The organism is Pseudomonas sp. H1_D05 (genome assembly GCF_054682705.1).
The window spans coordinates 1,807,790-1,923,132 of sequence record NZ_CP162825.1 but is presented as its reverse complement, the minus strand read 5'-3'; the positions used below and the strand labels follow the sequence as shown (position 1 = coordinate 1,923,132).

Below are 115,343 nucleotides of genomic sequence, written 5' to 3'. Positions count from 1 at the left end.
CAAAGTCCTCACCAGCATCAAACCGTTGCAGTTGATTGCAGCAGCCGTGCAGGACGGCGTAGCGATTCCCGAAGTGCTGCTGCCGCCGGGTGCTTCGCCACACAATTACGCCCTGCGGCCATCCGACGTACGGAAGGTGCAATCGGTGGATCTGCTCTACTGGATCGGCCCGGACATGGAAGGCTTTCTGCCGCGCGTGTTGAACGGTCGGACGCTGCCGAGCGTCGCGGTGCAGGATCTGCCAGGAATGAAACTGCGGCGTTTCGCTGAGGACAGCCACTCCCACGCCGAAGAGGCTGACGAGCATGATCACGATCACCGTCCTGGCACGCTCGATGCGCATTTGTGGTTGTCGCCGGTCAATGCGCGGGTGATTGCCGACAAGATGGCCGCTGACCTCAGCGCCGTTGATCCGGCGAATGCTGAGCGTTATCAGAGCAATGCCAAGGCGTTTGATGAGCGTCTGGACGCATTGGATCAGCGTTTGAAGAAGCGTCTGGCCAGCGTTGGAGGCAAGCCGTACTTCGTCTTTCACGAGGCGTTTGATTACTTTGAAGAGGCTTACGGCCTGAAGCATGCCGGCGTGTTCAGCGTGGCCGCCGAAGTGCAGCCGGGCGCGCAACATGTCGCGGCGATGCGCAAGCGCTTGCAGGAAGTCGGCAAGACGTGTGTGTTCAGCGAGCCGCCGTTGCGGCCGCGTCTGGCGGAGACGCTGGTGGCGGGTTTGCCAGTGAAACTGGCGGAGCTGGATGCGCTGGGCGGGTACACCCCGGCTACGGCTCAGGGCTATGAGCAAGTGCTGGAGAAGTTGGGTAACGATTTGGCCGGGTGCCTGGAATCGTTGTAACAACTCAAACCCTGTGGGAGCAAGCTCGCTCCCACAGGTTCGAGTTAGCTTCCAGAATTAACTCAGAGGGCGAAAGGTAACGGTGTGTGAACCTGCTGCCGCTGCGCCAAGCGCTGCTCAAACTCCTTGGGATCGTGAATCAACACATCCTGCCCGGCAAACTGCTCCGCCGCGATCAACCGCGACAGCCAGAACCGCACGCACGCCACGCGCAGCATGGTCGGCCACAACTCGGCCTCCGCCGCCGTGAATGGTCGCAGCGCCGCATAAGCGCCAAGGAATGCGCGGGCACGCGGCCCATCGATCAGACCGTCCTCGTCCGAACACCAGTCGTTCAACGCAATCGCCACGTCATACAGCATCGGCCCCGAGCAGGCGTTGTAGAAGTCGATCAGCCCGGTCAGGTGCGTACCTTCGAACATCGCGTTATCGCGAAACAGGTCGGCATGAATGTTGGCCCGAGGCAGCGCGAGAATCTTCTCTTTGCGCTCGGTGATTTCATCCAGCGCCTTTTGCAGCAACGCGCGCGGTTCATCGCTCAGGTGCGAGAGCAACTCGTTGCCCTCCTCCAGCATCCAGTCCAGGCCACGATCGGTCTTGCGCTTGATCATGCGCTCGCCCTGGGTCGCCAGATGCAGATGCGCCTGCAACTCGCCGACCTGCGCGCAATGCTGAGCATTGGCGACTTTGATGTGCTTGCCGGACAGCCGCGGTTGCAGCAGCGCCGGTTTGCCCTTCAGCTCACGCAATGCCACGCCATCAGTGGTGCGCAGCGCGTACGGCACCGGCAGATCGGCTTCGTGGAGCACATCGAGCAGATCGATGAAAAACGGCATCTCCTGCACCGGGCCGCGCTCGACCAGAGTCAGGACGAATTCGCCCTGCTCCAGGCTGATAAAGAAATTGGTGTTTTCGCTGCCGGCGGCGATCCCCTGGAAATCAAGCAGACGGCCAAGCCCGTAAGGGGCGAGAAAAGTTTCCAGCTCGGGCCGAGCCAGGGGAGTGAACACAGACATGGTCAAAAACTGCTCAGTTCAGGCGTCGCGGTCAGGCGACGCCGATTAAAAGTCGGGAAACTTACTTCCAGGTAAAGATTTCCCACGACGGAATCAGCATATCCGGCTGGTCGGAGCGAATGTAGTTCGCGTCCGTACCATCGGCGCGCACCAGGAAATACGGTTTGCCACCCTTTGGCGTGACCTTGATCGCATAGACGAAACCACTGCGACTGTATTCCTGGATAACCTTGTCGCCTTCCGTGTGCGTGTTAATGGTAACTTCCGGCTCCTTTGACGGCGCATCATCCGCCGCCATCGCGGCCAACGGTGAGGCAGCAATCAGACCGACCAGCAGCAAGCGATTTAACGTACGCATGATAACCTTGTCCCTTTGTCGTCAACGGTCCCGCTATTCTAGCGCCGGACCCGCCGAAAAGGTTGATCCTGCTCATGAGCCAAGCCCCCCTCGTCCTGGTGGACGGTTCGTCTTACCTGTACCGCGCCTTTCACGCGCTGCCACCACTGACCACCTCCAAAGGCCTGCCGACCGGTGCGGTCAAAGGCGTGCTGAACATGCTCAAGAGTCTGCGCAAGCAGTACCCGGACAGCCCGTTCGCCGTGGTGTTCGACGCCAAGGGCGGGACATTTCGCGATGAAATGTACGCCGAATACAAAGCCAACCGCCCAAGCATGCCCGACGACATGCGCGTGCAGATCGAGCCGCTGCACCAGAGCGTGATCGCCCTCGGTTTTCCGCTGCTGTGCGTGGAAGGCGTCGAGGCTGACGACGTGATCGGCACCCTGGCGCGCAGCAGCGCGGCGGCGGATCGCCCGGTGATCATCTCCACCGGCGACAAGGACATGGCGCAACTGGTCGATGGCCACATTACTTTGGTCAACACCATGTCCGGTAGCTCGATGGACGTGGAGGGCGTTAAGGAGAAATTCGGCGTCGCTCCGGAGCAGATCATCGATTATCTGGCGCTGATGGGCGATTCGTCCGACAACATTCCGGGCGTTCCCGGCATCGGCCCGAAGACTGCGTCCGGCCTGTTGGTCGGCGTCAACGGCGGCCTCACCGAGCTGTACGCCAATCTCGACATCGTCCCGACCCTGCCGATTCGCGGCGCGAAAACCCTGCCGGCCAAGCTCGAAGAGCACAAGGAGATGGCGTTCCTCTCCTATCAACTGGCGACCATCAAGGTCGATGTGCCGCTGGACGTCGAACTCGACGATCTGCAGATGGGCGCCGAAGACCCGGCCAAGCTCTACGAACTGTACTCGCTGCTGGAATTCAAAAGCTGGATCAACGATCTCGATCGCGACGCCAAACGTCTGGAACTGAGCGCAGCCAGCGAACCTGCGCTGGCCGGCGATCTGTTCAGCGCACCAGCGGAAGAAGCGCCTGCCGCTCCCGCCGAAGCTGCGTACGAAACCATTCTCGATCAGGCACGGTTTGACGTCTGGCTGGAAAAACTCAACAACGCCAAGCTGTTCGCCTTCGACACCGAAACCACCGGCATCGACGCGCAGCAGGCGCAACTGGTCGGCCTGTCGTTCGCCGTGCAGGCCAACGAAGCCGCGTACATTCCGCTGACCCACTCCTACATCGGCGTGCCGGAACAGCTGGATCGCGACACCGTGCTGCGCGCACTCAAGCCGATTCTCGAAGACCCGAGCAAGCTGAAGGTCGGCCAGCACGCCAAGTTCGATATGAATATTCTGGCCAACTGTGCCATCGGCGGCGATCAGAGCCAAGGCATCAACGTGCGCGGCATCGCCTTCGACACGATGCTTGAGTCCTACGTGCTCAACTCCACCGCCACCCGCCACGACATGGACAGCCTCGCGCAGAAGTACCTGGATCACACCACCGTGAGCTTCCAGGACATCGCCGGCAAAGGCGCCAAGCAGCTGACTTTCGACCAGATCGCTTTGGAACAGGCCGGGCCGTACGCCGCTGAAGACGCTGATATCACCCTGCGCCTGCACCAGACGCTGTTCGAAAAACTCAGCGCGATCCCGAGTCTGGCCAGCGTTTTGACCGATATCGAGATTCCGCTGGTGCCCGTTCTCGCCCGCATCGAGCGCCAAGGCGCGTTCGTTGACGCTGAGTTGCTCGGCATTCAGAGCATCGAACTGGGCAACAAAATGGTCGCGCTGGAGCGCGAAGCGTTCGAGATCGCCGGGGAAGAATTCAATCTTGGCTCGCCAAAGCAACTGGGCGTGATTCTTTACGAGAAACTCGGCCTGCCGGTACTGAAGAAGACCGCCAAGGGTCAGCCGTCCACTGCTGAAGAAGTGTTGGCGAAACTCGCTGAAGACGATCACCGCTTGCCGAAGGTGCTGATGGAGCACCGCTCGATGAGCAAGCTGAAAAGCACTTACACCGATCGTCTGCCGGAGCAGATCAATCCGCGCACCGGGCGTGTCCACACCTCGTATCACCAGGCTGTGGCATCGACCGGACGTTTGTCCTCCAGCGATCCAAACCTGCAGAACATCCCGGTGCGCACCGCTGAAGGTCGACGCATTCGTCAGGCGTTCGTCGCGCCAAAGGGCTACAAACTGCTGGCGGCGGACTATTCGCAGATCGAACTGCGGATCATGGCGCACCTGTCCAAGGACGAAGGCCTGATGAATGCCTTCCGCAACAATCTGGACGTGCACACCGCCACCGCTGCCGAAGTGTTCAAGGTCGAACTCAACGAAGTGACCTCCGCCCAGCGCCGTGGCGCCAAGGCGATCAACTTCGGCCTGATCTACGGCATGGGCGCACAGAAGCTCGGCAAGGACATCGGCGTCGATACCAAGACCGCCAAGGCTTACATCGATACCTACTTCGCCCGTTATCCGGGGGTTCGCGAATACATGGATCGCACCCGCGCGCAGGCAGCGGATCAGGGTTATGTCGATACGTTTTTCGGTCGTCGTCTGTACCTGCCGGAGATCAACTCGAACAAGCCGCAGGAACGCGCCGCTGCCGAGCGCACAGCGATCAACGCGCCGATGCAGGGCACGGCTGCCGACATCATCAAGAAAGCCATGGTGGCGGTGGATAACTGGCTGGCGACATCCGGGCTGGACGCCAAAGTCATCCTGCAGGTGCACGATGAACTGGTGCTGGAGGTTCGTGAGGATCTGGTCGAACAAGTCAGTGCCGAGATTCGCGTGCACATGAGCGAGGCGGCGAAACTGGATGTGCCGCTGCTGGTCGAAGTGGGTGTGGGCAACAATTGGGATGAGGCTCACTGAGCCATTTGATCTCGGTCTGCCGCGACCTGTTGTCGCGGCAAAGCCGGTAAAACCTGCTTATTTCGAAAAGCGCTTGGGATTATTCCAAAGCTTTTTGAAAAAAATCTGAACTAATCTGGAAGGACACCACTCAGAGTTACTGAATGGCTGGTGAAGCCCTTCGATGCTCCTATGTTGTGTTAAGTGTTGGCAGATATCTGAACCCCGCCCTAGCGGTTCGGAACTTAAACCCCGGAATTTCTCCCTCCCCAATGAAATCCGGGGCTTTTTTTGCCCAAAAATCGGCTGTAGCGCGGCCATGCTGCGTTAAAGGCGCTACTCAAAATGCTCATTTAGATCCCCTAAACTCCGCTTTTGAGCATCACCTTTGCCTTGCCTGACCACACTACAAGCAATTTTTCCCAATCCCGACTTACTCGGCTGCCGCCTCGGCGCTTTTGTCTGCCAGTTCCATCCAGCCGGCCAGTACAGTGTAGGCCTCTTCCAGGCCCATGCGTTTTGGCGCGGAGAACAGCTGGATGGTGACCAGGTCGCCCCAACCCTTGCGGATTTCCGACTGCACTTTGAGCAGGGTGTTCTTGGCTGCGCCGTAGGTGAGTTTGTCGGCCTTGGTCAGCAGGATGTGCATCGGCATGCCGGCCGCAACGGCCCAGTCGAGCATCAGCAGGTCGAAGTCGGTCATTGGATGACGGATGTCCATCATCAGAATCAAACCCTTCAAACTCTCGCGGCCACCGAGGTAAGCCTCAAGGTGACGCTGCCAGTGCATCTTCAGCGGGATCGGTACTTTTGCGTAACCGTAGCCCGGCAGGTCGACCAGACGGCGATCTTCGTCTAGCTTGAAGAAGTTCAACAGCTGTGTGCGACCCGGGGTTTTCGAGGTGCGCGCCAGGCTAGCGTGAGTCAAAGTGTTCAGCGCGCTGGATTTGCCGGCGTTGGAACGACCGGCGAACGCTACTTCGAAGCCTTCGTCGTCAGGGCATTGATCGACTTTGGCGGCACTGAGCATGAACGTGGACTGTTGGCACAGGCCGAGGATGGGATTCTTGAGTTGCATGGGATTTCCGATGTGGGCGGCGCCGGGATTGGGCGCGGAACGCGGTGTCGCTTCCGTTTCAGTGACGCCAGTATATAATGCCGCAGATTTTGTGTGTGCTTTGTCCCAGCGTAGGATGAAGTTCACGAGAGCGACAGACCTTGATTGCGCATTAGAACGCAGAACGCTCTCAACCCTGAAAAGGTCGTTTTATGACGAAATGGCTGCTGGCTGCCGGAGTCTTGATGCCGCTTTACAGCGCACAGGCTACACAGGATCCGGAAGCTGTGTACAACCGTGTTTGTGGTGCCTGTCATTCCGGCCAACTACCCATGGCGCCCGAAAGAGGCGATCAGGAAGCTTGGACGCCGAGGTTGGCGAAAGGTATGGAGACGCTGGTGCAACACGTGACCCAGGGTTTCAAGGCGATGCCGCCGCGTGGTTTGTGCATGGACTGCAGTGCCGAGGATTACCAAGCCATCATCCTGTGGATGAGCGAGTAAACCCGGTCCATAACTTAACCCTTAGCCGTAGTTGGATTAGCTGATGAACAAATTGATCGTGAGTCTGCTGTTGACCGTGGGAATCTCAGGCTTCGCCCATGCTGCCGGTGATGCCGCAGCAGGCCAGGCAAAAGCCGCCGTATGCGGAGCCTGTCATGGCCCGGACGGGAACAGCATGGCGCCAAACTTTCCGAAACTGGCCGGTCAAGGTGAACGCTACCTGACCAAGCAACTGCACGACATCAAGTCGGGCAAACGCACCGTTCTGGAAATGACCGGCTTGCTGACCAACCTGAGCGATCAGGACCTGGCCGACATCGCCGCCTACTTCGCCAGCCAGAAAGGCAGCGTCGGCGCCGCCGATCCGAAGATCGTCGCTCGCGGTGAGGACCTGTTCCGTGGCGGCAACCTGGCCAAGGGCCTGCCAGCCTGCACTGGCTGCCATTCGCCGAATGGCGCTGGCAACGCCGCCGCCGGGTTCCCGCACCTGGGTGGCCAACACGCTCAATACATCGCCAAGCAGCTGACCGATTTCCGCAAGGAAGAAGGTGGCCGCACCAACGACGGCGACACCATGACCATGCAGACCATCGCCAAGCGCCTGAGCGACGAAGATATTGCTGCGGTCTCCAGCTACATTCAAGGTCTGCACTAAGAGCATTTGGCAGCGATAGATCTCGTGCAACGTTAACGCTCGATTAATCCGTCGCAGCAAGTATAAAAAGGGTGGCTTTGGCCGCCCTTTTTTGTGGCCGCTGCCGTTACACTACAGAACTCATGCCCGCCAGGATCTGTCTGAAAACAGGTCGCGCGAGGCGACCCAAATTGTCCAGGAGTAAAGCATGCGTAATCTGATCATCAGCGCCGCCCTCGTCGCTGCCAGCCTGTTCGGCGTGACCGCTCAAGCCGCCGAAGCCCCAGCCGCCCCTTACGTGGAACTGGCCAACCCGGTACCGGTTGCAGAGCCTGGCAAGATCGAAGTGGTCGAGCTGTTCTGGTACGGCTGCCCGCACTGCTACGCGTTTGAACCGGTGATCAACCCGTGGGTTGAAAAACTGCCATCCGACGTCAACTTCGTGCGTATCCCGGCGATGTTCGGCGGCCCGTGGGACGCTCACGGCCAGATGTTCCTGACCCTGGAAGCGATGGGTGTCGAGCACAAGGTTCACAACGCCGTGTTCAACGCAATCCAGAAAGAACACAAGAAGCTGACCGACAAGAACGACATGGCTGACTTCCTCGCCACTCAAGGCGTGGACAAGGACAAGTTCCTCGCCACCTTCGACTCGTTCGCCATCAAAGGCCAGATCGTCAAGGCCCGTGAACTGGCCAAGAAGTACGAAATCACTGGCGTGCCAACCATGATCGTCAACGGCAAGTACCGCTTTGACATCGGCTCTGCCGGTGGTGCCGAGCAGGCGCTGAAACTGGCTGACCAACTGGTTGCCAAAGAGCGAGCGGCAACCAAGGCTGCTGCCAACTAAGCGCGGCAACCGCCATGCGCCGCTGGAAGTCTGAACGCATCGTTGGCCTGCATGATCCGCAGGTCAACGAGCATCACCTGGAGTCCACGGGCCTGCCCGCAGACCAGCGTCTGCGTTTGCTCAGTTTCAATATCCAGGTGGGCATCAGCACCGAGCGTTATCGGCATTACCTGACCCGTAGCTGGCAGCACCTGCTGCCGCACAACGGCCGCTCAGGCAATCTGCAAAAGATCGGCGACCTGCTCGGCGACTTCGATCTGGTCGCGCTGCAGGAAGCCGATGGCGGCAGCCTGCGTTCGGGCTACGTCAATCAGGTCGAACATCTGGCGCAGCTCGGCGCCTTCCCTTATTGGTATCAACAACTCAATCGCAACCTCGGTCGACTGGCCCAGCACAGCAATGGCGTGCTCAGTCGCCTGAAACCGTGGGCGATCGAGGATCACCCGCTGCCCGGTCCGAAAGGTCGCGGCGCGATTCTGCTGCGCTTCGGCGAAGGTCCGGAGGCGTTAGTGGTGGTGATGATGCATCTGGCCCTTGGCGCGCGAACCCGCAGCCTGCAACTGGCCTATATTCGTGAGCTGATCGGTGGCTATAAACACCAGGTGTTGATGGGCGACATGAACACCCATGCCAGCGATCTGCTGCAACATTCTCCGTTACGCGATCTCGGCCTGCTGGCACCGCAGGTGGAAGCGACATTCCCCAGCTGGCGTCCTCAGCGTTGCCTTGATCATATTTTGCTCAGCCCGACCCTGACCCTGGAAAAGGTCGAAGTGCTGGCACAACCAATTTCCGATCACCTGCCGGTCGCGGTAGAGATTCGTCTGCCGGGTTCGCTCACGGCCGATGCATTGCCCGCGTTGAGTCCTGCCCCTCGCGGAACCCCTGAATGAGCGACGACGTCCAGCGCTGGAAAGAGAAGTACCTCAAAAGCATCGAACAGCAAGACAAGCTTGAACGGCGCTGGGCCGCCAGGCTCGACTTGCTGCGGCGCGGTCTGGTGCGCAGCACGCTAGCGGCTGAAGGCACCGATAAAGTCGTCGATCAGTGCATGAAAGAGATGCGCGACGTGGTGCGCACCGACGACATGGACGCCGGCCTCGCCGCCCTGCTACCGCGCCTGGAAAAAGCCGTGCTCGATTCCGAGCAGCGCCGCGAAACCCGCATCGATCAAGTCAGTACCGCGCTGACATCGCTGGTCACTCAGTTGCAGGCTTTGCCGTTGCCGCGTGAAGTCGCTCAGCCACTGAAGAAATTCGCCAAACAACTGGATAGCCGCGTCGGTTCGGCGCGGGAAATGCCCCTGTTGCTGAGTGAACTCAGCGGCTTGCAGGGCAAGGCTTTGAGTCAGCTGGAAACGCCAGCCGAACCGGGGCGCCCAGGATTGTTGCAGCGTTTGTTTGGTAGCCGTGACAGCGAAGAAGCGCTAGCGACACAATCCCCCGCGCAGGTTCCAGCCTCGCCGCCAGAGCAACCGCTGGCTGCACCGTCACCCACAGCGGAAACCGCACAGCTCGCGCCTGTCGCGGCGGCTGAGCCGGTACCGGCAGCGCCTGCCAGCGAAGCACTTGCGCCTGTTGTCGAACCACCCACGCCAGCCGCTCCAACCCCGTTGGAACCGGCAAATGTAGTGGCCTTCGTGCCGCCAACGGTCGTCAGCGAAGTTATCAGTGAACCGCTCGAACCGGAGGCACAGCGCTTCGAGCCCGAGCCTGTTTTCGCCCCGGCTTCAGCACCGGCTCAAGCGCCGATCACCGCTGAGGCGGTCAATCCCGATGAACTGATCCGCCCCGGTGATCCATCACCACCGATCATCGACAGCCTGCCCCTGCCAGAACCGATTGCTCAGGCGCTGGCCGCCATCGACCCGGAACAGCCCGAGCACGACATCCTGTTCGCCCTGCCGGACACCCCGGAGCCTTCTTACAGTTCCGTGGCCAAGCACATCGAAGATACCCTGATCGGGCTGCTCGACGACCTGACTCTGCCGGAACGCCACCGCCCGCAAGCCGAAGCCATGCGTGAGCGGCTAAAACACGGTTTGAACTGGTACGAACTGATCCCGATTCTCGACGATCTTGCAACGTTGATGCTGGCGATCACCGATAGCGGCCAGCACGAATTCGAAGCCTATCTGCAACAACTCAATGAACGCCTCGAAGCGTTTCAGAGCAATCTGCAAGCCGCCAGCGAGGGCCATGCCGACAACAGCTCGGCGGCGAAAGCCATGGACACGCAGATCCGTGAGCAAGTCGACGGCCTGCAGACCAGCGTGCAGGAAGCTGCGGATCTGGAAGACCTCAAGCACGTGCTGGAAAACCATCTTGAAGGCCTGCTCGGCACCATGGACCAGCACCAGAAGCAGCGCGACGCCCGTGAGCAGGAAGTCGCCACGCGGCTGAAAAGCCTGTCCGAACGCGTGGCGCATATGGAGCAGGAAGCCCAGGGTTTCCGCGAGCATCTTGAAGTACAGCGGCAGAAAGCACTGATCGACCCGCTCACCGGCCTGCCGAACCGCGCCGCGTGGAGCGAACGCCTTGAGCATGAAATCAAGCAGTGGCAACAGCACGGCAACACGCTGAGCCTGGCCATGCTCGACCTCGATCATTTCAAGCGGATCAATGACAACTACGGCCATCTGGCCGGCGACAAGGTGCTGAAAATCATCGCCACCGTACTGCGCAAACGTCTGCGCGGCGGCGATTTCATCGCCCGTTTCGGCGGTGAGGAGTTCGTTCTGTTGATGCCGGCGACGCCGCCAGCGGTCGGCGCAAAACTGCTGGAAACCCTGCGCGCCGCTATCGAAGCCTGCCCGTTCCACTTCAAGGGTGAACGAGTGACCATCACCCTTTCCATGGGACTGGCGACATTCCGTGCCGGAGAACACAGCGATCTTGTATTGAAAAGAGCCGATCAGGCGTTGTACCGGGCGAAAAATGCGGGGCGCAACAGGGTCGAGCTGGGCTGAGCAAATTGTTCCATTTTGTTTAAATCCGCCCACTGACCGTCGAGACGCGAGGCAGTACGTTACACTGTTGCATTACTGTCTTGCGTGTACTGTCCTCTGCCATGAAATTCTTTGCCCTCCTCGCGTCGCTGCTCGTTCTGGCCGGTTGTGCCAGCGCCCCGCGTTACGACACTAGCCATCCTTCAGCCAATTACGACAGCCGTATCCAGTTCGTGATCGTCCACTACACCTCGGCGTCGCTGGAACGCTCGCTGCAACTGCTGACCCATGGCGAAGTCAGCAGCCATTACCTGATCGGCGACGACAAGAGCGGCACCATCTACAAGCTGATGGAGGAAAACCAGCGCGCCTGGCACGCCGGCGAAAGCCAATGGCAGGGCCGTACCTGGCTTAACTCAAGCTCGATCGGTATCGAAATCGTCAATCCGGGCTTCAAGGACACCCCGACCGGCCGTCTGTGGTATCCGTACAGCGAAGCGCAGATTCAATCGTTGATCGTCCTGCTCAAGGACATCAGCAAGCGCAACGGCATCAGCCCGCGCCACATCATCGGCCATAGCGACATCGCGCCACTGCGCAAACTCGATCCGGGCCCATTGTTCCCGTGGAAACGTCTCGCCGCCGAAGGCTTGGGCGTATGGCCGAACGAACAGGCAGTAGCGCGCCAGCAAATGCTGTTCAACAGCAGCGAACTGCCGAGCATCAGCTGGTTCCAGGCACAGTTGGCGCACTTGGGTTATGACACACCGCAGACCGGTGAGCTGGACGTTGCCACACGCCACGTCCTCGCCGCCTTCCAGATGCACTTCCGCCCTTCGCGCTTCGACGGCACGCCGGATGCACAAACGGCAGCGTTGTTGCTGGTACTCAATCAGACAAAATAATGACGCCCGCCCGACGGTCAGGGCGAAATTGCAATCAGCAGCTATAACTCATTGGTAATTCTTCGGATATTCCATGATGGTTGCTACCCGAGAGACGCTGCGTAGCTGGTTTTATCGCCCCTGGTTTTTGGCGATGATCGCGGCTGTCCTCAGTGCCAGCCTGCTGATCGCCGGCGGTATGTTCGTGGCGATGCGTCAGGTCGAGCAAAACGAAAGCCAACAAATGAACGCACAAGGCGAACGTTTTCTGGCCCGCCTCGAACAATTGTTTGGCCAGTTGCGTGAAAGTCTCGATGATCTGGAAGCGCAGCCCTTGCGCAGTTGTGACGATGAAATGATCGCCACCCTGCAGCAAGTCACCTTCAACTATCGCTTCGTCTATGAAGCGGCTTACATGGACGCCTCGCGGATCTGCTCCAACCGTCCGCGCCAGGAAGGTCTGTCAGTGGTCCGCGCGCCAGACATCAAAGGCCCGACCTACAGCTATTGGCTGAACACCACCACCGAACCTGATGAAAATCGCGCAGCGCTGATGCTGGGGCGCGGCAATTTCCGCGTGGCCACCTCGCGCGGGCATCTGACCGACATGGTCGATTTGTCCCCCGGCAGCAGCCTGCTGGTGGTGCTCGATCATGGCACCCGTGCTATCCCGGTGCTTGGCACGGCGCAAGCCTGGCCACCCACGGAACACTGGCCACCGAAAAGTCGCGATGCCCTGCAAGTTACGCAAACCCGGCTGATCTACCGCATGCCCACGGATAATCCGGAATATCAGTTGGTCCTGATCACACCCAGAACCGGCATGCACATTCCGGCTGTCTGGTGGTGGATCATCCCGGCGTGTCTGCTGCTCGGCGCCTTTGTCGGATTTTTCGTGTTCTTACTGGTGCGCCAGCGTCAGTCTCTGGATGCCGAACTACACGGTGCGATCCGCCGTGGCGAGTTGCAGGTGCTCTATCAACCGATCTTCGACCTCGACAGCCGCAACTGCGTCGGTGCCGAGGCCCTGCTGCGGTGGCGCCGCCCCGACGGTACGCTGACCAGCCCCGACCTGTTCATCCCCATGGCAGAAAACACCGGGCAGATCCGGCAGATGACCGACTTCGTCCTGCAGCGCCTGCTGGAGCAACTGGGCCAGTTGCTGCGCGCCAATCCGCAGCTATACATCTCGGTCAACCTGGCAGCTTGCGACGTGATGGTGCCGCGCATCGGCCAGGTCATGGCGCGGCTGCTCACACTGCATCGCGTGGCGGCGCGGCAGATTGCCTTCGAGGTCACCGAACGTGGCTTGATTGATGTGGTAGTGGCGCGGGAAAACCTGCAAGCCTTGCGCAACGTTGGCCATCAGGTGTTGATCGACGACTTCGGCACCGGCTATTGCAGTCTCGCCTACTTGCAAACCTTGCCAGTGGACTGCTTGAAGATCGACAAAGCATTCATTGATGCACTGGGCCATGACGCGGCCAGCAGCGGCGTCGCCCCGCACATCATTCACATGGCTCAGGCGCTGGATTTGAAGGTGATTGCCGAAGGCATCGAGCTCGAATCCCAAGCGCAATTGCTCAGCAGTGAAGGGGTGAAATTCGGTCAGGGCTGGTTGTTCGCCCATGCGCTGAGCGCGGTGCAATTCATCGAACTGATCACCCGTGGCCGGCGCCTTGCCGGTCGACGCATGGATGACGAAGCCTAGACAGCGAGCGCCATATAAAACTGCGTACCCTGCCCCGGCCGTGAGTAAACGCCCATACGACCACCATGCAACTGGACGATTTCCTTACACAACGCCAGGCCCAAACCGGCACCGCCCTTCTTGCGCCCTACCTGCACGAAAGGTTCGAAGATCCGCCCCTGCTGGCCGTAGGCAATGCCTTCGCCGTTGTCTTCGACGCTGATAATCAGCCGCTCGCCATGCCGACGTGCCTGCAAGCGGATCTGACCGTCGCGGGCGGTATGGCGCAAGGCGTTGTCGATCAGGTTATCCAGCACACGATCGAGCTGTGCCTGATCGGCCTGCAAACGTGGCAACGGTCCCTGCACTTCGACATGCAGGGCGATGCCCTTGGCCGCCGCCGAATCGGCAAAGCGCAGTTGCGCCTGCTCCAGCAAATCCTCGATGGAGCATGGTGCCAGCGTTAGTTTCTGCAGGCCGTTCTGATAACGCGAGAAGTTGAGCAAGTCGTTTATCAACTGCATCAAGCGCTGCATCTCTTCGTTCACGGTGTCGAGCAAATCGGCTTCGCGCGATTCCGGGGCGTACTTCGCTCGTTCGCGGAACAGCCCGAAGGCCATGTGCATGCCGGTGACCGGCGTGCGCAGCTCATGGGAAGCGCGCAACACGAATTCGCTGCGCACCCGCTCGAAGGCGCGTTGCTCGGTCACGTCATGCAAGACCATCACCGCGCCAAGGATATGCCCCTGCGTGTGGCTGACCGGCGTCAGGCTGTAGGTCAGCAAACGAGATTCGCCGTCGACCTCGATGCTCAGGTCTTCCGGTGCGCGCTCAAGCGAGCCACCGCGCAACACCAGTTGCAACTGCGCATCCAGCTCCGGCCGCTCCAGCGCGGTGCCCAAGCCTTGGCCGAGGCGATCATCGTCCCAACCCAACTGGCGCTGAGCCACCGGATTGAGGTGTTCCAGATGCCCCTCGCGGTCGATCATCAGCAAGCCGTCGTCGATACTGTCGAGCACCGCTTGCAGCCGCTGCTGACCGGCGAACAATTCGTCGACATTGGTCGCCTGATGTTCCCGCAGGGCCTCAGCCATCAGGCCGAAACGCTTGGTCAGCAGGTTCATTTCCATCGCCGAGGAAATCGGCAGGGTCACTTCAAAATTGCCTTGGCCGATATTGTCCGCCGCCTGCGCCAGCGCCTCGATCGGCGCGCCGAAACGCCGGGCAATCCCGTGGGCCGTGATGAAGCCGATGATCAACACCGCCAGCCCGACAAAACCCAACAGACCGGCGATCAACAATGCCCGGTCGCGCGCTTGATGCTGAACCGCGTTGATGTTGTCCAGTGCATGCTTGTGTTCAGTGATCAAACCGTTGCGCAGCGTGTTGAAGCGCTCTCTGAGGTTGGCGTTGCTGCTCAACGCAGTCGCCGGATCACGGGACACATCAAAGGCCTGAAGAAAACTCAGGTAATCAGCCTTGGCCTGACTGAAACCATACTGGCGGCCATCGCCAATGTGCTCTTGGGCGATACCGTCATCAAGCAACTTGAGATACTGCTGCTTCGACGCCTCGAACGCGACCGCATCGGGTTTTTCGGCGAGCATGAGGACCAGTTGATCACCCAGGGTTTGTCGCAGCTTGAGGCCCAGATCGAGAGTGACGAAGTTGTTACGCAGCGTCGTTTCCTGCGAGCCAGCCATTTGCATCACGCTGACCAGCCCGAGCAACAGCCCGAGCAAGGCCACGGTGATGAGCGCGGAAATGCTCAAGAACAAACGGGTCCGCAACTTCATCGCCAATTTCATCGACGGGCGCTCACAGGTTGTACTGCTTGCGCTTGCGATACAGGGTCGAGGCATCGATGCCGAGCGTTTTCGCCGCCTGGTCCAAGGTGCCGGCGGTGGCGAGGACGGCGCCGATGTGGGCCTTCTCCAACTCGTCGAGACTCAACGCGGCACCGACTCGTGGCGCGTTGTTGGCCGGTTGTTCGGCCATGCCCAGGTGGCTGATCTCCACGCGTTCCTGCGGGCAGATGATGCTCGCCCGTTCGACCACATTGCGCAGCTCACGAATGTTGCCCGGCCAGCGATAGCCGAGCAGTGCCTCGCGAGCCTCGTCGCTGAAGCCGCGTGCCGGACGCGCATACTCTTTGACGAAGCGCGCGAGGAAGCGGTCGGCCAACGTCAGGATGTCCTCGGCACGCTCGCGCAGAGGCGGCAGGTGCAGAGTAATGACGTTGAGGCGATAGAGCAGGTCTTCACGGAATCGGCCGTCACGGACCATGTCTTCCAGATTGAGGTTGGTTGCGGCGAGGATGCGCACATCCGCGCGACGAGTCACCGGATCCCCTACCCGCTCATATTCCTTGTCCTGAATGAAACGCAGCAATTTTGGTTGCAATGTCAGCGGAAAATCGCCGATTTCGTCGAGAAACAGCGTACCGCCGTCGGCCTGATTGACTCGGCCCAGTGTACTTTCGCTGGCACCGGTAAATGCGCCTCGACTGTGGCCAAACAGCTCGCTTTCCATCAGTTCAGCGGTCAACGACGGGCAGTTGATGGTCACGCAGGATTTTTTCTCGCGCTTGCTCCAGCCGTGAATCGCTCGGGCCAGCTCACCTTTACCGGTGCCGGACTCGCCGAGGATCAGAATGTTGGCGTCGGTGCCGGCGACCTGACGTGCAGTTTCCAGTACGACTTTCATTGCCGGGCTGTGGGAATCAAGACCGTCCTTCGGTTTGCGGATCTCGCCTTCGAGGGCTTCGAGGCGCGCCGACAGTTGGCGCACTTCCAGTTGCTTGGCGGTGGCCAGACGCAGCTGATCCGGGCTGCACGGTTTGACCAGATAGTCGGCGGCGCCGGCCTGGATCGCGTCGACGGCGGTATCGACAGCCGAATGCGCGGTGACAATCACCACTCGCATCCATGGTGCCTGAATGCGCATCTGCGCCAGTACGTCGAGGCCGTTGTCTTCACCCAGACGTAAATCAAGGAAGCACAGGTCGAAGACCTGGCGTTGCAGCAAGGCGTCGGCCTGAGCCGCGCTGTTGGCTGTGGCAACCGTATAGCCTTCATCTTCGAGGCAATAACGGAAAGTACGCAGGATGGCGGATTCGTCGTCCACCAGCAGAATGCGGCCTTGATGCTCAGTGGCAGATTCCATTTTTCCTACGCTCCATAGTGATTGGTCTTGGGTTAGTCCCGGAAAAATCGGGCAAGTTGCATGGTTGATTCTGAACGATGCCAGCCATAGGAGGGTAGCTCTCTCCTGCCTTTACGGCCAATACGTTGATTTTGTTGGTTTTTTAAACAAATGCCGATTTGCAGGGCATTCCCTGCGTACTTTTCTGACATCTGCGCCCTGCTCTCAATTCCATAAGAATGAAATCTCCTACGAAAAAATCGTGCATTGCGCACGATCCCAGATGACCCATCGTGCAGGATGCGTCGCGAACGTTTTTTACTAAGATCATAACTAATTGATTTTATTGAATATTTTTCAGTTAAAAAACTGGCATGCAGGCTGCAATACCTCATTCAGCCCGGGCAGAAATGAACTGCCCCAACCGAATAAGAGTGAGGAACCCAGGATGACTCGCCAACGTGCCGCCCAAGTGCGTATCTCGCCACTGCATATTCAGCAAGGTCTGTTTGGCGTACTGGCGCTGTTGATCACCCTGATCGCCTGTCAGCAATACCTGCGCTGGGAAAACAGCCAGCAGGTTGAGCCGCTGATTTCGATCCAGCACAACACGCAAACGCACTTCAGCGCCGTCAGCAGCAGCCAGGCCGAGAGCGCCTCGATGCGCATGATGGATGTCGATCAGGCGCAGCCGCTGGATCAACTGCCACGTGAAGAGCGTTGGGTTTTCTAAAGAACACATGAATTCGGGCGCACAGCGCCAGAACACGTAACACCCCTAAATAGAGAAGTAAGGAGAATCACCATGTTGAGCTGGGCAATTACATTCTTGATCATTGCCATCATCGCTGCAGTACTGGGCTTCGGTGGTATCGCGGGCACCGCCACGGGTATCGCCAAGATTCTCTTTGTCGTGTTCCTGGTGATGTTCATCGCTTCCTTCTTCTTTGGCCGTCGCGGCCGAGGTTAACGATGACTGTGTTAAAGACACTGGCAGCCGCCCTGCTTCTGGGCGGTAGTGCCATGGCGATGGCGGCCAATGACGGCCAGACGCGGGTCAACGAACTGTTGAGTTCCGACCCGCAGTATCGCGAAACCTGGGAAGGCGTTGTGAAGAAGGAAGAACGCCTGCCGGAATGGGTGATGAACCTGTCCGGCACGCCTGACCAGCAGATGAATGCCGTGACTGAAGATGGCGACAAGTATCTGGTCGGCCCCCTCTGCGAATCCGCAGACAAGTGCCTCAACCACCGTTTGATCGTCGCCTTCAGTTTCGACAAGAAAGACGCTTACGCCATGCTCGTTGATGTGCCCGAAGGACTGCCGGCCGACAAGTCGCCGACGCGACATGCGACCTATCGCTTCCTCGGCAAACCCGATCAAGGCATGCAGGATCTTTTGATGGAAACCCTGAAGAAAGATCCGAAGTGGTACTGATTTGAACATGAAGGCAGCAGCCCTGCTGCCTTCCATTGCGCCCACCTGAGGAAGGCAGGCGCATGACCAAGGGGCCGGGACGTTCTGACTGTTGCAGGGTCGGAGTGACCTACGGGGACAGGGAGTGCCTGCGCAAGGGCCGGGTCAGGGTAAAAGCTGCGCCGCAGGTTCGCCGACCCGTAGTGGCTCGACGGACTTGCGCTGAGCTTTCCAACACGCAAAACATTGATCCAGAGCGTCCAGCTCATCCTTTTTATCGCTGACACTGCGCGCGAAAACATTACGCGGTGTTTCATGGCGACCGTATATCGACAAAGAGACCGCTTAAACAGTAGGACTTCTAGTCTTCCTGCGTAGGCTTTTTCCTAATTATTTCGTCGATTTTTCTCGTTCAAAAAATAACCAACCTAGGCTGTGATGACCGGTTCACGGCACTTATGCCGGCCGAAATGTCACAATCGAACCGGTTGGGACGCCAGTTTCATTTAAAAAAGCTCATGCCGATTCGGCATAGGGTAGGCGTTTACGGCATTAGACGGCGCAACCTTGCATCGGAATAGTTGCGCCTTTTTTCGCCTGCCGAAGAGCCGTAACTACGCGCTTCGGGGCACCTTATACGGAGGCAGATGCACAGACTTTTCCGCTAAAGAGCGTTCCAGTTCCTGCATGTGCCTGAGTCAAACGCAAGTAAGGGTAAAGATAATGAAGAAGGCAAAAATCAGCCTCGCCTGGCAGATCCTCATCGGTCTTGTTCTAGGGATTGCAATTGGTGCGTTGCTCAATCACTTCAGTGCCGAGAAGGCCTGGTGGATCAGCAACGTCCTGCAACCGGCAGGCGATATCTTTATCCGTCTGATCAAGATGATCGTGATCCCGATCGTCATCTCTTCCCTGATCGTCGGCATCGCCGGCGTGGGCGACGCCAAGAAACTCGGGCGGATCGGCCTGAAGACGATCATCTATTTCGAAATCGTCACCACCATCGCCATCGTTGTCGGCCTGCTGCTGGCCAACCTGTTCCACCCGGGCACCGGCATCGACATGAGCACCCTGGGTACGGTCGACATCTCGAAGTACCAGGCGACCGCCGCCGAAGTGCAGCATGAACACGCGTTCATCGAGACCATCCTCAACCTGATCCCGTCGAACATCTTCGCGGCCATGGCCCGCGGCGAAATGCTGCCGATCATCTTCTTCTCCGTGCTGTTCGGTCTCGGTCTGTCGAGCCTGCAGTCGGACCTGCGCGAGCCGCTGGTGAAGATGTTCCAGGGCGTCTCGGAAAGCATGTTCAAAGTCACCCACATGATCATGAACTACGCCCCGATCGGCGTGTTCGCACTGATCGCGGTGACCGTGGCCAACTTCGGTTTCGCCTCGCTGCTGCCGCTGGCGAAACTGGTGATCCTGGTTTACGTCGCCATCGCCTTCTTTGCCTTCGTGGTGCTGGGCCTGATCGCCAAGCTGTTCGGTTTCTCTGTGATCAAGCTGATGCGCATCTTCAAGGATGAGCTGGTGCTGGCCTACTCCACCGCGTCTTCGGAAACCGTGCTGCCACGCGTGATCGAGAAGATGGAAGCCTACGGCGCACCGAAAGCCATCTGCAGCTTCGTGGTCCCGACCGGTTATTCGTTCAACCTCGACGGTTCGACCCTGTACCAGTCGATCGCCGCCATCTTTATTGCCCAGCTGTATGGCATCGACCTGTCGATCAGCCAGCAGCTGCTGCTGGTCCTGACCCTGATGGTCACCTCCAAAGGCATCGCCGGTGTACCGGGCGTGTCCTTCGTGGTGCTGCTGGCCACTCTGGGCAGCGTCGGCATTCCGCTGGAAGGCTTGGCGTTCATCGCCGGTGTCGACCGCATCATGGACATGGCGCGTACCGCTCTGAACGTGATCGGCAATGCCCTCGCGGTACTGGTTATCGCACGCTGGGAAGGCATGTACGACGATGCCAAGGGCCAGCGCTACTGGAACTCCCTGCCACACTGGCGCAGCAAGGAAAAACTGCCAGCGGGCGAAATCTCCAAGCCGTAACGCAAAACCCTGTGGGAGCGAGCTTGCTCGCGAAGAGGCCGGCACATTCAACCATTATGTTGATTGACACACCGCCTTCGCGAGCAAGCTCGCTCCCACAGTGATTGATGCAAGGCTTACCAACGAACCCCGGAGAAATCCGGGGTTTGTCGTTTCTGGTGACCCCGCTATCATTCGCGGCATTCTTCGGGGGATTTGACTGATGCTTAATGGCCTGTGGCTTGGCTTCTTCATCGTGGCAGCCGTATCGGCGCTGGCGCAGTGGCTGATCGGCGGCAACGCCGGGATCTTCGCGGCGATGGTGGAAAGCATTTTCGCCATGGCCAAGCTCTCGGTCGAAGTCATGGTGCTGCTGTTCGGCACCCTCACCCTGTGGCTGGGCTTTCTGCGCATTGCCGAGAAGGCCGGCATTGTCGAATGGTTGGCCAAGGTCCTCGGCCCGCTGTTTCTAAGGCTGATGCCGGAAGTCCCACCCGGTCACCCTGCCCTTGGCCTGATCACCCTGAACTTCGCCGCCAACGGCTTGGGCCTCGACAATGCCGCGACGCCCATCGGCCTGAAAGCCATGAAGGCGCTGCAAGAGCTCAATCCCAGCGCCACCATCGCCAGTAACGCGCAAATCCTCTTCCTGGTGCTCAACGCCTCCTCCCTGACCCTGCTGCCGGTGACGATCTTCATGTACCGCGCCCAGCAAGGCGCGCCAGATCCGACGCTGGTGTTCCTGCCGATTCTGCTGGCGACCAGTTGTTCGACGATCGTCGGCTTCCTCTCGGTGGCGTTCATGCAGCGCCTGCGGATCTGGGATCCGGTGGTGCTGGCCTATCTGGTACCGGGTGCGCTGTTGTTGGGTGGTTTCATGGCGTTGCTCGGCACCCTTTCAGCGACGGCTTTGGCGGGATTGTCGTCGATCCTCGGCAATATCACGCTGTTCGGGTTGATCATGCTGTTTCTGATCATCGGCGCGTTGAGGAAAGTGAAGGTTTACGAGGCGTTCGTTGAAGGCGCGAAGGAAGGCTTCGACGTCGCGAAGAACCTGCTGCCGTATCTGGTGGCGATGCTCTGCGCGGTCGGCGTACTGCGTGCGTCCGGGGCGCTGGACTTCGGTCTGGACGGCATTCGTCATCTGGTCGAGTGGGCGGGTTGGGACACGCGGTTTGTCGATGCGTTGCCGACGGCGATGGTCAAGCCGTTCTCCGGCAGCGCAGCGCGGGCCATGCTGATCGAGACGATGAAGACCTCGGGCGTCGACAGCTTCCCGGCGCTGGTCGCGGCGACGGTGCAGGGTAGTACCGAGACGACGTTCTATGTGCTGGCAGTGTATTTCGGCGCGGTGGGGATTCAACGCGCGAGGCATGCGGTGGGGTGTGCGTTGCTGGCGGAGTTCGCTGGTGTGATTGGCGCCATTGCCGTCTGCTACTGGTTCTTCGGCTGAACAAAAATCCAGACTGTAGGAGTGAGCCTGCTCGCGATAGCGGTGTATCAGTCACCGATGATGGCGATTGATAAACCGCTATCGCGAGCAGGCTCACTCCTACAGGGGTTGTGTGTCGGGCTTAAGGTTTTGGGGGGGCGAGTTTCTGGCCTTGGTCGACGGCCCAAGCGACGATTTTGGCGGTCAGGCGATCACTGGCCTGGCCAAACCCGGCCACCACCGCCGGCACCTGCACATCGCTCAACGGGTGGCGCTCTTCAAAGCGGCGACTGGCGAGAATGCGCTGGTCATAACCGCGCACCAGCAACGCATCGACGCGCACCACAACGCTGGCCTGTGAGCCTTGGTATTCGGTCTGAAACGCCTGCAAACTCCCGCCCAATTCCAGATCCGCCGCAAAGTTGCTGTCATCGGTACTAAGCAACGTCACCCGACCATCACGCTGAAACCCATCGAGCAAGCGATTACGCACCAGCACCGGCGCCGGATCACTCCAGCGCGAGCCCTTGTAACTGCTGATCACGTCGCCCTGCGGAATCACCGCAATCGTCGGCCGGTTCAACGCCTCACTGGCCTGCAACTTGTTCAGCCGCAACGACCAAGACTGAGTCGCCGCCGAACTGGCCGAGGCGGGCGCCTGGGCGGCCGGCAGGCGATAGACATCCGACGGCTCCGACTGGGGCAGAATCGAACAGGCGCTGATCAGCGTGAAGCCGGCGAGAAGGGCAAGTCGAGTCAGCTTCATGGCGTGAATTCCTTGTTCTTGTCACGGCCCAGCAGGTAGCCGCTGGGGTTGGCCTCAAGGCGTTGGGAGATGGCGCGCAGCGAGGTCAGCGTCTCGCGCAGTTCGCGGATCGCCGGGGCCAGGCCATTGAGGCCCTGCATGCCGTTGTCGAGGGAGTTTTCGTTTTTGTTCAGCAGGGTGCTGATCGTCGCGGTACTTTGCTCCAGCGACTTCATGGCTTGTTCGGCACTGCCCAATGCCTGTTTGCCCTGATCGTTGATCAAGCCGTTGGCATTGCGCATTAGCAACGAGGTCTGTTCGAGCATACTGCCGGCCTGTTTGCCGACGGTCGCCAATTGCTGCATGGCTTGCTTGATGTCGCCGCGCTGATCGTTGATGGTGCCGGTGGTCTGCTCCAGATGGGCGAGGGTCTTGCTCACACGCTCGACGTTGTCGGCAGAGAACATCTGGTTGGCGTTTTGCAGCAGCGCGGTGATGCCGCTCATCAAATCATTGCTGTCATTGAGCAGCCGCGAAATAGGCGAGGGCGAAGCGACGATGGTCGGCAGATTGCCGTCATGTCCACGCAGTTTCGAGCTCTCGGGCGTACCGCCGCTGAGCTGGATAATCGACGTACCGGTGATCCCGGCCAGCGCCAGTTTGGCCTGGGTGTCTTCCTTGACCGGGGTGTCACCGGCCAGACGAATCCGCGCCAGCACCCGCCGTGGGTCCTTCGGATCAAGGCGCAGGTTGATCACATCGCCGACCTTGATCCCGCTGTACTGCACCGGGCTGCCTTTGGACAAGCCACTGACCGCCTCACTGAAGACAATTTCGTAATCCTTGAACTCGGTGTCGACGCTGGACTTGGCCAGCCACAGGCCGAAGAGCAGGGCGCCTGCCACCACAATCACGGTGAACAGGCCGATCAACACATGATGCGCTCGGGTTTCCATGTCAGACCTCGTTGAGCAATTTGGCGGCGTCCAGCGCCGAGCGGCCGCGCGGGCCGTGGAAGTATTCGTGAATCCACGCGTCGTCGGTTTCCGAGACAACGTCGATGGGACCTGCCACTAGCACCTTCTTCTGCGCCAGCACCGCCACGCGGTCAGTGATGGTGTAGAGCGTGTCGAGGTCGTGGGTCACCAGAAACACGCTGAGGCCGAGCGCATCGCGCAAGGTCAGGATCAATTGATCGAATTGCGCCGCGCCAATCGGATCAAGGCCAGCGGTGGGTTCGTCGAGAAACAGGATGTCCGGGTCCAGCGCCAGAGCCCGGGCCAGAGCAGCGCGTTTGATCATGCCGCCGGACAGCGATGCCGGGTATTTGTCCGCCGCCGACAGCGGCAACCCGGCCAGCGCCAGCTTCACCGCAGCCAAGTGCTCGGCGTCGTTGCGGCTGAGGCCGGCGTGTTCGATAAGGGGCAGGGCGACGTTCTCAGTAACGGTCAGCGAGGAGAACAGCGCGCCTTTCTGAAACAGCACGCCAAAACGGCGTTCGACCAGCGAACGCTCATGCTCGGACAGGCTCGGCAGGTTCTTGCCGAACACTTTGACGATGCCTTCGCTAGGCCGGCGCAGGCCGACGATGCTGCGCAGCAACACCGATTTGCCGCTGCCGGAGCCGCCGACCACGGCGAGAATCTCGCCTTTGTACAAATCCAGGTCGAGGTTCTCGTGCACGCTCTGGCTGCCGAAGCGATTGCACAGGCCACGGACTTCGATCACCGCCTCCGAGGGCGTGCGGGGTAGACGACTCACCAGCCCATCTCCATGAAGAACAGCGCGGCCACCGCGTCGAGCACGATCACCACGAAAATCGATTGCACCACGGCAGACGTGGTGTGCGCGCCAACCGACTCGGCGCTGCCACTGACCTTGAAACCTTCCAGACAACCAATCGCGGCAATCAGGAAAGCGAAGATCGGGGCTTTGACCAGGCCCACCAGAAAATGCTGGATGCCGATGTCCGATTGCAGCAACGACAGAAACATCGCCGGCGAAATATCCAGCGACACCGCGCAGACCACGCCGCCACCGATGATCCCGCAAAGCATGGCGAGAAACGTCAGCATCGGCAGCGCCACCAGCATCGCCAATACCCGCGGCACCACCAGCAACTCCATCGGATTGAGGCCGAGGGTGCGGATTGCGTCGATTTCCTCGTTGGCCTTCATCGAACCGATCTGCGCAGTGAAGGCACTGGCAGTGCGCCCGGCCATGAGGATCGCCGTGAGCAGCACACCGAATTCGCGCAGGAACGAGAAGCCCACCAGGTCCACAGTAAAGATTGTCGCACCGAAACTGGCCAGCACCGTCGCGCCAAGAAACGCCACCACCGCACCCACCAGAAAAGTCAGCAACGCCACAATCGGCGCGGCGTCGAGGCCAGTCTGCTCGATGTGCGCGATCATCGGCGTGATGCGCCAGCGCTTGGGTCGGAACAAGTTGCGAGCGATGGTTTCCATGATCAGGCCGACGAAGCCGAGCAGTTGCAGGGTGTCTTGCCAGACCGTGTCGACGGCCCGACCAATGCGCGTCAGCAGTTGCACACTGACGCTGATTTCCGGCTCTTTGATTGGCACGCAGAAATCGGTCATCGAGCAGTACACGGTTTGCAGCAGCGCGCGGTCGGCGGAGGTCAGGGTGCAATCGGGGTGTTCGGCGGATTTGCCCAGGCGTTCGGAGCCGAGCAGTTCGACCAGCAACGAAGCGCCAGCGGTGTCGAGGGCGCCGAGGCTGTTGAGGTCGATCGGGGTGTTGGCATCGTACTGACCGTGGAGCTTTTCGCTCAGTTGCTTGAGCTCGGCGTAATGGGCAAGCGTCCAGTCCCCGGTGACCCGCAGGCGCGCAGGGGTTATCGACGTGTCCAGTTGAGCATTACCGCTGATCGAGCTGCTGGTCATAAGCTCCGTGCTTGTTCGGCCTTTATGCGAACTAACGTAATAGCACGAACCGGATTACTTTTCTTTGATCGCTGTGCTGTCCGTGACTTCGAAACGCAACACGCCGATCACCTGGCCATCTTCGGTCAACACCCGTACTTGCCACTTGCCCGCCGGGTTGCCGGGGAAGTTCTGCTTGTGCGTCCACGCCCGGTAGCCTTCCTTGCGCCCGCCATGGATGTCGAGGGCGATGCGGTCGACCTCTTTGCCGTTGAATTGCCAGACGTGATAGATCCGCTCATCGAGCCCGCGCGGCGCGTTGATTGCGGTGTAGGCATAGAGGCCATCGCCACGAATCTGCTCGGCACTGACCGTGTCGAGGCTGGCGCCGGGGGTGCGGTCCTGCATTTGCGTGCTGATAGCCACGTCGGTCATCCACAGCGTCGCCGGTGGCACCCACGAACGCAGCGCCCAACCCACGCCACCGATGCCGACCGTGATGCACAGGATTGCCAAAGCATTGCGCACCGTGCGGATCGGGAAGATCGACGCCAGGCTCGGGAACGACAACAACACGGCAATGCCCAGCGCCCATTTGAAGCTTTGCGCGGTGGTCAGGTGCATGATCACCGGCAACGCGGTGAGCAGGGCGGCGAACAGGGTCAGCGTGTGCAGCGCGAGAAACGCCCAGCGCCGTGGCGCCAGCCATTTGTAATAAAGCGGATCGACGATGGAAATCAGTGCGGCGACGCTGAGCAGCCCGGTGAAAAACAACTGGCCGCTGTTCCAGGTCGTGGTGATGAAGAAAAACGGCAAGACGAAAAACAGGCTTTCCTGATGAATCATCTGCGTCGCGTAACGCAGCAGCGGCTGGGGAATCTCGCGTTTGAACACGCGGGTGAAGAGGCCGGTGAGGGTGTTTTCCAGCATCAGCCAGATCCAGCTGAGCAGCATGATCACGGTGATCCAGCTCGCCAGGCCCTGCTGACGATCGACCATGATGAAACTGCCGACCCCGGAGATGAACCCGCCAAGCGCAATGACCCCGGGATAACGCTTCATCAGTTCGAGAATGCGCTGGATCAGGAGCTGTATTTTTGGCATTTGGGCGGTTCACGACTTGAGGGGAAAAAACCTCGACAGAGTAGCGCCCGCCGTGCGCTGTGGCGAGGCTGCCGGTCAGTAAATCCAACACCTCACCCTGTGGGAGCGAGCTTGCTCGCGAAGGCGGCGGGTCAGTCACCACATTTGTTGAATGACACACCGCTTTCGCGAGCAAGCTCGCTCCCACAGGGTCAGTGTTCGGCGGGTTTTCGGCGGTGATGCAAACGCCAGCCGATCAGGATCAACAACACCAGACCCAAGCCACCCGCACTCAACCACAAAACCTGATCATCACTGATCAACGGCTTCTCGATCCGCAGATACCCCGGCTGCAACAGCAACTCGCGCATGGCCTTGTTCGCCGCTTCCAGCGTCACCCCTTGCAGCTCCCGCGCCGGGTTGGCGAAGCGGCCATCCTGGTAATCACCGAGGGCGCTCCAGTAATAATCCGCCAGCGCACTGTTGCCTTGCACCGCCCACGCCTGATGGGCGATCGAGGCCTGCTTGATCCGCGCGAAAGTATCCGGGTCTAGGCCGTTTTTCAGCAGATCAGCCTTGAGGTCCTCCAGCACCTGAATGGCTTCGTCAACGTCATCACGATCCAGATCGGCGTTCAGACTCATGAAGCCCACACCGCCAAACACCTCACGCTCAGCCCACGGCCCGTAGGACAAACCGTGGTTGAGACGGATCTGTCGGTACAACGCCCAGTCGAGGTAATCCTTGAGAATGTCGAACGTCTGGTCGTACTGATCGTCCAGCACCGGTTCCGGCACCAGCCAGTGCAATTTGGCGCTGTCGCCGATAAAGCCACGGGTGAGCGTGCGCTCGTGGGCGGCGCTGGTGCGGATATCCGGCAGTGGGCGGTGTTCGCTCGGCTCGACCGCTTCGAGCGCGCCCCAGGTGCGTTCCAGATAGGCCGGCAGCAGTTTGTCGAGTTCGCCGACGACAATCAGCGTCATGTTGTTCGGCGCGTACCAGGCCTTGCGCACCTTCTCCAGTTGCTCCTGAGTCAGATGGCCGACCTCGGCGCGTTGCGGGCATTTGAGGCCCAGTTCAACAGCGAGCTGATTGCTCGCGGTGTGGCCGAGGTCCTGACGATCGAGAAAGCGTTGCAGGCGTGTGTAATGGCCGCCGTCCTCGCGCTCGACCACACGTTTGGCGGCGTTGATCGCGTTGTCGTCGATACGCGTTTGCGTGAGCAGAGCGAGCAGCAGGTCGAGTACCTTGCGCTGGTTTTTCGCCGGAGCTTCGATGACGAAGGTGGTGTCGGCGTTGCTGGTGAAGGCATTCCAGTCACCGCCCAGCGCTTGCATGCGCTCCTCCAGACCACCTTCGCCGGTGGCGTCGATGCCACTGAACAGCAGGTGTTCGAGCAGGTGCGGCAGCTCCTTGTCATCGCACTCGAAATCATCAAGGCCGACGCCGACCACCAGCCGGATCGCCACGTGCCCCCGTTCGGTGCCGGGCTTGAGCATTAGCTGCAAACCGTTGGGCAGCGCATAGCCTTCAACCTGAAAACGATCCAGGGCGAAGGCGGGCAGGGAACCGAGCAACAGACAGGCGAACAACAGGCAACGCATAACAGGCTTCCGTACGGCTGATTTGGAGATCCGTGTCGTCAGTCAGGGCCCCATCGCGAGCAGGCTCACTCCTGCATTTGGAATGCGTCCCCCCTGTAGGAGTGAGCCTGCTCGCGATAGCGGCCTGAAGGCTGAATCAATGTAACTGACTAAACCCAGCCCCAGTCGTTCAAGGCGAATGCGTAATGTCGGCAATATCATCCGCCGCCAGCGCCCCGGTATCCGCCGTTTCCAGCACCACATACGCACTGCCGCAAAACAGCGAATTCAAGCGTTTCATGTCGGCAATCAACTCCAGGTGCAGCGAGCTGGTTTCAATACTCTGCACGATCTTGCGTTGCAAACGGCTGACATGCGCGTGGGCCAGACGACGTTCCTGCGCGCGAAAGCGGCGTTTCTCGCGGAGCAATTGCCGGGCACTTTCGCGGTCGCCGCTGAGAAACACCGACAGGCCCAAACGCAAATTGGCGATCAGTTGCTGCTGCAGCCCGGCCAGGTCCTCCAGACCTTCTTCGGAAAACGAGCGCCGCTGCGAGGTTTTCTGCTGCTGGATCTTGCGCAGCATGCGTTCGATCAAATCGGCGGCCAGTTTCAGATTGATCGCCAGCTCGATGATTTCGGCCCAGCGCCGACTGTCCTGCTCGCCGAGGTCTTCGCGGGGCATCTGCGCCAGGTACAGTTTGATTGCGCTGTACAGCGCTTCGACGTCGTCGGTCAATCGGCGCATTTCCTGGGTGACGGCGGTCTGCTTGCCGCGCAGCACATCGAGGGTCGCGTCGAGCATGTTGTCGAGCAGATCGCCCATGCGCAGGGTTTCCCGCGCGGCGTTGGCCAACGCCAGGCTCGGTGTGACCAGCGCGGTCGCGTCGAGATGGCGGGGTTTGGCGGTGCCGTTGACCTCCGGCCGCTCCGGCAGCAGCCAAGCACACAGGCGTGCCATCGGCCCGACGCTTGGTAGAAGAATCAGGCAGCGCGCGGTGTTGTAGAGCAGGTGAAAGCCGATGACCATTTCCTGCGGGCTGAAATCGAGGCTGTCGATCCAGTGCACCAACGGATCGAGTACCGGAATGATCAGCAGCAAGCCGATCAGTTTGTACAGCAGACTGCCCAGCGCCACTTGCCGCCCGGCCGCGTTCTGCATGCTGGTGCTCATGAACGCAAGAATGCCGCTGCCAATATTGGCGCCGATCACCAGGCCGATCGCCACCGGCAGACTGATCACACTGGCGCCGGCCAGTGTCGCGGTGAGCAACACGGCGGCGAGGCTCGAGTAGGAAATCATCGCGAACAACGCGCCGACCAAGGCGTCGAGAAGGATATCGCCGGTCAGCGAGGCGAAGATCACCTTGACCCCTTGCGCGTGGGTGATCGGTGCGGCGGCCTCGACGATCAATTGCAGCGCGAGAATGATCAGCCCCAGACCGATGCTGACCCGGCCCATCTGCCCGAGCCGCGTCTGTTTGCGCGACAGAAAGAAAATCACCCCGAGGAAAATCAGCAGCGGCGACAGCCACGACAAGTCAAACGTCAGCACCCGCGCCATCAGCGCGGTACCGACGTCGGCGCCGAGCATGGTCGCCAGCGCCGGGGTCAGCGCCATCAGGCCCTGGCCGACGAAAGAGGTCACGAGCATGGCCGTGGCATTGCTGCTCTGCACCATCGCGGTAACGACGATGCCGGCGACAAAGGCCAGCCAGCGCTTGGACATGTTCTGGCCAATCACATGGCGCAGATTGGTGCCGTACACCCGCAGGATGCCGGTTCGAACGATGTGCGTGCCCCAGATCAGCAGGGCGACGGCGGAAAGCAGATTGAGCAGGGTGAGCATACAAACCCCCTGTAGTAGCAGCGCCTCAGAGAGGCAAGTTGACGGTACCGCGCGGTTTCTACGTTTTTGATACTTAAGCTGTAGTTGGCTAACGGTCTGGGCGCCAGCATTGCACAGCTAAAGTGTCGATTGAAACAAAAGTGTCATGAAAACGGGTTCATTCACCCACCTGAATCCGACACGTTCCCCCTGTGTTACTCAAAACAAATGTGGGAGCGAGCTTGCTCGCGAAAGCGGTGGGCCAGCCAACATTTCTGTCGACTGACACGAAGCCTTCGCGAGCAAGCTCGCTCCCACAGGGGTATTGCGTGCGTCTGGATTACCGGGTTACTGGCCCGGGATGTCCTTGCGCAGTTTCACCGGGTCTTGCTGCTGTTTTTTCTTGGCCATTGCGCCGCGCAGCTTGATGTTGATCGCTTCCACGGCCAGCGAGAACGCCATGGCGAAGTAGACGTAGCCCTTCGGCACATGCACGTCGAACGACTCGGCAATCAGCACGGTGCCGACCACCAGCAGGAACGACAGCGCCAGCATCTTCAGCGACGGGTGTTTGTCGATGAACTCGCTGATCTTGCCCGAGGCCAGCATCATCACCAGCACCGCCACGACGATCGCCGCGACCATCACCGGCACGTGGGACACCATGCCCACCGCCGTGATCACCGAATCCAGCGAGAAGACGATGTCGATGATTGCAATCTGGATGATGGTGTAGAGGAAGTTGCCACCCTTGCCGCCCGGGGTTTCGTCGCTTTCGTCTTCGCCTTCCAGCGCGTGGTACATCTCTTGCGAGCTCTTCCACAGCAGGAACAGACCACCGAAGAACAGGATCAGGTCGCGGCCGGAAATGCCTTGGCCGAACACCTCGAACAGATCGGCGGTGAGGCGCATGACCCAGGTGATCGACAGCAGCAACAGGATGCGGGTGATCATGGCCAGGCCAAGACCGAAGATCCGGGTGCGCTGTTGCATGTGTTTGGGCATGCGGCTGACCAGGATCGAAATCATGATGATGTTATCGATGCCCAGAACGATTTCCAGGGCGGTCAGGGTAAAGAAGGCAACCCAGATTTCGGGGTTGGTCAGCCAATCCATGTGTATTCCTTTGAGCGAGTGTTAAACCGAAAAAGGCCCGGGCTTCAAACCGCGAAGCCAGGACCCGAAACGGTGAGTCGTGGGCTTATAGAGTGCTGAACACCGGGAAAGTCCCCAACAGCAGTGCAGCAATCAGAATGCAGATACATACCAGGATCGCCCATTTCAGGGTGAAACGCTGGTGGTCACCAAAATCAATACCGGCCAGGGCCACCAACAGATAGGTCGATGGCACCAACGGGCTCAGCAAGTGGACGGGCTGACCGACGATCGAGGCACGGGCCATTTCCACTGCGGTGATCCCGTAGTGGCTGGCGGCTTCGGCCAACACCGGCAACACGCCATAGTAGAACGCATCGTTGGACATGAAGAAGGTGAACGGCATGCTCACCAGCGCCGTGATCACGGCCAGGTAAGGGCCGAGGAAATCCGGAATCACCGCCAACAGGCTCTTCGACATCGCATCGACCATGCCGGTGCCGCTCAGGATACCGGTGAAGATACCCGCCGCAAAGATCAGCCCGACCACTGCCAGCACGCTACCGGCGTGAGCCGCAACGCGATCCTTCTGCATCTGCAGGCAAGGGTAGTTGACGATCATGGCAATACTGAACGCGACCATGAATAGAACCGGCAGCGGCAGCAGGCCAGCGATCAGGGTGCACATCAGGCCGAAGGTCAGGGCGCCGTTGAACCAGATCAGTTTTGGACGGCGGGCATCCGGGAACTGCGACACGCTGATTTCGCTGTGATCGATATCATCGCCAACCAGATGCAGCTCACCCAGACGCGCACGTTCACGTTTGCCGTAGAAATAAGCGATAACCAGAATCGCGACCACACCCGCGGCCATCGCCGGGATCATCGGTACGAAGATGTCCGACGGGTCAACGTGCAGCGCACTCGCGGCGCGGGCAGTCGGGCCACCCCATGGAGTCATGTTCATCACGCCGCCGGCGAGAATGATCAGACCGGCCATGATCCGCGGGCTCATGCCGATGCGGCTGTACAGCGGCAGCATGGCGGCCACGCAGATCATGTAAGTGGTCGCGCCGTCACCATCGAGGGAAACGACGAGCGCCAGTACGGCGGTGCCGACCGAAACCTTCAGCGGGTCGCCCTTGACCAGTTTGAGGATCTTGCGCACGGCCGGGTCGAACAGGCCGGAGTCGATCATCAGGGCGAAATAGAGAATGGCGAACATCAGCATCACGCCAGTCGGCGCGAGCTTGGTGATGCCTTCGAGCATCATCGGGCCGATCTTCGGTGCAAAGCCGCCGAACAGGGCGAAGACGATCGGGATGATGATCAGAGCGATCAGCGCGGACAGGCGCTTGGTCATGATCAGGAACATGAACGTGATGACCATGGCGAAGCCAAGGAAAGTCAGCATGGGAATACTCCAGGCGTAGCGCGGCTAGTTAAATGAGCAGATCGGGCCGATCAGCGCAGAACGGGAAGCACGAGACGTACGGGCGGAGTGACAGCGTAAAGGCGGGCTACAGAGGACATCAGAATCACCATTGTTGTTGTTAATTGGGCCTTTAGTGCGAGGTATCACACGCATTGGCCAACCGGTCTGTTGCCGGAAGTGAGGCGATCCTAATCGGGCAAGCTTTCAGCTACCTTTCGCTGCAGAAAGCTTTGAATGAACGGTCAACCGGCCGTCGGATGCGATCTAGAGTCAATAAACACGGGAAGGGGAGCTTTCGAGATGAGCCAATCGCACAGCGGAGGCTGCCACTGCGGACACATTCGTTATCAGTTCAGCGGGGCGTTGCAGGACATAGCCCATTGCCATTGTTCGATTTGCCGCAAGGTCAGCGGCGGCATCGTCACGACGTGGATCACGGTGCCAGCCTCCAGTTTCCAATGGCTGGTCGGTACGCCGTCGCGTTACGACTCGTCTGCCAGTTGTACGCGGTTCTTTTGCCCACAGTGCGGCGCGCAACTGGCGTTGGTGACGTTGCTCAGCCCACAGAGTATCGACGTGACCATCGCCACCCTCGATCAACCCGAGCTGGCGCCCGCCGAACGACACATCTGGACCGACAGCCAATTGCCCTGGCTGCACCTGGACGAGCATCTGCCGGGCGAAGCCGAAGAAACGATCTGATCAGAAAACAGACAGATCCAGCGACCGCATCGCGCCCATCCAGATTGCGTGTTCGGTGTGGTCGAGCAGGTCATCGCCGGTGTCCGGGTGCAGAAACACCACCAGACCTTTGCGGTTCAACACCAGCCACGGCAGCACATCGCTGATCAACTCGGGGCCGAAGGCCAACTGGCAGCTCCAGTCCGGATGCGGACCGACCGGACGTTCGTGAACGCGGCCCATTTTCACTGGAAATAACTGCGCGGCCTGCTCGCACAAGGCCCGTGCCTGTTCAATGGTGCTGGCGTCGAAATAGACGTGGGCGTGGTAGCCCTTGATCGCTTGCATCTGAAGCCCTCGGAAATCGGTTCGAACCCTCGGCGTTGCCCGTATGTCACACGTCATACAAGGGATAAGAAAAGGGATCAGCCATGAAAAATGCCGAAACCCCGGCGGTAAAAGTGGTGCTCTATGGTGCCATGAGTAGCCTGGGCAGCGCGTTGATGGCTGAGTTGCTGCGTCGTCAGCATGAAGTCATCGCCATTCTCGACGATCTGACCGCACTTGCGCCGCGTCCCGGACTACGCACCAAGAGCGGCGATCTGTTCGACTCCGAGAGGGTCAATCAAAGTGTGGCCGGCAGTTCGGTGGTCATCTGCTTATTGGATGCGCCAGGTTTGCCATTCAGCAGCGATCACGTTGAGCGCTCTGTCGTACTCGGCCCCGTCGAGCAGGTGCTGGCCGTCGATGCATTGGTCGATGGACTGCAAGCCGCCAACGTTTCGCGGCTGTTTCTGGTGGGGGATTTTGCCGTACTCGATGAGCCGGACGTCGATGATCGCCTGCAACGCCATGTTGCCGAAGAAATTCGCGAAGCCGTGCAAAGCAGCCCGCTGCACTGGACACTGGTCAATGCGCCACACGGCGTGGCCGGGCTGACCATTGAGCATTTCAGCCAGGTCGGCGGCAATCTCGAACCGGGTCTGGCCGAGCCATTGGAGCGGCTGAACCGCGTGGCGGTGGGGATTGCCGATGAGCTACGGCTGAATTTGCATATAGGGCAGCATGTGAATTTCGTTGCGGCTTCAGATTCGTAAAAGATCTTCAAACCGCGATCGACGGCAACGTCAAACCGTTGAGGGATTGCGCGCTGCTCGCCTGTTCCGCCATTAACCAATCGACAAACTGTTGAATCAACGCGCCCCGACGTTTGCGCTGGGGCAGCACCACGTAATAACCGAGGCGCGACAAGGTCGTTTCGGCGATGGGGCGGCACAGCAAACCCTGACTCAGCAAGTTATCCACAAGGTGCCGCCAGCCAATCGCTACGCCTTGACCGCCAATCGCCGCTTGAATCAACAACGTGTAATTGTCGAAGCGCAATTGCCCCGGCGCCGGCGGCGTATTGATACCGAGTTCACGGAACAGACCACTCCAGTCAAACCAGTTGCTGCTGTTTTCCCCACGCAGGTGCAGCAACGGGAACTCCAGCAGTGCGTGAGCAGGCAAGGGCAGGGCGCGATCCTTGAGCAATTGCGGGCTGCACACCGGGAATACTTCTTCGCTGAACAACCAATGGCTTTCGCCCTGCTTGAAACGACCATCACCGAACAGGATCGCCACGTCGATATCGGTGCGCAGCATGTTGTGGTTGCGTTCGCTGGTCACCAGGCTGACGTCGACCTGCGGGTTAGCTTCATGAAAGCGGTGCAGGCGCGGCATCAGCCAATAAGCAGCGAAGGCAAAGTCGGTGGCAACTTGCAGGACTTCATGTTGTTGCTGTGCGCTGATCGTGCTCAATCCTGCATCGATATTCTGTAAACCGAGAGTAACTTGCTCAAACAGTATCGCGCCGACTTCGGTCAGCTCGATCCCACGGTAAATGCGATCAAATAGTCGCGTACCGAGTTGTTCTTCCAGCCGTTTGATCTGCTGACTGATCGCTGGTTGCGTGGTGCCAAGCTCTACCGCCGCTGCGGTAAAGCTGCGCTGGCGAGCGGCCGCCTCAAAGGCGCGCAACAGGTCGAGGGACAGATCACCCAAGGCTTCATACATAAGCTGTGCTTATCCTAGTCATTGTCTGGCGCGGGCTTTACCGGATAAAGCATGGACTCCATGCTCGATCGCAGCAATGTCGCATAAATATTTACTATGGAATGCCGCGATCACATGAAGCGCAAGAATATTCTTTTCATCATGGCCGATCAGATGGCCGCGCCAATGTTGCCGTTCTACGGCCCATCGCCGATCAAACTGCCGAATCTTTCCCGCCTCGCCGCCCAAGGCGTGGTGTTCGATGCCGCTTACTGCAACAGCCCGTTGTGCGCGCCATCGCGGTTCACCCTGGTCAGCGGCCAGTTGCCGAGCAAGATCGGCGCCTACGACAACGCCGCCGATTTCCCTGCCGATGTGCCGACTTATGCCCATTACTTGCGCCGCCTCGGCTACCGCACCGCGCTATCCGGCAAGATGCACTTCTGCGGTCCGGACCAGTTGCACGGTTATGAAGAACGCCTGACCAGTGATATCTACCCGGCCGATTACGGTTGGGCCGTGAACTGGGATGAGCCGGATGTACGGCCGAGCTGGTACCACAACATGTCTTCGGTGCTGCAGGCCGGGCCATGTGTGCGCACCAATCAACTGGATTTCGATGAAGAGGTGGTGTTCAAGGCACAGCAATATCTGTTCGATCACATCCGCGAGGACGGCGATCAGCCGTTCTGCCTGACAGTATCGATGACTCACCCACACGACCCGTACACCATTCCCAAGGCGTTCTGGGATTTGTACGACGATGCCGATATCCCGTTGCCTACAACCCCGGATCAACACGAACTCGATCCGCACTCACAGCGGCTGCTCAAGGTTTATGACCTGTGGGACAAGCCACTGCCTGTGGATAAGATTCGCGATGCACGCCGGGCATATTTCGGTGCATGCAGCTATATCGACGCCAACGTCGGCAAACTTCTGGAAACCCTCGAAGAAACCGGGCTGATCGAAGACACAATTATTGTCTTCTCCGGTGACCACGGCGACATGCTCGGCGAAAAGGGCCTTTGGTACAAAATGCACTGGTACGAAATGGCGGCCCGCGTCCCCCTGTTGATAAGTGCTCCAGGCCAGTTCGATGCCGGGCGTGTCAGCGCTGCCGTATCGACCGCAGACCTGTTGCCAACCTTCGTCGAATTGGCCGGCGGCACGCTGGAACCGGGCCTGCCACTGGATGGCCGCTCGCTGGTATCACACCTTCAAGGGCAGGGCGGTCATGACGAAGTGTTCGGCGAATACATGGCCGAAGGCACCATCAGCCCGCTGATGATGATCCGTCGCGGCGCCTACAAATTTATCTACAGTGAAAGCGACCCTTGCCTACTCTTCGACGTAGATAACGATCCGCATGAACTGGAAGAACTCAGCCAATCGCCGCAACATCGCCCGCTGTTCGACGATTTTCTCGCCGAAGCACGGGCCAAATGGGACATTCAGTCGATTCACCGGGAGGTCCTCGCGAGCCAGCGCCGCCGCCGATTTGTCGCCGATGCGTTGACCCTCGGCAAGCTGAAGAGCTGGGATCACCAGCCACTGGTGGACGCCAGTCAGCAATACATGCGCAACCACATCGACCTCGACGATCTGGAACGCAAAGCACGTTATCCACAACCCTGCCAAAACCAATAATGTTAAGGGGAAGTCCATGCGTAAGTTATCCACAGTAGTGACGGTCGGCCTGCTCGCGCTGAGCAGCGCCTCGGCCTTCGCCGAGCAAAGCTGCGACACCGTGAAAATGGCCGATCCGGGCTGGAGCGACATCGCCGCGACCAACGCCATCACCGGGTTTCTGCTGGACGGCATGGGCTACAAGGCCAAGGTCGACACCCTCGCGGTGCCGATCACCTTCGGTGGTTTGAAGGACGGCCAGGTGGACGTGTTTCTCGGCAACTGGATGCCGGCGCAGCAGGGCTTCTACGACAAGTTCGTCGCCACCGGTGACGTCACGCAACTGGCGAAGAACCTCGACGGCACCGAATTCACCCTCGCCGTGCCGGACTACGTGTGGGACGCGGGTGTGCATAACTTTGCCGACCTGAACAAATACGCGGACAAGTTCGATCGTAAGATCTACGGCATCGGTTCGGGTGCGCCGGCGAATATCTCGCTGCAGGAAATCATCAAGAAGAACGACTTCGACATGGGCCAGTGGAAGCTGATCGAATCCAGCGAACAGGCGATGCTGGCTGAAGTGTCGCGGGCGGTGAAGAAACAGAAATTCGTCACCTTCCTCGGCTGGACGCCGCACCCGATGAACGTGCAGTTGAAGATGCATTACCTCAAGGGTGGCGAGAAGTACTTTGGCGACACCGGCAGCGTGTTTACGTTAACGCGCAAGGGCTACGCCGAGGCGTGTCCGAATGTGGGTAAATTGCTGACCAATCTGTCGTTCACGCAGGAGATGGAGAACAGCATCATGGCTGAGGTGGTGAACAAAAAGGTCAGCAATGCCGAGGCGGCGAAGGCTTGGATCAAGGCAAATCCGGCGGTGTTGGATAAGTGGCTGGATGGCGTCAAGACGTCTGACGGGAAGGATGCGTTGGCGGCGGTGAAAGCGAAGCTTTGATCGTGGGGTGGCTGGAATTGTGCTCGGCTCGAGATTTTTGCCCCCTCACCCCAGCCCTCTCCCCAGAGGGGCGAGGGGGAAAGGGAGCCGATATCTGTTGGATTCAAAACTTGCGTTCAACTCTGAAATCGCAGGTCGGTGAATCTTGAATAAACACCACGGTCAGTCCCCTCTCCCTTGGGAGAGGGTTAGGGTGAGGGGCCTTTCCCCTGGCACCCTGATAACCTTGAACAAAACCCAACCGCGAGGACCCATGGCCTTCCCCAGCCGCCACTCTCTCTTCCCCTTCCTCACCTGGTTGCCGCGACAAACCCGCGCCAGCGTCGGACGGGATCTGATCGTCGGCCTCAGCGGGGCGATTCTCGCGCTCCCCCAGTCGATTGCTTACGCGTTGATCGCCGGTCTGCCTCCCGAGTACGGCCTCTACGCCGCAATCATTCCGGTGCTGATCGCCTGCCTGTGGGGTTCGTCGTGGCATTTGATCTGCGGTCCGACGGCAGCGATTTCGATTGTGCTGTTTGCCAGTGTCAGCCCTTTAGCGGTTCCAGCCTCGCAGGACTACATCACCCTGATCCTGCTGCTGACCTTGCTTGCGGGGATATTCCAGTGGCTGCTCGGTTTGCTGCGCTTTGGCGCGCTGGTGAATTTCGTCTCGCATTCGGTGGTGCTGGGGTTCACCCTTGGCGCGGCGGTGGTGATTGCTATCGGGCAATTGCCAAACCTGCTGGGCCTGGAGTTGCCGGCAAAAGCCACGGCGCTGGCCAGTTTGATGGATTTGCTGCAACACCTGCGGGCTGTGGATAAACCTTCGCTGGTGTTGGGTTTGGCCACGGTGGTCGTCGGTCTGCTGCTCAAACACCTGTTGCCGCGCTGGCCGACGCTGTTGATCACACTGGTGCTGGCCAGTTTGCTGGTGTGGTTGTGGCCGGGCGTGTTCGGCCATGTGCATCTGGTCAGCGCGTTTGTCGGGCGTTTGCCGCCGTTCAGTGGATTGCCGCTGGATCTGGATTTGATCCTGCGGTTGCTGCCCAGTGCCGTGGCGGTGGGCATGCTCGGCCTGGTTACCAGTCTGTCTATTGCACGCTCGATTTCGGCGCGGTCGCAGCAATTGCTTGATGCCAATCAGGAAGTCCGTGCACAGGGCTTGTCGAATATTCTCGGGGCGTTCTTTTCCGGGTCGCTGTCGGCCGGGTCGTTCACCCGCTCGGGCCTCAGTTACGAGGCAGGCGCTTGCTCGCCGCTGGCCGGAGTGTTTTCGGCAATCTGGGTGGCGTTGTTCGCAATTTTTGGTGCGGGGCTGATCGCGCACATTCCGATCCCGGCGATGGCCGGGAGCATTCTGTTGATTGCCTGGGGGCTGGTCGACCACCGAGGCATTCGCGCATTGCTGCGTGTCAGCCGCGCCGAGTTTGTGGTCATGGCGCTGACCTGCCTCGCGACTTTGCTACTGGAATTGCAGACGGCGATTTATGCCGGTGTGCTGGCCTCGCTGTTCTTCTACCTCAAGCGCACTTCGCAACCGCGCGTGCAGCACTGGCGCGACGGCGAAGACGATGTGTTGCGTGTCGGCGGATCGATCTTTTTCGGCGCCAGCCATTACCTGCAAGTACGCCTGCAACGTATGCATGGCACGCGGGTGGTGATCGAGGCGCAGCAGATCAACTTCATCGACTATTCGGGGGTGGAAATGCTGCATCAGGAGGCGCGGCGCTTGCTTGGCCAGAATCGCAGCCTGACCTTGCGCCGGGCGCGGCCGCAGGTGGTGGAGGAGTTGCGGAAGCTGGAAGGGCCGGAGAAATGTCCGATCCGGTTTGAAGACTGACCCAGAATCGGTGGTGAGGCCATTCGCGAGCAAGCTCGCTCCCACATTTGATCGCATTCCACTGTGGGAGCGAGCTTGCTCGCGAAGCTTTTAGAGGGTTAATTGTCGACGCAACTCGGCGAGTACCGGTGCGGTATCAGGGCGCACACCACGCCACAGGAAAAACGCCTCAGCCGCCTGCTCCGCCAACATCCCCAAGCCATCCATCGCCACCGCCGCGCCATGTTCACTGGCCCAGCGGCAGAACGCCGTCGGCTCTTTGCCGTACATCATGTCGTAGCACAGGGTCTTGCCCGGCTCGATCAGGCTCGGTGCAATCGGCGGCACATCACCAGTAAGACTGGCCGACGTGGCGTTGATGATCACGTCCACCGGCTCGCGCAACCAGTCGAAACCACTGGCCGAGACCGGCCCGAGGTCGCAGAACAATTCCGCCAGCAACTCAGCCTTGTCCACCGTACGATTGGCGATGATCACCGAGGCCGGTTGTTCCGCCAGCAACGGTTCCAGCGCACCGCGCACCGCACCACCGGCACCGAGCAGCAGAATGCGTTTGCCGGTCAGGCTGAACCCGGCGTTCACCGTCAGATCGCGCACCAGTCCGGCGCCGTCAGTGTTATCACCGAGGAGTGAGCCGTCGGCCAGTTTGCTCAAGGTGTTCACCGCACCGGCCCGTTGTGCGCGAGCGGTCAGGCTATTGGCCAGACGATAGGCGTCTTCCTTGAACGGCACGGTGACGTTGGCGCCGCGACCTTCCTGGAAAAACGCCGTGGCGCAGTTGGCGAAATCTTCAAGCGGCGCCAGCAAGGTGCTGTAGTCGAGGTGCTGGCCGGTCTGCTCGGCGAACAGCTTGTGAATCATCGGCGATTTGCTGTGGCCGATCGGGTTGCCGAAAACGACGTAACGATCCATCAGATGTCCTCAGGCCTCGGCCAGCCAGTCGCGGTCTTGCAGGAAGTACTCGGTCAGGCGTGCTTCTTCGCTGCCAGGCTCGGCTTTCCAGTCATAGCCCCAGCGCACTTGCGGCGGCAACGACATCAGGATCGACTCGGTACGCCCGCCCGATTGCAGACCGAACAAGGTGCCACGGTCATACACCAGGTTGAACTCGACGTAACGGCCACGGCGGAATTCCTGGAATTCACGCTGCTGAGCGGTAAACGCATCGTTTTTGCGGCGCTGCACGATCGGCAGATAAGCATCGATGTAGGCGTCGCCGATGGCCCGCATAAAAGCGAAGCTGGTATCGAAGTCCCACTCGTTCAGGTCATCGAAGAACAAACCGCCAATGCCGCGCGGTTCGTGGCGATGCTTGATGTGGAAGTAGGTGTCACACCAGGCCTTGTAGCGCGGGTAGACGTCCGGGCCAAACGGCGCGCAAGCCTGCTCGGCAACGCGGTGCCAGTGAACGCAATCTTCTTCATTGCCGTAATACGGGGTCAGGTCAAAGCCGCCGCCGAACCACCAGACCGGCTCTTCACCCTCCTTCTCGGCGATGAAAAAGCGCACGTTGGCGTGGGACGTCGGCACATGCGGGTTGTGCGGGTGGATCACCAGCGACACGCCAAGGGCTTCGAAACCGCGGCCAGCCAATTCCGGGCGATGGGCGCTGGCCGACGGTGGCAGACCACTGCCGAAGACGTGGGAAAAGTTGACACCGCCCTTTTCGATTACCGTGCCGTTCTCGATCACGCGAGTACGACCGCCACCGCCGGCGGGCCGGGTCCAGGCGTCTTCGACGAAGCGCGTACCGCCGTCTTCGGTTTCGAGAGCCGCGCAGATGCGGTCTTGCAGGTCGAGCAGATAGGCCTTTACGGCGTCGGTGCGGGTCGTCATGGCTTCACCTTGAATCGGGCGGCGCCCCGGCAGACGGGCGACGCAAATGGGCGCGTAGCATACCACCGCACAACAACCCGCCGCAGTTGACGAAGATCAAGCATGGGAGTTGGATAGGGGGCTCACAAAAGACCCAAGGAGAGCAGGCAGATGGCAAAGCGTATCCAGTTCCGCGCCCACGGCGGCCCCGAAGTGCTCGAATATGTTGATTACCAACCCGCCGCGCCCGGCCCCAATCAAGTCCGCGTGGCGAACAAGGCGATCGGCCTGAACTTCATCGACACCTATTACCGCAGCGGTCTGTACGCACCGCCCGCCTTGCCGTCCGGCCTGGGTGCTGAAGGTGCGGGGATCGTCGATGCCGTGGGCAGCGACGTCACCCGGTTCAAGGTCGGTGATCGCGTGGCCTATGGCAGCGGCCCGTTGGGGGCCTACAGCGAATTGCATGTGCTGCCCCAGGACAATCTGGTGCATCTGCCCGACGAAATCAGTTTCGAAACGGCTGCCGGTGTAATGCTCAAAGGCCTGACCGTGCAATACCTGCTGCGCCAGACCTATGAACTCAAGGTTGGCGAAACCATTCTGTTCCACGCGGCGGCCGGCGGTGTCGGTTCACTGGCCTGCCAATGGGCCAAAGCGTTAGGCGTGAAGCTGATTGGCACCGTCAGCTCCAAAGAGAAAGCCGAACTGGCCAAGGCCAATGGCGCCTGGGCGACTATCGATTACAGCCACGAAAACGTTGCCCAGCGCGTGCTGGAATTGACCGATGGCAAGAAAGTCCCGGTGGTCTATGACGGTGTTGGCAAGGACACCTGGCTGACGTCCCTCGACAGCGTGTCGCCGCGTGGCCTGGTGGTGAGCTTCGGCAATGCCTCCGGTGCGGTGGACGGCGTGAATCTGGGGATTCTCTCCGCCAAGGGTTCGCTGTACGTGACCCGGCCGACGCTGGCGACTTATGCCAACAACGCCGAAAACCTGCAGCGAATGGCCGATGAGCTGTTCGAGATGATCATCAGCGGCAAGTTGAAGGTGGACGTCAGCCAGCGTTATCCACTGGCTGATGCGGCGAAGGCGCAAACCGAGCTGTCGGCGCGGCGCACTACCGGTTCCACCATCCTGCTGCCTTGATACCTCCCGGCGTCCTGCCAGTCAGGGTTTCAGAACCATGACTGGCAGGACGCTTCGAGCGTGTTCAGTACTGCGGTGGATGAGCCGCCAACGGTCTTGGCGCCCAATGACCGACCGTCGCGGAATCAGGCTGTTGCAACGCGGCGAGGATTTGCCGCCACTCGGCTGACAACACCCAGTAATCCCCGCGTGCGCGCTGTTCGATATGCAAGGGATTGGAGGCGACCGGCATCAGACCGAAACGCTGGTACAGGCGCAGCTGCGATGCCCTGCACAACGCGGTGACACCTAGATAGCCCTGTTTTATGGCCCACTCGGCAGCGGCCGCCAGCAGACTGTCGACGGCAATGGGCTGTTGGCTGGGCGCGTACGAGATCAAGCGACTGAGTTCGACATGGCGTGACAACGCCACCGTGGGCGAAACATGTTGCTGCGCCAGTGATGCCCACTCGAACGGCGCCGGAGTGGCCCTCAATACCGCCAGCAGTTGCTCGTGCCGATACAGCAGAAAGTGGGTACTGCGCGACCGTGTCGCCAGTCGGGTTTCGAGCATCCGCGCCCTGGACGTCAGCATGTAATGCTGCAGCCGAAGCCGAAATTGCCGATCGATAAACCGATCGAACACCTGGGTATCCGACCCCGCTTCAAGCATCACGATACGGCAACCCTCCTGATGACTGTTTAACGTCACCTGGAGCGCCTGCAGGTAATCCGTGAGTTGCAAATCCGTAGTGTCCATTCTTTCTCCGCAGACCTTAACTTATCGAAGTGTTTCGAGTGCAGGGAAAGGATGGTTGCTTTTGGCGATACCGCCACGAAACGCGGTCTGATAATCAGGTGGGAAAATTCAGTTGATTCAGATAGTTGATGATTTTTCCGACGCAGCAATCAGCATCATTGCAGGATAATTCGCAGGCACGTGTAGTACTCCTCGCCATCAAGGCGAGGAGTACCCACGTTACAAATGTTCGAGGCTGAATCAGTCGGGACGAATGACTTTGCCGGTCGCCAGATCACGAATCACGCTGGGGTTCTTGCGCCCACCCAGTTGCCCGCCCAGTATCAGATCGATCTGCCCACGGAAATACTGCTCGACACGCAATCGCGTGCGCGCCGCCGGGCGTCCCTGCGGGTTGGCTGAGGTCGAAATCAACGGCCCGACCATCGAGCACAGATCGCGTACTTGCGGATGATCACTGACCCGCAGTGCGACGGTGTCGTGCATGCCGGTCACCCATTCCGGGAGCAAGCCCTGATGCGGCACCAGCCAGGTGTTCGGCCCCGGCCAGGTGCTGGCCATGCGGTCGATCCATTCTTGCGGGAAGTCTTCGAACAGAAAGTCGAACTGGCGAATGTTGTCGGCAACCAGAATCAGGCCTTTGACCACCGAACGATTCTTGATCGCCAGCAACCGATCCACGGCCTCTTCGTTCCATGGGTCGCAACCCAGCCCCCAGACGGCTTCGGTTGGATAGGCAATCACCGCCCCGGCGCGAATCTCTCGTGCGGCTTGTTGCACACGCCAACTGTTAACCATGAAAAAACTCTCCGCAAACAGGTTTCGCGCAGTTTACCGATCTTCCTTGTAAAACCTAGCGTGTCCTGGCCAACCAGCGACCGTTTTCGCACACTGCACGGCCATCCATTTCCAGTTCGGTGAGTGCCGCCAGCACTTTGGGCAACGTCCAGCCGCTGCTGTCAGCCAAGCCTTCGCTGGTGTGCGGGGCGGCATGGAGCAGGATGAGCAACGGGTGATCGGCTTTCGCCGTGTCAGTGGATAGCGGCAGATGCTGCCAACCACGCAAGGCTTCGAGGATGTGCTCAATGGTTTCCACCAGCACCGCGCCATCGCGGATCAATTGGTGACAGCCGCGCGCGCCGGGATGATGGATCGAACCGGGAATGGCATAAACCTCGCGCCCCTGTTCTGCTGCCAGCCGCGCGGTGATCAGTGAACCGCTGGCCACACTGGCCTCGACCACCAGTACACCAAGGGACAAACCGCTGATGATGCGGTTACGTCGCGGGAAGTTGCTCGCCGTTGGTCCGGCGTCCAGCGGAAACTCGGAAAGCACTGCGCTGCCGCACGCAATCATCGCGTCAGCCAGGCGGCGATTGCGCTGTGGATAAAAGTTTTCCAGTCCCGTGCCGAGGACACCGACCGTCAACCCGCCAACATCCAGCGCGGCCTGATGCGCAGCGGCATCGATGCCTAGCGCCAGGCCGCTGGTGATGACAAAACCGGCCCCGGCGAGACTGCGGGAAAATGCCGCTGCGGTGTCCATGCCCGGACGCGATGCCCGGCGACTGCCCACCATCGCTAGTTGCGGTTTTTCCAAAATCTGCGGATCACCGGCCACGAACAACATTGGCGGCGGGTCGGGAATCTGCGCCAGCAATGCGGGGTAATCGGGTTGGTCCCACATCAGCAAATGCTGATCCGGACGCTCTAGCCAGCGCATTGCATGGCTGGCGCCGTCGCGAACTTCGGGGCAGCGCCGCGCTTCGGCGCACGCCGCCGGCAAACCGAGAGAACGCCAGGCGCTGGCCGGCGCGCTGATGGCTTTGGAGGCCGAGCCGAAGGCTTCGAGCAACTTGGCAAAACGCTTCGGGCCAACATCCGGCAAGCGGTGCAGGCGCAGACGCGCTTCCAGTTCCGCCGGGGAAACCGGCGTACAGACAGGCAACATGATGGATCATCCTTGATCGTTATAAGCCCCGAACCATTCGGAACAAGCTGTGGATAACTCTGTTGGTAACTTGTGAAGCACGCTTACGGATTGCGCACCTTGTCGAGCACCGCGAGCGAGCGCGATGCGTTGAGGACGAGGCCGTAGCTGAGTTTGTCGTAGGTGCGGAACACCATCAGCAACCCGGCGCGTTCATCGGGAATTTTCAGCGGCTGGCCAGTGATGCGGTCGCGCACGGTTTCACCGGTTTTCATTACCACCAGCACGTTGCCTTCGGCCAGACCGTCGCGCTTGCCCTTGTTCAGGGTGACCACGTCCATCACGCCGATCTGGGTGACACCGCGCGGCACATCGATGATCACGCCGTTGATGCTGGTCGTTGGCGCGCTGGGCATGAAGGTCGAGTTGATCGAGCGCTCTTCGCCGCTGAACAAACGGTCGCCAAGGCGCACTTCCTGGGTGGTGCGTTGCAGGGCGAGGGTGGCGACGTCGCCTTCAGTGGCGACGATTTCGCCGCCGCCGATGTCGTCGGCGTTGATTCCCAGGAACTCCTTGGTCTGTGGATCGGTGTAGACCTTGCCCTGACGGAAGATGCCGTAGACCGGTTGATCCGGGTCGAAATGGCCGCGCGCGAAGATCCGGTCACCGGTACCGCTGAGCACGCGTTCGGCATCGCCGGCAACGATGTACGGCGCCTTGTCGAAGTCCTCGACCTTGTCGACGATGCGGTTGCTCAGCAAAAAGCTGTTGATGGATTTCAGCGGAATGCTCGGAATAGCCTCGGCCACCGGGCTGGTGCGAATGCGTGGCGAGAGCTTGATGGTGCCGCGCGACTCGCCGCGATTAAGGGTCAGACGTGGCTGGCCATCGACATAACTGAGCGTCAGCGTGTCGCCGGGATAGATCAGGTTGGGGTTTTCGATTTGCGGATTGGCCCGCCACAGTTGTGGCCACTGCCAGGGCTCGCGCAGGTATTTGCCGGAAATGTCCCAGAGCGTATCCCCCGAAACCACCGTGTATTGCTGTGGAAAACCATCCCTGAGTTGCACTTGCCCTTGCGCCACGCCGGCCGAAGCCAACAGCAGCAGGGCGAGTAGTGTTTTCCTCATGCAGTGAATCCCTTTATCATGTGCATTCGCGTGAACCGTCAGAGCCCCCGTGGCTCGCTTGTGCAAAATGCACAAGCTACGCTTCACAACGGTAGCCTGCATCTTCGGACCTGCCAGGCCATCGCCCGACTTTACTCAACGTGTGCAGCAATCAAAGCCTATGGCCATTTTAAACATCCTCGAATTCCCGGACCCGCGTCTGCGCACTATCGCCAAGCCTGTGGCTGTAGTGGACGACGAAGTGCGTCAGTTGGTCGATGACATGTTTGAAACAATGTATGAAGCGCCGGGCATCGGCCTTGCCGCGACCCAGGTCAACGTGCACAAACGTATCGTCGTGATGGACCTTTCCGAAGACCGCACCGAACCGCGGGTGTTCATCAACCCCGAGTTCGAATCGCTGACCGACGAAATGGACCAATACCAGGAAGGTTGCCTGTCGGTACCGGGTTTCTACGAAAACGTCGACCGCCCGCAAAAGGTCAAGATCAAGGCGCTGGACCGCGACGGCAAGCCCTATGAGCTGATCGCCGAAGGCCTGCTCGCGGTCTGCATCCAGCACGAATGCGACCACCTCAACGGCAAATTGTTCGTCGATTACCTGTCCACGCTCAAACGCGACCGGATCAAGAAGAAACTGGAAAAGCAGCACCGCCAGAACGCTTGATGCCCCTCTTCAAAGGCTTGCTGCGGCAAGCCTTTTTCTTTTATGAGACGCCCTTCATGACTGAGCCACTGCGCATCGTTTTTGCCGGCACCCCGGAATTCGCCGCCGAACACCTCAAGGCCCTGCTGAACAGCCCTTACGAGATCGTTGCGGTCTACACCCAACCGGATCGTCCGGCCGGTCGCGGGCAAAAACTGATGCCAAGCCCGGTCAAACAGCTCGCCCTGGAAAACCATATCCAGGTGTTGCAGCCACCGACCTTGCGCAACGCTGACGCTCAGGCAGAACTGGCCGCACTGAAGCCGGACTTGCTGGTAGTGGTCGCCTACGGCCTGATCCTGCCGCAAGTGGTGCTGGATATCCCGCGTCTGGGCTGCATCAACAGCCACGCCTCCTTGCTGCCACGCTGGCGCGGTGCGGCGCCGATTCAGCGCGCCGTCGAACACGGTGACGCGGAAAGCGGCGTGACCGTGATGCGCATGGAAGCGGGCCTCGACACCGGACCGATGCTGCTCAAGGTCGTCACGCCGATCACCGGCGAAGACACCGGCGGCACGCTGCACGACCGCCTCGCCGAAATGGGCCCGCCCGCCGTGGTCCAGGCGATTGCCGGTCTGGCTGCAGGCACGCTGGAAGGCGAAGTGCAGAACGATGAGCTCGCCACTTACGCGCACAAGCTGAACAAAGACGAAGCACGCATCGACTGGAGCCGTCCGGCCGTTGAGCTGGAACGCCTGGTGCGCGCCTTCAACCCATGGCCGATCACCCACAGCACCCTCAACGGTGAAGCGCTGAAAGTACTGGCGGCGACACTCGCCGAAGGTAAAGGCGCGCCGGGTGAAATCCTCAGCGCCAGCAAGGACGGTTTGGTCGTCGCTTGCGGCGAGCAGGCGCTGTGCCTGACCCGCCTGCAATTGCCGGGTGGCAAGGCGCTGAACTTCAGCGACCTGTTCAACAGCCGTCGAGAGAAATTCTCTGTCGGCACCGTGCTCGGCGCAGCGGTGGACGCGCAATGAACCCGCGTCTGGCCGCCGCCAAGGCACTCGCCGCCGTGCTCAGCGGCAAAGCCTCGTTGAACAGCTCCCTGCCGACGCAACTGGACAAGGTCGAGGATCGTGATCGCGGCTTCACTCAGGATCTGGCCTTCGGCACTGCGCGCTGGCAGCCACGCCTGTCGGCACTCGCCGAGAAGCTGCTGCAGAAACCGTTCAAGGCTGCCGACGCCGATGTCGAAGCGCTGCTGCTGGTCGGTCTCTACCAATTGCTCTACACCCGCGTGCCGGCCCATGCCGCCATCGGCGAAACCGTCGGTTGCGCCGACAAGCTGAAGAAGCCGTGGGCCAAAGGCCTGCTCAACGCGGTGCTGCGTAACGCCCAGCGCGAAAGCGAAACGATTTTCGCCGAGCTGGAACGTGACCCAGTGGTGCGCACCGCTCACCCGCGCTGGCTGCAAAAATCCCTGAAGGCCTTCTGGCCGGAACAGTGGGAAGCGATTTGCGAGGCGAACAATGCGCATCCGCCGATGATCCTGCGGGTCAACCGCCGTCACCACAGCCGCGACGCCTATCTTGGCTTGCTGACGGAGGCCGGGATTGCCGCGACGCCATGTGTGTACAGTTGCGACGGCATCATTCTCGAAGCCGCCGCCGACGTACGCAGCCTGCCCGGTTTCGCCGAAGGCTGGATCAGCGTGCAGGACGAAGCGGCGCAACTGGCCGCCGATCTGCTCAATCTGGCGCCGGGGCAACGCGTGCTCGACGCCTGCTGCGCGCCGGGCGGCAAGACTTGCCACATCCTCGAAGCCGAACCTGCGCTGGCCGGTGTAGTGGCGGTGGATCTGGAAGCCAAGCGTCTGGTGCGGGTCAAGGAGAACCTTGAACGCCTTGGTCTGAACGCCGAACTGATCGCCGCCGACGGTCGCGATACCGAAAAGTGGTGGGACGGCAAACCGTTCCAGCGCATTCTGCTAGACGCGCCGTGCTCGGCGACCGGCGTGATCCGCCGCCATCCGGACATCAAGCTGACCCGTCAGCCGGACGACATCGTCGCCCTCGCGCAACTGCAAGGCGAACTGCTCGACGCGATGTGGAAAACCCTCGAAGTCGGCGGCATCCTGCTGTACGCCACCTGCTCGACGCTGCCGACCGAGAATACCGAAGTCATCGCTGCGTTCCTTGAGCGTACCCAGGCGCCCGTGAACTGGATCTGGCCACGTCGGCCGGAATCAAACAGCCCCATGGTCGCCAACTGCTGGCCCAGCAAGGTGGGCATGACGGGTTCTACTACGCCAAGCTGATCAAGATTGCTGCCGCACGCAGCTAAACGGATTTAACGGAGTGACTGGATGAAAATCATCATCCTCGGTGCAGGACAGGTCGGCGGTTCGCTGGCAGAACATCTGGCCAGCGAGGCCAACGATATTACGGTAGTCGACACCGACGGTGAGCGCCTGCGCGACCTCGGCGACCGCCTCGACATCCGCACCGTGCAGGGCCGGGGCTCGCTGCCGTCGGTGCTGCGTCAGGCCGGCGCCGACGACGCGGACATGCTGGTGGCGGTGACCAACAGCGACGAAACCAACATGGTCGCCTGCCAGGTCGCCCACACGCTGTTCCACACCCCGACCAAGATCGCCCGGGTGCGCGAAGCGTCCTACCTCAATCGCGAGGAGCAACTGTTTCAGAACGAAGCGATTCCGGTCGACGTGCTGATCAGCCCCGAGCAGGTGGTGACCAACTACATCAAGCGCCTGATCCAGCATCCGGGCGCCTTGCAGGTGATCGACTTCGCCGAGGGTGCAGCGCAACTGGTAGCGGTGCGCGCCTATTACGGCGGGCCGCTGGTGGGTCAGCAACTGCGGCAGTTGCGTGAGCACATGCCGAATGTCGAGACTCGCGTCGCCGCAATTTTCCGCCGTGACCGGCCGATCCTGCCCCAGGGCGATACGGTGATCGAGGCGGATGACGAAGTCTTTTTCATCGCCGCCCGTGAGAATATTCGCGCGGTGATGAGCGAAATGCGCCGCCTCGACGAAACCTACAAACGCATCGTCATTGCCGGTGGCGGGCAGATCGGTGAACGTCTGGCCGAGGCCATCGAAAGCCGTTATCAGGTGAAGATCATCGAGATGAATCCGGCGCGTTGCCGTTATCTCTCCGACACCCTCGACAGCACCGTGGTGCTGCAGGGCAGTGCATCAGATCGTGATTTACTGATGGAGGAGAACATTGCCGACGCCGATATCTTCCTCGCCCTCACCAACGATGACGAAGCCAACATCATGTCGTCGCTGCTGGCCAAACGGCTGGGGGCGAAGAAGGTCATGACGATCATCAACAACCCGGCCTACGTCGATCTGATTCAGGGCGGCGATATCGACATCGCCATCAGCCCGCAACTGGCGACCATCGGCACCTTGCTGGCGCACGTGCGTCGTGGCGATATCGTCAGTGTGCACTCACTGCGCCGCGGTGCGGCAGAAGCCATCGAGGCGATTGCCCACGGTGATGCGAAGTCGAGCAAGGTCATCGGCAAGCCCATCGAGAAGATTGGCCTGCCGCCCGGCACCACCATTGGCGCGGTCATTCGCAACGAGCAAGTGATCATCGCCCACGACGACACGGTAATCGAAGCGGGCGACCATGTGATCCTGTTCCTTGTGGATAAAAAGCATATTCGCGATGTGGAGAAGCTGTTTCATGTGGGGTTGAGCTTCTTTTGAGGTTTGCGCTGACGGCACTGGCGCCTTCGCGAGCAGGCTCGCTCCCACATCTGGAATGCGTTTCCCCTGTGGGAGCGAGCCTGCTCGCGAAGGCGGTCTCACTAAGCCCCATCAACGCCTGACAGTCCCAAGAAAGGAATCCACCGATGCTCGAATCCCTGGAAAAAATGCTCGCCAAGGGTGTGGATAACTCCCTGCTGCGCTTCGGCCTGGGCAAGGGTTATCTGGATCTGGGTGAAAACGCCAAGGCCGCCGAGCACTTTGAACGTTGTGTCGGCTTCGATCCGAAATATTCGGCAGCCTGGAAGCTGTTGGGCAAGGCGCATCTGGCGCTGGGCGATCACGCCGCCGCACGTCAGGCGTGGGAACAAGGTCTGGAAGCGGCCCGCGCCCATGGCGACAAGCAGGCCGAGAAGGAAATGATGGTGTTTCTGAAGAAGCTTGATCGTCAGGCGCTATAAGTCAAAGGTAGCGAAGACCGATCCCGTCGGCATCTACCGTCACCACTTCCATCCGCACCCGCGGCGCGCCTGTGGGTAAACCCTGCACCTCGCCGTAAACCACTGCGCCTTTGGGCAAAGTAGCCAAAACCGGATGCTGCACAAACACCCCGGTAGGCGAGAGGTTGCGCGTCTGCCCGAGGCATTCGCCAAAGCTGTCGTGGGTAATCTTGATGCGGAAGGATTTGCGTTGTTCGGACATCTTGTTGCGCCCTTTGATGAACGGTTGTGGATAACCTCGCCAGTGAGGTTATCCACAGATCATGCCAATCAGCTCAGTACCAGCGCTCTTCGCCCGGCGGACGCTTCTTGAAGCGCTTCATGCTCCACATGTACTGGCTCGGGTACGCGGCGACGTAACGCTCGACGACTTTACTCATCGCGGCGCAGGATTCGGCGGTATCGGTGCTGTACATGGCTTCTGGCGCAGCTTCGAGGATCACTTTGTAGCCGGAACCGTCGGGCAGGCGCAGCGCATGCAGGAACACACCGACGGCTTTGCCACCGGCGAGCATGTTCGGCACGAATTTGCTGGTCAGCGCTTGAGTGGCGAAGAACGGCACGAAGATCCCGGCGGATTCGGCCGGTTCCGGGTCAGCAGGAATGCCCACTGCACCACCTTTGCGCACTTCCTTGATCACACTGAGGATGCCTTCCTTGGTGGAAGCAGCGACTTTGTTGCCCAATTGCACGCGCTGTTTGCGCAGCAATTCGTCCACAGCTTTGAGCTTCGGCGGACGGTAGAAAATGATCGGTTTGCACTGGCTGCAATAGAAGTGATTGAGCACTTCCCAATTGCCTAAATGGCTGGTGATGCCGACCACGCCTTTGCCCGAGGCCAAGGCATTCTTGAGGATGTCGAGACCTTCGACTTCGCGCACCAGATCGATCGAGCGCTGCGCCGGCCAGATCCACGCGCAGGCGCTTTCGGTCAGCGACTTGCCGATGTCTTTCAGGCTTTGGCCGACCAGACGTTCACGTTCGGCGGCATCCATCTGTGGAAAACATTTCGCAAGGTTGATCCGCACCACTTCGCGGGAACGGTTGGGGGTTTTCCACATGATCCAGCCAATCGCCGAACCTACGGCCTGCACGGCCCGCCATGGCAGCAGGGCAAACAGCCGCAGAGCGCCTACCAGCAAGGCGCCTTTAAACTTTTCCACAGGTCACTCCTGATCTTGTGCGGTGCGCGAGGCGGCCATTCTAACCGGCGTTGACGAGCTGCGCGTAGCGGTCGCAGTCCTGAGTGTGGTCCATGACCATGCCCGAGGCCTGCATCAGTGCGTAGCAAATGGTCGGGCCGACGAACGTGAATCCGGCCTTTTTCAAGGCTTTGCTCATCGCCAGCGCTTCGGGGGTGATCGCCGGGACTTCGCTGCGATCCTTGAAATGATTGATGATCGGTTGGTCACCGACGAACGACCAGAGGAACGCCACCGGGTCCTCCAGCGCCAGCCAGGCCTGGGCATTACGCCGGGCGGCGTTGAGTTTCAGGCGGTTGCGGATGATCCCAGGATCGAGCATCAATTCGTCGATTTCAGCGTCGCTCATCTGCGCCACGCGCTGTACGTCGAAGCCGAACAACACCTCGCGATAACGCTCGCGCTTGCGCAACACGGTGATCCAGGACAGCCCGGCCTGGAACCCTTCGAGCAAAAGCAACTCGAACAAACCCTGCGCATCGCGTAGCGGCGTGCCCCACTCCTGATCGTGATAAGCCATGTACAGCGGATCTTCGGTACACCAAAAGCAGCGTGGCATAAGGCTCCAGGGGGTGGAGGTGCGACTGAATCGGGTATACTCCCGCTCTTTAAATCGCAGCCCAAGAAACAGGTGAATTTCGTGAGCCAGCCTACGCCAGCCGTGCGTACCTTCCAAGACTTGATCCTCGCGCTCCAGCAATACTGGGCCGAGCAAGGTTGCGTGGTACTTCAGCCCTACGATATGGAAGTAGGCGCCGGCACTTTCCACACCGCGACCTTCCTCCGCGCCATCGGCCCGGAAACCTGGAACGCCGCCTACGTGCAGCCAAGCCGCCGTCCGACTGACGGCCGCTACGGCGAAAACCCGAACCGTCTGCAGCACTACTATCAGTTCCAGGTCGTCCTGAAGCCGAACCCGGATAACTTCCAGGAACTGTACCTGGGCTCGCTCAAGCATGTCGGCCTGGACCCGCTGGTCCACGACATTCGCTTCGTCGAAGACAACTGGGAATCGCCGACTCTCGGCGCCTGGGGTCTGGGCTGGGAAGTCTGGCTGAACGGCATGGAAGTGACTCAGTTCACTTACTTCCAGCAGGCGGGCGGCATCGAGTGCTACCCGGTGACCGGCGAGATCACTTACGGTCTCGAGCGTCTGGCCATGTACCTGCAAGGCGTGGATTCGGTCTACGACCTGGTCTGGGCTGACGGTCCGTTTGGCAAGGTGACCTACGGCGACGTGTTCCACCAGAACGAAGTGGAACAGTCTACTTACAACTTCGAACACGCCAACGTCGACAAGCTGTTCGAACTGTTCGACTTCTATGAAAGCGAAGCCAAACGCCTGATCGAACTCGACCAGCCGCTGCCGTTGCCGAGCTACGAAATGGTGTTGAAGGCGTCGCACACCTTCAACCTGCTGGATGCACGCCGGGCGATCTCGGTGACCGCGCGTCAGCAATACATTCTGCGCGTACGCACCCTGGCGCGTTCCGTTGCGCAAGCCTACCTGCTGGCGCGCGCCAAGCTGGGCTTCCCGATGGCGACCCCGGACCTGCGTGACGAAGTACTGGCCAAGCTGGAGGCAGCACAATGAGTGCGCAAGATTTTCTGGTTGAACTGGGCACCGAAGAACTGCCACCGAAAGCCCTGAACACCCTGGCTGAAGCGTTCCTCGCCGGTATCGACAAGGGCCTGCAAGCCGCTGGCCTGAGCTACGAGACTAAAACCGTCTACGCCGCACCGCGTCGTCTGGCTGTGCTGATCACCGCGCTGGCTACCCAGCAACCGGATCGCAGCATCAACCTCGACGGCCCGCCACGTCAGGCGGCGTTCGACGCTGACGGCAATCCAACGCAAGCAGCACTGGGCTTCGCCAAGAAGTGCGGCGTCGATCTGAGCGAAATCGATCAGAGCGGCCCGAAACTGCGTTACAGCCAGAGCATCGCCGGCAAGCCGACCGCGAGCCTGCTGCCGACCATCGTCGAAGACTCGCTGAACGACCTGCCGATCCCGAAACGCATGCGTTGGGGTGCGCGCAAGGAAGAGTTCGTTCGTCCGACCCAATGGCTGGTGATGCTGCTCGGTGACCAGGTCATCGACTGCACCATCCTCGCGCAGAAGGCTGGCCGTGATTCCCGTGGTCACCGCTTCCATCACCCGGAAAGCGTGCGCATCGGTTCGCCGTCGAGCTACCTCGCCGACCTGCGTGCCGCTTATGTATTGGCCGACGCCAACGAGCGTCGCGAGATCATCAGCAAGCGCACCGAAGAGCTGGCCACCCGTCAGGAAGGCACGGCAATCGTTCCGCCGGCACTGCTCGACGAAGTGACCGCGCTGGTTGAATGGCCGGTGCCGCTGGTGTGCTCGTTCGAGGAGCGTTTCCTCGACGTGCCGCAAGAAGCCCTGATCACCACCATGCAGGACAACCAGAAGTACTTCTGCCTGCTGGATGCCGACGGCAAGTTGCTGCCACGTTTCATCACTGTGGCCAACATCGAAAGCAAAGACCCGCAGCAGATCATCGCCGGTAACGAGAAAGTGGTTCGCCCACGTCTGACCGACGCCGAGTTCTTCTTCAAGCAAGACAAGAAGCAGAAGCTCGAAGCTTTCAATGATCGCCTGAAGAACGTGGTGTTCCAGGAAAAACTCGGCAGCGTCTACGACAAGGCCGAGCGCGTTTCCAAACTGGCTGCGTACATCGCCGCGCGCATCGGTGGTAACGCCTCGTGGGCTGCGCGCGCAGGTCTGCTGTCGAAGTGTGACCTGGCCACCGAAATGGTCGGCGAATTCCCGGAGATGCAAGGTGTCGCTGGTTACTACTACGCCCTCAATGACGGCGAGCCGGAAGACGTCGCGCTGGCGCTCAACGAGCAGTACATGCCACGCGGTGCCGGTGCGGAACTGCCAGCCACCCTGACTGGTGCAGCCGTCGCGATCGCTGACAAGCTCGACACTCTGGTCGGTATCTTCGGTATCGGCATGCTGCCAACCGGCAGCAAAGACCCGTATGCCCTGCGCCGTGCGGCCCTCGGTGTGCTGCGCATCCTGATCGAGAAAAAACTCGACCTCGACCTGAACGACGCCGTGGCTTTCGCCGTGACTGCGTTCGGCGCCAAGGTCAAGGCTGCCGGCCTCAACGAGTCCGTGCTGGAATTCATCTTCGACCGTCTGCGTGCGCGTTACGAAGACGAAGGCGTTGAAGTCGCCACTTACCTGTCGGTGCGTGCCCTGAAGCCGGGTTCGGCGCTGGACTTCGACCAGCGTGTGCAAGCAGTGCAAGCCTTCCGCAAACTGCCGGAAGCGGCAGCGCTGGCGGCGGTGAACAAGCGTGTGTCGAACCTGTTGAGCAAACTCGAAGGCGCGGTACCGACCGAGGTGCAAGCCAAGTACTTCGACAACGCCAACGAGTTCTCGCTGTACTCGGCGATCCAGCAAGCGGATCAAGCGGTGCAGCCAATGGCGGCAGCGCGTCAGTACAACGAATCGCTGGCACGCCTGGCAGCATTGCGTGAGCCAGTCGATGCGTTCTTCGACGCGGTGATGGTCAATGCCGACGACGCCAATGTGCGGGCCAACCGTTACGCGCTGCTGGCGCGTCTGCGTGGTCTGTTCCTCGGTGTTGCCGACATTTCGCTGCTGGGTTGAGGGATTGCTGTTGAAACTGCTGATTCTCGATCGGGACGGAGTGATCAATTACGACTCCGACGCTTACATCAAGTCAGTGGCGGAGTGGATTCCGCTGCCCGGCTCGATCGAGGCGATTGCGCAGTTGAGCAAGGCCGGCTGGACGGTGGCGGTCGCCACCAACCAGTCGGGCATTGCTCGCGGCTACTACGACCTCGCCACCCTCGATGCCATGCACGCGCGACTGCGTACGCTCGTGGCGGAGCAGGGCGGTGAAGTCGGGCTGATCGTGTATTGCCCGCATGGGCCGGACGAAGGCTGCGATTGCCGCAAGCCGAAACCGGGGATGCTGAAAACCATCGCGGCGCATTACAGCGTGACGCTGGCCAATGTCTGGTTCGTCGGCGACAGCCTTGGTGACCTGGAAGCTGCCAAAGCCGTCGATTCACAGCCAGTTTTGGTAAAGACCGGAAAGGGCGCAAAGACTCAGGGCAAAACCCTGCCGGTTGGCACTCTGATTTTTGACGATCTGGCGGCGATTGCCGCAGAACTTATCCACAACTAGAGTACTTCTGAAGTTCCTGACCAGGGATTGATCGGGAGTGCGCTTGAACATTCGGGCATTGCCCCGTAACGGTAAACGTCACTATGTCGATACTGCGGGCCATCAGGATTTTTCTCTTTTACCTGCTGCTGGGCACCACCTCCCTGCTGTGGTGCAGCTTGAGTTTTTTTATCGCGCCGTTTTTGCCGTTCAAGGCGCGCTATCGTTTTATCAACGTGTACTGGTGCCGCTGTGCCTTGTGGTTGACCAAGGTGTTCCTCGGTATCCGTTACGAAATCAAAGGCGCGGAAAACGTACCTGACCGGCCCTGCGTGATTCAGTCGAACCACCAGAGCACTTGGGAGACGTTCTTTCTCTCCGCTTATTTTTCGCCGTTGAGCCAGGTGCTCAAGCGCGAGCTGCTTTATGTACCGTTCTTTGGCTGGGCCATGGCCATGCTGCGGCCAATCGCGATTGACCGTGACAACCCGAAAGCTGCACTGAAACAAGTCGCCGCCAAAGGTGACGAGCTGCTCAAGGACAACGTTTGGGTGCTGATCTTTCCTGAAGGCACACGCGTGCCGTTTGGCACTGTCGGCAAGTTCTCCCGCAGTGGTAGCGCTTTGGCGGTAAATGCGGCGCTTCCGGTCCTGCCGATTGCACACAATGCCGGCAAATTCTGGCCGAAAATCGGCTGGGGCAAGAAGTCCGGGGTGATCACCGTGGTCATCGGTGAGCCGATGTATGCCGAAGGCACAGGGCCTCGCGCCATTGCTGATCTGAACGACCGCGTACAAGCGTGGAACGAGAAGACTCAACGGGAAATGGGTTCGCTGCCACCGGCACCGCAAGCACCGGCTGCAAGCGATCAGATCGCTGTCTGAGATTTTGTGGATAACCTGTGTACGGTTTTGTTGAAAAAGCCTGAATATTGAAATTAAGTAATTGATTTACTTATATATTTCTCAAGCTCATAAAACACCGTAAAACGTGCATAAGTTTTTTTCGGATGTAAAAAGACCGGCTGATATAGCCGGTTTTTTTGTGCCTGTTCACTCGGCGATCAGTGGTAATTCGAACAGAAATGTGGTGCCTTGATCGACCATGCTGTGGCACGAGATTTTGCCTCCGTGGTGATCAACCACCGCTTTGACCATCGACAAGCCCAGGCCAACGCCGTCGATGCCTTGTGCGGAGGAAAAGCGTCGGTACTGACTGAACAGATCAGGCAACTCTTGTTCGGCGATGCCTTTGCCTTGATCGGTCAGTTCGCACCGTAGCCACTCTCCTTGGCAACTGACTCGTAGTTCAATCGTGGTATCTGCCGGGCTGTACTTGATCGCATTCTCCAGCAGGTTGAACAGCGCACGCGTCAGTAATCCCTGGTCAGCCATGATCAGGCGCTCCTGGGATTGCTCATCCATGTCGTGCAGCAGTTCGATGCGTTTCTGCTGGGCGATGGGCAACGCCTGATCCAGCACGTCCAGCACCAACATAGCGAACAGGCTCGGCTGGAACTGATAGGCTTCGGACTCGGCCCGCGCCAGCAAGACGAAACCATCGGTGAGATCCAGCGCGCGACGCACCTGCCGCTCAATCTGTTCGAATAACGGCGAGTCCGCCCCGGCCTGATGGCGGTGAACATCGAGCAGGGCGAGGATCGCCGAATGCGGGGCACGCAAGTCGTGGGAAAGAAAGCGCAGCAATACCCCGCGTTGTTCCTCGGCGGCACGTTCGGCGCTGAGATCGGTGAGGCTGAGCAGCCAACCAATCGGCGTGTCTCCGTCCACCGGCAGCAGGGCGGCACGCTCCAGGCGCAGGCTGCGTTCCTTGTGATCGCGAAACTCCAACAGCGGAATGGCCGACAGTGACGAGCGCAACTCTGTGGACAACTCCGGGTAACCGAGGCTGGCCAGTTGATCGAGGACGTCGTCCCCCACCAGATTGTGATCGAATAGCTGGCGAGCCTTGCGATTGCCCAGCAGGATCTGGCCTTTGGGATCGCTGATCAGTGTGGCGACGGGCAAGTACTCCAGACCGTCGGCAATAAAGCGCCGGGTATCACGGGTGCGACTCATAGCCTGTTCCAGCGCCATGATCTGCCCCTGCAAGCGATCAGCACCGGTGAATTGCGAGCGACGGCGTTCGGGGAAAACCTTCGGCTCGCTGTCCAGTCGTGCCAGCTCCCAGCCGAAATAAGTCAGCACTACGCTCAGGCGCCGCCAGTTCCAGATCAGATAACCGAACAACATCCCCAACACGGCTGGCGTCGGCGACCACCAGCGGCGCGTTTCCGCTAAACCTGCACTGGTCAGCAACGCGCACGCCATGCTGATCAACGTGACCCAGAGCGCCCAGCGCGGGCGCCACAACAGCAGCCCAAGACTGCCGGCCACCAAGGCGACCGACAACAGGGCGCCTTTGGCGGCAGACGCATCGTGCAGGTTAATCTGCGCGCGATAAGACAGCAGCGCAGTCAGCGGCAACAGCACTAGACTTATCCACAACCATTCGCGCACCAACTGTCGAAACAATCGCTGCACCTGGCTCGGTTCACGGCTTTCACGCCGACGCTGATTGTTCATGGGGAAAAAGGGCAGGGCAGTGTGAATGGTTTCATGGGCCACAGGTCTGAGACGTAGACCCGAAGAATCATAGCGGACGTCGACCAACGGCGGGCCGCTTACTTTCACAGCTTGGGCCGAGCGACTATGGTTGTCCGCCAACTGCCCCAGCAACAAGGAATAACCGCGAATGCGCGTTGCGATTCTGGACGACGAACCCGCCGAACTGCGCCGGGTCGAGCAAACCCTGCAGCAAATGGCCGATGCCGGCGATCAGCCATGGTCGCTGCACAGCTTCGAGCGTGGCGAAGACTTGCTGCGCCAGTTGCGCCGGGAAACCTTCGACCTGTTGATCCTCGACTGGCAACTGCCAGACCTGACCGGCCTGGCCCTGCTGCGCTGGACTCGCGAACACATGGAAGCACCGCCTGCGGCGATCATGCTCACCAGTCGTGATGGCGAGAGCGATATCGTCCAGGCGTTGAATGCCGGGGCCGACGATTATGTAAGTAAACCGTTCCGCCCCAATGAACTGAAAGCCCGAGTCGCCGCAGTACTACGTCGGCATAGCCAGCCACGCAGCACGGCGACGGAAGTGCTGAGCTTCAATGACCTGACGTTTGATGATGCAGAGCTGACCGTTACCCGGGAGGGAAAGCCGATCGTCATGACCGAGCGTGAATATCGGCTGGCGCGGTGTCTGTTCAGCAATCTGGGCCGGCCGTTGTCGCGGGATTATCTATATGAGCGGTTTTGGCCGCATGAAGAGATGGCGTCGTCGCGACCGTTGGATACGCATATCTACCGGTTGCGGAACAAGCTCGGGCTGACGGCGGATCGAGGGTGGCAGTTGCTGACGATTTATGGGTATGGGTATCGTTTAGAAAGTGTCGCATCTGCGGTCGAGTAGGCCATTCCGAGCACATGCTCGGAATGGTTGACAGTGGCAAACCGGGAAAATAAAAAAAGGCCAACGCAATGCGTTGGCCTTTTTCGTTGCAGCTGATATGGATCAGAAATCCAGGTTCGAAACCGCCAGCGCATTGCTCTCGATGAAGTCACGGCGAGGTTCGACCGCATCACCCATCAGGGTGTTGAAGATCTGGTCTGCGCCAATGGCGTCTTCGATGGTGACTTTCAGCATGCGGCGCACGCTTGGGTCCATGGTGGTTTCCCACAGCTGATCCGGGTTCATTTCGCCCAGACCTTTGTATCGCTGAATGGTGTGGCGCTTGGTGCTTTCCGCCATCAGCCAGTCAAGGGCTTCCTTGAACTCGGTGACTGCCTTCTTGCGCTCGCCACGCTGGATGTACGCGCCGTCGTCGAGCAGGGTGCTCAGTTGAGCGCCAAGGGTGACGACGGTTTTGTAGTCGTTGCTGCCGAAGAAGTCGCGGTTGAAAGTGACGTAGTTCGACAGGCCGTGGGAGATCAGTTCGACCTCCGGCAGCCATACACCACGTTCACGGTCTTCACGCAGGCTGGCCTTGTAGACCAGACCGGACTTCTCGACGGTGCGCAGACGGACTTCGTACTGGGCCAGCCAGTCCTGCATCTTGGCGTGGTCGCCAAGCATTTCCAGGCTCACGGCCGGCAGGTAGATGAAGTGCTCGGTCAGCTCTTGCGGGTACAGGCGCGACAGGCGCTTGAGGGTCTTCATCACCATGCGGAAGTCGTTTACCAGACGCTCCAAAGCTTCACCGGAAATGCACTGGGGCCTCTTCGTTCAGGTGCAGGCTGGCATCTTCCAGAGCCGACTGCGTCATGTACTCTTCCATGGCGTCGTCGTCTTTGATGTATTGCTCTTGCTTGCCTTTCTTGACCTTGTACAGCGGCGGCTGGGCGATGTAGATGTAGCCGCGCTCGATCAGCTCCGGCAACTGACGGAAGAAGAAGGTCAGCAGCAGGGTACGGATGTGCGAACCGTCGACGTCAGCATCGGTCATGATGATGATGTTGTGATAACGCAGCTTGTCGATGTTGTATTCGTCGCGACCGATGCCGCAGCCCAGCGCGGTGATCAAGGTGCCCACTTCCTGGGAAGAGATCATCTTGTCGAAACGCGCTTTCTCGACGTTGAGGATCTTGCCCTTCAACGGCAGGATCGCCTGGGTCTTGCGGTTACGTCCCTGCTTGGCAGAGCCGCCCGCGGAGTCACCTTCCACGAGGTACAGTTCGGAGAGTGCCGGGTCTTTTTCCTGGCAGTCAGCGAGCTTGCCTGGCAGACCGGCAATGTCCAGCGCGCCTTTGCGGCGGGTCATCTCACGGGCCTTGCGCGCAGCTTCACGGGCACGGGCGGCGTCGATCATCTTGCCGACGACCAGCTTGGCTTCGTTCGGGTTTTCCAGGAGGAAGTCGGAGAAGTACTTGCCCATCTCCTGCTCGACCGCAGTCTTCACTTCGGAAGACACCAGCTTGTCTTTGGTCTGCGAGCTGAACTTCGGATCCGGCACTTTCACCGAAATGATCGCGGTCAGGCCTTCACGGGCATCGTCGCCGGTGGTGGCGACTTTGTGCTTCTTCGCCAGACCTTCCTGCTCGATGTAGTTGTTCAGGTTACGCGTCAGGGCCGAGCGGAAGCCCACCAGGTGGGTACCGCCGTCGCGCTGCGGAATGTTGTTGGTGAAGCACAACAGGTTCTCGTTGAAGCTGTCGTTCCACTGCAGGGCGATTTCCACGCCGATGCCGTCTTCACGCTGGATGTTGAAGTGGAACACCTGGTTGACCGCAGTCTTGTTGGTGTTCAGGTATTCAACGAACGCACGCAGGCCACCTTCGTATTTGAACAGCTCTTCCTTGCCGCTGCGCTCATCCTTGAGGACGATGCCGACACCGGAGTTGAGGAAGGACAGTTCACGAATGCGCTTGGCCAGGATGTCCCAGCTGAAGTGAATGTTCTTGAAGGTTTCGCTGGAAGCCTTGAAGTGGATCTGGGTACCGGTGGTTTCGCTGTCGCCAACGATGGCCATCGGTGCCTGAGGTACGCCGTGGACGTAGGTCTGTTCCCAGATCTTGCCGCTGCGGCGAACGGTCAGGACCAGTTCTTCGGACAGTGCGTTCACTACCGATACACCTACGCCGTGCAGACCGCCGGAGACCTTGTAGGAGTTGTCGTCGAACTTACCGCCAGCGTGGAGGACGGTCATGATGACCTCGGCGGCGGAAACGCCTTCCTCTTTGTGCACGTCTACCGGGATGCCACGGCCGTTGTCTTTAACGGTGATGGACTCATCCGGGTGGATAATGATGCTGATGTCGTCGCAGTGGCCGGCGAGGGCTTCGTCGATCGAGTTGTCGACCACCTCGAACACCATGTGGTGCAGACCGCTGCCATCGTCAGTGTCACCAATGTACATACCGGGACGTTTGCGTACGGCATCCAGGCCTTTCAGCACTTTAATGCTCGTTGAGTCGTACGTATTTTCTTCGCTCAATGCCTTCACTCCCGATGGTCGTGGGTCTGGGTGATACGGCCCTGTTCCACGTGGAACAGAGCGACTGGCGTTTCCGTCTGCCAGCCTTCCCTCAATAATTCGTGATCTACACAGGTGATGAACACCTGGCAGCGTAAGTCTTCCAGCAAACGGCACAGCGCGCGACGATGGCCCTCGTCCAGCTCGGACGGCAAGTCATCCACCAGATAAATACACTGACCGCGACGGGCCTGGCTGACCAAATGCCCTTGGGCAATCCGTAGTGCACAGACCACTAACTTCTGCTGACCCCGGGACAATATGTCCGCGGCGTTGTGAGCGCCCAATCTAAGACGCAAATCAGCCCGTTGCGGTCCGGCCTGGGTATGACCCATTTGCTGATCCCGTTGCACGGATCCAGCCAGTACGGCGCTCAATTCCCGGTCTTTGTCCCAGCCTCGGTAATAGCTGAGCGTCAAACCTTCAAGCTCAACCAGTTCGCTCAAGGTTTGTTCAAAGACTGGTTTCAAGGCTTTGATGTAGGCGCGGCGGTATTCATCGATTTCAGCGCTGGCCTGGCACAGTTCCCTGTCCCAAACCGCTTGCGAAACGGCGTCAAGTGTACCATGTCGCAGCCAAGAGTTTCTCTGGCGCAGGGCCTTCTGCAACCGCTGCCAGGTGGCCATAAAGCGCGGCTCGACGTGGAACACGCCCCAGTCGAGAAACTGTCGACGAATCTTCGGCGCACCTTCAAGCAAGCGGAAGCTGTCGGGGTTGATCAACTGCAGCGGCAGGATCTCCGCCAGCTGCGCAGCACTGCGGGCGTTCTGGCCGTCGATGCGGATCTGGAACTCGCCCTGACGATCGCGCGAGATCCCCAACGCACTGTGCCCACCCTCAGCCAATTCGACCTGACCGAACACGGTGCAGGCGAGTTGCTCGTACTGAATGACCGGCAACAGCCGCGTGCTACGAAACGAACGGGCAAGCCCCAGCAGATGAATGGCTTCCAGAACACTGGTTTTGCCGCTGCCGTTGGCGCCGTAAAGAATGTTGATGCGGGGGGAGGGGGAGAAGGTCACCGGGTGCAGATTGCGCACCGCGGTGACCGAAACACGACTTAAGGACATCCAGGGTCAGCTGATTACAGACGCATCGGCATGACAACGTAAGCCGAATCGTCGTTGTCGGACTCTTGCACCAATGCACTGCTGTTGGAGTCGGACAGGATCAGACGAACCTGCTCGGTGGTCATCACGCCCAGCACGTCGAGCAAATAGCTCACGTTGAAGCCGATTTCCAGAGAGCCGCCGTTGTATTCAACGCCCACTTCCTCTTCCGCTTCTTCCTGCTCCGGGTTGTTGGCCTGGATCTTCAACTGACCGCTGGCCAGTTGCAGACGGATACCACGGTACTTCTCGTTGGACAGAATCGCGGTACGGCTGAACGCTTCACGCAAGGCCTGGCGATCGCCCAATACCAGCTTGTCGCCGCCCTTTGGCAGAACGCGCTCGTAGTCCGGGAACTTGCCGTCAACCAGTTTCGAGGTGAAGGTGAATTCGCCGGTGGTGGCGCGGATGTGATGTTGACCCAGCACGATGCTGACATTGCCGTCCGGCTCGGTGAGCAGACGCGCCAGTTCCAGAATACCTTTGCGCGGCACGATCACCTGATGGCGATCTGGCTGGCCGATATCGGCCTTCATCGAGCACATGGCCAGACGGTGACCGTCGGTGGCCACAGCGCGGATGATGCCTTCGGACACTTCCAGCAGCATGCCATTGAGGTAATAACGCACGTCCTGCTGGGCCATGGCGAAGCTTGTGCGTTCGATCAGGCGACGCAGTTTGCTTTGTTCAAGACTGCAAGTCAGCGAGCCCGGACCTTCTTCAACGGTCGGGAAATCGTTGGCCGGCAGAGTCGACAGGGTGAAGCGGCTACGGCCAGCCTTCACCACCAGCTTCTGCTCGTCGACCTTGATGTCGATCAGCGCGTCGTTGGGCAGGCTTTTGCAGATATCCATCAGCTTGCGCGCAGGCACGGTGATGGAACCTGTTTCAGCCGGCTCTTCAAGTTGCACACGACCGACCAGCTCGACCTCGAGGTCGGTACCGGTCAGCGACAGTTGCTGGCCTTCGACAACCAGCAGCACGTTGGAGAGTACCGGCAAGGTCTGTCGGCGCTCGACGACGCCTGCGACCAGTTGCAGGGGTTTCAACAGGGCTTCGCGTTGAATGGTGAAATGCATGGTCTAGTCCCTTGCCTTAATAAGCTGCGCTGGTGTTCATCAAGTGGTCAGTGTACGCAGCAGGTTCTTGTAGTCCTCGCGGATGTCCGCGTCGGATTCCTTAAGTTCGTTGATCTTTCGACAGGCGTGCAACACCGTGGTGTGGTCGCGGCCGCCGAACACATCGCCGATTTCCGGCAGGCTGTGGTTGGTCAGTTCCTTGGACAAGGCCATGGCGACCTGACGCGGACGAGCCACCGAGCGCGAACGGCGCTTGGACAGCAGATCCGAGATCTTGATCTTGTAGTACTCGGCAACGGTGCGCTGAATGTTATCCACAGAGACCAGTTTGTCCTGCAACGCCAACAGGTCTTTCAGGGATTCGCGAATCAGCTCGATGGTGATGTCGCGGCCCATGAAGTGCGAGTGGGCGATCACGCGTTTCAGCGCACCTTCCAGCTCACGGACGTTGGAGCGAATGCGCTGGGCGATGAAGAACGCGGCGTCATGCGGTAACTCGACTTTGGCCTGGTCGGCCTTCTTCATCAAGATCGCCACGCGGGTTTCCAGTTCCGGCGGCTCGACGGCAACCGTCAGGCCCCAGCCGAAGCGGGATTTGAGGCGTTCTTCAAGGCCTTCGATTTCTTTCGGGTAGCGGTCACTGGTGAGAATGACCTGCTGGCCACCTTCAAGCAGGGCGTTGAAGGTGTGGAAAAACTCTTCCTGCGAGCGCTCTTTGCGGGCGAAGAACTGAATGTCGTCGATCAGCAAGGCATCCACCGAACGGTAGAAACGCTTGAACTCGTTGATCGCGTTCAGTTGCAGTGCCTTGACCATGTCGGCCACGAAACGCTCGGAATGCAGGTAAACGACCTTGGCATTCGGGTTCTTCTTTAATAGATGATTACCCACCGCGTGCATCAAGTGAGTCTTACCCAGACCAACGCCACCATAAAGGAAGAGTGGGTTGTAGCCGTGCTTTGGGTTGTCCGCCACTTGCCAGGCCGCCGCGCGGGCGAGCTGGTTGGATTTACCTTCGACGAAGTTTTCGAAGGTGAAGGTGCGGTTCAGGTAGCTGGTGTGCTTGAGCGCACCTTCGACCTGCACGGTGCGCTGTTCGGCGCGAACCGGGGCTTGCTGCGAAGCGGCACCGGACATCGGATCGAAACTGTCGCGAGACGGTTCATCGCTGACTTCAGGGCTTTTCTGCGTCGAGCGCTTGGCCGTCGGTGCGGGCGTCTGCGTCGGTGCCTGCACGTTCGCAGGTGCGGCATTGACCTGAGCCTGGGAAACCTGAGCGGCGGCCAGCGGTGCATTCGGTGCGGCACGCGGTGCCGAGCTGCGCTTGCTGCCTATTAATAAGGAGAGCGCCGGCGCCGTGCCGTTGCCATGCTCATCCAGCAGTTCAAGGACGCGGCCCAGGTACTTTTCGTTGACCCAGTCCAGCACAAAACGGTTCGGTGCGTAGACGCGCAACTCGTCGCCTTCGGCTTCGACCTGTAGTGGACGGATCCAGGTGTTGAATTGTTGGGCAGGCAGCTCCTCGCGCAAAAGCTCCACGCACTGCTGCCAAAGTTCCACTGACACGGATATCCCCTAAGTTGAAAGCCGGTGAGGCAAAAACAAGCGGCCATTGTAGCGGCGAGCCGTCCACTTATCCACATGCAGGTTGCCCGGTGACCATGATTTATCAATGTGTTAACCGATGAAAAAGCGACCAACGGTGCGTGAATAAGCTCTGTGGATAACCGCCTCTAAGGGCACTGGACAACTGGGGGCTGAACTCGGTGGATAACCTGCCTGTGGATAACAGGCCTTTCCACACACAGGTTATCCGATAGTGCAGCACAGGCTGAACACGGTTTTCCACTGTAGTTGTCATTCTCTGTACATCAGGCGAAATAAGGGCTGATAGCACTTATCCACAGAAGGAGGCATTCCTAGCTTTTATAAGCTTTACAGAAAAGCTTTAAATAATTCCCTTCTTTATTTTTATGTTTGGCAGACAGGCTTTCAGCCAGAGACAGCCCTGAGATCTATTTATAAGGAAACGCTGGTTGGAAATTGACCTGAAGGCTTGCTTTCTCTAGAATCCCCGGTCTCTTAAAACGGGGGCCATTCCGGCCCGTTGTGGACGAACCAGGTAACACGACATGAAACGTACTTTCCAACCAAGCACCATCAAACGCGCCCGTACCCACGGTTTCCGTGCTCGCATGGCTACCAAGAACGGCCGTGCTGTCCTGTCGCGTCGCCGCGCCAAAGGTCGTGCGCGTCTGGCAGTTTGATAATCCGGTACTGGAGGTGAGTCAGGACTTCAGTCGGGAAAAGCGTCTGCTTACTCCCCGGCATTTCAAGGCAGTCTTTGACTCCCCTACCGGCAAGGTTCCGGGGAAAAATCTCCTGCTCCTTGCACGCAACAACGATCTTGATCACCCCCGTCTCGGGCTGGTTATCGGGAAAAAGAGCGTAAAGCTCTCCGTTGAGCGCAATCGCCTCAAACGTTTGATGCGCGAATCGTTCCGTCTGCACCAGGATTCACTGGTCGGCTGGGACATCGTTATCGTCGCGCGCAAAGGTCTGGGCGATGTAGAAAACCCCGAATTGATTCAGCATTTCGGCAAGCTCTGGAAGCGTCTGGCACGCAGCAAGCCAGTTCCAGAAGTCAAAACCGAAACTGTAGGGGTAGACAGTCCAGATGCGTAAACTGGCCCTCGTTCCGATCCAGTTTTATCGCTATGCCATTAGTCCTTTGATGGCCAGTCACTGTCGTTTCTACCCCAGTTGTTCCTGCTACGCGTATGAAGCCATCGAAAATCATGGCCTTCTGCGCGGTGGCTGGCTGACCTTTCGTCGTTTAGGTCGCTGTCATCCGTGGAATCCCGGTGGTTATGACCCGGTTCCACCTATCCCTACCTCCCGTTCTTCTTCGATGGCCGAGTAATCATGGATATCAAACGCACGATCCTGATCGTCGCCCTGGCAATCGTGGCCTACGTTATGGTCCTTAAATGGAACCAGGACTATGGTCAGGCTGCCCTGCCGACTCAGAATGTTGCTTCCAGTACGACTACATCCGGTTTGCCGGACACCGCCACTGGCAATAATGCTGCCGCCAGTGACGATATTCCGCGCGCCGCTAGCGATACCAGCGCACCTGCCGAAACACCGGTAGCCGCCAGCAAGGATCTGATCCAGATCAAAACCGACGTGCTCGATCTGGCGATCGATCCACAAGGTGGTGATGTTGCTCAACTGACCTTGCCTTTGTATCCACGTCGTCAGGATCGTCCTGATGTGCCGTTCCAGCTGTTCGATAACGGCGGCGAACGTGTTTATCTGGCACAAAGCGGCCTGATCGGCACCAATGGCCCGGATGCAAATCCGGCCGGTCGTCCGGTCTACTCTTCGGAGAAGAAGACTTATCAACTGGCTGACGGTCAGGACCAACTGGTCGTCGACCTGAAATTCAGCAAGGACGGCGTCAACTACATCAAGCGTTTCACCCTGAAACGCGGCCTGTATGACGTAGCCGTTTCCTACATTGTGGATAACCAGAGCGCTCAGCCTTGGAACGGCGCAATGTTTGCTCAGTTGAAGCGTGATAACAGCGCTGACCCTTCGTCCACTACTGCTACTGGCACCGCGACCTACCTGGGCGCTGCCCTGTGGACAAGTTCGGAGCCGTACAAGAAAGTGTCCATGAAGGACATGGACAAGGCGCAACTGAAGGAAACCGTCACCGGTGGTTGGGTAGCCTGGCTGCAACACTACTTTGTGACCGCGTGGATTCCGGCCAAGGGCGAAAACAACATCGTCCAGACCCGTAAAGACAGCAAAGGCAACTACATCATCGGTTACACCGGTCCTACACTGACCGCTGCTCCGGGTGCCAAAGTTGAAACCAGCGCTGTGCTGTACGCCGGTCCGAAAAGCCAGGCTGTACTGAAAGAGTTGTCCCCAGGTCTGGAACTGACCGTCGACTACGGCATTCTGTGGTTCATTGCCCAGCCAATCTTCTGGCTGCTGCAACACATCCACGCGATCGTTGGTAACTGGGGCTGGTCGATCATCTTCCTGACCATGCTGATCAAGGGTCTGTTCTTCCCTCTGTCGGCTGCCAGCTACAAATCGATGGCGCGCATGCGTGCCGTTGCACCGAAACTGGCTGCATTGAAAGAACAACATGGCGATGACCGGCAGAAAATGTCGCAAGCCATGATGGAGCTGTACAAGAAAGAGAAGATCAATCCGCTGGGCGGCTGCTTGCCGATCCTCGTGCAGATGCCGGTTTTCCTTTCGCTGTACTGGGTTCTGCTGGAAAGCGTGGAAATGCGCCAGGCGCCGTTCATGCTGTGGATCACTGACCTGTCGATCAAGGATCCGTTCTTCATTCTGCCGATCATCATGGGCGCAACCATGTTCATCCAGCAGCAGCTGAACCCGACTCCGCCGGATCCGATGCAGGCGAAGGTCATGAAAATGATGCCAATCATCTTCACCTTCTTCTTCCTGTGGTTCCCGGCTGGTCTGGTGCTGTACTGGGTTGTGAACAACTGCCTGTCCATCACCCAACAGTGGTACATCACACGTAAGATCGAACGGGCTACCAAAGCAGCCGCTTGATTTACACTGTGGATAACCACTCAAAACGCCCCCTAGTGGGGCGTTTTGCTATCTGCCACTTTTGTCTGGATTCCGGTTTATGAGCACACCTCGTGAAACCATCGCCGCCGTCGCCACCGCTCAGGGTCGCGGCGGTGTGGGCATTGTTCGTATTTCCGGGCCGCTGGCCAGTGTTGCAGCCAAAGCTATAAGCGGCCGCGAGCTGAAACCGCGTTACGCCCATTACGGGCCATTTTTCAGTGATGACCAGCAAGTGCTCGATGAAGGTCTGGCGCTATATTTCCCGGGGCCAAACTCGTTCACCGGCGAAGACGTTCTGGAATTGCAGGGCCACGGTGGGCCGATCGTTCTGGACATGCTGCTCAAACGCTGCCTGGAACTGGGCTGCCGTCTGGCGCGTCCGGGGGAGTTCAGCGAACGCGCGTTCCTCAATGACAAACTCGACCTGGCCCAGGCCGAGGCGATTGCCGATTTGATCGAGGCGAGTTCTGCACAGGCGGCGCGCAATGCCCTGCGGTCTTTGCAAGGTGCGTTTTCCCAGCGTGTGCATAACTTGACCGAACAACTGATCGGCCTGCGCATCTACGTCGAAGCCGCCATCGACTTCCCGGAAGAAGAAATCGACTTCCTCGCCGATGGCCATGTGCTGAGCATGCTCGACAAAGTCCGTGATGAATTATCCACAGTATTGCGCGAAGCCGGGCAGGGCGCGTTGTTGCGCGATGGCATGACCGTGGTGATTGCCGGTCGTCCGAATGCCGGCAAGTCCAGCCTGTTGAATGCGTTAGCCGGTCGCGAAGCGGCGATCGTCACCGAGATTGCCGGCACCACCCGCGATATTTTGCGTGAACATATCCACATCGACGGTATGCCGTTGCACGTTGTGGATACCGCAGGTTTGCGTGATACCGAAGACCAGGTGGAAAAGATTGGCGTTGAACGCGCACTGAAAGCCATCGGCGAAGCGGATCGCGTCCTGCTGGTGGTCGATGCAACCGCTCCGGAAGCACTGGATCCGTTTGCCTTGTGGCCTGAATTCCTCGAAACCCGCCCGGATCCGGCCAAGGTTACGTTGATCCGTAACAAAGCAGACCTGACTGGTGAATCCATTTCCCTGGAAGTCAGTGAAGATAGCCACGTGACGATCAGTCTGAGCGCCAAATCTGCAGGTGATGGCCTGGAACTCCTGCGTGATCACCTCAAGGCCTGTATGGGCTACGAGCAGACTTCGGAAAGCAGCTTCAGTGCTCGTCGTCGCCATCTGGAAGCGTTGCGCCATGCCAGTGCAGCCCTTGAACACGGTCGTGCGCAACTGACTCTGGCGGGTGCGGGCGAGTTGCTGGCCGAAGACCTGCGTCAGGCTCAGCACTCTCTAGGGGAAATCACCGGGGCATTCAGCTCTGATGATCTGCTGGGACGGATCTTTTCCAGCTTCTGTATCGGTAAATAAACCCTCCGCTTTCCACAGACAGGTCCATTCGCGACCTGTCTGCGCCTCCTCTTTCTCAAACCTTTCTCCAGTGCCGGGCAGATTTCGTCTCCCTGAGCGGATTTCTCGCGCCTGTTATTTCTTCATTCACCGTATTTCTGTGGATTAAGCCCTGTGAATAACTGCCACTAAGGGCAGTTGATAACAGGGCCTGAAAACTGGACATAACCCCCTCTGTGGATAACCAACCCTTTAATCCACAGGCTTAAACCGGTTATCCAAGGCCCTCATTGGCACATGGTCACAGGGTTTTGAATCTCTGTACATATTGAATATAAAGGCCTGTATCAATCTATCCACAGAAAGTAGCCTCAGTAGAAATAAACATAAAAACAAAGGTTTTATAAATTTCTCTCTTTTTTATTCTTTTAACCTCGAGTTCTCCACAGCTGGTTAAATTTTGTGCAAAGGGTTCTTTAGGAAGGGCGAAGTCCCTATACTTGTCGACCAGGTTCAGAAACCTGATCTCAAACTATTCCTGAATTACCTACTTAAGCAGGCACGAGGTGCGTGGTGGATTTCCCTTCCCGTTTTGAAGTGATCGTCATCGGCGGCGGTCATGCCGGTACCGAGGCAGCACTGGCCTCAGCACGTATGGGGGCAAAAACCCTGTTGCTGACGCATAACGTGGAAACCCTCGGTGCCATGAGTTGCAACCCGGCCATCGGTGGCATTGGCAAAAGCCATCTGGTCAAGGAAATCGATGCCCTCGGCGGCGCGATGGCCACCGCTACCGATTTGGGTGGCATTCAGTTTCGCGTGTTGAACAGCCGCAAAGGCCCGGCCGTACGGGCGACCCGTGCGCAAGCTGACCGGATTCTGTACAAAGCCGCTGTCCGCGAAATTCTGGAAAACCAGCCGAACCTGTGGATATTTCAACAAGCTGCTGACGACCTGATCGTCGAGCAGGAACAAGTCCGTGGTGTTGTCACGCAAATGGGTCTGCGTTTTCTCGCCGATTCTGTGGTGTTGACCACCGGTACGTTCCTCGGCGGACTTATCCACATCGGTTTGCAGAATTTTTCCGGCGGTCGTGCCGGTGATCCGCCGTCCATCGCACTGGCTCACCGTCTGCGTGAACTGCCGCTGCGTGTCGGTCGCCTGAAAACCGGCACACCGCCGCGTATCGACGGCAAGTCTGTGGATTTCTCGGTAATGACCGAGCAACCAGGCGATACGCCGATCCCGGTGATGTCGTTCATGGGTAACAAAGAACAGCATCCACGTCAGGTCAGTTGCTGGATTACTCACACCAACGCCCGCACCCACGAAATCATCGCGGCGAACCTCGACCGTTCGCCGATGTATTCCGCTGCCGGTGAGATCGAAGGCATTGGCCCGCGCTACTGCCCGTCGATCGAAGACAAGATCCACCGCTTTGCCGACAAGGAAAGCCATCAGGTGTTTATCGAACCGGAAGGTTTGACCACCCATGAGCTGTACCCGAACGGAATATCCACAAGCTTGCCTTTCGATGTGCAATTGCAGATCGTGCAATCGATTCGCGGCATGGAAAACGCGCACATCGTGCGTCCGGGTTATGCGATCGAGTACGACTACTTCGATCCGCGCGACCTGAAGTACAGCCTCGAAACCAAGGTCATCGGCGGTCTGTTCTTTGCCGGACAAATCAACGGCACCACCGGTTACGAAGAAGCTGGCGCCCAGGGTTTGCTGGCCGGGGCCAACGCGGCACTGCGCGCCAAGGGCAAAGAAGCCTGGTGTCCGCGTCGCGATGAAGCGTACATCGGTGTGTTGGTCGACGACCTGATCACCCTCGGTACCCAAGAGCCGTACCGCATGTTCACTTCCCGTGCCGAGTACCGCCTGATACTGCGCGAGGACAACGCCGACCTGCGTTTGACCGAAAAAGGTCGCGAGCTCGGATTGGTCGATGACGCACGTTGGGCAGCCTTCTGCAAGAAACGCGAAAGCATCGAACTCGAAGAACAGCGCCTGAAAAGCACTTGGGTTCGCCCGAATACGCAGCAGGGCGATGCGATCGCGGAAAAATTCGGCACGCCGCTGACCCACGAATACAACTTGCTCAACCTCTTGAGTCGTCCGGAAATCGACTACGCTGGTCTGGTCGAAGTGACCGGCAATGGCGCCGAAGATCCACAGGTCGCCGAACAGGTTGAGATCAAGACCAAATACGCCGGTTACATCGACCGTCAACAGGACGAAATCGCCCGTCTGCGCGCCAGTGAAGACACGAAATTGCCTGTGGATATCGATTACACCAACATTTCCGGTCTCTCCAAGGAGATCCAGAGCAAGCTCGGCGCGACTCGACCAGAGACGCTGGGCCAGGCTTCGCGGATCCCGGGTGTGACCCCGGCAGCGATTTCGCTGTTGATGATTCATTTGAAAAAACGCGGCGCGGGCCGTCAGTTGGAGCAAAGCGCTTGAGTTCTAAGGTCACTTCGCAACACGCCGAAGAGTTATCCACAGGAGCCCGCGAGCTCGGTGTCAACCTCACTGAAGCCCAGCATGAATTGCTGCTGGGTTATCTGGCCCTGTTGATCAAATGGAACCAGGCCTACAACCTGACTGCGGTGCGTGATCCGGACGAAATGGTTTCGCGTCACCTGCTCGATAGCCTGAGCGTGATGTCGTTCATCGAAAACGGCCGTTGGCTCGACGTCGGTAGCGGCGGCGGCATGCCGGGAATCCCGTTGGCGATCCTGTATCCGGACTCGCAAGTGACTTGTCTGGACAGCAACGGCAAGAAAACCCGCTTTCTGACCCAGGTCAAACTCGAACTCAAACTGGATAACCTGCAAGTTATCCACAGTCGTGTCGAAGCGTTCCAGCCTGCGCAGCCGTTCAACGGGATCATTTCCCGGGCGTTCAGCAGCATGGAAAACTTCACCAACTGGACTCGCCACTTAGGCGACGCCGATACACGCTGGCTGGCAATGAAGGGCGTTCATCCGGCCGATGAGCTGGTAGCATTGCCGGCAGACTTCAAACTCGATAGCGAACACGCCCTGGCCGTACCCGGTTGCCAAGGCCAACGCCATCTGCTGATACTGCGCCGCACGGCATGATTGGGAACACAAGCAAGAATGGCTAAGGTATTCGCGATAGCGAACCAAAAGGGTGGTGTGGGCAAGACCACCACCTGCATCAACCTCGCAGCATCCCTGGTCGCGACCAAGCGCCGGGTGCTGTTGATCGATCTCGATCCACAGGGCAACGCCACCATGGGTAGCGGTGTGGATAAACACGGCCTGGAAAACTCGGTCTACGACCTGCTGATCGGCGAATGTGATCTGGCTCAGGCCATGCACTATTCCGAACATGGCGGTTACCAACTGCTGCCGGCCAACCGCGATCTGACGGCGGCCGAAGTCGTGCTGCTGGAAATGCAGATGAAGGAAAGCCGTCTGCGCAGCGCGCTGGCGCCAATCCGCGAAAACTACGATTACATTCTGATCGACTGCCCGCCGTCGCTGTCGATGCTTACGCTGAACGCCTTGGTTGCTGCTGACGGGGTCATTATCCCCATGCAGTGCGAGTACTTTGCGCTCGAAGGTCTCAGCGACCTTGTGGATAACATCAAGCGCATCGCTGAACTGCTGAATCCGAACCTGAAAGTCGAAGGGTTGCTGCGGACCATGTATGACCCGCGCCTGAGCCTGATGAACGACGTTTCGGCGCAGCTCAAGGAGCACTTCGGCGATCAGCTGTACGACACGGTGATCCCGCGCAACATCCGCCTGGCCGAAGCGCCGAGCTACGGCATGCCGGCGCTGGCCTACGACAAGCAATCGCGCGGCGCCCTGGCTTATCTGGCCCTGGCCGGCGAGATGGTTCGCCGTCAGCGCAAAAACTCACGCATCGCCGCCGCTCAGGCAACTTAAGGAATCCCCATGGCCGTCAAGAAACGAGGTCTCGGACGTGGACTGGATGCACTGCTGAGTGGTCCGACCGTCAGCGCGCTGGAAGAACAAGCGGCGCAAGCTGACACCCGCGAACTGCAGCACTTGCCGTTGGATCTGCTGCAGCGCGGCAAATACCAGCCGCGCCGCGACATGGATCCGCAGGCGCTGGAAGAACTGGCAGCGTCGATCAAGGCGCAAGGCGTCATGCAGCCGATCGTGGTGCGCCCGATTGGCGGTGGCCGCTTTGAGATCATCGCTGGTGAACGTCGCTGGCGCGCGAGTCAGCAAGCCGGGCAGGAAACCATCCCGGCGATGGTCCGCGATGTGCCGGATGAAACCGCAATCGCCATTGCGCTGATCGAGAACATCCAGCGCGAAGACCTCAACCCGATCGAAGAAGCGGTGGCCCTGCAGCGTTTGCAGCAGGAATTCCAGCTGACGCAGCAGCAGGTCGCCGAGGCTGTGGGTAAGTCCCGCGTCACTGTGGCTAACCTGTTGCGGCTTATTGCACTACCGGAAGTCATCAAGACCATGCTGTCCCATGGCGACCTGGAAATGGGGCATGCCCGTGCTTTGCTCGGTCTGCCGGACAATCAGCAGGTGGAAGGGGCGCGACATGTTGTCGCACGCGGTCTCACCGTGCGCCAAACTGAGGCACTGGTTCGCCAGTGGTTGAGTGGCAAACCGGAGCCTGTGGAAGCAACCAAACCCGACCCGGATATCGCCCGCCTCGAACAGCGTCTGGCCGAGCGCCTAGGCTCTGCGGTGCAGATTCGCCATGGGAAGAAGGGAAAGGGCCAGTTGGTGATCGGTTACAACTCTCTCGATGAGCTTCAAGGTGTGCTCGCACACATCCGCTGAAACATTTCCTCATGTAGCGCGCAGTCGGAAATCACTACCTGACAGTTGAATAGGGGCAGAACCGCCCCTATACTCTGCGCGCATTTTGTCGGCACAAATTATGCCAAGTTATTGAATTCTGGCAGCCGACCATTGGAGAGCAAACGTGATGGAAACCCGCAAGCCAAACCGCCTGCCGTTCCATCGCCTGGCGGTTTTTCCGGTGTTAATGGCTCAATTTGTCATTTTGCTCATTGCCGCTTTGGCGCTCTGGCAATGGCACGGAGTCGTTGCCGGATACTCGGGACTTTGCGGAGGCCTGATAGCCTTGCTGCCCAATGTTTATTTCGCTCACAAGGCATTTCGGTTTTCCGGCGCCCGAGCAGCCCAGTCCATCGTCCGGTCTTTTTATGCCGGCGAGGCAGGCAAACTGATTTTGACGGCAGTGCTCTTTGCACTGGTGTTTGCAGGTGTGAAGCCACTGGCGCCGATAGCTGTATTCGGCGCGTTCGTGCTGACTCAGTCGGTCAGCTGGTTCGCTCCCCTGCTGATGAGAACAAGACTTTCGAGACCTTAGGGCGTTTGAGGCAACCATGGCAGAAACAACCGCTTCGGGCTATATCCAGCACCACTTGCAGAACCTGACCTTCGGTCAGCTACCTAACGGCGGCTGGGGCTTTGCCCATACCGCAGCAGAAGCCAAAGAAATGGGCTTCTGGGCTTTCCACGTCGATACCCTCGGCTGGTCGGTCGCGTTGGGTCTGATCTTCGTACTTCTTTTCCGCATGGCGGCAAAGAAAGCGACTTCGGGTCAGCCGGGTGCTTTGCAGAACTTCGTTGAAGTATTGGTCGAATTCGTCGATGGCAGCGTGAAAGACAGCTTCCATGGCCGTAGCCCGGTGATTGCACCGCTGGCACTGACCATCTTCGTCTGGGTGTTCCTGATGAACGCCGTCGACCTGGTACCGGTCGACTGGATTCCTCAGTTGGCCATCCTGATCACCGGCGACCACCACATCCCGTTCCGCGCCGTGTCGACTACCGACCCGAACGCGACTCTGGGCATGGCGTTCTCGGTTTTCGCACTGATCATTTTCTATAGCATCAAGGTCAAGGGCTTCGGCGGCTTCATCGGCGAACTGACCCTGCACCCGTTCGGCAGCAAGAACATCTTCGTTCAAGCCCTGCTGATCCCGGTGAACTTCCTGCTGGAATTCGTGACCCTGATCGCCAAGCCGATCTCTCTGGCTCTGCGTCTGTTCGGCAACATGTATGCCGGCGAGCTGGTGTTCATTCTGATCGCTGTGATGTTCGGCAGCGGCCTGCTCTGGCTGAGCGGCCTGGGCGTTGTTCTGCAGTGGGCGTGGGCTGTGTTCCACATCCTGATCATCACGCTGCAGGCGTTCATCTTCATGATGCTGACCATCGTCTACCTGTCGATGGCGCACGAAGAAAACCATTAAGGCCAGTCTCGACTAGTCTGATGTCCTTCCCGGTCAAACGGGAAGGGGCTCTTCACAGGGCACCTGAAACGATTTGTTTTACCGCTTTAATCTAAAAAACCTAAACCATACGACGTAAAAGTCGGGAGGAAAGATGGAAACTGTAGTTGGTCTAACCGCTATCGCTGTTGCACTGTTGATCGGCCTGGGCGCACTGGGTACCGCAATTGGTTTCGGCCTGCTGGGCGGCAAGTTCCTGGAAGGCGCAGCGCGTCAGCCAGAAATGGTTCCAATGCTGCAAGTTAAAATGTTCATCGTTGCCGGTCTGCTCGACGCCGTAACCATGATCGGTGTTGGTATCGCTCTGTTCTTCACCTTTGCGAACCCGTTCGTTGGTCAGATCGCTGGCTAATTACCCGGATTCTTCCGAGTAATTTGATGTGATGGACAACGTAACTGCGAGGTGTTGGCGTGAACATTAATGCGACCCTGATTGGCCAGTCCGTTGCGTTCCTGATTTTTGTACTGTTCTGCATGAAGTATGTATGGCCTCCGGTCATCGCTGCTCTGCACGAACGTCAAAAGAAGATCGCTGATGGTCTGGACGCTGCCAGCCGTGCAGCTCGCGACCTGGAGTTGGCCCAAGAAAAAGCGGGTCAGCAACTGCGCGAAGCGAAAGCTCAGGCAGCTGAAATCATCGAGCAAGCCAAGAAACGCGGTAACCAGATTGTCGAAGAGGCCGTTGAAAAGGCCCGTGTCGACGCTGACCGTGTGAAGGTTCAGGCTCAAGCCGAGATCGAACAGGAACTGAACAGTGTCAAAGACAAACTGCGCGCCCAAGTGGGTTTGCTGGCTGTCGGCGGCGCCGAGAAGATCCTGGGTGCCACAATCGATCAAAACGCGCACGCAGAGCTGGTTAACCAACTGGCTGCTGAAATCTAAGCGAGGGCGATCATGGCAGAACTGACCACGTTGGCCCGACCTTACGCTAAGGCGGCCTTCGAGCACGCTCAGGCCCACCAGCAACTGGCCAATTGGTCAGCCATGCTCGGCCTGGCTGCAGCGGTGTCGCAAGACGACACCATGCAGCGCGTGCTCAAGGCCCCGCGACTGACGAGCGCAGAAAAGGCCGCCACGTTTATTGACGTGTGCGGCGACAAGTTTGATGCCAAGGCACAGAACTTCATCAATGTCGTTGCCGAAAACGACCGTCTCCCGCTTCTGCCGGAGATTGCCGCTCTTTTCGACCTGTACAAGGCCGAACAAGAGAAGTCGGTAGACGTTGAAGTGACCAGTGCTTTTGCATTGAACCAAGAACAGCAAGACAAACTCGCCAAGGTTCTCAGTGCACGACTCAACCGGGAAGTGCGCCTGCAAGTTGCGGAGGATGCTGCCCTTATAGGTGGTGTCGTTATCCGCGCCGGCGACCTGGTTATCGATGGCTCGATTCGCGGCAAAATCGCGAAACTTGCCGAAGCATTGAAATCTTGAGTTTGAAGGGGCAGCAGAGCAATGCAGCAACTCAATCCTTCCGAAATAAGTGAAATTATCAAGGGCCGCATCGACAAGCTCGATGTGACCTCCCAAGCCCGTAACGAAGGCACTGTCGTCAGCGTATCTGACGGCATCGTGCGGATTCACGGTCTGGCCGACGTTATGTACGGCGAGATGATCGAGTTTCCGGGCGGCGTCTACGGTATGGCCCTCAACCTGGAGCAAGACTCCGTAGGTGCCGTTGTACTGGGCGCTTACCAGTCTCTGGCTGAAGGCATGAGCGCCAAGTGCACTGGCCGCATCCTCGAAGTTCCGGTTGGTAAGGAACTGCTGGGTCGCGTAGTCGACGCACTGGGTAACCCTGTTGACGGCAAAGGTCCACTGGGCAACACCGAGACCGACGCGGTCGAGAAAGTTGCACCGGGCGTGATCTGGCGTAAGTCGGTAGACCAGCCTGTACAGACTGGCTACAAGGCTGTCGATGCCATGATCCCTGTCGGCCGTGGCCAGCGTGAGCTGATCATCGGTGACCGTCAGATCGGTAAAACCGCTCTGGCGATCGACGCGATCATCAACCAGAAAGACAGCGGCATTTTCTGCGTCTACGTAGCTATCGGTCAGAAGCAATCGACCATCGCCAACGTGGTTCGCAAGCTGGAAGAAAACGGCGCCCTGGCCAACACGATCATCGTGGCTGCCAGTGCTTCGGAATCTCCTGCGCTGCAATTCCTGGCACCGTACTCCGGTTGCACCATGGGTGAATTCTTCCGCGACCGCGGTGAAGACGCGCTGATCGTTTATGACGATCTGTCCAAGCAAGCAGTGGCTTACCGCCAGATTTCCCTGCTGCTGCGCCGTCCACCAGGCCGTGAAGCATACCCAGGCGACGTGTTCTATCTCCACTCCCGTCTGCTGGAGCGCGCATCCCGCGTTTCGGAAGAATACGTAGAGAAGTTCACCAACGGCGCAGTGACCGGCAAAACCGGTTCCCTGACCGCACTGCCGATCATCGAAACCCAGGCTGGCGACGTTTCCGCGTTCGTTCCGACCAACGTGATTTCCATCACCGACGGTCAGATCTTCCTGGAATCGGCCATGTTCAACTCGGGCATCCGCCCTGCGGTGAACGCCGGTGTTTCGGTATCCCGTGTGGGTGGTGCCGCTCAGACCAAGATCATCAAGAAGCTCTCCGGTGGTATCCGTACCGCTCTGGCTCAGTACCGTGAACTGGCGGCATTCGCCCAGTTCGCTTCTGACCTGGACGAAGCGACCCGTAAGCAACTTGAGCATGGTCAGCGCGTTACCGAGCTGATGAAGCAGAAGCAATACGCACCAATGTCGATCGCTGACATGGCGCTGTCGCTGTATGCCGCTGAGCGTGGGTTCCTGACTGACATTGAAATCGCCAAGATCGGCAGCTTCGAACAAGCGCTGATTGCTTTCTTCAACCGCGATCACGCCGATTTGATGGCCAAGATCAACGTTAAAGGTGACTTCAATGACGAAATCGACGCTGGCATGAAAGCCGGTATCGAGAAGTTCAAGGCCACCCAAACCTGGTAAGCCGCAGCGGGAGCCGCGAGGCTCCCGCTTGCTAACCTGATAGGTGTTACATGGCAGGCGCAAAAGAGATTCGCAGTAAGATTGCGAGCATCAAAAGCACGCAAAAGATTACCAGCGCCATGGAAAAAGTGGCGGTCAGCAAAATGCGCAAGGCACAAATGCGCATGGCTGCTAGCCGTCCTTATGCGGAGCGTATCCGCCAGGTTATTGGGCATCTGGCCAACGCCAACCCGGAATACCGCCACCCGTTCATGATCGACCGCGCTATCAAGCGTGTCGGTTATGTCGTGGTGAGCAGTGACCGTGGTCTGTGCGGCGGCTTGAATACCAACCTGTTCAAGGCCCTGGTCAAGGACATGGCGGTAAACCGCGAAAACGGCGTCGAGATTGATCTGTGTGTTGTTGGTAGCAAGGGTGCGGCCTTTTTCCGCAACTTCGGCGGTAACGTCGTTGCAGCTATCAGCCACTTGGGTGAAGAGCCGTCGATCAATGATCTGATCGGCAGCGTCAAGGTGATGCTGGATGCCTACCTGGACGGCCGTATTGACCGCCTGTCCGTGGTGTCCAACAAGTTCATCAACACCATGACGCAACAGCCTACCGTGGAGCAGTTGATTCCACTGGTGGCCACCCCGGATCAGGATCTCAAGCACCACTGGGACTATCTCTACGAACCGGATGCCAAAGAGCTGCTTGACGGCTTGATGGTCCGCTACGTTGAGTCGCAGGTCTACCAGGCGGTGGTCGAGAACAACGCGGCTGAACAAGCTGCGCGGATGATCGCGATGAAGAACGCTACCGACAACGCCGGTGATTTGATCAGCGATTTGCAGCTGATCTACAACAAGGCGCGTCAGGCTGCGATCACCCAAGAGATCTCGGAAATCGTCGGCGGCGCTGCCGCGGTTTAACGGTTCAAATATTCAGAGGATCCAGCTATGAGTAGCGGACGTATCGTTCAAATCATCGGCGCCGTTATCGACGTGGAATTTCCACGCGACAGCGTACCGAGCATCTACAACGCGCTGAAAGTAGTGAGCGCGGCTGAAACCACTCTGGAAGTTCAGCAACAGCTGGGCGACGGCGTGGTTCGCACCATTGCGATGGGTTCCACCGAGGGCTTGAAGCGCGGTCTGGAAGTTACCGACTCTGGCGCAGCCATCTCCGTACCGGTCGGTAAAGCGACCCTGGGCCGGATCATGGACGTCCTCGGTAACCCGATCGACGAAGCTGGCCCGATCGACACCGAAGAGCGTTGGGGCATTCACCGTCCAGCGCCTTCGTTCGCTGAACAGGCAGGCGGCAACGACCTGCTGGAAACCGGCATCAAGGTTATCGACCTGGTTTGCCCGTTTGCCAAAGGCGGTAAAGTCGGTCTGTTCGGTGGTGCCGGTGTAGGCAAAACCGTAAACATGATGGAACTGATCCGTAACATCGCCATCGAGCACAGCGGTTATTCCGTGTTCGCCGGTGTGGGTGAGCGTACTCGTGAGGGTAACGACTTCTACCACGAGATGAAGGACTCCAACGTTCTGGACAAAGTGGCACTGGTTTACGGTCAGATGAACGAGCCGCCGGGTAACCGTCTGCGCGTAGCACTGACCGGCCTGACCATGGCCGAGAAGTTCCGTGACGAAGGTAACGACGTTCTGCTGTTCGTCGACAACATCTATCGTTACACCCTGGCCGGTACTGAAGTATCCGCACTGCTGGGCCGTATGCCTTCGGCAGTAGGTTACCAGCCGACCCTGGCTGAAGAGATGGGCGTTCTGCAAGAACGTATCACTTCGACCAAGGAAGGTTCGATCACTTCGATCCAAGCGGTATACGTACCTGCGGATGACTTGACCGACCCGTCGCCAGCGACCACCTTCGCCCACTTGGACGCCACCGTCGTTCTGTCCCGTGACATCGCTTCCCTGGGTATCTACCCAGCGGTAGATCCACTGGATTCGACTTCGCGCCAGCTGGACCCGAACGTAATCGGCCAGGACCACTACGACACCGCTCGCGGCGTTCAGTACGTTCTGCAACGTTACAAAGAGCTGAAGGACATCATCGCGATCCTGGGTATGGACGAGCTGTCGGAAGCCGACAAGCAGTTGGTAAACCGTGCTCGTAAGATCCAGCGCTTCTTGTCGCAGCCGTTCTTCGTGGCTGAAGTCTTCACCGGTGCTTCGGGTAAATACGTTTCCCTGAAAGACACCATTGCTGGCTTCAAAGGCATCCTCAACGGTGACTACGACCACCTGCCAGAACAAGCGTTCTACATGGTTGGCGGCATCGAAGAAGCGATCGAGAAAGCCAAGAAACTGTAATCCCGGCGCCCGGCAACGGGCGCTAATTTAGGTTGAGGCAATCAGATGGCTATGACAGTCCATTGCGATATCGTCAGCGCGGAAGGGGAAATCTTTTCCGGCCTGGTCGAGATGGTGATTGCGCACGGTGCACTGGGTGATCTTGGTATCGCTCTGGGTCACGCGCCGCTGATCACTAATCTGAAGCCAGGTCCGATCCGCCTGATCAAGCAAGGCGGGGAAGCCGAGGTGTTCTACATCTCCGGTGGTTTCCTCGAGGTTCAGCCGAACATGGTCAAGGTACTTGCCGATACCGTGCAACGTGCTGCCGACCTGGATGAAGCCTCCGCTCAGCAAGCCGTTCAGGCTGCCGAGAAGGCATTGCATGAACGTGGCGCCGAGTTCGACTACGGAGCTGCGTCCGCGCGACTGGCCGAGGCTGCAGCTCAGCTGCGCACCGTCCAGCAGATCCGCAAGAAGTTTGGCGGTTAATCCGTCAGCCGCTTGTTGTGCGATTGATAAAAAAGGGTAGCCTCGGCTACCCTTTTTTCTTTTCCGATTTTTACAACCCGGTCGCAGTTGCTGACCACCCAGGATTGGTAGCCAGTCATGTCTCTTGAAATCGTTATCCTCGCGGCCGGTCAAGGCACCCGTATGCGCTCGGCCCTGCCGAAGGTGCTGCACCCGATTGCCGGCAACTCCATGCTGGGTCATGTTATCCACAGCGCTCGGCAACTCGATCCACAACGCATTCATGTGGTGATTGGTCATGGTGCCGACGTGGTGCGCGAGCGACTGGCTGCCGACGATCTGAATTTCGTCCTGCAGGACAAGCAACTCGGCACCGGCCACGCCACCGCTCAAGCGGTGCCGTTCATTACTGCCGACACCGTGCTGATCCTCTACGGGGACGTGCCGCTGATCGAAGTCGAAACCCTGCAGCGTCTGCTCAAGCATGTCGTGCCTGGACAGATGGGCTTGCTCACCGTCGAGCTGGATGACCCGACCGGTTACGGCCGCATCGTGCGCGATGCCGACGGTAAGGTGGCCGCGATCGTTGAGCACAAAGATGCCAGCGAAGCGCAACGCGCAATTACTGAAGGCAACACCGGCATTCTTGCTGTCCCGGCCAATCGTCTGGCTGACTGGATGAGCCGTCTGTCGAACAACAACGCTCAAGGCGAGTACTACCTGACCGACGTGATCGAGATGGCGGTCAATGATGGTCTGGTGGTCGCCACCGAGCAACCACACGACCCGATGGAAGTGCAGGGCGCCAATGACCGCAAGCAGCTGTCTGAGCTCGAGCGTCATTACCAGTTGCGCGCTGGTCGTCGGTTGATGGCGCAAGGCGTCACTTTGCGTGATCCGGCGCGCTTTGACGTGCGTGGTGAAGTGACCGTCGGTCGCGATGTGCTGATCGACATCAACGTGATCCTCGAAGGCAATGTGGTCATCGAAGATGACGTGGTGATCGGCCCGAACTGCGTGATCAAGGACAGCACCCTGCGCAAAGGCGTGGTCATCAAAGCCAACAGTCATATCGAAGGTGCCGTACTGGGCGAGGGCAGTGACGCCGGCCCGTTCGCGCGTCTGCGTCCAGGCACCGTGCTTGAAGCACGTGCGCATGTGGGTAACTTCGTTGAGCTGAAAAATGCCCGCATGGGCGAAGGCGCCAAGGCGGGACACCTGACTTATCTAGGCGATGCCGAGATCGGTGCGCGTACCAACATCGGCGCCGGCACCATCACTTGCAACTACGATGGCGCCAACAAGTGGAGAACCGTGCTGGGTGCAGATGTGTTCATCGGTTCCAATAATTCGCTGGTCGCGCCTGTGGATATCTCCGATGGTGCAACCACGGCGGCCGGCTCGACGATTACGCAGAATGTGGATAACGCGCAGTTGGCCGTGGGCCGAGCGCGGCAGAGAAATATCGACGGCTGGAAGCGGCCGGAGAAGATCAAGAAGAGCTGAGTTATCCACAGTTTCTTTTTAGCGACGAAAATCCAATGTGGGAGCGAGCTTGCTCGCGAATGCCGTAGATCATTCAACATTGATGTTGACTGACACGATGCCTTCGCGAGCAAGCTCGCTCCCACATTTTTGTTTGTGTCGTTTTCAAAAAAGCCTTGCTGCCGCTTGACGATTTAGAGCCGATAGGTTTTGATTGCTTCCGTTATCTTTCGAAACGAAACTTAAGTCGCCATGTCGAAACGCAACACGCCGCAACGCCGTCACAACATCCTCGCCTTGCTCAACGAGCAGGGCGAAGTCAGTGTGGATGAACTGGCCAAGCGCTTCGAAACCTCGGAAGTTACGATCCGCAAGGATCTCGCCGCCCTGGAAAGCCACGGTCTGTTGCTGCGCCGCTACGGTGGGGCGATCACCATGCCGCAGGAACTGGTCGCGGAAACCGCGCAGAGCGTTTCCAAGTACAAACAGGCCATCGCCCGCGCGGCGGTGAAACGCATCCGCGAACACGCGCGGATCATCATCGACAGCGGCAGCACCACCGCCGCGATGATCCCCGAACTTGGCCAGCAGCCGGGTTTGGTGGTGATGACCAATTCCCTGCACGTCGCCAACGCCCTGAGTGAACTTGAGCACGAACCGGTGCTGTTGATGACCGGCGGCACCTGGGATCCGCATTCGGAATCCTTTCAGGGCCAGGTCGCCGAGCAGGTACTACGCTCTTACGACTTCGACCAGTTGTTCATTGGCGCCGACGGTATCGATCTGGTGCGCGGCACGACGACTTTCAATGAATTGCTGGGACTGAGCCGGGTCATGGCCGAGGTGGCGCGAGAAGTCATCGTCATGGTCGAGGCCGACAAGATCGGTCGCAAGATCCCCAATCTGGAACTGCCGTGGAGCAGCGTCCATACCCTCATTACCGATGATCGCCTGCCTATCGAAGCGCGCGATCAGATACAGGCCCGCGGTATCACCGTGATTTGCGCGGCTGTCAGTCAGGAGAAATAAGCATGTGTGGAATTGTCGGCGCAGTTGCTGAACGTAATATCACCGCCATCCTGCTCGAAGGCCTCAAGCGCCTTGAATACCGTGGCTATGACAGCGCCGGTGTCGCGGTCTTCACCAACGACGAAACCCTCGAGCGCATGCGTCGCCCGGGCAAGGTCAGTGAACTCGAAGCGGCGCTGGCCGAACACCCACTGGTGGGCCGTCTCGGCATTGCTCACACCCGTTGGGCCACCCACGGCGCTCCTTGCGAGCGTAACGCGCACCCGCATTTCTCCGGCGACATCGCGGTGGTGCACAACGGCATCATCGAAAACCACGAAGCCCTGCGTGAACAACTGAAAGCGCTGGGTTACGTGTTTACTTCGGACACCGACACCGAAGTCATTGCCCACCTGCTCAACCACAAGCTCAAGGACCAGCCAGACCTGAGCGTTGCGCTTAAAGCGACGGTCAAGGAACTGCACGGTGCTTACGGTCTGGCCGTGATCAATGCCAAACAGCCGGATCGTCTGGTCGCCGCGCGCAGTGGCAGCCCGTTGGTGATCGGTCTGGGTCTGGGCGAGAACTTCCTCGCGTCTGACCAGTTGGCGCTGCGCCAGGTCACCGACCGCTTCATGTACCTGGAAGAAGGCGATATCGCCGAAATTCGCCGCGATAACGTGCAGATCTGGGACGTCAACGGCAATGCCGTCGAGCGCCAGACCGTGCAGTACAGCGACGGTGCCGAAGCCGCCGACAAGGGCGAATATCGCCACTACATGCTCAAGGAAATCCACGAGCAACCGGCCGTTGTACAACGCACCCTCGAAGGTCGCCTGAGCAATGATCAGGTGCTGGTGCAAGCATTCGGCCCACAAGCGGCCGAGCTGTTCGCCAAAGTCCGCAACGTACAGATCGTCGCCTGTGGCACCAGCTATCACGCCGGCATGGTCGCGCGTTACTGGCTCGAAGAACTGGCCGGTATCCCGTGCCAGGTCGAAGTCGCCAGCGAATTCCGCTACCGCAAAGTGGTGGTGCAGCCGGACACCTTGTTCGTGACCATCTCGCAGTCCGGCGAAACCGCCGACACCCTGGCGGCGCTGCGCAATGCCAAGGAACTGGGCTTCCTCGCCAGCCTGGCCATCTGCAACGTTGGCATCAGCTCACTGGTGCGCGAATCCGACCTGACCCTGCTGACCCAGGCCGGCCGCGAAATCGGCGTGGCCTCGACCAAAGCCTTCACCACGCAGTTGGTCGGCCTGTTGCTGCTGACCCTGTCGCTGGGCCAAGTGCGCGGCACTCTGGCCGACGGCGTCGAAGCACGTCTGGTCGAAGAACTGCGTCGCCTGCCAACCCGTCTCGGCGAAGCACTGGCCATGGACAGCACGGTGGAAAAAATCGCCGAGTTGTTCGCCGAGAAGAACCACACGCTATTTCTCGGTCGTGGTGCGCAATTCCCGGTAGCAATGGAAGGCGCCCTGAAACTCAAGGAAATCTCCTACATCCACGCCGAAGCCTATCCGGCCGGCGAACTGAAACACGGCCCGCTGGCGCTTGTGGATAACGACATGCCGGTGGTTACCGTCGCGCCGAACAACGAACTGCTGGAAAAGCTCAAATCCAACCTGCAGGAAGTCCGCGCCCGTGGCGGTGAACTGATCGTGTTCGCCGACGAAAAATCCGGGATGACCAACGGCGAAGGCACTCACGTGGTGCAGATGCCGCACATCCACGACATCCTCTCACCGATCCTTTACACGGTTCCGCTGCAGTTGCTGTCGTACTACGTGGCGGTGCTCAAGGGCACGGACGTCGATCAGCCGCGTAACCTGGCGAAGTCGGTGACGGTGGAATAAGTTATCCACAGCTGACCTACGCACAAAAAAAATCGCAGCTTCGGCTGCGATTTTTGTATCTGACTCGAGAGGCACCATGGATCGCTTCCAGGAAATGCACATCTTCACCACCGTCGCTCAGGAGCAAGGCTTCTCCTCTGCCGCGCGGCGTCTGGGTTTGTCAGCGGCCAGCGTCACGCGTGCGGTGGCGGCGCTGGAGTTGCGCATCGGCACGCAGTTGCTGATTCGTACTACGCGCAGTGTGCATTTGAGCGAAGCCGGGCAGCGTTATCTGGAGGATTGTCGGAGGATTCTCGCTGAGGTGCAGGAAGCCGAGGATTCGGCAGCGGGCAGTCATGCCGAGCCGCGTGGGCAACTGACGGTCACAGCGCCGGTGTTGTTCGGTGATTTGTTTGTGACGCCGCTGATGGCGCGTTATCTGGCGCAGTATCCGGATGTCACGATCAATGCGGTACTGGTCGATCGGATCGTCAACATGGTCGAGGAGGGCATCGATGTGGCGGTGCGTATCGGTGATCTGCCGGACAGCAGTCAGCATGCTGTTCGCGTGGGTGAGGTGCGTAGGGTCATTTGCGGCTCGCCGGACTACTTTGCCAAATATGGCCGACCGGCTCATCCCCACGCGTTGGCGGGCGCGCCAGTGGTGGCGACTTCAGCGATTGGCCAGCAACGCAGTTGGCCGTTTCTCGACGCGGGCGAACCGCTTAGCGTGCGTCCTGAGCCGCGTCTGATCGTGACCGCCAATCAGGCAGCGATTACCGCAGCCTGCATGGGGCTGGGCTTGACTCGGGTGCTGTCTTATCAAGTTGCCAGCAAAATCGCGACCGGTGAGCTGGAAATCGTCCTCGCTGAATTTGAACTGCCGACATTGCCGATCCATGTGGTTTATCAGGGCGGGCGCAAGGCGCCGGCGCGGATTCGCAGTTTTGTCGATTTCACCGCCAACGCTTTGCGCGAACATCCTGCTTTGAAAGGCGCTGCGTTATTGCACCCAATGAAATAATCGATTGCGGTTACTGGTTATTCTGTTGTTTTTGCGATCAGCGCAAGATGGCCTCCATCGGCGCTCTCATTCCCGCAGTGGCGCCCCTGTTCAGCGGAGTCGACCATGCAAGCGATCAAACTCTACAACTTTCCACGTTCCGGCCACGCCCACCGTGTCGAGCTGATGTTGTCCCTGCTGCAACTGCCGACCGAGCTGGTTTTCGTCGATCTGGCCAAGGGTGAGCACAAGCAGCCGGCGTATCTGGCGATCAACAGTTTTGGCCAAGTACCGGCGATTGATGACGGCGGCGTGGTGCTGGCCGACTCCAACGCGATTCTGGTGTACCTGGCGCAGAAATACGGCAACGGCCGTTGGTTGCCAACGGATCCTGTCGGCGCCGCACGTGTGCAGCGCTGGTTGTCGGCCGCAGCCGGACCTATCGCTTTCGGGCCCGCTGCAGCGCGACTGGTCACGGTGTTTGGCGCACAACTGAATGCGGACGAGGCAATCACCCGGGCGCATAACCTGCTCAAGGTGATGGACATCGAGTTGGGCAAAACCGCGTACCTGGCCGGCGACGAACCGACCATTGCCGACGTTTCTGCCTACAGTTACATCGCCCACGCACCGGAAGGCAACGTGTCGCTGGACGACTACGGCAACGTCCGCGCCTGGCTGGCGCGGGTTGAAGCCTTGCCTGGTTTCGTCGGCATGCCGCGTACGGTTGCCGGTCTGCAAACCACTGCCTGATTTTCGCAATCGACACTGCGCCGACGGTGCAGGGGAGAGGTCGTGATGGAACGTTCACCGTGGCACGCTGGCGAACAGCAATTGCAGGCCCATGTCGGCGTTGCCGATCGTATGGAAGCATTCGGGCGTAAGGTGATTCGCACCTGGATGCCGGATCAGCACCGTGAGTTCTATCAGCAACTGCCCTTCATGCTGTACGGCGCAGTCGATGCGCAGGGGATGCCGTGGGCCAGTGTGCTCGAAGGTGCGCCGGGGTTTGCCCGGTCGCCGGATCCCGAGCATTTGCATTTCGCCAGCCAGCCTGCTGCCGATGACCCGGCGCAACTGCGCAATGGCGAGCCGATCGGTTTGCTCGGCATCGAATTGCACACCCGCCGGCGCAATCGGCTCAACGGCCATGTCGGCAATCTAAGCGCTGATGGTTTTGACGTCAGCGTGGATCAGGCCTTCGGCAACTGCCCGCAGTACATTCAACTGCGGCAGTTTCAGCGGGTGCCGCTCACGGATCCGCGGACACGCCCGGCTGAGCATCTGAGCGGCCTCGATGATGCAGCCATAGCGCTGATCGCTGGCGCTGATACGTTTTTTGTCGCCAGTTATGTCGATGTCGACGGCCAGCGTGCGGTGGATGTTTCTCACCGGGGTGGCCAGGCCGGTTTCGTACGGGTGGAAGGCAATCGTCTGACCATCCCTGACTTTGCCGGCAACCTGCATTTCAACACCCTCGGCAATCTGCTGCTCAATCCCAAGGCCGGCTTGCTGTTCATCGACTTTTCCACAGGTGATCTGCTGCAACTCAGCGGGCGTACCGAGATCCTTCTCGATGACCCGCAGATCGAGGCCTTTCAAGGTGCGGAACGGCTGTGGACATTTGAGGTGGAAAAACTGGTGCGGCGTCCGGCAGCTCTGGCGTTGCGCTGGCGCTTCGACGGCATGTCGCCGACCAGTCTGTTGACCGGTAATTGGGCCGAGGCGGACGCGCGTTTGCAGGCGCAGGCACTGGGTAATCAATGGCGGCCGCTGCGCGTGGCGAAGATCGAAGCGGAGAGTCGCCACATCCGCTCGATCTATCTGGAGCCGACCGACGGCGCCGGTTTGCCGGTGTTTCTCGCCGGCCAGCATCTGCCGCTGCGTTTTACCCTCGACGGTGAGGTACACATCCGCACCTACAGCCTTTCGAGTGCGCCATCGGATGGTTTCTACCGGATCAGCGTGAAGCGCGAAGGGCTGATCTCCTCGCACCTGCATGAGCAGATTCGCGTTGGCGATGTACTGGAGGCGCGGGCACCGCAAGGGCATTTCACTGTCGCGCCACTGGAGCACCGACCGTTGGTGCTGTTGGCGGCCGGAGTAGGCATCACGCCGTTGCTGTCGATGCTGCGCGAGGTTGTGTACCAGGGCTTGCGCACGCGGGGGATTCGTCCGACGTTGTTGCTGCAGAGTTCGCGCAGTCTGGCGGATCAGCCATTTCGAAAGGAGCTGGATCGTTTGCTCGAAACCGCCGGCGATTCTGTACGAGTGCTGCGTCTGCTCAGCCAGCCGGAAGCCGATCTGCAAGAGGGCGAGGATTTCGATGTGCATGGGCGCATCGACGGCGCGGTGCTGAGGAACCTGCTGGAGGCCGAGGATTTCGACCAGCTCGACTTCGTGCTCTGCGGCCCTGGTGGTTTTACCCAAGGGTTGTACGACACCCTGCGCGAACTGGATGTGCGCGACGCGCAGATTCACGCGGAAACCTTTGGCCCGTCGACCCTGAAACGTCAGGCCGATCCGGATGCGATCGTGATCGAGCAACCGCCCGCAGCGACCACTTCGGTGCCGGTGGTGTTTGAGCGCTCGGCGAAAGAGGCACGTTGGCAACCCGATGGCGGCAGTTTGCTGGAACTGGCAGAAAGTCGCGGACTACGCCCGGAGTTCAGTTGCCGTGGTGGGTCGTGCGGTACCTGCAAGACCCGGCTGGTCAGTGGCGCGGTGAATTATCCACAGGTGCCGGCGGATATTCCGGAAGCGGGGCATGTGCTGATTTGTTGCGCGGTCCCGGCGCAAAGCACGCAGCCGCTGGTACTGGATCTGTAACCTGACCCTGTAGGAGTGAGCCTGCTCGCGATCGCGTCGGGTCAATCAACATCATTGTTGCTGACAGACCGCTATCGCGAGCAGGCTCACTCCTACAATGAATCTGTGTTGAATAGCATTAAGCGTAAGACAGGGATTTCTCTTCCAGCAATTCCTGATACAGCTCTGTCCACTTGCGGCCCATGTCATCGGCTGTGAATAACTGCCGGTAACGCGCTTCGGCTTTCACCCCCATCGTTGCGGCGCGCACCGGGTCTTCCCACAGTGTGCGCATCGCCTCGCGAAACGCCTGTGGATGACTCGGAGGCACCACCAGCCCGGTTTCGTTGTGAATATTGATGTAGCTGGTGCCAGTGCCGATCTCGCTGGAGATCATCGGCTTGCCGTACATCGCGCCTTCCAGCAAAGAAATGCCGAACGCTTCCGAGCGCAGGTGCGAAGGGAAGACGATGGCGTAGCTCAGTTGCAGCAGTGCGACTTTGTCTTCGTCACCCAGGCGCCCGAGGAAATGAATGTTGCGCAGGCCCAGCGCCCGAGCCTGAGCGTGCAGTTCCAGTTCCAGAGGCCCGGCGCCGACAATGACCACGGGATAGTCCACGTCTTTCAGGGCCTCCAGCAAAATGTGCAGGCCTTTGTAGTAACGCATCACGCCGACAAACAGAAAAAACTTGTCCCCAACCTGCTGGCGCCAGCGATTCATTCGTTCGGCATCAGGCTGTGGATAACCGGCCTTGTTCAAACCGTAGGGAATCACTCGGGTCTTGTCCTGGAACTGCTGCAGCACATCGCTGGTGTGCAGGTAGTTCGGTGAAGCGGCAACGATGCGGTCGGCGCTGGCGAGGAAGCGATTCATCAACGGGCGATAGAGTTTGAGCAAGTGCTTTTGGCGAATGATGTCCGAATGGTAGGTCACCACGCTTGGTTTATTCATCGCACTGGCGAAATGCACCATGTCCATGAACGGCCACGGGAAGTGGTAATTGACCACGTCGGCCTCGGCGGCCAGCTCGCGAAACTGTTTGAACACACTCCAGGAAAAACCGGTGGAGGCGAATTGAATATCCAGTTTGGCGCGGTGCACTTCGTGCTGACCGAGTTGCACCACGGCCGGTGTCGGGTCAGCGCTCAATGTCAGCACCTGGCCATCGATGCCGTGCTGGGCGCCGCTCTCGCAGAGCTGGAAGATCACTTGCTCAATGCCGCCGACGGAGTCAGGCAGGTACGTCTTGAAAAAATGAAGAACTCGCATTCAACCTCCCATGGCCTGGCGGTAGGCACTGGCTGTGGCCTGTGCACAACGCTCCCAGGAAAAAAGCCGTGACTGCTGTAACCCGGCTTCTTGGCATGCCTGCCAATGCGCTTGATCGTCGATCAGTCGGCTCAGCGCGTCACGCAGGCCTTCTGCATCGTCAGCTTCAATATAGTTGCCCGCCGCGCCCGCGACTTCCGGCATCGCTGAAGAACGCGTGAGCACCACCGGTGTGCCGCTGGCCATGGCCTCCAATACCGGCAGACCAAAACCTTCATACAGTGATGGAAAAATCAGCGCCCGGGCGCCGGCCAGCAGTTGCGCGACCTGTTCATCGGGCAGATAACCGAGCAGGCACACGTGCCCGCTGGCCAGTGCCTGACGCAAGGGGTCGCTGAACTGTTCGCGCTCCCACCCGGTCATACCGACGATCAACAGCGGAAAGCGCTGGCGCACAGCCTCCGGCAACAGGGCATGGGCACGTAGGGCCAGGCCAAGATTCTTGCGCGGCTCCAGCGTACCCACACTCAGGAAATATTCCCGCGCCTCGACCGCGTGCGCCTTGAGCACCGCGTCAATGGTGCTCGCCTCGCGTGGATGAAAGCGCTCGGCGACGCCCAGTGGCGCCACCACAAAACGCTCGGCAGGCAGGCCGAAATAAGCTTGAGCTTCCTCAGCAATGGCTTGCGAGTCGGTGAGAATCACCTGCGCCTGTTGCACACCCTGAGCCAAGCGACGCTCGATTTCCTTGAGCCGTGCCGGGGGCTGGGTCTCGGGGAAATGCAGGTGTGTCAGGTCGTGCAGGGTGATTACGGTCGGGCCGTCGAAGGCCAGCGGCCACAGACTTGGCTCGTGATAGAGGTCGATACCTTGCGCGCGCCCCTGATCGAAGCGTTTCTGCTCCAGCCAGCGGCGCGCCTGATAGGCACCGGGGATTTGCCGCAGCAGTGGCGTCAGACGCGAGTAACCGGGCATGGCCGCTTCCGGCAGCGCCGAACTCCAGCCCCAGCCATGGAATAACGTCACATCCATATCAGGCTCGCTGCGCAAGGCGTTGACCAGTTCGGCGACGTAGTGGCCGATGCCGGCACGCGGCGCCTGGAGAATTCGTGCGTTAAGGGCAATGCGCATGCAGCCTCGCTGGCGCCGCCGGCGCTTGCAGAACGTTACGCACGCTGCGTTCGGCCAGTTGCAGACTGGCTTCGCGCCAGCCGATCCACTGCCAGTCCGTGACGTCGCGAGCAGCGGGGAACTGGCCGCTGCGCTGGAATTGATTGATCAGGTCGGCAAGGCTTTGCGGATCCTGCAGATCAAAGTACGCCATGAACTCGCCGCCGATTTCGCGGAACACCGCGATATCACTGCCCATCGCCGGCAAGCCACGCTGCATGGCTTCCACCAGGGGCAGACCAAAGCCTTCGACGAACGAGGGAAACACCAGCGCACTGGCGTGGGCGTAGGCGTGTTCAAGGCTGGTGTCACTGAGGTCGTTGAACATGAACAGACGCTGGTTCAGCTCGGGATGATTGCGCACCCGGGCGAGGAGGGTGTCGCATTTCCAGCCGACCCGCCCGGCGATGCACAGCCGGGCCGTCGAGCCTGTGGCCCAGGCGCGCTCGAAGGCATCGAGCAGATACGCATGATTCTTGCGCGGCTCGATGGTGCTGACCATCAGGTAAACCGGGTCTGTTGTCGTGAACAATTGTCTTAGGCGTGGATCAACCGTGGCCTGGTCGTTGTGCAGATCCAGTTCGGAACCCAAGTGAAAGAAATCGAACCAGCGTTTATTGGTCTGCTCGGCACCGATTCTGCGCTGCATCTCTTCATGCACTTGATCGCGCACCGTGGCGGAAATCGCCATGTAGCCATCCGCTGTGCGGGTGATCCAGTCGAACCATTCGCTGAAGACCTCGACCAGACGCGTATCGTAAAACTGTGGGTGAGTCAGCGGGATCAGGTCGTAGATCACCGCAATCATGCCGACGCCGTCGCGTTTCAGTCGCTCGACGTGGGCAAAAAAATCCGAGTGCCAGGATGAATCCAGCAGCATCAATTGATCGCCCGGCTGATGTTGCAGTGGTGAACAACGCTTGAGCAATTGCCTGCGGTTGATTCTTCGGATCAGGCGGATCGGCAGGCCGAATGCGCCGAAGATGGTGAGCCGGTATCCGACATACAAAATTCGTCGCGCCAGCTTCGAGGTGCATTGGGCGTCACGCCGCTGGTGCCATTGCCAGACGCGATGGGCGAGGCGCTCCAGGCGTCCACCGAAGGTTTCCAGCGCGTTGAAAAAAGGCGTATCGCACGCTGCCAATTGCAGGACGCGATAAAGTTCGCCATTGAGCACCACCACTGGCATGCACTCGACGCCTGCGGCGCTGGCAGGCAGTTGCTTGATGACGTTGCGCACCACACGCTGAATCCCCGAGTTGACCGTCGGGTTTTTGAATACATGGGTGCACTCCACCAGCAAGCGGGTCATGGTGTGCGCTCGACATGGCTGACTTCGGTGTCACGGCTGATCGTGGTCTGCGCGTTGAGCCATGCGCAACCGACGAAATCTTCTCGTCGATTGTTGATGACATGAAACACCAGACCGAGATCACGCCACTCGTAATTTCGATCCAGGTGCGAGTCCAGCCGCGACAGGCTCAGGGCCACGGAGTAGTTGCCTTTGCCCAGCCCCATGACAAACGCAAAGCGATAGCTGATGCGCTCGCCGGCCCGCAGGTTTTCCAGTGCCTGATGCTGGCGATGAGTGTTGATGCCGTACATGGGCTGGCCGAGGCGATCCTTGATCATGAACCCCAATACCAGCCGTTCGATGTCCTGACGCACTTCGACGTCAACCGCCAGTACCACTGGCTGACCGACTTCGGCGGCTTCGATCGAGCGTTCGGACTCGTCCAGCAGGCGCACCCGCAGAATGCCGGCTTCGCCAGTGCCCGACACCGTTTGCACCTGGCCGTCGCTGAGTATTTCCTGACGTACGGTCTGGCCTTCACGTTCAGCGAGCAAGGCGTTGTAGTAATCCATCACCGTTTCGGGCGTGTCGTGCATGGCCATGCGGCCACCCTCTAGCAGTATCGCCGAATCGCAGATCGATTGAATCGCCGAACGGTCATGGGACACGATCAGCAGGGTGGTGCCGGCCGCGCGGAAGCCGCGGATGCGTTCGAAGCTTTTATGCTGGAAATAGGCATCGCCCACGGACAACGCTTCGTCGACGATCAGAATATCGGGGCGGCGCGCGGTGGCGACGCTGAATGCCAGCCGCATCTGCATGCCACTGGAGTAGGTGCGCACCGGATGATCAATCGCCTCGCCGATTTCAGCAAAGCGCTCGATCTGCGGCATCAATGCATTGATTTCCTCCAGTTGCATACCGAGCAGTTGCCCGGCCATCACGGCGTTTTGCCGGCCAGTGAAGTCCGGGTGAAAGCCCATGCCCAGTTCCAGCAATGCGGCGACCCGACCCGATAGCTCAATGGTGCCGCAAGTCTGTCGGCTGGTGCCGGTAATCATCTTCAGGAGCGTACTCTTGCCCGCGCCATTGGCCCCGACGATGCCCACGGCCTGGCCGGCCGGGATCTCGAATGTCAGGTCCTTGAGTACCCAATGCTGGCGGTGACGCAGTGCTGAAAAAGGAATCAGCCATTCAGCCAGGCGACTCCAGCGGCTGGGGTATTGCTTATAGGCTTTGCCCAGCCCGGTGACACGGATATGTCCCATCAGAGTTCATCCACCATTTCACCAACCCGTTGACGGAACAGGCGCAGGCCGATGGCGCAGAACACTACGCCGATCACGAATGTCGGCAGCAGTGAGCTCCAGAGTGGCCATTGGCCGTAGAGGAACAGATTCTGGTAGCTGGCGATCAGGTTGGTCAGCGGGTTGTATTGCAGCAGGCTCTGCAACCACTCCGGCAAGATGGAGATGGGATAGACGATCGGCGTCAGCCAGAACCAGAATTGCAGACAGATACCGAAGAGCTGCCCGACATCACGGAAGAACACATTGAGTACGCCCAGCACCATACCGAGTCCGGCGCAGAGCATCATTTGCAGGGCCACCAGCGGCACCAGCGCCATCAGGGCCATGCCCGGCCAGCGTCCGGTGACGAGCAGGAAACCGAGAAACAAGCCGATGATGATGGCGAAATTTATCCCGGCATTGATCAACACGATCACCGGCAGGCAGACCCTCGGGAAACTTATTTTCTTCAGCAGGTTGGCGTTGTCCAGAAACATGTTCTGGCTGCGCAGGGTGATTTCCGAAAACAGCCCCCACGTCAGCAGGCCGGCGCACAGGTAAATGCTGTAGGCCATGCCGTCATCCACACCGGGCAAGCGGGCGCGCATGATGTGAGAAAAGATCACGGTGTACACGATGATCATCGACAGCGGATTGAAGATCGGCCACAGGGCGCCGAACAGCGAATTGCGATAACGCGCTTGAAACTCTCGTTGTACGCTGCCGAGGATGAAACCCCGGTATTCATGCAGCGAGCGGAACAGGGAAAGCAGCATCTAAACCGTCCTGCCGTACTGGTCTTCGAAGCGGACGATATCGTCCTCTCCCAGGTATTCACCGCTTTGCACCTCGATGATCACCAGATCGATCACCCCGGGGTTTTCCAGGCGATGCTTGTGGCCGGCGGCGATGAAGGTCGATTCGTTCTTGGCTACCAGCGTCGTACCGCTGCCATTGTTGGTGACCTTGGCCATGCCTTCGACCACTACCCAGTGTTCATTGCGGTGATGGTGCATTTGCAGCGACAACTTGCCGCCAGGCTTGACCACGATGCGTTTGATCTTGAATCGCGGGCCTTCCTCGAGCACGGTGTAGGTGCCCCACGGACGGCTGACGGTGCGATGCAGGCGATAGGCTTCGTGGGATTTGTCCTTGAGTTGCTTGGCCACGCGGCGCACATCCTGCGCACGGTCGGCGTGGGCTACCAGCACGGCGTCAGCAGTATCGACCACGATCAGGTTATCCACACCCACTGTTGCTACCAGCCGGCCATCGCTCTGGACAAAGTTGTTATGGCTGTCGATAAAGATCGCTTCACCGCTGGCGCGGTTGTTGTCGGCGTCGGCCGGTACCAGGGCCGCGACGGCGCCCCACGAACCGATGTCGCTCCAGTCGAAACCGGCGGGCACGACCACCACTTTTTCCGAGCGCTCCATCAGTGCGTAATCGATGGAAATGTCGGTGATTTCAGCAAACAGCGCCGGTGAAAGCTCCTGTTGCAGGCAGCCGACGGTTTCGATCGGCGCACTGGCGGCCATACAGACGCGGGTCTGCTCCAGCAGTTCAGGCGCATGTAATTGCAGTTCGGCAATCACGCTGGCAGTGGTGAAGCAGAACATTCCCGAGTTCCACAGGAAGTTGCCGCTTTCCAGGTAATGGGTCGCGGTTTGCAGGTCGGGTTTCTCGACGAAACGCTGCACTTTCGCCGCGCCTTTGGCATCCAGCGGGGCACCGGTTTCGATGTAGCCGAAGCCGGTTTCCGGGGCGGTCGGCGTCACACCGAAGGTCACCAGATAACCGTCTTTGGCCAGATTGACCGCGTGCTCGACAGCCGTCTTCAGCGCGTCCTGATTGACGATCAAATGATCGGCGGGCATCACCACCATGATCGCGTCGTCACCGTGCAGTGCTTGCAGCGACAACGCGGCAGCAGCAATGGCCGGCGCCGTGTTGCGCCCGGTCGGCTCCAGCAGGAAATGCCCGCGATGACGCGAGACATGTGCGGCGCAATAGTGATCCTTGCTCTGGAAGTAGTACTCGCGGTTGGTCACCGTGACAATATCGCCCCAGCCGTCGAGCAACGCTGCCGCACGCCGGTAGGTCTTGCCCAACAGCGACTGGCCGTCGGGCAAATTCATGAACGGTTTCGGATGGCCCTCGCGGGACACCGGCCACAAACGGGTGCCGGCACCGCCGGACAAAATCACGGGAATCAGCATGGCCTACTCCTTGGCGACGCGTTTCATGTCCGCATCCATCATCATGCGGATCAAGGTATCCAGGTCTGTTTTCGGCTTCCAGCCCAGCACGCGCTGAGCCTTGGCCGGATTGCCGAGCAGCACTTCAACTTCGGCGGGGCGGAAGAACGCCGGGTCGATCTTCACGTAATCGCGGTAGTTGAGGCCGACGTGATCGAAGGCGATGCGGCACATTTCCCGCACGGTGGTGGTGACACCGGTGGCCACCACGAAGTCGTCAGGTTTGTCCTGTTGCAGCATCAGCCACATGGCTTCGACGTAATCACCGGCAAACCCCCAATCGCGTTTCGCATCGATGTTGCCCAGGGCCAGCTCCTGCTGTTTGCCTTGCTTGATGCGTGCGGCGGCATCGGTGACCTTGCGTGTGACGAACTCGATGCCGCGCAGCGGCGATTCGTGGTTGAAGAGGATGCCGCTGTTGGCGTGCAGGTTGAAACTTTCGCGGTAGTTGACGGTGATCCAGTGACCGTAGAGTTTGGCCACTCCGTAAGGGCTGCGCGGATAGAACGGCGTGTTTTCATCCTGTTGCTCGGCCTGGATCAGACCGAACATTTCGCTGGTCGAGGCTTGATAGAACCGGGTGTGCGGGCTGAACTGGCGGATCGCTTCGAGCAGGTGGGTAACGCCCAGGCCATCGACGATGCCGGTGGTCACCGGTTGACTCCACGACGCGGCGACAAAGCTCTGCGCGGCGAGGTTATAGACCTCGTCCGGCGCTGATTGAATGACTGCTCGCTGTACCGAACAGGCATCGGCCATGTCACCGTCCAAATAGACGATGTCGGCTTCGACGCCCATTTCGCGCAGACGCCAGCGCGAGTCGCTGCTGCGTCGTGCAACGAGGCCGTGAACCTTGTAGCCCTTGTCGAGCAGCAACTTGGCCAGATACGCGCCGTCCTGGCCGGTGATCCCTGTGATGAGTGCACTTTTTGTCATTCTTGTCGTACTCGCGTCTCCCAGTCGGACAGGATCGTCCGCAGGGATTGTTGTGTGGTGATGGCTGGCGACCATCCGGTGGCTTTGGCCAGTTTTGCGTGGCTGCCGCAAACGCGGCGCTGATCGGCGCGGCGTATGCGCGCGGGGTCTTGCACCAGTTGCATCTCCACTTCGGCCAGGTCGCCGAGTTGCTCGATCAGGCTGCGGATGCTTTGCTCACGACCCGAGCAGATGTTGTAGACCTGGCCGGGTGTGCCTTTTTCCAGCAGCGCGAGATAGGCCGAGATCACATCGCCGACATCAAGAAAATCTCGCGTCACGTCGATATCGCCGACTTCAAGTTGCGGTGCTTGACGGCCCTGTTTGATGCGACTTATCTGGCGGGCGGCACTGGCGATGACAAAGCTGTCTTTCTGGCCGCTGCCGATGTGGTTGAACGGACGCGCCACCAACACCGGCCAGCCTTCACTCAGGCCCCATTGGAGGCTGAGAAATTCGGCCGAGAGCTTGCTCACTGCGTAAGGATTGCGCGGGCAGGGCGCCTGTTGTTCGGTGATGGGCAGATCGCTTTCGCCAACCTGGCCGTAAACGTCACCGGAGCTGACATACAGGAAAGTGCCGGCAAAGCCGCGTGTCTTGAGGGCTTGCAGCAGATTGAGCGTACCGAGCAGATTGATCTCGAGTGTGCGTGCCGGATCGCGGAAGGCTTCGGGGACGAAAGTCTGCCCGGCCAGATGAATGACTGCATCAGGCAGCTGCGGCCACAGATCGGTGAGGCTGCTCGCATCGGTGAGGTCGTAAGGCAAAGCGGCAGGCAGCAGCTCCCACGACGAATCCGGCAATGCCAGACGCGACTGAATATGGTGTCCCACGAATCCACTGAGACCCGTGACGAACAGACGCTTTTTCAAACAGCGACCCCTTGGTCTTGAACTTGCGCCACTTTCCCACAGGCTTTGAAGGAAGGTCTGTCAGAACAGTAGAAAAACTGCTTTTAAGAAAGGCGAAGTCAGTTGTTGTAGTTGTTTGTTGCCAATCTGTGCCAAATGCTCGGCAATTTCAACAGGCCAAACCGTGACCGGTCAGTTCTCGTTAGCGTAGTCCGGTTTATTCTCGCCGGGCGGTTCACGAACCCTTCGCGGATGTGTTTAGAATGCGCCTTGTCACGATTGGCCGGGCTCGTCGGCATCGTCGTGAAAAAAGGTGAAACTGACCACTAAAACAAGAACAAGACGGGACCGAAGACGGAGGACGGATATTGATCCGATCCAACGCTTTGCCGTCATAGTGTGAGGCTGCCGGGATGGCAGTTTCATTGTGGAATGCCATGAATTTCATTCTTTATTCGGACATCAACGACAGTTCAATCAGCCAGAATCTTGGGCATCCCGATGCCAGTCACTACTTTGTGCTGAAGGCCTATGTGCCGTTGCTCGAAACGCTCGGGCGAGTGCACGTGGTCAGTGCTGTGACAGAGGTAGATCCGCTCTACCGACAGTTGCTCGCCGCTGGCCAGGAGAGTGTTTTCCTCTCGTTCACCCGGCCGCAGAAAACCCTGACCGATCTCCAATGCCCGACCGTTTGTGTTGTGACGTGGGAGTACGACTCCATCCCCAACGAGCAGTGGGGCAACGATCCACGCCAGGACTGGACGCGCATGCTGGCCAAACATGGCCGCGTGATCACACTGTCCAGCTACACCGCCCGAGCGATCCAGCGCACCATGGGCGAAGACTTTCCGGTGTTGGTCTTGCCAGCCCCGCTGTGGGAGCACTTTGCAGCGATTCGTGAGCAACACGTCAGCGCGCCGGTCAATGCGGGTACGACATTGACGGTCAAAGGTTGCATCTTTGATTCTCGCCAGATGAACCTGCATCCGGATAATCTGCTGCCCGAGCCGCTGACCCCCGAAGAGCTGGCCGAAATCGAGGCACAGCTGGAGGCCTTGCGTCCACCACCGCTGACCTTGAAGCGGCGCTTTGTCATTGCCCGGCATTTCCTGCGGTTGTGGTTGCTGAATCTGGGCCACGAGCAGAAACCGCCAGTGCGACGCGTGAGGTTTCTGCAGAACTGGTACTGGGAAGGGATTCGCGATCTGGTTCCAGAGACTTTGCATGACTGGCTCGGCAAACGTCTGCCAAACATCGCAGGCCCACAGCCTTTACCGGTAGCAGTCCAACCGCCGCCCCGGGATATGCCGGACAGTTCATTAGCGGTTCAAACCCGCGTGGACGGCGTGATCTATGTGACGGTGTTCCGCCCCGAGGACGGGCGCAAGAACTGGCTACAGATCCTGACTGCTTTTTGCGCGGCATTTCGCGACACCCCCGACGCCACACTGGTGATGAAATTTACCCAGAGTGATCTGGCGGCGGTGTACGCGCACCTGATGACACCGCTGGCGCAACTGGCGCCGTTCTCCTGCCGTGTCGTGATGATTCAGGGCTATCTGGATGATGCTGAATACGCGCGGCTGTACCAAGCGGCGAGTTTTTACGTCAACGCTTCGCACTGCGAAGGCTTGTGCTTGCCGCTGATGGAGTTCATGGCGTGCGGCAAACCGGTGATCGCTCCCGATCACTCGGCGATGCAGGATTATATCGATGAGTCTGTGGCGTTCGTGGTCGGCTCCAGCGTAGAGGCGTGCACATGGCCCCATGACCCGCGAATGCTGTTTCGCGCACAACGGCATCGGCCGGACTGGGGGTCATTGAAGAAGGCCTACGAAAACAGTTACCGGATGGCCAAGACACAACCCCAGGAGTATCAGCGCATGTCGCTGCAGGCGATCGAACGCATGCACGATTACTGCGCGCAACCGGCGTTGCAAAAGCGTGTCGCCGATTTTTTCGGGCTGGCATCACCGGTCGACAACGTTGCCCCGATTACGGATAACGCCTCATGCTGATCATCATCCATTCGGAAACCAACCAGCACACCATCAGCCGCAACCTCGGGCGTTCCGAGTACAGCTATTACTTCGTACTCAAGGAGTATCGACCGGTGCTGGAGCGGCTCGGGCGGGTGATCGAGGTCCTGGACCCGAACACTGAAGTCGATGCGCTGTATGCAGATTGCCAGTCCCGAGGCGAGCCTTGTGTATTTCTGTCGTTCTCGCCTCCGCACCGCACCCCGGTGCATCTGGCCTGCCCGACGTTGCCGGTATTCGCCTGGGAATTCAGCACCATCCCCAACGAGCCGTTTGCCGGCGATCCGTTGAACGACTGGCGTACGGTACTCAACGCCTGCGGTGCGGCGATCACCCATTCCAGTTACACGGTCGATGCGGTGCGCGAAGCGATGAGCGTCGGTTACCCGATTGTTGCCGTACCCGCCCCGGTCTGGGATCGATTCGCCGCGCGTGGCGTTCAGTTGCAGGGGCAACCTGTGGTCGATTCGGTACGACTGACGATCAGAGGGCTGGTGGTCGACAGTCGCGAAGTCGATCTGGATGCCTTCGGCCCGGTGCATTTGCGCAGTGGCCCGGGCATCGATTTCCTGGCGCCTGTCACCGAGCAGACGTTGTTGCTTGAAGGCGTGGTCTACACCTCGGTGTTCAACCCGCGCGATGGCCGCAAGAACTGGGAGGACATGATCAGCGCATTCTGCGTGACGTTCCGTGAGACTGATGACGCGACACTGGTGCTCAAACTCACTCACCACGATGCCGAAGAAGCACTCACCGACATCCTTCATCATCTGTACAAAAACCAGCCTTATCGCTGCCGCGTCGTATTGGTCTATGGCTATCTGGCGGACGCGGATTACGAGCGGCTGGTGCAGGCGACGCGCTACGTGGTCAATACGTCCTACGGCGAAGGCCAGTGCCTGCCGCTGATGGAATTCATGTCTTGCGGCAAGCCGGCCGTGGCGCCGTGCACGACGGCGATGATCGATTATCTGAACGCCGATAACGCGTTCCTGATCGAGGCGACCGAGGAGTTTACGGCCTGGCCGCACGATCCGCGCTCGGCCTACCGGACCCTGCGCTACGCGGCCAATTGGGCGTCGATTTGCGCGGCCTACCGAGCCAGCTACGCGGTGGCCAAAAACGATCCGCAGCGTTACGCGCACCTGTCGGCGCAAGCCGTGGAGAGTCTGCGAGGGTTTTGCAGTCAGGCTGTGGCTGAACAGCGCTTGCAGGCATTTTTTGCGCAACTGTTCGAGCGCCGCGCTGAACTTGCCATGGAGGCTGCCGGAGCATGATACGTCGATTGTTCCAGCGATTTTTAGCCGAACCGCAAGCGCCGCAAGCCGTTGAACCCGTCGACGAACCCGTGGTTGATCCGACACCTGAATCCGAACCGGAACCTTTGTTCACCTGGTCGCCGCGCGACGTCGGTTTGCGTGATGCGGTTCTGGACGGCTGGTTTCTCAATGACAGCGGCGAATTGCTCAAGGGCTTTGCCATAACGCCTGACGACACCTTGCTCGACGTCGGTTGTGGCGAGGGGGCCGCGACGTTGTTTGCGGTACGCCAGGGCGCATCGGTGATCTTCACCGACAGTGAGCACGACAAAGTGAGCGAGCTGGCGCGTCAGGTTGAAGCCAAGAGTTCCAGGCCGAGTCTGGGGCTGGTCAGTAACAGCTTGCCCTTGCCTCTGGCGGACGGTTGCGCGAGCCGAGTGGTGTGTATGGAGGTGTTGGAGCACGTCGACGAGCCCGAGCCGTTCATGGCCGAACTGGCGCGTATGGGGCGGCCCGGTGCGTTGTATCTGCTCAGCGTGCCGGCACCGGTTGGCGAGCATCTGCAGAAAGGTATCGCCCCCGCGAGTTATTACCAGTCTCCCAATCATGTACAGATTTTCACCCCGGAGCGCTTCGAGGCGATGGTCGAGGATGTCGGATTGGTCATCGAACATCGGCAAGCCACCGGGTTCTTCTGGGTGATGGGGATGATTTTTTTCTGGGCCAGCGAAAAGGCTGCCGGCAAGGATCCGGGCGGTGCGGTGCGCGATCGCATTCATGCACCGTTCCCGCATTTGATGGGCGGGTGGGCGAGGACCTGGGAAGAGATGCTTGACCGGCCCGACGGGCTTGCGATCAAACAGGTACTCGACCAGTTCATGCCCAAGAGCCAGGTGATCATTGCCCGTAAACCACTCGATGCGGGGGAGCCGGATGGGCAGTAAGCGAATCATGGACATCGAGGTGCTGCGCGCCATTGCAGTGCTTGGTGTGTTGTTTCATCACTTGCCAGCTCTGTTCAGAGACCCCGTGCCGCTGCTCGAATCCAGTCGTGCCTGGTTTGGACTGTGGTGGGGGGTGGATCTTTTTTTTGCGATTTCCGGATTTGTCATCGCCCGCAGTCTGATTCCTGCGCTGCGCAGTTGCAGCAATCGTCAGGAGTACTGGGAGCAAACGCGTAACTTCTGGTTGCGGCGAGCCTTTCGCCTGCTGCCATCGGCCTGGTTGTGGCTGGCACTGATACTGCTGCTGTGCGTTTTTTTCAACCGCTCCGGGGCGTTCGGCACGGTGCAAGCCAACGTGCAGGCCACGCTTGCGGGGGTATTTCAATACGCCAATTTCCGCTTTGCTGATGCGATTTTTCATTACGAGTACGGCAGCAGTTTCGTCTACTGGAGCCTGGCGCTGGAGGAACAGTTCTATCTGCTGTTTCCGTTGCTGATCCTGCTCTGTCGCAAGCACCTGGTGTGGGTCTTGCTGGCGCTGGTTGCGGTGCAACTGTTCACGGTGCGGACAACGCTGTTGATGACCATACGAACCGACGCGCTCGCCCTTGGCGTTTTGTTGGCAATGTGGAGCGTTCAACCGGGTTATCAACGCTGGCAGCCTACGTTTCTGCGCCGTCCGTGGACCGGGATTTCGGTGCTGGTCATTGTCGGGTTGCTGATGGCTTTCCTGGGCGCCGAACGCTTTACCATGGCGCCCTATCGCATCGGTGCCATCGCCATTCTCAGCGCCGTGCTGGTATGGATCGCCTCGTACAACAGAGACTATCTGTTGCCGACCGGGCGCTTGCAGCGAGTGATGGCGTGGGTAGGCAACCGTTCCTACGGGATCTACCTGATCCACATTCCGGTGTATTTACTGGTACGCGAGGTCACTTTCCGTTTGCAGAGTGCAGGCCTGCCGAGTCCGGCGGGACACCCGATCGTTACCCTGTTGCTTGCAGGGGGCCTGATTGTATTGATCAGCGAACTGAATTATCGCTTCATTGAAATGCCTATGCGACTTCGCGGTACCGCACTGATACAACGTCTCGGGACGTCGCGAAAATCCGTTGCGTCTACTGAAGCCACGTTCTGATCGATTTGTGTAACCTTGCAGCCTTGAGGTGTCAGGGATCTGGAAGGTATGCGGTTTATTGTCGGTCTGTTTGCTTTGATGGTGCTTTGTGCTTGCGAGCAGCAGGATGCGCCAGCCCTCGACCAACAACTCTACATCTGGCAACGGCAATGGACGCCGGCCCATGAGACGGCGTTGCGTGACAGCCGCCAAGACTTCTCGACGCTGCGCGTGCTGGCGCTGCAGGCCTTTCCGAACGCGGGATGGAGTCGGGCGCGGATCGATGCGCACTTACTGAAAGCCGAGGGTCGTCCGTTGATTGCGGTGATTCGTCTCGACGGCCAGCTCATGTCGCTGGATCAGGATCAGGTCACCGCGCAGATTCTGCAGGTGCTTGCCGATTGGCAGGCGCAAGGGCTGACGCTGAGCGGTGTCGAAATCGACCACGACGCGGGCAATGCGCGGTTGCCGGCGTATGCTGAATTTCTCAGACATCTGCGCTCGGCCTTACCGACGAATCTGCCCTTGAGCATCACGGCACTACCGGCCTGGCTCGGCAGTGTGCAATTGCCCGAACTTCTGCAAACCGTCGACAGCAGCGTGCTGCAAGTGCATGCCGTCAGCGATCCACGCCGGGGTTTGTTCGATCCTGATCAGGCGTTGAAGTGGGCCAAGGCCTGGGCACGGATTACCGACAAACCTTTTTATCTCGCGCTGCCGGCTTACGGTGTCGCGCTGTTGCCGGATGACGGCGGGGCGCCGGTGGTGGAAAGCGAGGTGCAACTTGAGCGCGGCGGTGAGCGTCAGGAGTTGCTCGCCGATCCGCTGCAGTTGAGCCAACTCGGCAAGACCCTGCGCGAAGACCCGCCGGCGCATCTGGCCGGGCTGATCTGGTTTCGCTTGCCGCTGGCCAATGATCGCCGCGCCTGGAGCCTGACCACCCTGCGCGCGGTGGCCCGGGGTGATCAACTCGTCAGCCAGCTCGGCGTGACGTTCAGCGAACACGACGGTCTCTACGACATCAAACTCGAAAACCCCGGTAACCTCGACAGTGCCTGGCCTGCGCAAATCACCTTGAAGGCGCAAAGCTGTGAAGGCGCCGATGCGCTCGCCGGTTACTCGTTGCAACTAGCCCCGGATCTGCTTACCTTCACCCGCCTGCGCGACGGCCGTTTGCCGGCGGGCGGGCAGCGCGCCATCGGTTGGGCGCGCTGCGCCAATATTGATCAAGGAGGTTCGCATGTTGACCCGTAACTGGCCCCGCCATCTGCTCTGCCTGAGCCTCTGCCTGCCGCTGGGTTCGGCGCTGGCCTGCGGACCGGATTTCCCCATGCGCCTGCTCGACAATCGCGGGCAAACCCTCGCGGATCTGCCTGAGGGCAACTTCAACTTCGAACTCAGTCGCCTCGGCAAAGCCATCGCCGGGCTGAAGAATGTCACCGCGGCAACGCACAATCCGAACGATATGTACGGCGAGGAAAACGCGGCCGCCGAGGCACGGGAGAAGGCCGAGCAGGCCGGACTGAGCGCCGAGCAGCAAGCGTTGGTCAAACAACTGCGTGGCCTGACCGATGCGCGTCAGGTCGAGGTGCAGGGCGCCAGTCTGCCGACGGAAATCCGTTTGTATGTGGCCGGTGCGGTGGCGTTTGCCACAGGCGATCATCAACTCGCGGTCGCGTATTTCAACAAGCTGCTGGCGCTGCCGGCAGATCAGCGTCCGTTGCGCAGCACGTGGGCGGCGTATTCGCTGGGCCGTACCTGGTTTGCGATGAGCAGCGAAGGAGGGGATGGGGTCGAGGCGCTGGAACAATCGCGTGATGCGTTCCGCCAGGCCCGGCAACTGAGCATCGACGGTTTCAGCGATCCGCTGGAGTTGGGTGTTGCCAGCCTCGGTGAAGAGGCGCGGGTGTTGCGCTCGGCAGGCGACTGGAGCGGCGCCATCGAATTGTATGAAGCACAGAATCTGCACGGTTCGGCCGTGGGTTACACCTCGCTCAAGCAATTGATGAATGAACTGGCGGAGTTGCCCGAGGCCGAACTGGCCGAGCTGCTGCAACACAAAGCCGTGCAGCAAATGGTCACGGCATCGCTGGTCAGCCGCCAAGGCTGGTCGTTTGGCGATGAGCCGCCGAACGAGAAGAAACTGGTCAAGCTGCTGCAAAACAGCACCCGTGGCAGCCTCGACAACGCTGATCGTCTGGCGGCAATGAGTTATCAACAGGGTGATTACGCTGGGGCCAAGGCTTTTCTCGAGAACGCCGGCGACGGCGGATTGGCGTGGTGGCTACGGGCGAAACTGGCGGTGCGTGACGGCGATAAAAATGCCGCGGCCGCCGCCTATTCGAAAGCCGCGCAGGCCTTCCCGCAGAGCGAAGACTGGGGTTACCGGCGCACCCCGGACTGGGCGTATGAAGCCGTTCAGCCGAAGTGCCGGGTCGAGGGCGAAAGCGCGATTCTCGCCTTGCAGCGCGGCGAATACCTGCAAGCCTTCGTGCAGTTGTATCGCAGCAACAGCACCTATTGGTTCGACGCTGCGACCGTGGCCGAACGCGTGCTGACGGTCGAGGAATTGAAAAAATACGTCGACGACAACGTCCCGGCGCCGCCGGCGTTGACCCAGCAGGAGCGTGACAACTACGTGCCGCTGCCGGTCGCCGCCAGCCTGCGCAATCTGCTCGGTAGACGCTTGCTGCGTGAAGGGCATTACGCCGACGCGGTGGCTTATTTCGACAATTCCGACCTGCAAAACAAGGCCCGACTCTACGGCGAACAACGGCTGAAGGCTGATGCCGCGTGGTGGCCGACCAAGCGCGCCAGTGCCTTGTACAACGCGGCGTGGACAGCCCGCGAGTGGGGCATGGATATTCTCGGTTACGAGATGGCGCCGGACTACGCCACGTTCGGTGGCAACTACAGCCTGGAAAGTACCGAGCTGAAAGTCGGTCCGCTGGTGAGCGAAGCCGAAGTGCAACGTCAGGTCGCCAGCGAAGCGAAACCGGATCAGCGCTATCACTACCGTTTCGTCGCCACCGCGCTGGCCGGGCGCGCCGCTGACAACCTGCCGCACACCAGTCAGGCGTTTGCCGCAGTGCTGTGCAACGCCGCTGGCTGGAACAGTAGCCTGGAAGATCAGAGCGCGCTGTATCAGCGTTACATCAAGGAAGGTCCGTTTGTCCCGTGGGCGGTGGATTTCGGCAATCAGTGCCCGTACCCGGATTTCGAAAACGCCGACAAGCGTTACGTCACCCAGGTCACGGATGCCGTGCGTTCATCGCTGCGGCCGTACAAGTGGCCGGTGCAGATCGGCGCGGTTGTGCTGGTCGCCGGTGCTGCGTTGCTGTTGATCAGCCGTCGCCAGCGCAAGGTCCGTAAAGGCTAAGCTTGCTGGACGAAGGTCAGGCGCACGGCGAAACCGATCAGCAAGCTGCCGAACAACCATTGTTGTACGCGTTGGGCCGTTGGACTGTGTTGCAGCCAACGACCCAGCGCGGCGCCGGTGAGGGCGTAGGCGCTGTCGAACAGCAGGCCGATACCGACAAGCAGCATGCCCAGCACGGCGAACTGGCTTAGCACCGCCACGCCGTCATTGACGATGAACTGCGGCAGCAACACCGAGCAGAACAGCAGCGCTTTGGGGTTGAGCAGGTTGGTCAGCAAACCGCGTCGGACGGCTTCGCGCCATTGCCCGTGCGCGTCGACAGCTTCACCGGTATTCAGGTTCGGCAGCAGGGTGCTGCGCAGGCATTGAATGCCGATCCACAGCAGATATGCTGCCCCCGCCAATCGCACCACCTCGAATGTCCACGGCGCCGCTTTGAACAGCGCCGCCAGCCCCAACGCCGCAAGGGCCACGTGACAACCACGGGCGATGCCCAGACCGACAGCGGTGGCCAGCGCCGCGCCGCGTCCCTGCCGAGCGCCGGTTTGCAGCAGCAGGATCATGTCCGGGCCGGGCAACAGATAGACCACCGCCAATGCCAGGAAGAACAGCCAGAGACTCGCCATGTTGCAGCCCTTTCGTTGTCGATTCGGTGCGCCAAGTCTAGGCCCGAAAGGTGAGGCAGGTGCTTGCGTAGTCCGCTTCAAAAGCCTGCTGCTTTGGCATAATCTGCTGGTTTTCAACGCCCCGACTATCAGGATCTGCCAACCATGAAACTCGACGCCTTCGACCGCAAGATTCTCGCGGCGCTGCAACGCAACGGACGCTTGAGCAATGTCGAGCTGGCGGACGAAATCGGCTTGTCGGCCTCACCGTGTCTGCGCCGGGTGCGGATGCTCGAGGAGGCCGGGGTGATTCGCGGTTATCAGGCCAATCTCGATCGCGATGAAGTCGGGCTGGGACTGACGGTGTTTGTCGGGGTCAAGGTCGAGCGCCACAACGATGCACAGGCCGAGGCGTTTTACACCGCAGTGACGGCATTGCCGGAAGTGATTTCAGCATTTCTGGTGTCGGGGGAGTCGGATTTTTTGCTGCAAGTGGTGGTGCCGGATTTGCGTGCGTATGACCGTTTTCTCAGCGGCTGCCTGTTGAAACTGCCGGGGGTGAGTGACATCCGCAGCAACTTTGCGATTCACACGGTGAAGACGCCGGGGGCGTTGCCGCTGGGGCATCTTCCTGCCTGAGACCGAGTTGTCCCCAATCGCGAGCAGGCTCGCTCCCACATTGATCGCGATGCTTCTGAACAAACGCGATCAACTGTAGGAGTGAGCCTGCTCGCGATAGCAGACGCCCAGTCACCACATACTTTTTTGCTTACATCTGCGTCGCCATCCCCTCGACATTCATCGCCGCCTGGCGCAACGCCTCTGACCGCGTTGGATGCGGATGGCACGTCAACGCAATGTCCTCCGCCGAAGCACTGAACTCCATCGCCACGCAAAACTCGCCAATCATTTCACTCACGCTCGGACCGACCAGGTGTACGCCGAGGACTTCATCAGTGCGCTCGTCGGCGATGACTTTGGCAAACCCCTCGGTCTCGTGGTTGATCTTCGCCCGGCTGTTGGCGGTGAACGGGAATTTGCCGACCTTGTAGGCGCGTCCTTCAGCCTTGAGCTGTTCTTCGGTCTTGCCGACGCTGGCCAGTTCCGGTTTGGTGTAGATCACGTTGGGGATCAGGTCGTAATTGACCTCGCCGGCCTTGCCATGGATCTGCTCGACGCAAGCCATCGCTTCGTCTTCAGCCTTGTGCGCGAGCATCGGCCCGGAGGTCACATCGCCGATCACCCAGACCCCGGCGGCTTCGGTGCGATGCTGTTTGTTGGCGAGCATGCCGCGTTTGTCGGTGCTCAGGCCGACGTTCTCCAGACCGAGGCCCTGGGTGTACGGGCGACGACCGATAGCGACCAGCACGTAATCGGCTTCCAGCAACTCGGCAGTGCCGCCAGCGGCCGGCTCGACGCTGAGTTGCACACCGTTGGCGGAAGCGGTGGCGCTGGTGACTTTCGAACTCAACTTGAATGCGATGCCCTGTTTGCTCAGCGAGCGTTGCAGGGTTTTGCCGGCCTCGCCATCGACGCCCGGGCAGATGCGGTCGAGGTATTCGACCACGGTGACCTGCGCGCCGAGCCGCCGCCACACCGAGCCCAACTCCAGGCCGATAACACCGGCCCCGATCACCACCAGGTGTTTGGGCACTTCACTCAGGGAAAGCGCGCCGGTCGAATCAAGGATACGTTTGTTGTCGATCTCGACACCGGGCAGGGGAGTGGGCTCGGAACCGGTGGCGATGATGATGTCCTTGGCGGTCAGTTCGACTTTGCCGCCCTGATCGTCGGTCACCGTGACCTTGCCGGGGCCGTCGATATGGCCCCAGCCCTTGATCCAGTCGACCTTGTTCTTGCGAAACAGAAATTCGATGCCTTTGGTCAGGCCGGCCACGCTTTCGTCTTTCTGTTTCATCATTTGCACAAGGTTTAGCGTCGGTTTGACCTCGATGCCGAGGTTGGCGAATTCCGCACCCATCGCCGCATCGTAAAGCTCTGATGCATGCAGCAAGGCTTTGGACGGCATGCAACCAACGTTCAGGCAGGTGCCGCCGAGGGTTGCCCGGCCTTCGACGCAAGCGGCCTTGAGCCCCAACTGGCCGGCGCGGATCGCCGCGTTATAACCACCCGGGCCGCCGCCCAGAATCACTACGTCATAGTTGCTCATGTGCTTGCTCCTGATGGATGGATGCAGATCGCTAACGGTAGTTTCGGATAAAAATTACGAACGTAATATGTGCGTTTGCGGACATTTCGGTCAAGGCTTCAGCCAAGCGACAGGTTGGGCATCTTTGAATAAGCGTAATTGTGTACGAATATTTCACGCTTTTCGTTATATCGTAACGATATGCAGTGTTGGCTAATGAATTGGGGTGATATGCAAGTCGATCTGGAAGTGGATGGCACGCAAGTGGCCGCACTGCCGCGCTTTCAACAGGCGGCCGTGCAGAGCCGGCGTCTGCGCCGCTGGGCGATCGGCCTCGGCGGACTGGCCGGGGCAGGGTGGGTGCTGGCGTTCTTTGTCGGGCTGTTTGCCCCGCAATCATTGTGGCTGCCGCTGCTGGTCAATCAGAGCGCCGCGCTGCTGGTGCTGGTTGCCGGGCTGCAATCGGCGTGGTGGGTGACACAGTGGCGCTCGCGGGTTATCAATCCTGTGGTGCTGGCGCCGCTTGCCGTGGAGGAACAACCCGCGCCGCAAGGGTGGTATGAGCGGCTGCTGGATCGCTTGAGTCAGCGCGGTTTGCATTTGCTTGGTCAGATCGGCGCGGCGACGCTGTGGTTGGGGGGCTGGGCGCTGCTGACGGTGCTGAGCATCGAGCAAGTGTGGAACCTGACGTTGCCGGCCGCTGCGGTGGGTTTATCGGCAACGGTGGGCGCAGCGCTGGCATTGTTGCTGGCGTTCGGTCTGCTGGTGCTGGAGCGGCAACTGGCCCAGGAAAACCCGGCGCAATGGCCCGAAGCGGTTTCACTCGCGCAACTGACGCGTGTGGCGATCATTAGCCTGGTGCTAGGCGCACTGTGTTTGTTGTTCGCTGGCGAGAATGCGGTGTGGCCAGTTCGTGTCGCTGCCCTGATCGGTATCTTGCCGGGATTGGTCGCGATCGAGTTGTTATTGCGCGCCGTTCTTTCAGTGTTCAGCCCTCGTCGCGAGCAGCTTGAGCCGCGCCTGCTGGCGCGCAGTTTTGTCGCCGATATGTTGCGCTGGCCGCCACAACCTTTACTCGCGTTGCAGCATGAATTGCACAACCGTTTTGGCATCGATCTGCGCCAGATCTGGGCGTTCAGCTACATGCGCCGTGCTTTTCTACCGGTGCTGGTGCTAGTAGCCGCAGTGGGTTGGTTGCTCACCGGGATCCATGAAATTCCGCTACAGGGACGCGGTATTTATGAGCGCTTCGGCAAACCGGTGCAGGTATTCGGCCCGGGGTTGCACAGCGGCTTACCCTGGCCGCTGGGGCGGGTGCGGATCATCGAAAACGGCGTGGTGCATGAACTGGCCACCAGCGTCGGCGACAACCCGGTCCCGCTGCAAGCCGACCCTGCTGAGGGTCCGGCACCGATGACCGCCAACCGTTTGTGGGACGCCAGCCACGTCAACGACAAATCGCAAGTGATCGCCAGCAGCCGTGGCGATCAGCAGAGCTTGCAGATCGTCAACATGGACGTGCGCTTCGTCTATCGCATCGGCCTCAGCGATCAGGCCGCACTGGCGGCGACGTATAACAGCGCCGATGTGCCAACGCTGATTCGCAGCACCGCCAGCCGGATTCTGGTGCACGACTTTGCCTCGCGCACGCTGGACGGCTTACTTGGTCAAGACCGGGTAGGGCTGGGCGATGAGATTGGTCGCGCGGTGCAGCGTGATCTGCAAACACTCAACAGTGGCGTGGAGATTCTCGCCACGGTCGTCGAAGCCATTCACCCGCCGGCCGGTGCTGCCAATGCCTATCACAGCGTGCAAGCCGCGCAGATCGGCGCGCAGGCATTGATCTCCCGCGAGCGTGGCGCGGCGGCCGAGGCGAGTAATCAGGCGCAATTGCAGGCCAGCCTGGCTCACGATCAGGCCAGCGCCAATGCTCGGGAAATCAATGCTACTGCGCAGGCGGCGGATCTGAAATTCAGCGCCGAGCAAAAAGCTTACGCCAGTGCCGGCCAGGCTTTCGTGCTGGAGCAATACCTCGGTCAGCTCAGCCAAGGGCTGAGCAAGGCCAAGTTGCTGGTACTCGACCATCGTCTCGGGGGCAGCAGCAATGCGCCGACCATCGACTTGCGGACCTTCACGCTGCCGGCTGACCCGACGCCCGCGCGTACCACCGCTCAACCAGGAGTCGCCCATTGAGCCAGTCGCATACTCACGAACCGCATGATCACAGCGGCCACGATCATGGCAACGGCGGACATCACCATCATCATGGGCATCATCACCATCACCACGGTGCGCCGGAAGAGGCAGGGCCTTTCCCGTGGCGACGCATGAGTTGGGCCCTATTGCTGGTGGCGTTCGCCATCGCGGCGGCAAGCCTGGTGCAAGTGCGCTCGGGCGAGGCCACGGTCATCACGCGTTTTGGTAACCCTGCGCGGGTGTTGCTTGATCCGGGTTTGAGCTGGCGTTGGCCAGCGCCGTTCGAGGCGGCGATTCCGGTCGACTTGCGTTTGCGCACGACGTCCAGTGGCTTGCAGGATGTCGGCACCCGTGACGGCTTGCGCATCATTGTGCAGGCCTACGTGGCGTGGCAGGTGCAGGGCGATGCCGACAATGTGCAGCGTTTCATGCGTGCGGTGCAGAATCAGCCGGACGAAGCGGCGCGGCAGATTCGTACCTTTGTCGGCTCGGCGCTGGAAACCACCGCGAGCAGTTTTGATCTGGCGAATCTGGTGAACACCGATGCCAGTCAGGTGCGTATCGCCGATTTCGAAGCGCAGTTGCGCCAGCAGATCGATCAGCAATTGCTCGCGACGTATGGCGTGCGGGTTGTGCAAGTCGGCATCGAGCGTTTGACCTTGCCGTCGGTGACACTCACTGCCACGGTCGATCGCATGCGCGCCGAGCGTGAAACAATTGCCACTGAACGCACGGCGATCGGCAAACGTGAGGCCGCGCAAATCCGTTCCGCAGCTGAGCGCGATGCGCGAATTGTGCAGGCTGACGCGACGGTAAAAGCGGCAGAGATCGAAGCGCAGTCTCGTGTCGAAGCTGCGCAGATTTATGGCCGTGCTTACGCCAGTTCACCGCAGCTTTACAACTTGCTGCGCTCGCTGGACACCCTCGGCACCATCGTTACGCCGGACACCAAACTGATTCTGCGCACCGACGCCGCGCCATTTCGAGTATTGGTCGACGGCCCGCCGACACTCGACAGCAAATCCGGATCGCAGCCATGAATGATGAAGTTCCACGTGGAACATCTTCGCTGAACAGTCCATGGATTCAGGCGGGGCGTTTGGCATTTTTTGCCTTGTACGCGGTGACGATCCTGGCTGCATTGGTCTGGGTGTTTTCCAATGTGCGGCAAATTGATCCGCAAAATCGTGCCGTGGTTTTGCATTTCGGCGCGCTGGATCGCATCCAGAATGCCGGTCTGCTATTGGCCTGGCCGCAGCCATTCGAACAGGTGATTTTGCTGCCGGCAGCCGATCGGGTGATCGAGCGTCGCGTCGAGAATCTGTTGCGCAGTGATGAGGCGCTGAAGGCCGATCGGGTCGCTTCCTTTGCCACCCCCCTGAGTGATGCGCTGGCCGGATCCGGTTATTTATTGACCGGTGATGCCGGCGTGGTGCAACTGGATGTGCGGGTGTTCTACAAAGTCACTGATCCTTACGACTTCGTGTTGCAGGGCGAGCATGTCTTGCCGGCGCTGGATCGTCTGGTGACACGCAGCGCGGTGGCGCTGACGGCCGCACGCGATCTGGACACCATTCTGGTCGCTCGACCGGAGTTGATCGGTGCTGATAATCAAGCCGCGGAACGT

At 59.5% G+C, this 115,343-nt stretch carries 102 protein-coding genes and 2 pseudogenes (2 of these 104 running past the window's edge); 64 read left to right on the top strand and 40 right to left on the bottom strand.

Annotation, left to right across the window (positions count from 1 at the left end; all coding sequences use genetic code 11):
* Nucleotides 1–847 carry the 3' portion of a zinc ABC transporter substrate-binding protein gene (locus AB4O11_RS08805; RefSeq protein WP_460130472.1) on the top strand. It extends 74 nt beyond the left edge of the window, so the window shows 847 of its 921 coding nt (coding positions 75–921); its start codon lies beyond the left edge, outside the window; the stop codon is at nucleotides 845–847.
* A gap of 62 nt (nucleotides 848–909) precedes the next feature.
* Here the strand turns inward: AB4O11_RS08805 and AB4O11_RS08800 are convergent, their stop codons facing one another.
* Nucleotides 910–1,863, bottom strand: coding sequence for a homoserine kinase (locus AB4O11_RS08800; RefSeq protein ID WP_099757624.1), 954 nt, complete (start codon nucleotides 1,861–1,863; stop codon nucleotides 910–912).
* A 61-nt stretch (nucleotides 1,864–1,924) separates the two neighbouring features.
* Nucleotides 1,925–2,221: a DUF2782 domain-containing protein gene (locus AB4O11_RS08795; RefSeq protein WP_093429504.1), complete on the bottom strand. Its 297-nt coding sequence runs from the start codon at nucleotides 2,219–2,221 to the stop codon at nucleotides 1,925–1,927.
* 74 nt (nucleotides 2,222–2,295) lie between these two features.
* On the opposite strand from AB4O11_RS08795, the gene polA reads away from it, so the two are divergent.
* Nucleotides 2,296–5,100, top strand: a complete 2,805-nt coding sequence (gene polA / locus AB4O11_RS08790; protein WP_460130471.1) for a DNA polymerase I — start codon at nucleotides 2,296–2,298, stop codon at nucleotides 5,098–5,100.
* 412 nt (nucleotides 5,101–5,512) lie between these two features.
* Here polA and yihA read toward each other — a convergent pair whose 3' ends face one another.
* Entirely contained in the window at nucleotides 5,513–6,157 is a 645-nt protein-coding gene (gene yihA, locus AB4O11_RS08785) for a ribosome biogenesis GTP-binding protein YihA/YsxC (protein WP_099757622.1), read from the bottom strand.
* A 191-nt stretch (nucleotides 6,158–6,348) separates the two neighbouring features.
* Between yihA and AB4O11_RS08780 the strand changes: the two genes are divergently transcribed.
* The 7 genes from AB4O11_RS08780 to AB4O11_RS08750 all read left to right on the top strand — a co-directional run bounded on the left by AB4O11_RS08780 (nucleotide 6,349) and on the right by AB4O11_RS08750 (nucleotide 13,665).
* The gene (locus AB4O11_RS08780) at nucleotides 6,349–6,639 is read left to right on the top strand and encodes a c-type cytochrome (RefSeq protein ID WP_034152239.1); all 291 of its coding nucleotides are present in this window, start codon (nucleotides 6,349–6,351) and stop codon (nucleotides 6,637–6,639) included.
* 43 nt (nucleotides 6,640–6,682) lie between these two features.
* Nucleotides 6,683–7,294 carry a c-type cytochrome gene (locus AB4O11_RS08775; RefSeq protein WP_460089378.1) on the top strand — a complete coding sequence of 204 codons (612 nt, stop codon included), beginning with the start codon at nucleotides 6,683–6,685 and terminating at the stop codon, nucleotides 7,292–7,294.
* Between the two features lie 187 nt (nucleotides 7,295–7,481).
* Complete coding sequence (locus tag AB4O11_RS08770; RefSeq protein WP_093429506.1) at nucleotides 7,482–8,123, top strand: thiol:disulfide interchange protein DsbA/DsbL; 642 nt, start codon at nucleotides 7,482–7,484, stop codon at nucleotides 8,121–8,123.
* A gap of 14 nt (nucleotides 8,124–8,137) precedes the next feature.
* Nucleotides 8,138–9,016 carry an endonuclease/exonuclease/phosphatase family protein gene (locus AB4O11_RS08765; protein WP_093429507.1) on the top strand — a complete coding sequence of 293 codons (879 nt, stop codon included), beginning with the start codon at nucleotides 8,138–8,140 and terminating at the stop codon, nucleotides 9,014–9,016.
* Nucleotides 9,013–11,091, top strand: a complete 2,079-nt coding sequence (locus AB4O11_RS08760; protein WP_460130470.1) for a GGDEF domain-containing protein — start codon at nucleotides 9,013–9,015, stop codon at nucleotides 11,089–11,091. Before AB4O11_RS08765 ends, AB4O11_RS08760 begins: the two co-directional genes overlap by 4 nt.
* 101 nt (nucleotides 11,092–11,192) lie before the next feature.
* On the top strand, nucleotides 11,193–11,975 hold the full coding sequence (locus AB4O11_RS08755) for an N-acetylmuramoyl-L-alanine amidase (RefSeq protein WP_093429509.1): 783 nt from the start codon (nucleotides 11,193–11,195) through the stop codon (nucleotides 11,973–11,975).
* Nucleotides 11,976–12,051: 76 nt separating this feature from the next.
* Entirely contained in the window at nucleotides 12,052–13,665 is a 1,614-nt protein-coding gene (locus AB4O11_RS08750) for an EAL domain-containing protein (protein WP_175559542.1), read from the top strand.
* Here the strand turns inward: AB4O11_RS08750 and AB4O11_RS08745 are convergent.
* Both AB4O11_RS08745 and algB read right to left on the bottom strand, forming a co-directional pair.
* A complete protein-coding gene (locus AB4O11_RS08745) occupies nucleotides 13,662–15,452 on the bottom strand; it encodes a KinB sensor domain-containing domain (protein WP_093429511.1) in 1,791 nt (596 codons plus the stop codon). The two genes, AB4O11_RS08750 and AB4O11_RS08745, sit on opposite strands and share 4 nt — an antisense overlap.
* A 10-nt stretch (nucleotides 15,453–15,462) precedes the next feature.
* Nucleotides 15,463–16,809, bottom strand: a complete 1,347-nt coding sequence (gene algB, locus AB4O11_RS08740; RefSeq protein ID WP_007954049.1) for a sigma-54-dependent response regulator transcription factor AlgB — start codon at nucleotides 16,807–16,809, stop codon at nucleotides 15,463–15,465.
* Between the two features lie 427 nt (nucleotides 16,810–17,236).
* Between algB and AB4O11_RS08735 the strand changes: the two genes are divergently transcribed.
* From AB4O11_RS08735 to AB4O11_RS08715, 5 genes are all read left to right on the top strand, one after another.
* On the top strand, nucleotides 17,237–17,521 hold the full coding sequence (locus tag AB4O11_RS08735; protein WP_093429512.1) for a hypothetical protein: 285 nt from the start codon (nucleotides 17,237–17,239) through the stop codon (nucleotides 17,519–17,521).
* Nucleotides 17,522–17,593: 72 nt separating this feature from the next.
* A complete protein-coding gene (locus AB4O11_RS08730; protein ID WP_003177151.1) occupies nucleotides 17,594–17,758 on the top strand; it encodes a DUF1328 domain-containing protein in 165 nt (54 codons plus the stop codon).
* Nucleotides 17,759–17,760: 2 nt separating this feature from the next.
* Nucleotides 17,761–18,225 (top strand): inhibitor of vertebrate lysozyme family protein, encoded by a 465-nt coding sequence (locus AB4O11_RS08725; RefSeq protein WP_093429513.1) that lies wholly within the window; start codon nucleotides 17,761–17,763, stop codon nucleotides 18,223–18,225.
* A 702-nt stretch (nucleotides 18,226–18,927) separates the two neighbouring features.
* On the top strand, nucleotides 18,928–20,259 hold the full coding sequence (gltP, locus tag AB4O11_RS08720; RefSeq protein ID WP_093429514.1) for a glutamate/aspartate:proton symporter GltP: 1,332 nt from the start codon (nucleotides 18,928–18,930) through the stop codon (nucleotides 20,257–20,259).
* 202 nt (nucleotides 20,260–20,461) lie between these two features.
* Entirely contained in the window at nucleotides 20,462–21,691 is a 1,230-nt protein-coding gene (locus AB4O11_RS08715; RefSeq protein WP_460130469.1) for a nucleoside recognition domain-containing protein, read from the top strand.
* A 121-nt stretch (nucleotides 21,692–21,812) separates the two neighbouring features.
* Here the strand turns inward: AB4O11_RS08715 and AB4O11_RS08710 are convergent, their stop codons facing one another.
* The 9 genes from AB4O11_RS08710 to AB4O11_RS08670 form a co-directional block, all read right to left on the bottom strand.
* Nucleotides 21,813–22,436, bottom strand: coding sequence for an ABC-type transport auxiliary lipoprotein family protein (locus AB4O11_RS08710; protein ID WP_460130468.1), 624 nt, complete (start codon nucleotides 22,434–22,436; stop codon nucleotides 21,813–21,815).
* Nucleotides 22,433–23,371 carry an MlaD family protein gene (locus AB4O11_RS08705; RefSeq protein ID WP_460130467.1) on the bottom strand — a complete coding sequence of 313 codons (939 nt, stop codon included), beginning with the start codon at nucleotides 23,369–23,371 and terminating at the stop codon, nucleotides 22,433–22,435. Before AB4O11_RS08705 ends, AB4O11_RS08710 begins: the two co-directional genes overlap by 4 nt.
* A gap of 1 nt (nucleotide 23,372) precedes the next feature.
* Nucleotides 23,373–24,176 carry an ABC transporter ATP-binding protein gene (locus tag AB4O11_RS08700; RefSeq protein ID WP_460130466.1) on the bottom strand — a complete coding sequence of 268 codons (804 nt, stop codon included), beginning with the start codon at nucleotides 24,174–24,176 and terminating at the stop codon, nucleotides 23,373–23,375.
* Complete coding sequence (locus AB4O11_RS08695) at nucleotides 24,173–25,321, bottom strand: ABC transporter permease (protein ID WP_460130465.1); 1,149 nt, start codon at nucleotides 25,319–25,321, stop codon at nucleotides 24,173–24,175. Before AB4O11_RS08695 ends, AB4O11_RS08700 begins: the two co-directional genes overlap by 4 nt.
* Nucleotides 25,322–25,375: 54 nt before the next feature.
* A complete protein-coding gene (locus AB4O11_RS08690) occupies nucleotides 25,376–26,404 on the bottom strand; it encodes a DUF5924 family protein (RefSeq protein ID WP_016986428.1) in 1,029 nt (342 codons plus the stop codon).
* Nucleotides 26,405–26,595: 191 nt separating this feature from the next.
* Nucleotides 26,596–27,987 (bottom strand): M16 family metallopeptidase, encoded by a 1,392-nt coding sequence (locus tag AB4O11_RS08685; RefSeq protein ID WP_093429520.1) that lies wholly within the window; start codon nucleotides 27,985–27,987, stop codon nucleotides 26,596–26,598.
* 169 nt (nucleotides 27,988–28,156) lie between these two features.
* Nucleotides 28,157–29,815, bottom strand: coding sequence for a Na/Pi cotransporter family protein (locus AB4O11_RS08680; protein ID WP_095125091.1), 1,659 nt, complete (start codon nucleotides 29,813–29,815; stop codon nucleotides 28,157–28,159).
* A 327-nt stretch (nucleotides 29,816–30,142) separates the two neighbouring features.
* Nucleotides 30,143–30,910: a TerC family protein gene (locus tag AB4O11_RS08675; RefSeq protein ID WP_093429523.1), complete on the bottom strand. Its 768-nt coding sequence runs from the start codon at nucleotides 30,908–30,910 to the stop codon at nucleotides 30,143–30,145.
* An 85-nt stretch (nucleotides 30,911–30,995) separates the two neighbouring features.
* Nucleotides 30,996–32,303 carry a CitMHS family transporter gene (locus AB4O11_RS08670; protein WP_007911819.1) on the bottom strand — a complete coding sequence of 436 codons (1,308 nt, stop codon included), beginning with the start codon at nucleotides 32,301–32,303 and terminating at the stop codon, nucleotides 30,996–30,998.
* 321 nt (nucleotides 32,304–32,624) lie between these two features.
* Between AB4O11_RS08670 and AB4O11_RS08665 the strand changes: the two genes are divergently transcribed.
* Nucleotides 32,625–33,026: a GFA family protein gene (locus AB4O11_RS08665; RefSeq protein ID WP_093429524.1), complete on the top strand. Its 402-nt coding sequence runs from the start codon at nucleotides 32,625–32,627 to the stop codon at nucleotides 33,024–33,026.
* Here AB4O11_RS08665 and AB4O11_RS08660 read toward each other — a convergent pair whose 3' ends face one another.
* Nucleotides 33,027–33,353, bottom strand: coding sequence for a DOPA 4,5-dioxygenase family protein (locus AB4O11_RS08660; RefSeq protein ID WP_257356672.1), 327 nt, complete (start codon nucleotides 33,351–33,353; stop codon nucleotides 33,027–33,029).
* A gap of 83 nt (nucleotides 33,354–33,436) precedes the next feature.
* On the opposite strand from AB4O11_RS08660, the gene AB4O11_RS08655 reads away from it, so the two are divergent.
* Complete coding sequence (locus AB4O11_RS08655) at nucleotides 33,437–34,102, top strand: NAD(P)-dependent oxidoreductase (RefSeq protein ID WP_460130464.1); 666 nt, start codon at nucleotides 33,437–33,439, stop codon at nucleotides 34,100–34,102.
* A gap of 7 nt (nucleotides 34,103–34,109) precedes the next feature.
* On the opposite strand, the gene AB4O11_RS08650 is transcribed toward AB4O11_RS08655, so the two are convergent.
* Nucleotides 34,110–35,060: a choline sulfate utilization transcriptional regulator gene (locus tag AB4O11_RS08650; RefSeq protein ID WP_460130463.1), complete on the bottom strand. Its 951-nt coding sequence runs from the start codon at nucleotides 35,058–35,060 to the stop codon at nucleotides 34,110–34,112.
* Nucleotides 35,061–35,174: 114 nt separating this feature from the next.
* Here AB4O11_RS08650 and betC point away from each other — a divergent pair, with 114 nt between their 5' ends.
* From betC to AB4O11_RS08635, 3 genes are all read left to right on the top strand, one after another.
* Nucleotides 35,175–36,689 (top strand): choline-sulfatase, encoded by a 1,515-nt coding sequence (gene betC, locus AB4O11_RS08645; protein WP_093429528.1) that lies wholly within the window; start codon nucleotides 35,175–35,177, stop codon nucleotides 36,687–36,689.
* 16 nt (nucleotides 36,690–36,705) lie between these two features.
* Nucleotides 36,706–37,626 (top strand): choline ABC transporter substrate-binding protein, encoded by a 921-nt coding sequence (gene choX / locus AB4O11_RS08640; RefSeq protein WP_460130462.1) that lies wholly within the window; start codon nucleotides 36,706–36,708, stop codon nucleotides 37,624–37,626.
* A 253-nt stretch (nucleotides 37,627–37,879) separates the two neighbouring features.
* Nucleotides 37,880–39,448, top strand: a complete 1,569-nt coding sequence (locus tag AB4O11_RS08635) for a SulP family inorganic anion transporter (RefSeq protein WP_460130461.1) — start codon at nucleotides 37,880–37,882, stop codon at nucleotides 39,446–39,448.
* A gap of 90 nt (nucleotides 39,449–39,538) precedes the next feature.
* Here AB4O11_RS08635 and aroE read toward each other — a convergent pair whose 3' ends face one another.
* Both aroE and hemF read right to left on the bottom strand, forming a co-directional pair.
* Nucleotides 39,539–40,360, bottom strand: coding sequence for a shikimate dehydrogenase (gene aroE, locus AB4O11_RS08630; protein ID WP_460130460.1), 822 nt, complete (start codon nucleotides 40,358–40,360; stop codon nucleotides 39,539–39,541).
* A 9-nt stretch (nucleotides 40,361–40,369) separates the two neighbouring features.
* On the bottom strand, nucleotides 40,370–41,284 hold the full coding sequence (gene hemF / locus AB4O11_RS08625; protein WP_099757608.1) for an oxygen-dependent coproporphyrinogen oxidase: 915 nt from the start codon (nucleotides 41,282–41,284) through the stop codon (nucleotides 40,370–40,372).
* A 150-nt stretch (nucleotides 41,285–41,434) separates the two neighbouring features.
* Here hemF and AB4O11_RS08620 point away from each other — a divergent pair, with 150 nt between their 5' ends.
* The gene (locus AB4O11_RS08620; protein WP_093429533.1) at nucleotides 41,435–42,412 is read left to right on the top strand and encodes an NADPH:quinone reductase; all 978 of its coding nucleotides are present in this window, start codon (nucleotides 41,435–41,437) and stop codon (nucleotides 42,410–42,412) included.
* Between the two features lie 64 nt (nucleotides 42,413–42,476).
* Here the strand turns inward: AB4O11_RS08620 and AB4O11_RS08615 are convergent, their stop codons facing one another.
* The 4 genes from AB4O11_RS08615 to AB4O11_RS08600 form a co-directional block, all read right to left on the bottom strand.
* Entirely contained in the window at nucleotides 42,477–43,151 is a 675-nt protein-coding gene (locus tag AB4O11_RS08615) for a hypothetical protein (protein WP_093429534.1), read from the bottom strand.
* A 240-nt stretch (nucleotides 43,152–43,391) separates the two neighbouring features.
* On the bottom strand, nucleotides 43,392–43,949 hold the full coding sequence (locus tag AB4O11_RS08610) for an L-threonylcarbamoyladenylate synthase type 1 TsaC (RefSeq protein ID WP_093429535.1): 558 nt from the start codon (nucleotides 43,947–43,949) through the stop codon (nucleotides 43,392–43,394).
* Nucleotides 43,950–44,004: 55 nt separating this feature from the next.
* Complete coding sequence (dprA, locus tag AB4O11_RS08605) at nucleotides 44,005–45,105, bottom strand: DNA-processing protein DprA (RefSeq protein ID WP_093429536.1); 1,101 nt, start codon at nucleotides 45,103–45,105, stop codon at nucleotides 44,005–44,007.
* A gap of 80 nt (nucleotides 45,106–45,185) precedes the next feature.
* The gene (locus AB4O11_RS08600) at nucleotides 45,186–46,211 is read right to left on the bottom strand and encodes a LysM peptidoglycan-binding domain-containing protein (protein ID WP_077575172.1); all 1,026 of its coding nucleotides are present in this window, start codon (nucleotides 46,209–46,211) and stop codon (nucleotides 45,186–45,188) included.
* 160 nt (nucleotides 46,212–46,371) lie between these two features.
* Here AB4O11_RS08600 and def point away from each other — a divergent pair, with 160 nt between their 5' ends.
* From def to AB4O11_RS08575, 5 genes and pseudogenes are all read left to right on the top strand, one after another.
* Nucleotides 46,372–46,878 (top strand): peptide deformylase, encoded by a 507-nt coding sequence (gene def, locus AB4O11_RS08595; RefSeq protein WP_016984087.1) that lies wholly within the window; start codon nucleotides 46,372–46,374, stop codon nucleotides 46,876–46,878.
* 56 nt (nucleotides 46,879–46,934) lie between these two features.
* Nucleotides 46,935–47,894, top strand: a complete 960-nt coding sequence (gene fmt, locus AB4O11_RS08590; RefSeq protein WP_460089364.1) for a methionyl-tRNA formyltransferase — start codon at nucleotides 46,935–46,937, stop codon at nucleotides 47,892–47,894.
* Nucleotides 47,891–49,200 (top strand): annotated as a pseudogene (gene rsmB / locus AB4O11_RS08585) (16S rRNA (cytosine(967)-C(5))-methyltransferase RsmB). Before fmt ends, rsmB begins: the two are co-directional and overlap by 4 nt.
* Before the next feature lie 22 nt (nucleotides 49,201–49,222).
* Entirely contained in the window at nucleotides 49,223–50,599 is a 1,377-nt protein-coding gene (trkA, locus tag AB4O11_RS08580) for a Trk system potassium transporter TrkA (RefSeq protein WP_093429539.1), read from the top strand.
* A gap of 146 nt (nucleotides 50,600–50,745) precedes the next feature.
* Entirely contained in the window at nucleotides 50,746–51,060 is a 315-nt protein-coding gene (locus AB4O11_RS08575) for a tetratricopeptide repeat protein (protein WP_460130459.1), read from the top strand.
* Between the two features lies 1 nt (nucleotide 51,061).
* On the opposite strand, the gene AB4O11_RS08570 is transcribed toward AB4O11_RS08575, so the two are convergent.
* The 3 genes from AB4O11_RS08570 to AB4O11_RS08560 form a co-directional block, all read right to left on the bottom strand.
* Complete coding sequence (locus tag AB4O11_RS08570) at nucleotides 51,062–51,301, bottom strand: PilZ domain-containing protein (RefSeq protein WP_093429541.1); 240 nt, start codon at nucleotides 51,299–51,301, stop codon at nucleotides 51,062–51,064.
* A gap of 73 nt (nucleotides 51,302–51,374) precedes the next feature.
* Nucleotides 51,375–52,262 carry a lysophospholipid acyltransferase gene (locus AB4O11_RS08565; protein WP_093429542.1) on the bottom strand — a complete coding sequence of 296 codons (888 nt, stop codon included), beginning with the start codon at nucleotides 52,260–52,262 and terminating at the stop codon, nucleotides 51,375–51,377.
* A 40-nt stretch (nucleotides 52,263–52,302) separates the two neighbouring features.
* Nucleotides 52,303–52,860 carry a DNA-3-methyladenine glycosylase I gene (locus tag AB4O11_RS08560; RefSeq protein ID WP_186620326.1) on the bottom strand — a complete coding sequence of 186 codons (558 nt, stop codon included), beginning with the start codon at nucleotides 52,858–52,860 and terminating at the stop codon, nucleotides 52,303–52,305.
* Nucleotides 52,861–52,941: 81 nt separating this feature from the next.
* On the opposite strand from AB4O11_RS08560, the gene glyQ reads away from it, so the two are divergent.
* The 4 genes from glyQ to AB4O11_RS08540 all read left to right on the top strand — a co-directional run bounded on the left by glyQ (nucleotide 52,942) and on the right by AB4O11_RS08540 (nucleotide 57,353).
* Nucleotides 52,942–53,895 (top strand): glycine--tRNA ligase subunit alpha, encoded by a 954-nt coding sequence (glyQ, locus tag AB4O11_RS08555; protein WP_003187265.1) that lies wholly within the window; start codon nucleotides 52,942–52,944, stop codon nucleotides 53,893–53,895.
* Nucleotides 53,892–55,946 (top strand): glycine--tRNA ligase subunit beta, encoded by a 2,055-nt coding sequence (glyS, locus tag AB4O11_RS08550; RefSeq protein WP_093429544.1) that lies wholly within the window; start codon nucleotides 53,892–53,894, stop codon nucleotides 55,944–55,946. Before glyQ ends, glyS begins: the two co-directional genes overlap by 4 nt.
* 4 nt (nucleotides 55,947–55,950) lie before the next feature.
* Nucleotides 55,951–56,490: a D-glycero-beta-D-manno-heptose 1,7-bisphosphate 7-phosphatase gene (gene gmhB, locus AB4O11_RS08545; RefSeq protein ID WP_286079738.1), complete on the top strand. Its 540-nt coding sequence runs from the start codon at nucleotides 55,951–55,953 to the stop codon at nucleotides 56,488–56,490.
* Nucleotides 56,491–56,573: 83 nt separating this feature from the next.
* Nucleotides 56,574–57,353, top strand: a complete 780-nt coding sequence (locus tag AB4O11_RS08540) for a lysophospholipid acyltransferase family protein (protein ID WP_093429546.1) — start codon at nucleotides 56,574–56,576, stop codon at nucleotides 57,351–57,353.
* Nucleotides 57,354–57,521: 168 nt separating this feature from the next.
* On the opposite strand, the gene AB4O11_RS08535 is transcribed toward AB4O11_RS08540, so the two are convergent.
* Complete coding sequence (locus AB4O11_RS08535) at nucleotides 57,522–59,054, bottom strand: sensor histidine kinase (protein ID WP_460130458.1); 1,533 nt, start codon at nucleotides 59,052–59,054, stop codon at nucleotides 57,522–57,524.
* Between the two features lie 169 nt (nucleotides 59,055–59,223).
* Between AB4O11_RS08535 and AB4O11_RS08530 the strand changes: the two genes are divergently transcribed.
* Nucleotides 59,224–59,943 (top strand): response regulator transcription factor, encoded by a 720-nt coding sequence (locus AB4O11_RS08530; protein ID WP_099757598.1) that lies wholly within the window; start codon nucleotides 59,224–59,226, stop codon nucleotides 59,941–59,943.
* A 102-nt stretch (nucleotides 59,944–60,045) separates the two neighbouring features.
* Here the strand turns inward: AB4O11_RS08530 and gyrB are convergent.
* From gyrB to dnaA, 4 genes and pseudogenes are all read right to left on the bottom strand, one after another.
* Nucleotides 60,046–62,464 (bottom strand): annotated as a pseudogene (gene gyrB / locus AB4O11_RS08525) (DNA topoisomerase (ATP-hydrolyzing) subunit B).
* Nucleotides 62,465–62,469: 5 nt separating this feature from the next.
* Complete coding sequence (gene recF, locus AB4O11_RS08520; RefSeq protein WP_038359568.1) at nucleotides 62,470–63,573, bottom strand: DNA replication/repair protein RecF; 1,104 nt, start codon at nucleotides 63,571–63,573, stop codon at nucleotides 62,470–62,472.
* Nucleotides 63,574–63,587: 14 nt separating this feature from the next.
* The gene (gene dnaN, locus AB4O11_RS08515) at nucleotides 63,588–64,691 is read right to left on the bottom strand and encodes a DNA polymerase III subunit beta (RefSeq protein WP_007911887.1); all 1,104 of its coding nucleotides are present in this window, start codon (nucleotides 64,689–64,691) and stop codon (nucleotides 63,588–63,590) included.
* Nucleotides 64,692–64,730: 39 nt separating this feature from the next.
* Nucleotides 64,731–66,257, bottom strand: a complete 1,527-nt coding sequence (gene dnaA / locus AB4O11_RS08510) for a chromosomal replication initiator protein DnaA (RefSeq protein WP_093429550.1) — start codon at nucleotides 66,255–66,257, stop codon at nucleotides 64,731–64,733.
* Between the two features lie 566 nt (nucleotides 66,258–66,823).
* On the opposite strand from dnaA, the gene rpmH reads away from it, so the two are divergent.
* From rpmH to AB4O11_RS08390, 24 genes are all read left to right on the top strand, one after another.
* Nucleotides 66,824–66,958, top strand: coding sequence for a 50S ribosomal protein L34 (rpmH, locus tag AB4O11_RS08505; RefSeq protein ID WP_003213577.1), 135 nt, complete (start codon nucleotides 66,824–66,826; stop codon nucleotides 66,956–66,958).
* Between the two features lie 16 nt (nucleotides 66,959–66,974).
* The gene (rnpA, locus tag AB4O11_RS08500) at nucleotides 66,975–67,376 is read left to right on the top strand and encodes a ribonuclease P protein component (protein ID WP_042704971.1); all 402 of its coding nucleotides are present in this window, start codon (nucleotides 66,975–66,977) and stop codon (nucleotides 67,374–67,376) included.
* Nucleotides 67,369–67,614, top strand: a complete 246-nt coding sequence (gene yidD / locus AB4O11_RS08495) for a membrane protein insertion efficiency factor YidD (RefSeq protein ID WP_010465488.1) — start codon at nucleotides 67,369–67,371, stop codon at nucleotides 67,612–67,614. The genes rnpA and yidD overlap by 8 nt, the downstream gene beginning before the upstream one ends.
* A 2-nt stretch (nucleotides 67,615–67,616) precedes the next feature.
* Nucleotides 67,617–69,296, top strand: coding sequence for a membrane protein insertase YidC (yidC, locus tag AB4O11_RS08490; RefSeq protein ID WP_064389679.1), 1,680 nt, complete (start codon nucleotides 67,617–67,619; stop codon nucleotides 69,294–69,296).
* Nucleotides 69,297–69,375: 79 nt separating this feature from the next.
* The gene (gene mnmE, locus AB4O11_RS08485) at nucleotides 69,376–70,746 is read left to right on the top strand and encodes a tRNA uridine-5-carboxymethylaminomethyl(34) synthesis GTPase MnmE (protein ID WP_093429551.1); all 1,371 of its coding nucleotides are present in this window, start codon (nucleotides 69,376–69,378) and stop codon (nucleotides 70,744–70,746) included.
* 552 nt (nucleotides 70,747–71,298) lie between these two features.
* Nucleotides 71,299–73,197: a tRNA uridine-5-carboxymethylaminomethyl(34) synthesis enzyme MnmG gene (gene mnmG / locus AB4O11_RS08480; RefSeq protein ID WP_093429552.1), complete on the top strand. Its 1,899-nt coding sequence runs from the start codon at nucleotides 71,299–71,301 to the stop codon at nucleotides 73,195–73,197.
* A complete protein-coding gene (gene rsmG, locus AB4O11_RS08475; protein WP_038359549.1) occupies nucleotides 73,194–73,838 on the top strand; it encodes a 16S rRNA (guanine(527)-N(7))-methyltransferase RsmG in 645 nt (214 codons plus the stop codon). Before mnmG ends, rsmG begins: the two co-directional genes overlap by 4 nt.
* 18 nt (nucleotides 73,839–73,856) lie before the next feature.
* Nucleotides 73,857–74,654: a ParA family protein gene (locus tag AB4O11_RS08470; protein WP_008084406.1), complete on the top strand. Its 798-nt coding sequence runs from the start codon at nucleotides 73,857–73,859 to the stop codon at nucleotides 74,652–74,654.
* Nucleotides 74,655–74,663: 9 nt separating this feature from the next.
* The gene (locus AB4O11_RS08465; protein WP_034152184.1) at nucleotides 74,664–75,536 is read left to right on the top strand and encodes a ParB/RepB/Spo0J family partition protein; all 873 of its coding nucleotides are present in this window, start codon (nucleotides 74,664–74,666) and stop codon (nucleotides 75,534–75,536) included.
* A gap of 148 nt (nucleotides 75,537–75,684) precedes the next feature.
* Entirely contained in the window at nucleotides 75,685–76,092 is a 408-nt protein-coding gene (locus AB4O11_RS08460) for a F0F1 ATP synthase subunit I (protein WP_003229783.1), read from the top strand.
* A gap of 16 nt (nucleotides 76,093–76,108) precedes the next feature.
* The gene (gene atpB, locus AB4O11_RS08455; protein WP_093429553.1) at nucleotides 76,109–76,978 is read left to right on the top strand and encodes a F0F1 ATP synthase subunit A; all 870 of its coding nucleotides are present in this window, start codon (nucleotides 76,109–76,111) and stop codon (nucleotides 76,976–76,978) included.
* Between the two features lie 133 nt (nucleotides 76,979–77,111).
* Nucleotides 77,112–77,369 (top strand): F0F1 ATP synthase subunit C, encoded by a 258-nt coding sequence (gene atpE, locus AB4O11_RS08450; protein WP_003097235.1) that lies wholly within the window; start codon nucleotides 77,112–77,114, stop codon nucleotides 77,367–77,369.
* A gap of 59 nt (nucleotides 77,370–77,428) precedes the next feature.
* Nucleotides 77,429–77,899, top strand: a complete 471-nt coding sequence (locus tag AB4O11_RS08445; protein ID WP_003229781.1) for a F0F1 ATP synthase subunit B — start codon at nucleotides 77,429–77,431, stop codon at nucleotides 77,897–77,899.
* A gap of 12 nt (nucleotides 77,900–77,911) precedes the next feature.
* Complete coding sequence (locus AB4O11_RS08440) at nucleotides 77,912–78,448, top strand: F0F1 ATP synthase subunit delta (RefSeq protein ID WP_007911956.1); 537 nt, start codon at nucleotides 77,912–77,914, stop codon at nucleotides 78,446–78,448.
* 21 nt (nucleotides 78,449–78,469) lie between these two features.
* Nucleotides 78,470–80,014, top strand: a complete 1,545-nt coding sequence (atpA, locus tag AB4O11_RS08435) for a F0F1 ATP synthase subunit alpha (protein WP_016984064.1) — start codon at nucleotides 78,470–78,472, stop codon at nucleotides 80,012–80,014.
* Between the two features lie 50 nt (nucleotides 80,015–80,064).
* Complete coding sequence (gene atpG, locus AB4O11_RS08430) at nucleotides 80,065–80,925, top strand: F0F1 ATP synthase subunit gamma (RefSeq protein WP_008084419.1); 861 nt, start codon at nucleotides 80,065–80,067, stop codon at nucleotides 80,923–80,925.
* Between the two features lie 27 nt (nucleotides 80,926–80,952).
* Entirely contained in the window at nucleotides 80,953–82,332 is a 1,380-nt protein-coding gene (gene atpD, locus AB4O11_RS08425) for a F0F1 ATP synthase subunit beta (RefSeq protein WP_007911961.1), read from the top strand.
* 45 nt (nucleotides 82,333–82,377) lie between these two features.
* Nucleotides 82,378–82,803 (top strand): F0F1 ATP synthase subunit epsilon, encoded by a 426-nt coding sequence (locus tag AB4O11_RS08420; RefSeq protein ID WP_093429554.1) that lies wholly within the window; start codon nucleotides 82,378–82,380, stop codon nucleotides 82,801–82,803.
* Between the two features lie 117 nt (nucleotides 82,804–82,920).
* Nucleotides 82,921–84,288, top strand: a complete 1,368-nt coding sequence (gene glmU, locus AB4O11_RS08415; RefSeq protein WP_099757595.1) for a bifunctional UDP-N-acetylglucosamine diphosphorylase/glucosamine-1-phosphate N-acetyltransferase GlmU — start codon at nucleotides 82,921–82,923, stop codon at nucleotides 84,286–84,288.
* Between the two features lie 231 nt (nucleotides 84,289–84,519).
* Nucleotides 84,520–85,296, top strand: coding sequence for a DeoR/GlpR family DNA-binding transcription regulator (locus tag AB4O11_RS08410; protein ID WP_007911964.1), 777 nt, complete (start codon nucleotides 84,520–84,522; stop codon nucleotides 85,294–85,296).
* Nucleotides 85,297–85,298: 2 nt separating this feature from the next.
* The gene (glmS, locus tag AB4O11_RS08405) at nucleotides 85,299–87,131 is read left to right on the top strand and encodes a glutamine--fructose-6-phosphate transaminase (isomerizing) (protein ID WP_460130457.1); all 1,833 of its coding nucleotides are present in this window, start codon (nucleotides 85,299–85,301) and stop codon (nucleotides 87,129–87,131) included.
* 76 nt (nucleotides 87,132–87,207) lie between these two features.
* The gene (locus tag AB4O11_RS08400) at nucleotides 87,208–88,134 is read left to right on the top strand and encodes a LysR family transcriptional regulator (protein WP_093429557.1); all 927 of its coding nucleotides are present in this window, start codon (nucleotides 87,208–87,210) and stop codon (nucleotides 88,132–88,134) included.
* Between the two features lie 105 nt (nucleotides 88,135–88,239).
* A complete protein-coding gene (locus tag AB4O11_RS08395; RefSeq protein WP_093429558.1) occupies nucleotides 88,240–88,866 on the top strand; it encodes a glutathione S-transferase family protein in 627 nt (208 codons plus the stop codon).
* 45 nt (nucleotides 88,867–88,911) lie between these two features.
* Entirely contained in the window at nucleotides 88,912–90,942 is a 2,031-nt protein-coding gene (locus tag AB4O11_RS08390; RefSeq protein WP_460130456.1) for a pyridoxamine 5'-phosphate oxidase family protein, read from the top strand.
* Nucleotides 90,943–91,060: 118 nt separating this feature from the next.
* Here the strand turns inward: AB4O11_RS08390 and AB4O11_RS08385 are convergent, their stop codons facing one another.
* Genes AB4O11_RS08385 through AB4O11_RS08350 form a run of 8 tightly spaced genes read right to left on the bottom strand, consistent with a single transcriptional unit; the run spans nucleotide 91,061 to nucleotide 100,049 of the window.
* Nucleotides 91,061–92,191, bottom strand: a complete 1,131-nt coding sequence (locus AB4O11_RS08385; protein ID WP_460130455.1) for a glycosyltransferase family 4 protein — start codon at nucleotides 92,189–92,191, stop codon at nucleotides 91,061–91,063.
* On the bottom strand, nucleotides 92,192–93,322 hold the full coding sequence (locus AB4O11_RS08380) for a glycosyltransferase family 4 protein (protein ID WP_460130454.1): 1,131 nt from the start codon (nucleotides 93,320–93,322) through the stop codon (nucleotides 92,192–92,194).
* The gene (locus AB4O11_RS08375; protein ID WP_460130453.1) at nucleotides 93,306–94,673 is read right to left on the bottom strand and encodes a glycosyltransferase family 4 protein; all 1,368 of its coding nucleotides are present in this window, start codon (nucleotides 94,671–94,673) and stop codon (nucleotides 93,306–93,308) included. Before AB4O11_RS08375 ends, AB4O11_RS08380 begins: the two co-directional genes overlap by 17 nt.
* Nucleotides 94,670–95,923 carry an ABC transporter ATP-binding protein gene (locus AB4O11_RS08370; RefSeq protein WP_099757590.1) on the bottom strand — a complete coding sequence of 418 codons (1,254 nt, stop codon included), beginning with the start codon at nucleotides 95,921–95,923 and terminating at the stop codon, nucleotides 94,670–94,672. Before AB4O11_RS08370 ends, AB4O11_RS08375 begins: the two co-directional genes overlap by 4 nt.
* Nucleotides 95,923–96,720 (bottom strand): ABC transporter permease, encoded by a 798-nt coding sequence (locus AB4O11_RS08365; protein ID WP_460130452.1) that lies wholly within the window; start codon nucleotides 96,718–96,720, stop codon nucleotides 95,923–95,925. The genes AB4O11_RS08370 and AB4O11_RS08365 overlap by 1 nt, the downstream gene beginning before the upstream one ends.
* Entirely contained in the window at nucleotides 96,721–98,163 is a 1,443-nt protein-coding gene (locus AB4O11_RS08360) for a mannose-1-phosphate guanylyltransferase/mannose-6-phosphate isomerase (RefSeq protein ID WP_460089345.1), read from the bottom strand. It abuts the gene before it with no gap.
* 3 nt (nucleotides 98,164–98,166) lie between these two features.
* Nucleotides 98,167–99,138 carry a GDP-mannose 4,6-dehydratase gene (gene gmd / locus AB4O11_RS08355; RefSeq protein ID WP_093429566.1) on the bottom strand — a complete coding sequence of 324 codons (972 nt, stop codon included), beginning with the start codon at nucleotides 99,136–99,138 and terminating at the stop codon, nucleotides 98,167–98,169.
* The gene (locus AB4O11_RS08350) at nucleotides 99,135–100,049 is read right to left on the bottom strand and encodes a GDP-mannose 4,6-dehydratase (RefSeq protein ID WP_099757587.1); all 915 of its coding nucleotides are present in this window, start codon (nucleotides 100,047–100,049) and stop codon (nucleotides 99,135–99,137) included. Before AB4O11_RS08350 ends, gmd begins: the two co-directional genes overlap by 4 nt.
* Before the next feature lie 416 nt (nucleotides 100,050–100,465).
* Here AB4O11_RS08350 and AB4O11_RS08345 point away from each other — a divergent pair, with 416 nt between their 5' ends.
* Genes AB4O11_RS08345 through AB4O11_RS08320 form a run of 6 tightly spaced genes read left to right on the top strand, consistent with a single transcriptional unit; the run spans nucleotide 100,466 to nucleotide 108,766 of the window.
* A complete protein-coding gene (locus AB4O11_RS08345) occupies nucleotides 100,466–102,046 on the top strand; it encodes a glycosyltransferase family 4 protein (protein ID WP_460130451.1) in 1,581 nt (526 codons plus the stop codon).
* Nucleotides 102,040–103,344 carry a glycosyltransferase gene (locus AB4O11_RS08340; RefSeq protein ID WP_460130450.1) on the top strand — a complete coding sequence of 435 codons (1,305 nt, stop codon included), beginning with the start codon at nucleotides 102,040–102,042 and terminating at the stop codon, nucleotides 103,342–103,344. The genes AB4O11_RS08345 and AB4O11_RS08340 overlap by 7 nt, the downstream gene beginning before the upstream one ends.
* On the top strand, nucleotides 103,341–104,270 hold the full coding sequence (locus AB4O11_RS08335) for a class I SAM-dependent methyltransferase (protein WP_460089340.1): 930 nt from the start codon (nucleotides 103,341–103,343) through the stop codon (nucleotides 104,268–104,270). The genes AB4O11_RS08340 and AB4O11_RS08335 overlap by 4 nt, the downstream gene beginning before the upstream one ends.
* Complete coding sequence (locus AB4O11_RS08330; RefSeq protein WP_460130449.1) at nucleotides 104,260–105,408, top strand: acyltransferase family protein; 1,149 nt, start codon at nucleotides 104,260–104,262, stop codon at nucleotides 105,406–105,408. The genes AB4O11_RS08335 and AB4O11_RS08330 overlap by 11 nt, the downstream gene beginning before the upstream one ends.
* A 48-nt stretch (nucleotides 105,409–105,456) precedes the next feature.
* Nucleotides 105,457–106,641 (top strand): DUF3142 domain-containing protein, encoded by a 1,185-nt coding sequence (locus tag AB4O11_RS08325; protein WP_460089339.1) that lies wholly within the window; start codon nucleotides 105,457–105,459, stop codon nucleotides 106,639–106,641.
* Complete coding sequence (locus tag AB4O11_RS08320; protein ID WP_320336100.1) at nucleotides 106,628–108,766, top strand: hypothetical protein; 2,139 nt, start codon at nucleotides 106,628–106,630, stop codon at nucleotides 108,764–108,766. The genes AB4O11_RS08325 and AB4O11_RS08320 overlap by 14 nt, the downstream gene beginning before the upstream one ends.
* Here AB4O11_RS08320 and AB4O11_RS08315 read toward each other — a convergent pair.
* Entirely contained in the window at nucleotides 108,763–109,392 is a 630-nt protein-coding gene (locus AB4O11_RS08315) for a LysE family translocator (RefSeq protein WP_093429574.1), read from the bottom strand. The genes AB4O11_RS08320 and AB4O11_RS08315 overlap by 4 nt on opposite strands.
* Nucleotides 109,393–109,536: 144 nt before the next feature.
* On the opposite strand from AB4O11_RS08315, the gene AB4O11_RS08310 reads away from it, so the two are divergent.
* Nucleotides 109,537–110,010 carry an Lrp/AsnC family transcriptional regulator gene (locus tag AB4O11_RS08310; protein ID WP_095119717.1) on the top strand — a complete coding sequence of 158 codons (474 nt, stop codon included), beginning with the start codon at nucleotides 109,537–109,539 and terminating at the stop codon, nucleotides 110,008–110,010.
* A gap of 130 nt (nucleotides 110,011–110,140) precedes the next feature.
* On the opposite strand, the gene lpdA is transcribed toward AB4O11_RS08310, so the two are convergent.
* Complete coding sequence (gene lpdA / locus AB4O11_RS08305; RefSeq protein ID WP_116254194.1) at nucleotides 110,141–111,541, bottom strand: dihydrolipoyl dehydrogenase; 1,401 nt, start codon at nucleotides 111,539–111,541, stop codon at nucleotides 110,141–110,143.
* A gap of 210 nt (nucleotides 111,542–111,751) precedes the next feature.
* On the opposite strand from lpdA, the gene hflK (AB4O11_RS08300) reads away from it, so the two are divergent.
* The 3 genes in view from hflK (AB4O11_RS08300) to hflK (AB4O11_RS08290) are tightly spaced (each overlapping or abutting the next) and all read left to right on the top strand, a layout consistent with a single transcriptional unit that may run on beyond the window.
* Nucleotides 111,752–113,713: a protease modulator HflK gene (hflK, locus tag AB4O11_RS08300; RefSeq protein WP_460130448.1), complete on the top strand. Its 1,962-nt coding sequence runs from the start codon at nucleotides 111,752–111,754 to the stop codon at nucleotides 113,711–113,713.
* A complete protein-coding gene (hflC, locus tag AB4O11_RS08295; RefSeq protein WP_095049602.1) occupies nucleotides 113,710–114,756 on the top strand; it encodes a protease modulator HflC in 1,047 nt (348 codons plus the stop codon). Before hflK (AB4O11_RS08300) ends, hflC begins: the two co-directional genes overlap by 4 nt.
* Nucleotides 114,753–115,343, top strand: the 5' portion of a protein-coding gene (gene hflK, locus AB4O11_RS08290; protein ID WP_460130447.1) for a protease modulator HflK. Its footprint extends 459 nt past the window's final position; 591 of the gene's 1,050 nt are visible here — the first part of the coding sequence; it begins with the start codon at nucleotides 114,753–114,755; the stop codon falls past the right edge of the window. Before hflC ends, hflK (AB4O11_RS08290) begins: the two co-directional genes overlap by 4 nt.

Coding starts and splice junctions, on each gene's coding strand:
- AB4O11_RS08800 (WP_099757624.1), bottom strand. CDS start 1,863: ATGTCTGTGTTCACTCCCCTGGCTCGGCCCGAGCTGGAAACTTTTCTC.
- AB4O11_RS08795 (WP_093429504.1), bottom strand. CDS start 2,221: ATGCGTACGTTAAATCGCTTGCTGCTGGTCGGTCTGATTGCTGCCTCA.
- polA (WP_460130471.1), top strand. CDS start 2,296: ATGAGCCAAGCCCCCCTCGTCCTGGTGGACGGTTCGTCTTACCTGTAC.
- yihA (WP_099757622.1), bottom strand. CDS start 6,157: ATGCAACTCAAGAATCCCATCCTCGGCCTGTGCCAACAGTCCACGTTC.
- AB4O11_RS08780 (WP_034152239.1), top strand. CDS start 6,349: ATGACGAAATGGCTGCTGGCTGCCGGAGTCTTGATGCCGCTTTACAGC.
- AB4O11_RS08775 (WP_460089378.1), top strand. CDS start 6,683: ATGAACAAATTGATCGTGAGTCTGCTGTTGACCGTGGGAATCTCAGGC.
- AB4O11_RS08770 (WP_093429506.1), top strand. CDS start 7,482: ATGCGTAATCTGATCATCAGCGCCGCCCTCGTCGCTGCCAGCCTGTTC.
- AB4O11_RS08765 (WP_093429507.1), top strand. CDS start 8,138: ATGCGCCGCTGGAAGTCTGAACGCATCGTTGGCCTGCATGATCCGCAG.
- AB4O11_RS08760 (WP_460130470.1), top strand. CDS start 9,013: ATGAGCGACGACGTCCAGCGCTGGAAAGAGAAGTACCTCAAAAGCATC.
- AB4O11_RS08755 (WP_093429509.1), top strand. CDS start 11,193: ATGAAATTCTTTGCCCTCCTCGCGTCGCTGCTCGTTCTGGCCGGTTGT.
- AB4O11_RS08750 (WP_175559542.1), top strand. CDS start 12,052: ATGGTTGCTACCCGAGAGACGCTGCGTAGCTGGTTTTATCGCCCCTGG.
- AB4O11_RS08745 (WP_093429511.1), bottom strand. CDS start 15,452: ATGAAATTGGCGATGAAGTTGCGGACCCGTTTGTTCTTGAGCATTTCC.
- algB (WP_007954049.1), bottom strand. CDS start 16,809: ATGGAATCTGCCACTGAGCATCAAGGCCGCATTCTGCTGGTGGACGAC.
- AB4O11_RS08735 (WP_093429512.1), top strand. CDS start 17,237: ATGACTCGCCAACGTGCCGCCCAAGTGCGTATCTCGCCACTGCATATT.
- AB4O11_RS08730 (WP_003177151.1), top strand. CDS start 17,594: ATGTTGAGCTGGGCAATTACATTCTTGATCATTGCCATCATCGCTGCA.
- AB4O11_RS08725 (WP_093429513.1), top strand. CDS start 17,761: ATGACTGTGTTAAAGACACTGGCAGCCGCCCTGCTTCTGGGCGGTAGT.
- gltP (WP_093429514.1), top strand. CDS start 18,928: ATGAAGAAGGCAAAAATCAGCCTCGCCTGGCAGATCCTCATCGGTCTT.
- AB4O11_RS08715 (WP_460130469.1), top strand. CDS start 20,462: ATGCTTAATGGCCTGTGGCTTGGCTTCTTCATCGTGGCAGCCGTATCG.
- AB4O11_RS08710 (WP_460130468.1), bottom strand. CDS start 22,436: ATGAAGCTGACTCGACTTGCCCTTCTCGCCGGCTTCACGCTGATCAGC.
- AB4O11_RS08705 (WP_460130467.1), bottom strand. CDS start 23,371: ATGGAAACCCGAGCGCATCATGTGTTGATCGGCCTGTTCACCGTGATT.
- AB4O11_RS08695 (WP_460130465.1), bottom strand. CDS start 25,321: ATGACCAGCAGCTCGATCAGCGGTAATGCTCAACTGGACACGTCGATA.
- AB4O11_RS08690 (WP_016986428.1), bottom strand. CDS start 26,404: ATGCCAAAAATACAGCTCCTGATCCAGCGCATTCTCGAACTGATGAAG.
- AB4O11_RS08685 (WP_093429520.1), bottom strand. CDS start 27,987: ATGCGTTGCCTGTTGTTCGCCTGTCTGTTGCTCGGTTCCCTGCCCGCC.
- AB4O11_RS08680 (WP_095125091.1), bottom strand. CDS start 29,815: ATGCTCACCCTGCTCAATCTGCTTTCCGCCGTCGCCCTGCTGATCTGG.
- AB4O11_RS08675 (WP_093429523.1), bottom strand. CDS start 30,910: ATGGATTGGCTGACCAACCCCGAAATCTGGGTTGCCTTCTTTACCCTG.
- AB4O11_RS08670 (WP_007911819.1), bottom strand. CDS start 32,303: ATGCTGACTTTCCTTGGCTTCGCCATGGTCATCACGTTCATGTTCCTG.
- AB4O11_RS08665 (WP_093429524.1), top strand. CDS start 32,625: ATGAGCCAATCGCACAGCGGAGGCTGCCACTGCGGACACATTCGTTAT.
- AB4O11_RS08660 (WP_257356672.1), bottom strand. CDS start 33,353: ATGCAAGCGATCAAGGGCTACCACGCCCACGTCTATTTCGACGCCAGC.
- AB4O11_RS08655 (WP_460130464.1), top strand. CDS start 33,437: ATGAAAAATGCCGAAACCCCGGCGGTAAAAGTGGTGCTCTATGGTGCC.
- AB4O11_RS08650 (WP_460130463.1), bottom strand. CDS start 35,060: ATGTATGAAGCCTTGGGTGATCTGTCCCTCGACCTGTTGCGCGCCTTT.
- betC (WP_093429528.1), top strand. CDS start 35,175: ATGAAGCGCAAGAATATTCTTTTCATCATGGCCGATCAGATGGCCGCG.
- choX (WP_460130462.1), top strand. CDS start 36,706: ATGCGTAAGTTATCCACAGTAGTGACGGTCGGCCTGCTCGCGCTGAGC.
- AB4O11_RS08635 (WP_460130461.1), top strand. CDS start 37,880: ATGGCCTTCCCCAGCCGCCACTCTCTCTTCCCCTTCCTCACCTGGTTG.
- aroE (WP_460130460.1), bottom strand. CDS start 40,360: ATGGATCGTTACGTCGTTTTCGGCAACCCGATCGGCCACAGCAAATCG.
- hemF (WP_099757608.1), bottom strand. CDS start 41,284: ATGACGACCCGCACCGACGCCGTAAAGGCCTATCTGCTCGACCTGCAA.
- AB4O11_RS08620 (WP_093429533.1), top strand. CDS start 41,435: ATGGCAAAGCGTATCCAGTTCCGCGCCCACGGCGGCCCCGAAGTGCTC.
- AB4O11_RS08615 (WP_093429534.1), bottom strand. CDS start 43,151: ATGGACACTACGGATTTGCAACTCACGGATTACCTGCAGGCGCTCCAG.
- AB4O11_RS08610 (WP_093429535.1), bottom strand. CDS start 43,949: ATGGTTAACAGTTGGCGTGTGCAACAAGCCGCACGAGAGATTCGCGCC.
- AB4O11_RS08600 (WP_077575172.1), bottom strand. CDS start 46,211: ATGAGGAAAACACTACTCGCCCTGCTGCTGTTGGCTTCGGCCGGCGTG.
- def (WP_016984087.1), top strand. CDS start 46,372: ATGGCCATTTTAAACATCCTCGAATTCCCGGACCCGCGTCTGCGCACT.
- fmt (WP_460089364.1), top strand. CDS start 46,935: ATGACTGAGCCACTGCGCATCGTTTTTGCCGGCACCCCGGAATTCGCC.
- trkA (WP_093429539.1), top strand. CDS start 49,223: ATGAAAATCATCATCCTCGGTGCAGGACAGGTCGGCGGTTCGCTGGCA.
- AB4O11_RS08575 (WP_460130459.1), top strand. CDS start 50,746: ATGCTCGAATCCCTGGAAAAAATGCTCGCCAAGGGTGTGGATAACTCC.
- AB4O11_RS08570 (WP_093429541.1), bottom strand. CDS start 51,301: ATGTCCGAACAACGCAAATCCTTCCGCATCAAGATTACCCACGACAGC.
- AB4O11_RS08560 (WP_186620326.1), bottom strand. CDS start 52,860: ATGCCACGCTGCTTTTGGTGTACCGAAGATCCGCTGTACATGGCTTAT.
- glyS (WP_093429544.1), top strand. CDS start 53,892: ATGAGTGCGCAAGATTTTCTGGTTGAACTGGGCACCGAAGAACTGCCA.
- AB4O11_RS08540 (WP_093429546.1), top strand. CDS start 56,574: ATGTCGATACTGCGGGCCATCAGGATTTTTCTCTTTTACCTGCTGCTG.
- AB4O11_RS08535 (WP_460130458.1), bottom strand. CDS start 59,054: ATGAACAATCAGCGTCGGCGTGAAAGCCGTGAACCGAGCCAGGTGCAG.
- AB4O11_RS08530 (WP_099757598.1), top strand. CDS start 59,224: ATGCGCGTTGCGATTCTGGACGACGAACCCGCCGAACTGCGCCGGGTC.
- recF (WP_038359568.1), bottom strand. CDS start 63,573: ATGTCCTTAAGTCGTGTTTCGGTCACCGCGGTGCGCAATCTGCACCCG.
- dnaN (WP_007911887.1), bottom strand. CDS start 64,691: ATGCATTTCACCATTCAACGCGAAGCCCTGTTGAAACCCCTGCAACTG.
- rpmH (WP_003213577.1), top strand. CDS start 66,824: ATGAAACGTACTTTCCAACCAAGCACCATCAAACGCGCCCGTACCCAC.
- yidD (WP_010465488.1), top strand. CDS start 67,369: ATGCGTAAACTGGCCCTCGTTCCGATCCAGTTTTATCGCTATGCCATT.
- yidC (WP_064389679.1), top strand. CDS start 67,617: ATGGATATCAAACGCACGATCCTGATCGTCGCCCTGGCAATCGTGGCC.
- mnmE (WP_093429551.1), top strand. CDS start 69,376: ATGAGCACACCTCGTGAAACCATCGCCGCCGTCGCCACCGCTCAGGGT.
- AB4O11_RS08470 (WP_008084406.1), top strand. CDS start 73,857: ATGGCTAAGGTATTCGCGATAGCGAACCAAAAGGGTGGTGTGGGCAAG.
- AB4O11_RS08465 (WP_034152184.1), top strand. CDS start 74,664: ATGGCCGTCAAGAAACGAGGTCTCGGACGTGGACTGGATGCACTGCTG.
- AB4O11_RS08460 (WP_003229783.1), top strand. CDS start 75,685: ATGGAAACCCGCAAGCCAAACCGCCTGCCGTTCCATCGCCTGGCGGTT.
- atpB (WP_093429553.1), top strand. CDS start 76,109: ATGGCAGAAACAACCGCTTCGGGCTATATCCAGCACCACTTGCAGAAC.
- atpE (WP_003097235.1), top strand. CDS start 77,112: ATGGAAACTGTAGTTGGTCTAACCGCTATCGCTGTTGCACTGTTGATC.
- AB4O11_RS08440 (WP_007911956.1), top strand. CDS start 77,912: ATGGCAGAACTGACCACGTTGGCCCGACCTTACGCTAAGGCGGCCTTC.
- atpA (WP_016984064.1), top strand. CDS start 78,470: ATGCAGCAACTCAATCCTTCCGAAATAAGTGAAATTATCAAGGGCCGC.
- atpG (WP_008084419.1), top strand. CDS start 80,065: ATGGCAGGCGCAAAAGAGATTCGCAGTAAGATTGCGAGCATCAAAAGC.
- atpD (WP_007911961.1), top strand. CDS start 80,953: ATGAGTAGCGGACGTATCGTTCAAATCATCGGCGCCGTTATCGACGTG.
- AB4O11_RS08420 (WP_093429554.1), top strand. CDS start 82,378: ATGGCTATGACAGTCCATTGCGATATCGTCAGCGCGGAAGGGGAAATC.
- glmU (WP_099757595.1), top strand. CDS start 82,921: ATGTCTCTTGAAATCGTTATCCTCGCGGCCGGTCAAGGCACCCGTATG.
- AB4O11_RS08410 (WP_007911964.1), top strand. CDS start 84,520: ATGTCGAAACGCAACACGCCGCAACGCCGTCACAACATCCTCGCCTTG.
- glmS (WP_460130457.1), top strand. CDS start 85,299: ATGTGTGGAATTGTCGGCGCAGTTGCTGAACGTAATATCACCGCCATC.
- AB4O11_RS08400 (WP_093429557.1), top strand. CDS start 87,208: ATGGATCGCTTCCAGGAAATGCACATCTTCACCACCGTCGCTCAGGAG.
- AB4O11_RS08395 (WP_093429558.1), top strand. CDS start 88,240: ATGCAAGCGATCAAACTCTACAACTTTCCACGTTCCGGCCACGCCCAC.
- AB4O11_RS08390 (WP_460130456.1), top strand. CDS start 88,912: ATGGAACGTTCACCGTGGCACGCTGGCGAACAGCAATTGCAGGCCCAT.
- AB4O11_RS08385 (WP_460130455.1), bottom strand. CDS start 92,191: ATGCGAGTTCTTCATTTTTTCAAGACGTACCTGCCTGACTCCGTCGGC.
- AB4O11_RS08380 (WP_460130454.1), bottom strand. CDS start 93,322: ATGCGCATTGCCCTTAACGCACGAATTCTCCAGGCGCCGCGTGCCGGC.
- AB4O11_RS08375 (WP_460130453.1), bottom strand. CDS start 94,673: ATGACCCGCTTGCTGGTGGAGTGCACCCATGTATTCAAAAACCCGACG.
- AB4O11_RS08370 (WP_099757590.1), bottom strand. CDS start 95,923: ATGGGACATATCCGTGTCACCGGGCTGGGCAAAGCCTATAAGCAATAC.
- AB4O11_RS08365 (WP_460130452.1), bottom strand. CDS start 96,720: ATGCTGCTTTCCCTGTTCCGCTCGCTGCATGAATACCGGGGTTTCATC.
- AB4O11_RS08360 (WP_460089345.1), bottom strand. CDS start 98,163: ATGCTGATTCCCGTGATTTTGTCCGGCGGTGCCGGCACCCGTTTGTGG.
- gmd (WP_093429566.1), bottom strand. CDS start 99,138: ATGACAAAAAGTGCACTCATCACAGGGATCACCGGCCAGGACGGCGCG.
- AB4O11_RS08345 (WP_460130451.1), top strand. CDS start 100,466: ATGAATTTCATTCTTTATTCGGACATCAACGACAGTTCAATCAGCCAG.
- AB4O11_RS08340 (WP_460130450.1), top strand. CDS start 102,040: ATGCTGATCATCATCCATTCGGAAACCAACCAGCACACCATCAGCCGC.
- AB4O11_RS08335 (WP_460089340.1), top strand. CDS start 103,341: ATGATACGTCGATTGTTCCAGCGATTTTTAGCCGAACCGCAAGCGCCG.
- AB4O11_RS08330 (WP_460130449.1), top strand. CDS start 104,260: ATGGGCAGTAAGCGAATCATGGACATCGAGGTGCTGCGCGCCATTGCA.
- AB4O11_RS08325 (WP_460089339.1), top strand. CDS start 105,457: ATGCGGTTTATTGTCGGTCTGTTTGCTTTGATGGTGCTTTGTGCTTGC.
- AB4O11_RS08320 (WP_320336100.1), top strand. CDS start 106,628: ATGTTGACCCGTAACTGGCCCCGCCATCTGCTCTGCCTGAGCCTCTGC.
- AB4O11_RS08315 (WP_093429574.1), bottom strand. CDS start 109,392: ATGGCGAGTCTCTGGCTGTTCTTCCTGGCATTGGCGGTGGTCTATCTG.
- AB4O11_RS08310 (WP_095119717.1), top strand. CDS start 109,537: ATGAAACTCGACGCCTTCGACCGCAAGATTCTCGCGGCGCTGCAACGC.
- lpdA (WP_116254194.1), bottom strand. CDS start 111,541: ATGAGCAACTATGACGTAGTGATTCTGGGCGGCGGCCCGGGTGGTTAT.
- hflK (WP_460130448.1), top strand. CDS start 111,752: ATGCAAGTCGATCTGGAAGTGGATGGCACGCAAGTGGCCGCACTGCCG.